Source organism: Streptomyces sp. NPDC051064, assembly GCF_044455985.1.
Taxonomy (GTDB): domain Bacteria; phylum Actinomycetota; class Actinomycetes; order Streptomycetales; family Streptomycetaceae; genus Streptomyces.
The window spans coordinates 1-110327 of sequence record NZ_JBITFK010000010.1 but is presented as its reverse complement, the minus strand read 5'-3'; the positions used below and the strand labels follow the sequence as shown (position 1 = coordinate 110327).

At 70.2% G+C, this 110327-nt stretch carries 107 protein-coding genes, 1 tRNA gene and 7 pseudogenes (1 of these 115 running past the window's edge); 52 read left to right on the top strand and 63 right to left on the bottom strand.

The genetic code is table 11. The annotated features are described in order from the left end of the window. Both arsB and ACIBCU_RS31235 read left to right on the top strand, forming a co-directional pair. Positions 1-773, top strand: partial view of an ACR3 family arsenite efflux transporter gene (arsB, locus tag ACIBCU_RS31240; protein WP_399235543.1) — the 3' portion only. The gene continues 358 nt to the left of window position 1, outside the view; only the last 773 of its 1131 coding nucleotides appear in the window; the start codon falls outside the window, past its left edge; it ends in the stop codon at positions 771-773. After that, entirely contained in the window at positions 773-1111 is a 339-nt protein-coding gene (locus tag ACIBCU_RS31235; protein WP_399235541.1) for a DUF2180 family protein, read from the top strand. The genes arsB and ACIBCU_RS31235 overlap by 1 nt, the downstream gene beginning before the upstream one ends. Here ACIBCU_RS31235 and ACIBCU_RS31230 read toward each other — a convergent pair. Both ACIBCU_RS31230 and ACIBCU_RS31225 read right to left on the bottom strand, forming a co-directional pair. Next, positions 1086-1349: pseudogene (locus tag ACIBCU_RS31230) on the bottom strand (sodium-independent anion transporter); the annotation flags it as partial. The gene ACIBCU_RS31235 and the pseudogene ACIBCU_RS31230 overlap by 26 nt on opposite strands. A 394-nt stretch (positions 1350-1743) precedes the next feature. Next, positions 1744-2109 (bottom strand): metalloregulator ArsR/SmtB family transcription factor, encoded by a 366-nt coding sequence (locus tag ACIBCU_RS31225; RefSeq protein WP_362927919.1) that lies wholly within the window; start codon positions 2107-2109, stop codon positions 1744-1746. A 104-nt stretch (positions 2110-2213) separates the two neighbouring features. Here ACIBCU_RS31225 and ACIBCU_RS31220 point away from each other — a divergent pair, with 104 nt between their 5' ends. Together ACIBCU_RS31220 and ACIBCU_RS31215 are read left to right on the top strand one after the other, a co-directional pair. After that, a complete protein-coding gene (locus tag ACIBCU_RS31220) occupies positions 2214-3608 on the top strand; it encodes an NAD(P)-binding domain-containing protein (protein ID WP_399235539.1) in 1395 nt (464 codons plus the stop codon). A 59-nt stretch (positions 3609-3667) separates the two neighbouring features. Next, positions 3668-4123, top strand: a complete 456-nt coding sequence (locus tag ACIBCU_RS31215) for an ArsI/CadI family heavy metal resistance metalloenzyme (RefSeq protein WP_399235537.1) — start codon at positions 3668-3670, stop codon at positions 4121-4123. Positions 4124-4188: 65 nt separating this feature from the next. Here the strand turns inward: ACIBCU_RS31215 and ACIBCU_RS31210 are convergent, their stop codons facing one another. Further along, positions 4189-5076, bottom strand: a complete 888-nt coding sequence (locus tag ACIBCU_RS31210) for an aminoglycoside phosphotransferase family protein (RefSeq protein WP_399235535.1) — start codon at positions 5074-5076, stop codon at positions 4189-4191. A gap of 84 nt (positions 5077-5160) precedes the next feature. On the opposite strand from ACIBCU_RS31210, the gene ACIBCU_RS31205 reads away from it, so the two are divergent. Continuing rightward, positions 5161-5910 (top strand): ATP-grasp domain-containing protein, encoded by a 750-nt coding sequence (locus ACIBCU_RS31205; protein WP_362927925.1) that lies wholly within the window; start codon positions 5161-5163, stop codon positions 5908-5910. A gap of 6 nt (positions 5911-5916) precedes the next feature. On the opposite strand, the gene ACIBCU_RS31200 is transcribed toward ACIBCU_RS31205, so the two are convergent. The 3 genes from ACIBCU_RS31200 to ACIBCU_RS31190 all read right to left on the bottom strand — a co-directional run bounded on the left by ACIBCU_RS31200 (position 5917) and on the right by ACIBCU_RS31190 (position 11525). Next, positions 5917-6744, bottom strand: a complete 828-nt coding sequence (locus ACIBCU_RS31200; protein WP_362928018.1) for an adhesin — start codon at positions 6742-6744, stop codon at positions 5917-5919. A gap of 97 nt (positions 6745-6841) precedes the next feature. Next, positions 6842-8671 carry an MFS transporter gene (locus tag ACIBCU_RS31195; protein ID WP_362927926.1) on the bottom strand — a complete coding sequence of 610 codons (1830 nt, stop codon included), beginning with the start codon at positions 8669-8671 and terminating at the stop codon, positions 6842-6844. Between the two features lie 190 nt (positions 8672-8861). Next, the gene (locus ACIBCU_RS31190; protein ID WP_399235532.1) at positions 8862-11525 is read right to left on the bottom strand and encodes a serine hydrolase; all 2664 of its coding nucleotides are present in this window, start codon (positions 11523-11525) and stop codon (positions 8862-8864) included. Positions 11526-11689: 164 nt separating this feature from the next. Here ACIBCU_RS31190 and ACIBCU_RS31185 point away from each other — a divergent pair, with 164 nt between their 5' ends. The 4 genes from ACIBCU_RS31185 (at position 11690) to ACIBCU_RS31170 (ending at position 16089) form a co-directional block, all read left to right on the top strand. Continuing rightward, positions 11690-12409, top strand: a complete 720-nt coding sequence (locus tag ACIBCU_RS31185) for a GPP34 family phosphoprotein (protein ID WP_356709848.1) — start codon at positions 11690-11692, stop codon at positions 12407-12409. 240 nt (positions 12410-12649) lie between these two features. Beyond that, the gene (locus tag ACIBCU_RS31180) at positions 12650-13507 is read left to right on the top strand and encodes a helix-turn-helix transcriptional regulator (protein WP_362927928.1); all 858 of its coding nucleotides are present in this window, start codon (positions 12650-12652) and stop codon (positions 13505-13507) included. 246 nt (positions 13508-13753) lie between these two features. Further along, complete coding sequence (locus ACIBCU_RS31175) at positions 13754-13960, top strand: DUF397 domain-containing protein (RefSeq protein WP_362927929.1); 207 nt, start codon at positions 13754-13756, stop codon at positions 13958-13960. Positions 13961-14505: 545 nt separating this feature from the next. Then, entirely contained in the window at positions 14506-16089 is a 1584-nt protein-coding gene (locus ACIBCU_RS31170; protein WP_362927930.1) for a sodium:solute symporter family protein, read from the top strand. 88 nt (positions 16090-16177) lie between these two features. On the opposite strand, the gene ACIBCU_RS31165 is transcribed toward ACIBCU_RS31170, so the two are convergent. The 3 genes from ACIBCU_RS31165 to ACIBCU_RS31155 form a co-directional block, all read right to left on the bottom strand. Continuing rightward, positions 16178-17293, bottom strand: a complete 1116-nt coding sequence (locus ACIBCU_RS31165) for an ADP-ribosylglycohydrolase family protein (protein ID WP_362927931.1) — start codon at positions 17291-17293, stop codon at positions 16178-16180. A gap of 186 nt (positions 17294-17479) precedes the next feature. Next, complete coding sequence (locus ACIBCU_RS31160) at positions 17480-17953, bottom strand: carboxymuconolactone decarboxylase family protein (RefSeq protein WP_399235528.1); 474 nt, start codon at positions 17951-17953, stop codon at positions 17480-17482. A 99-nt stretch (positions 17954-18052) separates the two neighbouring features. Further along, the gene (locus tag ACIBCU_RS31155; RefSeq protein WP_399235526.1) at positions 18053-18328 is read right to left on the bottom strand and encodes a hypothetical protein; all 276 of its coding nucleotides are present in this window, start codon (positions 18326-18328) and stop codon (positions 18053-18055) included. 130 nt (positions 18329-18458) lie between these two features. On the opposite strand from ACIBCU_RS31155, the gene ACIBCU_RS31150 reads away from it, so the two are divergent. Then, positions 18459-19286, top strand: a complete 828-nt coding sequence (locus ACIBCU_RS31150) for a helix-turn-helix domain-containing protein (RefSeq protein ID WP_399235524.1) — start codon at positions 18459-18461, stop codon at positions 19284-19286. Continuing rightward, positions 19283-19501 carry a DUF397 domain-containing protein gene (locus tag ACIBCU_RS31145; protein ID WP_399235522.1) on the top strand — a complete coding sequence of 73 codons (219 nt, stop codon included), beginning with the start codon at positions 19283-19285 and terminating at the stop codon, positions 19499-19501. Before ACIBCU_RS31150 ends, ACIBCU_RS31145 begins: the two co-directional genes overlap by 4 nt. Here ACIBCU_RS31145 and ACIBCU_RS31140 read toward each other — a convergent pair. Further along, complete coding sequence (locus ACIBCU_RS31140) at positions 19474-20580, bottom strand: alkene reductase (protein WP_399235519.1); 1107 nt, start codon at positions 20578-20580, stop codon at positions 19474-19476. The two genes, ACIBCU_RS31145 and ACIBCU_RS31140, sit on opposite strands and share 28 nt — an antisense overlap. Positions 20581-20638: 58 nt before the next feature. Here ACIBCU_RS31140 and ACIBCU_RS31135 point away from each other — a divergent pair, with 58 nt between their 5' ends. From ACIBCU_RS31135 to ACIBCU_RS31125, 3 genes and pseudogenes are all read left to right on the top strand, one after another. Continuing rightward, entirely contained in the window at positions 20639-21013 is a 375-nt protein-coding gene (locus tag ACIBCU_RS31135; protein ID WP_399235772.1) for a MerR family transcriptional regulator, read from the top strand. Between the two features lie 44 nt (positions 21014-21057). Then, positions 21058-21318, top strand: a pseudogene (locus ACIBCU_RS31130) (MFS transporter); the annotation flags it as partial. Positions 21319-21453: 135 nt separating this feature from the next. Continuing rightward, entirely contained in the window at positions 21454-22380 is a 927-nt protein-coding gene (locus ACIBCU_RS31125; RefSeq protein ID WP_362927938.1) for an SDR family oxidoreductase, read from the top strand. A gap of 279 nt (positions 22381-22659) precedes the next feature. Here the strand turns inward: ACIBCU_RS31125 and ACIBCU_RS31120 are convergent, their stop codons facing one another. Next, positions 22660-25236, bottom strand: coding sequence for a bifunctional FO biosynthesis protein CofGH (locus ACIBCU_RS31120; RefSeq protein WP_362927940.1), 2577 nt, complete (start codon positions 25234-25236; stop codon positions 22660-22662). A 120-nt stretch (positions 25237-25356) separates the two neighbouring features. On the opposite strand from ACIBCU_RS31120, the gene ACIBCU_RS31115 reads away from it, so the two are divergent. Then, the gene (locus ACIBCU_RS31115) at positions 25357-26079 is read left to right on the top strand and encodes an HAD family hydrolase (RefSeq protein WP_399235770.1); all 723 of its coding nucleotides are present in this window, start codon (positions 25357-25359) and stop codon (positions 26077-26079) included. Next, positions 26080-26301: pseudogene (locus ACIBCU_RS31110) on the top strand (type II toxin-antitoxin system prevent-host-death family antitoxin); the annotation flags it as partial. It abuts the gene before it with no gap. Positions 26302-26481: 180 nt separating this feature from the next. Here the strand turns inward: ACIBCU_RS31110 and ACIBCU_RS31105 are convergent. From ACIBCU_RS31105 to ACIBCU_RS31080, 6 genes and pseudogenes are all read right to left on the bottom strand, one after another. After that, positions 26482-27966 carry a peptidoglycan D,D-transpeptidase FtsI family protein gene (locus ACIBCU_RS31105; RefSeq protein ID WP_399235517.1) on the bottom strand — a complete coding sequence of 495 codons (1485 nt, stop codon included), beginning with the start codon at positions 27964-27966 and terminating at the stop codon, positions 26482-26484. A gap of 136 nt (positions 27967-28102) precedes the next feature. Next, the gene (locus ACIBCU_RS31100) at positions 28103-28948 is read right to left on the bottom strand and encodes an LLM class F420-dependent oxidoreductase (RefSeq protein WP_362927942.1); all 846 of its coding nucleotides are present in this window, start codon (positions 28946-28948) and stop codon (positions 28103-28105) included. 77 nt (positions 28949-29025) lie between these two features. Then, complete coding sequence (locus ACIBCU_RS31095) at positions 29026-30594, bottom strand: APC family permease (protein WP_399235515.1); 1569 nt, start codon at positions 30592-30594, stop codon at positions 29026-29028. 229 nt (positions 30595-30823) lie between these two features. Then, positions 30824-30928: pseudogene (locus ACIBCU_RS31090) on the bottom strand (SDR family oxidoreductase); the annotation flags it as partial. A 61-nt stretch (positions 30929-30989) separates the two neighbouring features. Further along, positions 30990-32912 (bottom strand): AMP-dependent synthetase/ligase, encoded by a 1923-nt coding sequence (locus ACIBCU_RS31085; RefSeq protein WP_399235512.1) that lies wholly within the window; start codon positions 32910-32912, stop codon positions 30990-30992. A gap of 120 nt (positions 32913-33032) precedes the next feature. After that, positions 33033-34310, bottom strand: a complete 1278-nt coding sequence (locus ACIBCU_RS31080; RefSeq protein ID WP_399235768.1) for an acetyl-CoA C-acetyltransferase — start codon at positions 34308-34310, stop codon at positions 33033-33035. A 74-nt stretch (positions 34311-34384) separates the two neighbouring features. On the opposite strand from ACIBCU_RS31080, the gene ACIBCU_RS31075 reads away from it, so the two are divergent. Together ACIBCU_RS31075 and ACIBCU_RS31070 are read left to right on the top strand one after the other, a co-directional pair. After that, positions 34385-35707, top strand: a complete 1323-nt coding sequence (locus tag ACIBCU_RS31075) for a 3-oxoacyl-ACP reductase (RefSeq protein ID WP_399235510.1) — start codon at positions 34385-34387, stop codon at positions 35705-35707. A 3-nt stretch (positions 35708-35710) separates the two neighbouring features. After that, positions 35711-36541, top strand: coding sequence for a MaoC family dehydratase (locus ACIBCU_RS31070; protein ID WP_399235508.1), 831 nt, complete (start codon positions 35711-35713; stop codon positions 36539-36541). 11 nt (positions 36542-36552) lie between these two features. Here ACIBCU_RS31070 and ACIBCU_RS31065 read toward each other — a convergent pair whose 3' ends face one another. Then, positions 36553-37173, bottom strand: a complete 621-nt coding sequence (locus tag ACIBCU_RS31065; RefSeq protein ID WP_362928021.1) for a TetR/AcrR family transcriptional regulator — start codon at positions 37171-37173, stop codon at positions 36553-36555. A gap of 236 nt (positions 37174-37409) precedes the next feature. On the opposite strand from ACIBCU_RS31065, the gene ACIBCU_RS31060 reads away from it, so the two are divergent. Further along, complete coding sequence (locus ACIBCU_RS31060; RefSeq protein WP_399235506.1) at positions 37410-38615, top strand: alpha/beta hydrolase family protein; 1206 nt, start codon at positions 37410-37412, stop codon at positions 38613-38615. A gap of 65 nt (positions 38616-38680) precedes the next feature. Here the strand turns inward: ACIBCU_RS31060 and ACIBCU_RS31055 are convergent, their stop codons facing one another. From ACIBCU_RS31055 to ACIBCU_RS31035, 5 genes are all read right to left on the bottom strand, one after another. Next, a complete protein-coding gene (locus ACIBCU_RS31055; protein WP_399235504.1) occupies positions 38681-40036 on the bottom strand; it encodes a dicarboxylate/amino acid:cation symporter in 1356 nt (451 codons plus the stop codon). A gap of 394 nt (positions 40037-40430) precedes the next feature. Continuing rightward, positions 40431-40727 carry a DUF4229 domain-containing protein gene (locus ACIBCU_RS31050; RefSeq protein WP_362927949.1) on the bottom strand — a complete coding sequence of 99 codons (297 nt, stop codon included), beginning with the start codon at positions 40725-40727 and terminating at the stop codon, positions 40431-40433. A 136-nt stretch (positions 40728-40863) separates the two neighbouring features. Continuing rightward, the gene (locus ACIBCU_RS31045; protein ID WP_362927950.1) at positions 40864-41391 is read right to left on the bottom strand and encodes a GNAT family N-acetyltransferase; all 528 of its coding nucleotides are present in this window, start codon (positions 41389-41391) and stop codon (positions 40864-40866) included. Positions 41392-41554: 163 nt separating this feature from the next. Beyond that, the gene (gene mqnE, locus ACIBCU_RS31040) at positions 41555-42718 is read right to left on the bottom strand and encodes an aminofutalosine synthase MqnE (RefSeq protein ID WP_104786756.1); all 1164 of its coding nucleotides are present in this window, start codon (positions 42716-42718) and stop codon (positions 41555-41557) included. Positions 42719-42811: 93 nt separating this feature from the next. Then, on the bottom strand, positions 42812-43267 hold the full coding sequence (locus tag ACIBCU_RS31035) for an Lrp/AsnC family transcriptional regulator (protein ID WP_104786757.1): 456 nt from the start codon (positions 43265-43267) through the stop codon (positions 42812-42814). 121 nt (positions 43268-43388) lie between these two features. Between ACIBCU_RS31035 and ACIBCU_RS31030 the strand changes: the two genes are divergently transcribed. Further along, positions 43389-43538: a hypothetical protein gene (locus ACIBCU_RS31030; protein ID WP_362928025.1), complete on the top strand. Its 150-nt coding sequence runs from the start codon at positions 43389-43391 to the stop codon at positions 43536-43538. Between the two features lie 10 nt (positions 43539-43548). Here ACIBCU_RS31030 and ACIBCU_RS31025 read toward each other — a convergent pair whose 3' ends face one another. Further along, positions 43549-44214, bottom strand: a complete 666-nt coding sequence (locus tag ACIBCU_RS31025) for a UbiX family flavin prenyltransferase (RefSeq protein ID WP_362928022.1) — start codon at positions 44212-44214, stop codon at positions 43549-43551. A gap of 113 nt (positions 44215-44327) precedes the next feature. Here ACIBCU_RS31025 and ACIBCU_RS31020 point away from each other — a divergent pair, with 113 nt between their 5' ends. Next, positions 44328-44933 (top strand): rhomboid family intramembrane serine protease, encoded by a 606-nt coding sequence (locus tag ACIBCU_RS31020; RefSeq protein ID WP_362927951.1) that lies wholly within the window; start codon positions 44328-44330, stop codon positions 44931-44933. Positions 44934-44936: 3 nt separating this feature from the next. Here the strand turns inward: ACIBCU_RS31020 and mqnP are convergent, their stop codons facing one another. Together mqnP and ACIBCU_RS31010 are read right to left on the bottom strand one after the other, a co-directional pair. After that, positions 44937-45860 carry a menaquinone biosynthesis prenyltransferase MqnP gene (gene mqnP / locus ACIBCU_RS31015; RefSeq protein ID WP_362927952.1) on the bottom strand — a complete coding sequence of 308 codons (924 nt, stop codon included), beginning with the start codon at positions 45858-45860 and terminating at the stop codon, positions 44937-44939. Then, on the bottom strand, positions 45839-47296 hold the full coding sequence (locus ACIBCU_RS31010) for a menaquinone biosynthesis decarboxylase (protein ID WP_399235500.1): 1458 nt from the start codon (positions 47294-47296) through the stop codon (positions 45839-45841). Before ACIBCU_RS31010 ends, mqnP begins: the two co-directional genes overlap by 22 nt. An 89-nt stretch (positions 47297-47385) precedes the next feature. Between ACIBCU_RS31010 and ACIBCU_RS31005 the strand changes: the two genes are divergently transcribed. Then, complete coding sequence (locus ACIBCU_RS31005) at positions 47386-47829, top strand: PLD nuclease N-terminal domain-containing protein (protein ID WP_399235498.1); 444 nt, start codon at positions 47386-47388, stop codon at positions 47827-47829. Positions 47830-47854: 25 nt separating this feature from the next. Here the strand turns inward: ACIBCU_RS31005 and ACIBCU_RS31000 are convergent, their stop codons facing one another. Continuing rightward, positions 47855-48295 (bottom strand): MarR family winged helix-turn-helix transcriptional regulator, encoded by a 441-nt coding sequence (locus tag ACIBCU_RS31000; RefSeq protein ID WP_033301617.1) that lies wholly within the window; start codon positions 48293-48295, stop codon positions 47855-47857. A gap of 167 nt (positions 48296-48462) precedes the next feature. Between ACIBCU_RS31000 and ACIBCU_RS30995 the strand changes: the two genes are divergently transcribed. After that, on the top strand, positions 48463-49158 hold the full coding sequence (locus ACIBCU_RS30995) for a type 1 glutamine amidotransferase domain-containing protein (RefSeq protein WP_399235496.1): 696 nt from the start codon (positions 48463-48465) through the stop codon (positions 49156-49158). Further along, on the top strand, positions 49155-50480 hold the full coding sequence (locus ACIBCU_RS30990) for an aldehyde dehydrogenase family protein (RefSeq protein WP_362927956.1): 1326 nt from the start codon (positions 49155-49157) through the stop codon (positions 50478-50480). The genes ACIBCU_RS30995 and ACIBCU_RS30990 overlap by 4 nt, the downstream gene beginning before the upstream one ends. A 63-nt stretch (positions 50481-50543) precedes the next feature. Here ACIBCU_RS30990 and ccsB read toward each other — a convergent pair whose 3' ends face one another. From ccsB to hemL, 7 genes are all read right to left on the bottom strand, one after another. Then, positions 50544-51626 (bottom strand): c-type cytochrome biogenesis protein CcsB, encoded by a 1083-nt coding sequence (gene ccsB, locus ACIBCU_RS30985; protein ID WP_362927957.1) that lies wholly within the window; start codon positions 51624-51626, stop codon positions 50544-50546. Next, positions 51623-53317 (bottom strand): cytochrome c biogenesis protein ResB, encoded by a 1695-nt coding sequence (locus tag ACIBCU_RS30980; RefSeq protein WP_399235492.1) that lies wholly within the window; start codon positions 53315-53317, stop codon positions 51623-51625. The genes ccsB and ACIBCU_RS30980 overlap by 4 nt, the downstream gene beginning before the upstream one ends. Before the next feature lie 4 nt (positions 53318-53321). Further along, positions 53322-54086, bottom strand: coding sequence for a cytochrome c biogenesis CcdA family protein (locus tag ACIBCU_RS30975; protein WP_399235765.1), 765 nt, complete (start codon positions 54084-54086; stop codon positions 53322-53324). Between the two features lie 5 nt (positions 54087-54091). Next, positions 54092-54697 carry a TlpA disulfide reductase family protein gene (locus ACIBCU_RS30970; protein WP_362927960.1) on the bottom strand — a complete coding sequence of 202 codons (606 nt, stop codon included), beginning with the start codon at positions 54695-54697 and terminating at the stop codon, positions 54092-54094. A 67-nt stretch (positions 54698-54764) separates the two neighbouring features. Next, entirely contained in the window at positions 54765-56018 is a 1254-nt protein-coding gene (locus ACIBCU_RS30965; protein WP_362927961.1) for a hypothetical protein, read from the bottom strand. Between the two features lie 178 nt (positions 56019-56196). Then, on the bottom strand, positions 56197-56886 hold the full coding sequence (locus tag ACIBCU_RS30960) for a histidine phosphatase family protein (protein ID WP_399235490.1): 690 nt from the start codon (positions 56884-56886) through the stop codon (positions 56197-56199). Further along, a complete protein-coding gene (gene hemL, locus ACIBCU_RS30955; protein WP_399235488.1) occupies positions 56883-58190 on the bottom strand; it encodes a glutamate-1-semialdehyde 2,1-aminomutase in 1308 nt (435 codons plus the stop codon). The genes ACIBCU_RS30960 and hemL overlap by 4 nt, the downstream gene beginning before the upstream one ends. A gap of 292 nt (positions 58191-58482) precedes the next feature. On the opposite strand from hemL, the gene ACIBCU_RS30950 reads away from it, so the two are divergent. Then, entirely contained in the window at positions 58483-59079 is a 597-nt protein-coding gene (locus tag ACIBCU_RS30950; protein WP_362927964.1) for a hypothetical protein, read from the top strand. A gap of 644 nt (positions 59080-59723) precedes the next feature. Then, positions 59724-60035 (top strand): hypothetical protein, encoded by a 312-nt coding sequence (locus ACIBCU_RS30945; protein WP_362927965.1) that lies wholly within the window; start codon positions 59724-59726, stop codon positions 60033-60035. Here the strand turns inward: ACIBCU_RS30945 and ACIBCU_RS30940 are convergent. Then, on the bottom strand, positions 59968-60540 hold the full coding sequence (locus ACIBCU_RS30940; protein ID WP_362927966.1) for a TIGR03086 family metal-binding protein: 573 nt from the start codon (positions 60538-60540) through the stop codon (positions 59968-59970). The two genes, ACIBCU_RS30945 and ACIBCU_RS30940, sit on opposite strands and share 68 nt — an antisense overlap. Before the next feature lie 73 nt (positions 60541-60613). Here ACIBCU_RS30940 and ACIBCU_RS30935 point away from each other — a divergent pair, with 73 nt between their 5' ends. The 3 genes and pseudogenes from ACIBCU_RS30935 to ACIBCU_RS30925 all read left to right on the top strand — a co-directional run bounded on the left by ACIBCU_RS30935 (position 60614) and on the right by ACIBCU_RS30925 (position 62725). Then, a complete protein-coding gene (locus ACIBCU_RS30935; RefSeq protein WP_399235484.1) occupies positions 60614-61450 on the top strand; it encodes a DUF6597 domain-containing transcriptional factor in 837 nt (278 codons plus the stop codon). A gap of 26 nt (positions 61451-61476) precedes the next feature. Then, a pseudogene (locus tag ACIBCU_RS30930) lies at positions 61477-61920 on the top strand (GNAT family N-acetyltransferase); the annotation flags it as partial. Positions 61921-61975: 55 nt separating this feature from the next. Then, the gene (locus tag ACIBCU_RS30925) at positions 61976-62725 is read left to right on the top strand and encodes a Mut7-C RNAse domain-containing protein (RefSeq protein ID WP_362927968.1); all 750 of its coding nucleotides are present in this window, start codon (positions 61976-61978) and stop codon (positions 62723-62725) included. 18 nt (positions 62726-62743) lie between these two features. Here the strand turns inward: ACIBCU_RS30925 and ACIBCU_RS30920 are convergent. Both ACIBCU_RS30920 and ACIBCU_RS30915 read right to left on the bottom strand, forming a co-directional pair. Further along, a pseudogene (locus tag ACIBCU_RS30920) lies at positions 62744-62896 on the bottom strand (TetR/AcrR family transcriptional regulator); the annotation flags it as partial. Between the two features lie 61 nt (positions 62897-62957). Next, positions 62958-63458 carry a hypothetical protein gene (locus tag ACIBCU_RS30915; protein WP_362927969.1) on the bottom strand — a complete coding sequence of 167 codons (501 nt, stop codon included), beginning with the start codon at positions 63456-63458 and terminating at the stop codon, positions 62958-62960. A 173-nt stretch (positions 63459-63631) separates the two neighbouring features. Here ACIBCU_RS30915 and ACIBCU_RS30910 point away from each other — a divergent pair, with 173 nt between their 5' ends. Both ACIBCU_RS30910 and ACIBCU_RS30905 read left to right on the top strand, forming a co-directional pair. Continuing rightward, positions 63632-63967, top strand: coding sequence for a YnfA family protein (locus ACIBCU_RS30910; RefSeq protein ID WP_099177679.1), 336 nt, complete (start codon positions 63632-63634; stop codon positions 63965-63967). Between the two features lie 78 nt (positions 63968-64045). After that, positions 64046-64804: an SDR family NAD(P)-dependent oxidoreductase gene (locus tag ACIBCU_RS30905; RefSeq protein ID WP_362927970.1), complete on the top strand. Its 759-nt coding sequence runs from the start codon at positions 64046-64048 to the stop codon at positions 64802-64804. Positions 64805-64852: 48 nt separating this feature from the next. Here ACIBCU_RS30905 and ACIBCU_RS30900 read toward each other — a convergent pair whose 3' ends face one another. After that, entirely contained in the window at positions 64853-66046 is a 1194-nt protein-coding gene (locus ACIBCU_RS30900; protein ID WP_399235481.1) for an RtcB family protein, read from the bottom strand. A 172-nt stretch (positions 66047-66218) separates the two neighbouring features. Here ACIBCU_RS30900 and ACIBCU_RS30895 point away from each other — a divergent pair, with 172 nt between their 5' ends. The 3 genes from ACIBCU_RS30895 (at position 66219) to ACIBCU_RS30885 (ending at position 69660) form a co-directional block, all read left to right on the top strand. Further along, complete coding sequence (locus ACIBCU_RS30895; RefSeq protein WP_399235478.1) at positions 66219-67040, top strand: DUF3558 domain-containing protein; 822 nt, start codon at positions 66219-66221, stop codon at positions 67038-67040. Between the two features lie 220 nt (positions 67041-67260). Further along, positions 67261-68076 carry a DUF3558 domain-containing protein gene (locus tag ACIBCU_RS30890; RefSeq protein ID WP_362927973.1) on the top strand — a complete coding sequence of 272 codons (816 nt, stop codon included), beginning with the start codon at positions 67261-67263 and terminating at the stop codon, positions 68074-68076. Positions 68077-68259: 183 nt separating this feature from the next. Then, positions 68260-69660, top strand: coding sequence for a DUF2637 domain-containing protein (locus ACIBCU_RS30885; RefSeq protein ID WP_399235475.1), 1401 nt, complete (start codon positions 68260-68262; stop codon positions 69658-69660). 101 nt (positions 69661-69761) lie between these two features. Here the strand turns inward: ACIBCU_RS30885 and lysS are convergent, their stop codons facing one another. Further along, positions 69762-71522, bottom strand: coding sequence for a lysine--tRNA ligase (lysS, locus tag ACIBCU_RS30880; protein WP_399235473.1), 1761 nt, complete (start codon positions 71520-71522; stop codon positions 69762-69764). Positions 71523-71669: 147 nt separating this feature from the next. On the opposite strand from lysS, the gene argS reads away from it, so the two are divergent. After that, complete coding sequence (argS, locus tag ACIBCU_RS30875) at positions 71670-73439, top strand: arginine--tRNA ligase (RefSeq protein ID WP_399235471.1); 1770 nt, start codon at positions 71670-71672, stop codon at positions 73437-73439. Positions 73440-73509: 70 nt separating this feature from the next. On the opposite strand, the gene ACIBCU_RS30870 is transcribed toward argS, so the two are convergent. Further along, positions 73510-73995, bottom strand: a complete 486-nt coding sequence (locus ACIBCU_RS30870) for a carboxymuconolactone decarboxylase family protein (protein WP_399235469.1) — start codon at positions 73993-73995, stop codon at positions 73510-73512. A gap of 172 nt (positions 73996-74167) precedes the next feature. On the opposite strand from ACIBCU_RS30870, the gene ACIBCU_RS30865 reads away from it, so the two are divergent. Further along, positions 74168-75112, top strand: a complete 945-nt coding sequence (locus ACIBCU_RS30865) for an RNA polymerase sigma-70 factor (protein WP_399235467.1) — start codon at positions 74168-74170, stop codon at positions 75110-75112. 16 nt (positions 75113-75128) lie between these two features. Here ACIBCU_RS30865 and ACIBCU_RS30860 read toward each other — a convergent pair whose 3' ends face one another. Beyond that, positions 75129-76553 carry a helix-turn-helix domain-containing protein gene (locus ACIBCU_RS30860; RefSeq protein WP_399235465.1) on the bottom strand — a complete coding sequence of 475 codons (1425 nt, stop codon included), beginning with the start codon at positions 76551-76553 and terminating at the stop codon, positions 75129-75131. A gap of 393 nt (positions 76554-76946) precedes the next feature. Here ACIBCU_RS30860 and ACIBCU_RS30855 point away from each other — a divergent pair, with 393 nt between their 5' ends. Next, on the top strand, positions 76947-77657 hold the full coding sequence (locus ACIBCU_RS30855) for a DUF4232 domain-containing protein (protein ID WP_399235463.1): 711 nt from the start codon (positions 76947-76949) through the stop codon (positions 77655-77657). 108 nt (positions 77658-77765) lie between these two features. Then, positions 77766-78422 carry a Type 1 glutamine amidotransferase-like domain-containing protein gene (locus ACIBCU_RS30850; protein ID WP_399235461.1) on the top strand — a complete coding sequence of 219 codons (657 nt, stop codon included), beginning with the start codon at positions 77766-77768 and terminating at the stop codon, positions 78420-78422. Here ACIBCU_RS30850 and ACIBCU_RS30845 read toward each other — a convergent pair. Continuing rightward, positions 78416-79141 (bottom strand): helix-turn-helix domain-containing protein, encoded by a 726-nt coding sequence (locus tag ACIBCU_RS30845; protein WP_362927982.1) that lies wholly within the window; start codon positions 79139-79141, stop codon positions 78416-78418. The two genes, ACIBCU_RS30850 and ACIBCU_RS30845, sit on opposite strands and share 7 nt — an antisense overlap. A gap of 224 nt (positions 79142-79365) precedes the next feature. Between ACIBCU_RS30845 and ACIBCU_RS30840 the strand changes: the two genes are divergently transcribed. The 3 genes from ACIBCU_RS30840 to ACIBCU_RS30830 are packed head-to-tail and all read left to right on the top strand — an operon-like array spanning position 79366 to position 81792. Further along, the gene (locus ACIBCU_RS30840) at positions 79366-80037 is read left to right on the top strand and encodes a DUF4097 family beta strand repeat-containing protein (RefSeq protein ID WP_362927983.1); all 672 of its coding nucleotides are present in this window, start codon (positions 79366-79368) and stop codon (positions 80035-80037) included. Between the two features lie 10 nt (positions 80038-80047). After that, a complete protein-coding gene (locus tag ACIBCU_RS30835; RefSeq protein WP_399235458.1) occupies positions 80048-81010 on the top strand; it encodes an ATP-binding cassette domain-containing protein in 963 nt (320 codons plus the stop codon). Further along, positions 81007-81792: an ABC transporter permease gene (locus ACIBCU_RS30830; protein WP_362927985.1), complete on the top strand. Its 786-nt coding sequence runs from the start codon at positions 81007-81009 to the stop codon at positions 81790-81792. The genes ACIBCU_RS30835 and ACIBCU_RS30830 overlap by 4 nt, the downstream gene beginning before the upstream one ends. A 92-nt stretch (positions 81793-81884) precedes the next feature. On the opposite strand, the gene ACIBCU_RS30825 is transcribed toward ACIBCU_RS30830, so the two are convergent. Both ACIBCU_RS30825 and ACIBCU_RS30820 read right to left on the bottom strand, forming a co-directional pair. Continuing rightward, on the bottom strand, positions 81885-82325 hold the full coding sequence (locus ACIBCU_RS30825; RefSeq protein WP_362927986.1) for a glutaredoxin domain-containing protein: 441 nt from the start codon (positions 82323-82325) through the stop codon (positions 81885-81887). Between the two features lie 74 nt (positions 82326-82399). Further along, positions 82400-82597 carry a hypothetical protein gene (locus ACIBCU_RS30820; protein ID WP_399235455.1) on the bottom strand — a complete coding sequence of 66 codons (198 nt, stop codon included), beginning with the start codon at positions 82595-82597 and terminating at the stop codon, positions 82400-82402. A gap of 213 nt (positions 82598-82810) precedes the next feature. Between ACIBCU_RS30820 and ACIBCU_RS30815 the strand changes: the two genes are divergently transcribed. Continuing rightward, on the top strand, positions 82811-83218 hold the full coding sequence (locus tag ACIBCU_RS30815) for an SRPBCC family protein (RefSeq protein WP_399235453.1): 408 nt from the start codon (positions 82811-82813) through the stop codon (positions 83216-83218). A gap of 119 nt (positions 83219-83337) precedes the next feature. Here the strand turns inward: ACIBCU_RS30815 and ACIBCU_RS30810 are convergent, their stop codons facing one another. Then, the gene (locus ACIBCU_RS30810; protein ID WP_399235451.1) at positions 83338-84654 is read right to left on the bottom strand and encodes a hypothetical protein; all 1317 of its coding nucleotides are present in this window, start codon (positions 84652-84654) and stop codon (positions 83338-83340) included. Positions 84655-84832: 178 nt separating this feature from the next. Between ACIBCU_RS30810 and ACIBCU_RS30805 the strand changes: the two genes are divergently transcribed. Genes ACIBCU_RS30805 through ACIBCU_RS30795 form a run of 3 tightly spaced genes read left to right on the top strand, consistent with a single transcriptional unit; the run spans position 84833 to position 87476 of the window. Further along, a complete protein-coding gene (locus tag ACIBCU_RS30805) occupies positions 84833-85669 on the top strand; it encodes a lysostaphin resistance A-like protein (protein WP_399235449.1) in 837 nt (278 codons plus the stop codon). After that, a complete protein-coding gene (locus ACIBCU_RS30800) occupies positions 85666-86820 on the top strand; it encodes a sensor histidine kinase (RefSeq protein ID WP_399235447.1) in 1155 nt (384 codons plus the stop codon). The genes ACIBCU_RS30805 and ACIBCU_RS30800 overlap by 4 nt, the downstream gene beginning before the upstream one ends. After that, the gene (locus ACIBCU_RS30795) at positions 86817-87476 is read left to right on the top strand and encodes a response regulator (protein WP_399235446.1); all 660 of its coding nucleotides are present in this window, start codon (positions 86817-86819) and stop codon (positions 87474-87476) included. The genes ACIBCU_RS30800 and ACIBCU_RS30795 overlap by 4 nt, the downstream gene beginning before the upstream one ends. Positions 87477-87480: 4 nt before the next feature. Here ACIBCU_RS30795 and ACIBCU_RS30790 read toward each other — a convergent pair whose 3' ends face one another. Then, positions 87481-87900: an ATP-binding protein gene (locus ACIBCU_RS30790; RefSeq protein WP_399235444.1), complete on the bottom strand. Its 420-nt coding sequence runs from the start codon at positions 87898-87900 to the stop codon at positions 87481-87483. A gap of 152 nt (positions 87901-88052) precedes the next feature. On the opposite strand from ACIBCU_RS30790, the gene ACIBCU_RS30785 reads away from it, so the two are divergent. Both ACIBCU_RS30785 and ACIBCU_RS30780 read left to right on the top strand, forming a co-directional pair. After that, complete coding sequence (locus ACIBCU_RS30785) at positions 88053-88835, top strand: helix-turn-helix transcriptional regulator (protein ID WP_362928023.1); 783 nt, start codon at positions 88053-88055, stop codon at positions 88833-88835. Next, the gene (locus ACIBCU_RS30780; RefSeq protein ID WP_362927993.1) at positions 88835-89077 is read left to right on the top strand and encodes a DUF397 domain-containing protein; all 243 of its coding nucleotides are present in this window, start codon (positions 88835-88837) and stop codon (positions 89075-89077) included. The genes ACIBCU_RS30785 and ACIBCU_RS30780 overlap by 1 nt, the downstream gene beginning before the upstream one ends. Before the next feature lie 19 nt (positions 89078-89096). Here the strand turns inward: ACIBCU_RS30780 and ACIBCU_RS30775 are convergent, their stop codons facing one another. After that, the gene (locus ACIBCU_RS30775) at positions 89097-90053 is read right to left on the bottom strand and encodes a MarR family transcriptional regulator (protein WP_362927994.1); all 957 of its coding nucleotides are present in this window, start codon (positions 90051-90053) and stop codon (positions 89097-89099) included. 473 nt (positions 90054-90526) lie between these two features. On the opposite strand from ACIBCU_RS30775, the gene ACIBCU_RS30770 reads away from it, so the two are divergent. Both ACIBCU_RS30770 and ACIBCU_RS30765 read left to right on the top strand, forming a co-directional pair. Next, positions 90527-90865, top strand: coding sequence for an inner-membrane translocator (locus ACIBCU_RS30770; RefSeq protein ID WP_362927995.1), 339 nt, complete (start codon positions 90527-90529; stop codon positions 90863-90865). Positions 90866-90870: 5 nt separating this feature from the next. Beyond that, positions 90871-91056, top strand: a pseudogene (locus ACIBCU_RS30765) (DUF397 domain-containing protein); the annotation flags it as partial. A 42-nt stretch (positions 91057-91098) separates the two neighbouring features. Here ACIBCU_RS30765 and ACIBCU_RS30760 read toward each other — a convergent pair. The 8 genes from ACIBCU_RS30760 to ACIBCU_RS30725 form a co-directional block, all read right to left on the bottom strand. Further along, positions 91099-92019 carry a DUF1963 domain-containing protein gene (locus tag ACIBCU_RS30760; protein ID WP_362927996.1) on the bottom strand — a complete coding sequence of 307 codons (921 nt, stop codon included), beginning with the start codon at positions 92017-92019 and terminating at the stop codon, positions 91099-91101. Positions 92020-92848: 829 nt separating this feature from the next. Continuing rightward, positions 92849-93844 (bottom strand): porphobilinogen synthase, encoded by a 996-nt coding sequence (hemB, locus tag ACIBCU_RS30755; RefSeq protein WP_399235441.1) that lies wholly within the window; start codon positions 93842-93844, stop codon positions 92849-92851. Between the two features lie 78 nt (positions 93845-93922). Further along, a tRNA-Ala gene (locus ACIBCU_RS30750) sits at positions 93923-93996 on the bottom strand. Positions 93997-94102: 106 nt separating this feature from the next. After that, positions 94103-95770 carry a bifunctional uroporphyrinogen-III C-methyltransferase/uroporphyrinogen-III synthase gene (locus ACIBCU_RS30745; RefSeq protein ID WP_362927998.1) on the bottom strand — a complete coding sequence of 556 codons (1668 nt, stop codon included), beginning with the start codon at positions 95768-95770 and terminating at the stop codon, positions 94103-94105. Next, on the bottom strand, positions 95767-96753 hold the full coding sequence (gene hemC / locus ACIBCU_RS30740; RefSeq protein ID WP_362927999.1) for a hydroxymethylbilane synthase: 987 nt from the start codon (positions 96751-96753) through the stop codon (positions 95767-95769). The genes ACIBCU_RS30745 and hemC overlap by 4 nt, the downstream gene beginning before the upstream one ends. Beyond that, positions 96750-98240 (bottom strand): glutamyl-tRNA reductase, encoded by a 1491-nt coding sequence (locus tag ACIBCU_RS30735; protein WP_362928000.1) that lies wholly within the window; start codon positions 98238-98240, stop codon positions 96750-96752. Before ACIBCU_RS30735 ends, hemC begins: the two co-directional genes overlap by 4 nt. Continuing rightward, positions 98237-99019 (bottom strand): redox-sensing transcriptional repressor Rex, encoded by a 783-nt coding sequence (locus tag ACIBCU_RS30730; RefSeq protein ID WP_104786856.1) that lies wholly within the window; start codon positions 99017-99019, stop codon positions 98237-98239. Before ACIBCU_RS30730 ends, ACIBCU_RS30735 begins: the two co-directional genes overlap by 4 nt. Positions 99020-99304: 285 nt before the next feature. Then, on the bottom strand, positions 99305-99580 hold the full coding sequence (locus tag ACIBCU_RS30725) for a glutaredoxin family protein (protein ID WP_104786857.1): 276 nt from the start codon (positions 99578-99580) through the stop codon (positions 99305-99307). A gap of 144 nt (positions 99581-99724) precedes the next feature. Between ACIBCU_RS30725 and ACIBCU_RS30720 the strand changes: the two genes are divergently transcribed. From ACIBCU_RS30720 to ACIBCU_RS30710, 3 genes are all read left to right on the top strand, one after another. Beyond that, on the top strand, positions 99725-100666 hold the full coding sequence (locus tag ACIBCU_RS30720; protein WP_362928002.1) for an HAD-IB family hydrolase: 942 nt from the start codon (positions 99725-99727) through the stop codon (positions 100664-100666). 397 nt (positions 100667-101063) lie between these two features. After that, the gene (locus ACIBCU_RS30715; RefSeq protein ID WP_362928003.1) at positions 101064-101849 is read left to right on the top strand and encodes an ECF subfamily RNA polymerase sigma factor, BldN family; all 786 of its coding nucleotides are present in this window, start codon (positions 101064-101066) and stop codon (positions 101847-101849) included. 209 nt (positions 101850-102058) lie between these two features. Then, positions 102059-103255: a DUF5667 domain-containing protein gene (locus ACIBCU_RS30710; protein ID WP_362928004.1), complete on the top strand. Its 1197-nt coding sequence runs from the start codon at positions 102059-102061 to the stop codon at positions 103253-103255. Positions 103256-103348: 93 nt separating this feature from the next. On the opposite strand, the gene ACIBCU_RS30705 is transcribed toward ACIBCU_RS30710, so the two are convergent. The 8 genes from ACIBCU_RS30705 to ACIBCU_RS30670 all read right to left on the bottom strand — a co-directional run bounded on the left by ACIBCU_RS30705 (position 103349) and on the right by ACIBCU_RS30670 (position 110212). Next, positions 103349-104398, bottom strand: a complete 1050-nt coding sequence (locus tag ACIBCU_RS30705) for a lysophospholipid acyltransferase family protein (RefSeq protein WP_362928005.1) — start codon at positions 104396-104398, stop codon at positions 103349-103351. 16 nt (positions 104399-104414) lie between these two features. Further along, the gene (locus tag ACIBCU_RS30700; protein WP_399235763.1) at positions 104415-105485 is read right to left on the bottom strand and encodes an NAD-dependent epimerase/dehydratase family protein; all 1071 of its coding nucleotides are present in this window, start codon (positions 105483-105485) and stop codon (positions 104415-104417) included. Between the two features lie 228 nt (positions 105486-105713). Then, complete coding sequence (locus ACIBCU_RS30695) at positions 105714-105812, bottom strand: 30S ribosomal protein bS22 (RefSeq protein ID WP_003948845.1); 99 nt, start codon at positions 105810-105812, stop codon at positions 105714-105716. 110 nt (positions 105813-105922) lie between these two features. Next, positions 105923-106135: a helix-turn-helix domain-containing protein gene (locus ACIBCU_RS30690; RefSeq protein WP_014046653.1), complete on the bottom strand. Its 213-nt coding sequence runs from the start codon at positions 106133-106135 to the stop codon at positions 105923-105925. 128 nt (positions 106136-106263) lie between these two features. Next, on the bottom strand, positions 106264-107079 hold the full coding sequence (locus tag ACIBCU_RS30685; RefSeq protein ID WP_362928006.1) for a phosphatase: 816 nt from the start codon (positions 107077-107079) through the stop codon (positions 106264-106266). Positions 107080-107178: 99 nt separating this feature from the next. Next, complete coding sequence (locus ACIBCU_RS30680) at positions 107179-108351, bottom strand: acetoin utilization protein AcuC (RefSeq protein ID WP_362928007.1); 1173 nt, start codon at positions 108349-108351, stop codon at positions 107179-107181. Then, on the bottom strand, positions 108320-109522 hold the full coding sequence (locus ACIBCU_RS30675; protein ID WP_362928008.1) for an MFS transporter: 1203 nt from the start codon (positions 109520-109522) through the stop codon (positions 108320-108322). Before ACIBCU_RS30675 ends, ACIBCU_RS30680 begins: the two co-directional genes overlap by 32 nt. A gap of 42 nt (positions 109523-109564) precedes the next feature. Then, positions 109565-110212 carry an HAD family hydrolase gene (locus tag ACIBCU_RS30670; protein WP_399235435.1) on the bottom strand — a complete coding sequence of 216 codons (648 nt, stop codon included), beginning with the start codon at positions 110210-110212 and terminating at the stop codon, positions 109565-109567. Positions 110213-110327 lie beyond the last annotated feature (115 nt).

Here is a 110327-nt window from a genome sequence, read left to right as displayed (position 1 = left end):
CGTGGATCTTCCTGCCCGACCTGCCCGAGTACCGCACGGGACTGATCATCGTCGGTCTCGCCCGCTGCATCGCGATGGTCATCATCTGGAACGACCTCGCCTGCGGCGACCGCGAAGCTGCTGCCGTCCTCGTCGCATTGAACTCCGTGTTCCAGGTCATCATGTTCGGTGTGCTGGGCTGGTTCTACCTGGACCTGCTGCCGCAGTGGCTGGGCCTGGGCAACGGACAGGGCCTCGAGGTCCCCGTGTGGCACATCGCGCTGAACGTCATCGTCTTCCTCGGCATCCCGCTCCTGGCCGGCTTCCTCACCCGCCGCATCGGCGAGAAGAAGATGGGCCGCGAGTCCTACGAGACGAAGTTCCTGCCGAAGATCGGTCCCTGGGCGCTGTACGGGCTGCTGTTCACGATCGTCATCCTGTTCGCGCTCCAGGGAAAGACGATCACCTCGCAGCCCCTGGACGTCGTACGCATCGCCCTCCCCCTGCTGGTGTACTTCGCGGTCATGTTCTTCGGCTCCTTCCTCCTCGGTAAGGGCCTGGGCCTCGCCTACGACCGTACGAGCACCCTCGCGTTCACCGCGGCGGGTAACAACTTCGAGCTGGCCATCGCCGTTGCCATCGCCACCTTCGGCGTCACCTCCGGGCAGGCGCTGTCCGGCGTGGTCGGTCCGCTGATCGAGGTGCCCGTCCTGATCGGGCTCGTGTACGTGGCGCTGGCCTGGCGCAAGAAGTTCACCCCTGCAGCCCTCACCACATCAGGGGAAGAATCCTGATGCACTGCCTCGACTGCCGCACCGCAGGGACGAACAGTCCCACCATCGGCGTCTGCCAGGAATGCGGAGCCGGGGTCTGCGCGCTACACGCCCGCATCGCACCCCGGAGTGTGCGGCTCGGCAGCCCGCTGGGAGCTCCAGGTGAAATCGGAGCTGCATCTGTCTGCCTGGTCACGGTGTCAGGACCGCCGCGCCCGGCGCCTCGGCTGCGGCACGCACCGGGCACAGCACACCCGGCGAGGGGGCCCATGGGAAGGCGGAGGACCCCGGAAGTGGGGCCTGGGTCCTCCGCTGCGATTTCGCCCTGTGGGTTCAGTGGCTGGTCAGTTCGCCTGTGAGTCTGCCGTGGAGGTCGGCACTGGAGTCGTTCAAGCCGATGATCTCCACCGTCTTACCGCGCTGGGCGTACTTGGTCTCGATGGCGTCCAGGGCGGCGGACAGGTCGATGACGATCTTGTCGGGGTCGCCGGCGTAGTTGAACTGGCCGACGAGGTCGTTGGAGGAAGGCAAGAACAACTCGCCTGTCACGGCGTATACCGCGCTGGTGCCGTCGGGGCCGGTGACGGCCGTGACGCGGGAAACACCCTCGGTCTCGCGGCGCGGCTCGGTCTCGACATGCCGGTCCTGGAGACCGCAGACTTCCTCATCCACCGCGTATCGGCCCGCGACCGCCCAGGCTGTGGCCGACCTCGTCCGCGCCACCCTCGGCCCGCTCCTCAGAGAGCAGCATCTCGGCACGCCGGTTGACGAGGTGGCGAAAGTCGCCCGCCGCTGCGGGCACCGGGGTGCCGACGGCAGGAAGCTGTGACAGAGAGTGGCGTTGAGACGCCCCCGGTGGACCCGGCGACGGCCGACTTCCTCAAGGCCCTGGCCGGCGAAACCCGCCAGAAAATGATGCAGCAGCCAGGCGTACCTGGCGCGCTGCCGCCCGCCCGAATGCACCGACTGACCTACAGCCGCGGACCGGAGGTCAGCTGCGCAGGTCGAGCATGGCGGACATGGCCGCCACGACGGACGGGGCGACCTGGTAGTAAACCCAGGTACCACGCCGTTCCGAGGTCAGCAGCCCGGCCTCACGCAGCTTCTTCAGATGGTGGGACACGGTCGGCTGGGAGACGCCGACGTCCTGGATGTCGCACACGCACGCCTCGCCACTGGGATGTGAGGCGACCCTGGAGAACAGCCGAAGCCGCACCGGGTCGGACAGCGCCTTGAACATCACGGCCATTTTCTCCGCGTCGCCCTGTGACAGCTCTCCGGCAGTGATCGGGGGGCAGCACGGCACCACAGCATCAGCGTCCAGGACCGGCAGCTCCACAACCTCTGAATTCGACATGCGTCTATATTGACACTCATCGATGCGAGTGGCAAGGTGCAGATATAGACAGCAATCGATACAGCGACCCGGCATGGTCGCCCACTCCGGAGGACATCACCGCCATGACCACCACTGCAGACCTGCCGGTTGTCGTCATCGGCGCCGGCCCCGCCGGACTGGCGGCCGCCGCGCACCTCGTCGAGCGGGGCATCGAACCGCTGGTCCTGGAAGCCGGACCCACCGCCGCCACCGCGGTACGCGGCTGGTCGCACGTGAGGCTGTTCTCCACCTGGAGCGAACTGACCGACCCGGCCGCTGAAAAGCTCCTGGCACCGACCGGCTGGGCCAAGCCCGATGCGGACGCCTGCCCCACGGGCGCCGACTGGACCGCGCAGTACCTCCAGCCACTCGCTGATGCCCTCGGGGACAAGGTCCGTTACGGCGCGAGCGTCACCGGCGTCTCCCTCCTCGGCCGCGACCGGATCGTCGACGCGGACCGCGAGCAGCAGCCCTTCACCATCCGCGTCAAGCTCGCCGACGGCGCCGAGGAGCGGATCCTGGGCCGTGCCGTGATCGACGCGTCCGGCACCTGGTCCACCCCCAGCCCTGTCGGCGCCGACGGCCTCCCCGCTCTGGGCGAACAAGCCGCCTCCGCCCGCATCTCCTACCGCATCCCCGACCTCAAGGACCCCGCAGTCCGGGCCCGGTACGCGGGAAAGCGCACCGCCGTCATCGGCTCCGGTGCCTCCGCGTTCACCGCCCTGGCCGCCCTCGCCGACGTGGCGAAGGATGAACCCGGGACGCGCTCGGTGTGGATCCTGCGCCGCGGCATCAGCGGCTCCACCTTCGGCGGCGGCAGTGCCGACCAGCTCCCCGCTCGCGGCGCCCTGGGCCTGGCCGCCAAGGCCGCCGTCGACCACGGGTACGCCGACGCCGTCACCGGCTTCCGCACCGAAGTCATCGAGCCCACCGGCGACGACCGACTGGTCCTGGCCGGTGAGGACGGCCGACGCCTCGACCCCGTGGACGAGATCATCGTCCTGACGGGGCTGCGCCCCGACCTGTCGTTCCTGTCGGAGCTCCGCCTGGCCCTTGACGAGCGCCTTCAGGCACCGGTGGAACTCGCACCGCTCATCGACCCGAACCAGCACTCCTGCGGCACCGTCCACCCCCACGGCCACCGGGAGCTGTCCCACCCCGAACAGGGCGTCTACCTCGTCGGCATGAAGTCCTACGGCCGCGCCCCGACCTTCCTCGCCATGACCGGCTACGAACAGGCCCGCTCCGTCACCGCCGCCATCGCCGGCGACACGGAGTCCGCCGACCGCGTCGAACTCACCCTCCCGGAGACCGGAGTGTGCGGCGGCGCCGGGCTCTTCGACGACCCGGCCGCCGGTCAAGCCGACGAAGGTGGCTGCTGCGCTCCGGCCCCCGCTCTCGTGCAGCTCGGCGTCGGCGCCGCCCTGCCGGCCCCAACCGCAGAGGGCCCGGCCTCCGGCGGCTGCTGCGGGTCCTGAACCCCGTGTCCCGGCCGGTGCCGGCCGGGGTACGTCCACCCCCTGTCAGGAGGATCGTCATGTCACGAGTACAACTCGCCCTGCGCGTCCCCGACCTCCCCGCTTCGATCGCCTTCTACAGCAAGCTCTTCGCGACCGAGCCGGCCAAACTGCGCGACGGATACGCCAACTTCGCCATCGCCGATCCGCCGCTCAAGCTCGTCCTCGTCCAGGGCGCGCCGGACATGGACACACGCATGGACCGCCTCGGCGTCGAAGTCGACACCACCGAGGCAGTCCGGGCCGCCACCGCCCGCCTCACGGACGAAGGGCTGACGACCGACGTCGAGAACGACACCACCTGCTGCTACGCCCTCCAGGACAAGGTCTGGGTCCACGGCCCCGGCCAGGAACCGTGGGAGGTCTACGTCGTCAAGGCAGACGCCGGTCCCATGGCCGAGCGGACGAACAGCACGGGCCCGGCCGCCACCGAGGCAGGCCCGCCCGGACCGGCCGAGGCCGGCTGCTGCCCCTGACCGCCACGGACGCCGCAGGCCGTGACCGGAACAGGAGGCCGGTCACGGCCGCGCGCCGTACCGAGTCACCCTGCGATGCCGCCCCGCCCCGCGTCCCCCAGAACCTCGCCGATCACCCGCCGGGCCGTCTCCGCCATCACCGGGTTCGACGTCCGGTAGTACGAGAGCTCCATGAGCGCGATCGACAGCGCCCAGCCCCGCCCCCGCGCCCACGTCGCCGCGTCCGCCCCCATCCGCGTACGGAAGACCCGCCTCGCCCCGGCCCGCAGCAGGTACCAGCCGGGGATCAGGTCGACCGCGGGGTCGGCCAGGCCCATGCAGCCGAAGTCGATGACCGCGCTCAGCCGGCCGCCCGAGACCAGGACGTTGCCCGGCTGGAGGTCCCCGTGGACCCATACGGCCGGCCCCTGCGGTGCGGGGGCCCGCAGGGCGTCCGTCCACGCGGTGGCCGCTGCTCCCGTGTCGATGACGCCGTGCAGCGCGTCCAGAGCGCCCCGGGTGGCCGTGTCCCGCGAGGCCAGCGTTTCGCTGCGGTAGGCCGGAGGGGCGTCGGCGGTGTCCACACGACGCAGCGCGAGGACGAACTCCGCCATGTCGGCGGCGAATTCGGCACTGCCCGCACCGGGGGCCGGATTGGTGCCGTCGAGCCAGCGGCAGACCGACCAGGACCAGGGGTAGCCCTCGGCCGGCACCCCCTCGGCCAGGGGTGTGGGGACGGCGAAGGGGAGGTGCGGGGCGAGGCGGGGCAGCCAGCGGCTCTCCGTCGCCACGTCCTTCGAACCGCCCTCGATACGGGGCAGCCGTACGGCCAGGTCCCTGCCCAGCCGGTAGATGGCGTTGACCGTCCCGTGGGAGCCGACCGGGTCGACGGGAAGATCCGCCCACGCGGGGAACTGCGCGGCGAGCAGGCGCCGTACGAGCGCTGCGTCGGTCCTGGTCTCATCGGCGTGCATCCGCCCATGCAAGCCGAACCGGGCGGGGGCTGTCGAACGAAATCCGGTGGGCCGCTCCCCCTCGCTGCGGCAGGATCCCTGCCCATGACCCTCGTACTCCCGCCCCGTCTCACCGCGTCCGCCCGGACCCTCCGCGACAGCGCCCGGCGGCGGGGGCTGCGCACCGTGCGGCTGCCGGACCACGAGGTCCCCGAGGGCCTGCGCGGCGGGAGCGCGTATCTGCACGCCGGTCCTTCCTTCGCCGACGCCGTGGCCTCCGCGCTGGGTGTCGCACCGCTCGAGGCTCCCGCCGACTGGCTGGCCCGGCTGCCCGCCGCGTTCGTCCGGCGCGAGATCCGGGCCGTGCCCATCCGTGAGACATACGGGCTGCGCCGCCCGGTCTTCGTCAAGTCGCCGAACGACAAGGGCATCCCGGCGCTGGTATACGCGGACGGCTCCCGGCTGCCGGGGCCGGACGCGGTCGATCCGGAGACGGTGGTGCTGGTGAGCGATGTCGTCGCGTTCGACGCGGAGTACCGGCTGTATCTGCTCGACGGGCAGGTTCACACCGGCAGCCGCTACGCCGTCTCGGGGCGGCTGCACCTGGCGCCGCTGTCCGCCGCCGCCCTCGCGTTCGGCGCCGAACTGCTCGCCGCGGCGGGGCACACCCTGCCGTCCGCGATCGTCGTCGACGTGGGAGTCACCGATGGTGGCCACTGGGCGGTCGTCGAGGCCAACGCCGCCTGGGCCAGCGGCTGTTACGCCTCCGACCCGGACCGCGCACTGGAAGTGGTGCTCAGGGCCGCCGGTCCTGCCGCACACCTGGCGGAACGGGACGCCCCGTTCGTCCGGTGAACCGCGTCAGCGGCAGGAGGCCTTCAGCTGGGCCGCCGCGTGGTGCGCGCCCACCAGCTCCGCGTCACCCCAGTCCCGGCCCCGGTCGACCATCTGCACCGCGAAGGTGTCCCCCTTGACCGGGTAGCTCCGTACGTCGACGGCGGTGCCCCGGTGCTCCGGCTGGTGCACGGCGAAGCCCGTATAGGCCGAGTCCGTGTTGTGCGGGTCGGACAGGACCCTGTAGACGGTCGGATCGCCCGCCACGTCCCGGTCACGGACGCTGCTCGGCACGAAGACCGTCAGGGCGCACTCACGGAAGCCGTCACCGAGGTGCCAGGACCAGACGGCGCTGCTCCCCCGGTCCTGGCCCGGGCTCCCCGACATCGGGACGGCGCTGAACCGGCCGTCGCACGGGCCGCCCGCGAAGCCTCCCGACTCGACGGTGTACCAGCCCGCGTCGCCGTTCTCGAAGCGCCCGCGCTCCGCGTAGTCGCCCGTGGTGCAGCCGGGCCCGGCCCACTCCGTGTAGCGGTAGCGGCCCGTATCGGCAGAGGGCTCCGGTATGCCGTCCCCGGGCCCGCCCGGCCCGATCCGGGTCGGAGCCCCGCCGCCGATCGGTGCCGGTACGGCGCCGGCCCGGCCGGCCGTCTCCGGGCGCGCGCCTCCGGCACCCGTGGCGATCAGCGACACAGCGGTCGCCAGACTGCCCGCGGCCACCACGACTCCCGCCACGAGCAGCGCCTTCCGCCGCCGGGGCAGCGTGGAGAACCGGCCCGTCAGCGTCTCCTGGGCGATCCAGGAACCGCTGCCGCGAGGCGAGCGCTCCACGGAACCGCACCGGGGGCAGACCATGCCCGGCAGCGGACCGATGTGTTCGCCGCCGCGATGTTGGCACCTCATGGCAGCACACCATGCCAGTGCGGCACGCCCGGAGGGAGAGTTCCCGCACTTATTGGCGCAGTTCCTCGGGGCAGGGCGTGCCCGGCTGGAACTGGTACGGCCCCGCCAGGCGGTAGACCCCCGGGCGCGGTGCGAGCAGCTCGGTCCACTCGTCGCCGTCCGCGTCCTCCTCCACCTTGATCAGGCAGCCGTGATCGTTGGTGAACTCCTTCGGAGCGTTCCCGTCCTCCTCCGAACGCTTCTTGGACGCCTCCGTCTCCTGCGGCCGCTCCACTCCCTTGCCCTCCTCGTCGACGACGGCCAGCCACCGGGAGTACGGGATCCGGATCAGGACCCGGCCCGCCGACTGCACACGGATCGTCAGCCTGTCGTCGCCGGCCCGCTCCACCGTCGCGGGCGGATCGGCGAGCGGCACCGGGTCCAGGACCCGGAACACCTTCCAGTTGGCGTCGCTCCAGACCGCCTCCAGATACGGCAGTCCCTTCTCGACGAGCGCGGTCTCCTGCTCGGCCCCCGAGTCCGGCTTCCCGGTGGGCAGCACCACGTAGTGCACGGCCCAGCGGTCCAGCCACTCGCGGTAGTTCACGGCGTTCAGGGTGTCGTCGTAGAAGAGCGGATTGCGCTTCATGTCGGCCTGCCGGTTCCAGCCGCGCGCCAGATTCACGTACGGCACGAGTGCCGAGGCCTCACGGTGGCTGCTGGGGGGTACGACCTCGACCCTGCCCCGCTCCGCCCCCACCCTCTGGAGCTGGTTGACCAGCGGGGCCAGTGAACGGTTCCAGGACGCGTCGGGGGCGGTGCGCACGATGTCGTCGACGCCCTTGAAACCGATCCAGAAGTTCAGCCCCGCGAAGACGACAAGCAGCGCGTACCAGCGCCGGGTGCGCGGAGCCGTGTACGGGAGCGCGGCCAGCAGGACGACACCGGCGAACAGCATCGCCATGCGCGAGACGTTCGAGCCGATCTGCGAGTCGACCACATAGGTCAGCAGCGTCCCGGCGCCGTAGACCGCGGCGGCCGTCCGTACGGTGCGCCAGTCCCGGGGCACCAGGAAGAAGACGAAGACCGAGTAGAGGAACGGCAGTGACAGGGTGCCCAGGGCCATCGGCTGAGTGCCCGAGAACGGGAACAGCCACGAGGACAGGACCACCACCGCGACGGGGGCCAGACCCAGCGCGTACGCCCCGGGGCGCCGTTTGTTCAGGAAGAGCGCCGCGGCGACCACCCCGAGGAAGAGCCCGGCGACCGGGCTGCCCGCCGTGGCGAGCCCGGCCAGCGGCGCGGCGATTCCGGCCTTCGCCCACCGCTTGTAGCGCCAGCGGTGGGGCCAGCAGAAGACGGCGGCGACGGCACCGAGCGCGAACATCATGCCGAGCCCGAACGTCACCCGGCCGGACAGGGCGTTGCACAGGTACGCGAAGACCCCGGCGAGCGCGCACGCGACGGGGTTACGGACCGCGGGCACCCGCACCAGGATCAGGGCGGTGAGCGCCGAGGACACCGTGCCGGCGACCATCATCGTCGACCGGACGCCGAGCACCGACATCAGGTAGGGCGACACCACGCTGTACGAGACCGGGTGCATGCCCCCGTACCAGGCGAGGTTGTACGCCGTCCCGGGGTGGCGGCCGACGAACTCGGACCAGGCGTCCTGGGCGGCGATGTCACCGCCGCTGTTCGCGAAGAAGAAGAACCAGAGGAGGTGCACGGCCGCGGCGACCGCGGTGGTCAGCAGGACGGGGTGGCGCAGGAGACGGCTCCGTATCGAGCTGTCGGCACCGTCGCCGCCACCGGTGGCCTGGGCCGGGATCCGGACCGGGACCGGGCTGCTCTCGGCGGGCGGGCCGGCGTCGGCCCGTGTCGGCTCAGCGGTGGTCACTGCGACTCTCCCCGTCCTCGCCCGGGCCTGCCGAACCGTCCATGTACTGCACGGCCTCATCCGTACTCGGAAGGTCGCGTCCCGGCGCCCGACCGTTGCCTTTGGGACGCTAGCACGCGGCATTTTCGCCGCGCTGCCCTATTGGGGACACGCCCCTGTCCCCGCGAGGGCGAGGACAGGGGGGCGGCCGTCAGGTGATGCGGGTGAGCTTGTCGCCGAAGCCCGGTTCCGTCATCTCGCTCTGCAGGGCGACCGGGGCGGAGACCTCGCCCGTCCCGGTGCCGACCGTCACCTCGCCGACGACGGTGCCCGCCTTCGCCGTGTGGGCGGGTACCTTGCCGCCGTCGGTCAGCTTGAGATCCACCTCGAGCCCGCCCCAGCCGACGGCCTTGAGGTCCTTGGTCGCGACCACGGGCGTCTGCCCGCCGAAGCCGTTGTCGACGTAGCCGACGACCTGACCCTTCTTGACGACGGTGGCGGAGTCGACGCCCTCCTGGGCGGTCTGGATCAGCGCCAGACTGCTCTGCAGGGCACGCTGCAGCTTGGCGTCCAGGGTCCCGTCGACATCGGCACCCATCACCGCGCCGATGATCCGCCGGGTCTTGCCGTCGATGACCGTGTCGGCCGTCCAGATGAGGTTGCCGCCGGCGGGGGTCGACGAACCGGTCTTGATGCCGCTGACGCCGGGCTCCAGCAGGATGTTGTTGTTGTTGTAGATCATCTTGCCGATGCCCGGGATCTCGGCCTGCGGCATGTTCACGATCTCGCGGAAGACGTCGTTCTGCATGACCGCCTTGGCCAGCTTGAGCTGGTCCGCGGGCGTGGACCGGGTGGTGGCCTCGAGACCGCTGGGGTCCGTGTACACCGAGTTCGTCATCCCGAGGTCCTCGGCCGCCGCGTTCATCTTCTCGACGAACGCCTTCTCGGTGTCGGCGTCCCAGCGGGCCAGGAGCCGCGCCACGTTGTTGCCGGACGGGATCATCAGGAGCTGGAGCATCTGACGCTCCGTGTACTTCTGGCCCTCCTTGATGGGCGCCGTCGACTCGTCCGGCCGGTTCGCCTCCTCACCGGCCTTCGCGTCGACCACGATCTGGTCGCCCGCCTGCTTGCCGGTGATCGGGTGGCCCTGGAGGATCACGTACGCCGTCATGATCTTCGCGACGCTCGCGATCGGCGCGGACTTCTCCTTGCCGTACGTGCCGATGGTGCCGACGCCCTCGACCTCGACGGCACCCTGTCCGTCCTCCGGCCACGGCATGTCCAGCTTCTCGCTGCCGAAGGTGTACGTGGGCGAGGCGGAGAGGGTCAGCGTGGGGTCGGGCAGCGGACGCATCGCCTGCGCGATCGCAAAGATGACCAGGACGAGCAGGAGGAGCGGCGTCCAGATCTTCACCCGCCGGACCGCGGTGCGGACCGGGGTCTCCGGGGGCGGCGGGGTGTTCGTCAGCTCGGCGAGCAGGTCGAGCGGCGGCCTGGGCGGCATGGGCTGCTGCCTGGTCCGCTCGGCCTCGGCGAAACCCGCCCCGGGGCTCGCGGGGGTGCCGGGCCCGGCCGCGACGTCCGGGGTGACCGTGGGACCGACCACGGGCGCTCGGCGTACGTCGTCCGAGCGCAGCGGCACGAACTTGCTGGTCCGCTCGGCGGGAGCCTCGGGAACCTCGGAGGCTCCGGAGGCCTTGGCGGCCCAGGAGGCGGGCTTCCGCGCGGCCGTCCTCTCCTTCGGCGGGAGTTTCAGCGCGGTCGTCGGGTGGTCGATCTGCTCGGCCCGCGGCGCCTTGAAGACGGCCGTCGGATGATCAATTCCTCGCCCGTCGGGCGCGTGCTCCGCGGGGGAGGCCTCCTCGCGGGTCTTCGGGACCCGGGGGGCGTCGCCGGAGGCGCGGGTGGCCGGTGCGTCGTCCTCGGCTTCCGCCTCGGGGTCCGCGGACTCGGCGGTGCCGTCGGATGCCTCGGCCTGTGCGGACTCCCCGGCGTCGTCGGACTCCTCGGCGTCGCTGCCGGCCGGGGCCTTGGCGCCGCCGCCGACCGGGGCTTCGGCGTCTTCGCCGGCCCGGGCCCCGGCGGTCGGGGTCACGTCGGCGTCCGCCGGCGTCTCGTCGTCGGCGCTCTCCGCCTTCTCCTCGGTGACGGCCGGAGCCTCGCCGCTGCTCGCGGACACCTTGTCGTTGTCCTCGGACTGCTTGCCCGCACCCTCGGCCGCACTGCTGCGACCTGCGGCTTCCTCGTCGGGCCCGGTCGCCACCCATGCCGCGACAGCGGCACGCAGCCGGGCGTCGGTGGGCGTCGATCCGGCCTCGGACCCGCCATCCGAATCTGCGCCGTCGGCACCGTCGGCGTCGGTGCCCGGTGCCGCGTCCGGTGCGGACGGGGCCTCCGAAGCGGGCCCGGGGGCCTCCTCGCGCTCGGAGCCGGAGTCCGCCTCGGCGTCGGAACGGCCGGAACCGGACTCGACCTCGGCTTCGGCCTCGGTGCCGGAGTCCGGCCGCGCCTCCTCCGAGGAAATCGACGCGGGGGCATCAGGCGCCGCCGTGGCCTCCCCGGCCGCGCCCTCCGCCTTCTCGGCCTCCCCTGCCGCCTTACGGGGCGTAGAGGCCCTCTCAGGGCCCTCTGTGCCCTCCGAGGCGCCGGAGGCGCCGGCCTCCGCGGAGTGCGGCAGGCGGAAGACAGCCGTCTCGCTGTCCTTCCCGGTGCCTGTCGCCCCGTCCGCCGTGCTCCCGTCCGCCACAGTGTCCGGTTCACGGAACACGGCGAGACGCGGATCGCGTTCCTCAGCCGTCCCCGACGACTTCCGCTGCTCCGACTTGTCGGGGGACTCGCCCGCCACCGATACCTCCTTGATGAGCCGCGGGGACATGCCCGCACTGTCCGAACCATCTACCAGTGTCCTGTGTGAACCCTTGACCGAGCCGCTAGACGAGAACGACATACCTAACGGTTCCCTCACAAAGCACCCAGGCACCCTCGACAGACCAATGTGAGAGGGGTCACCCTGTCAGACATCCACGCGGGGAGGCATGGATGGGCAGGAGCCGCAGAACAATTCCGGAGGAGCTTCTGCTGCTCGCTCTGGACCCGACCACGGGTACCACAGCGCAGCCGCAGTCGCTCGACCTCGGCCTGGCCGGGGCACAGCTAGTGGAGCTGGCTCTGGCAGGACGGATAGCCCCTGACGGGGATCGTATCGCCGTGGTGATGCCACGGCCGACAGGAGATCCGACTCTGGACTCCGCACTGGAACTGCTGCGCCGTCGTGGCAGTCCGGTTCGGGCGGTCCACTGGATCGGCGGACCCCGGCTGGGACTTCGCCAGATCTACCTCGCTCATCTGGAGCGGTGCGGCATGGTTCATGCCGTGGCGGGCCAGATGTGCGGAGTGCTGCCGACGACTCGCTACCAGGCGACGGACACGGCAATCAGCCGGGACATCAGAGCCCGGCTGGACAACGCGATCCGCACCGGCGTACCGCCGGACCCGCGGACCGCGGCGCTCGCCGCACTGGCCCACGCGGTCGGACTCGGCAAGCATCTGTACCCCGGGAACGAGGGGCGCTCATCGCGCTCCCGGCTCCGGGACCTGATCAGACACGACCCGATGGGCGGTCTCGTGGCGCATGCCGTGATGGACGTCCAGAACGGCGTGGCCGTCCAGCCACGCCGTAATCAGCAGACGGCGGGCGTGCCGTTGCAGCCGCAAGCACAAGCGCGTCGCGGCAGCATGGCTCACACCTCCGTCCACTGACAGCACGACCGCGCGGACACGTGGCGCGGAGTACCGAATACCGCCGCACCGACGTCCCCATGACCCGGTTCGGGAGCCGCACCAGGCGCGGGGCAGCCGGATCCACCGGCTGCCCCGCGCTTTTGCGTGCGCTGACCGCGTGTGGCCGTTTCCCAGCGCGGCCGGGGCCCCGGGTGGCAATCTGCTGAGCAAGCAGATACGCACAGCTACAACAGCTGCATAGCCGGAGGTGCCGTTCCCGTGCCGACCAACGTCAATCCCACTGTCAGGCGACGCCGGCTCGGCCAGGAACTGCGCCGCCTCCGCGAGATCAAGGGCATGACTGCCGAGGAGGTGGCGGAGCGGCTGCTGGTCTCGCAGTCGAAGATCAGCCGGCTGGAGAACGGCCGCCGCTCGATCAGCCAGCGCGACGTACGCGATCTCTGCGGGGTCTACGAGGTCGAGGACCACCGCGTCGTCGACTCGCTGATGCAGATGGCCAAGGACTCCCGCCAGCAGGGCTGGTGGCACGCCTTCGGCGACATCCCGTACAGCGTGTACATCGGGCTGGAGACCGACGCCGAGTCCCTCCGGGTGTACGAACCCCAGGTGGTCCCCGGACTGTTGCAGACCAGGGGTTACGCGGAGGCTCTGATCAACGGCGCCCTGCCCGAGACACCGCCGTCCGACATCGAGAAGCGCGTGAACGTCCGGGCGCGCCGCCAGGACCGCGTCAACGCCCCAGAGCACCCCTTGCGCCTGTGGGCCGTCATCGACGAGTCCGCCCTGCGCCGACTCGTCGGCGGCAAGCAGGTCATGATCCAGCAGCTGGAGCACCTCATCGAGCAGTCCCAGCTGCCCCATGTGACCGTGCAGGTGCTGCCCTTCGACATGGGGGCACACCCCGGCATCAACGGGCAGTACGCCATCCTGGAATTCCCCGACGCCGCGGACTCCAGCGTCGTGTACATCGAGGGGGTCACCAGCGACCTCTACCTGGAGAAGGCGAACGACGTACAGCGCTACAGCGTCATGTACGAGCACCTGAGGGCGCAGGCGCTGAACGTGGACCAGACCCGCCAGTTCATCGGCGACATCGCCAAGAGCTACACCCGCTGAGAGTCTCCGGGACCCGCCGGAACAGGCCTGCCCGACAAGACCCTTTGTGCGGGAAATGCTGTGATGTAAGCGAGGTGGGGGCGGGACGATACACCGCCACCACCTCGCAGCGGAAGACCCCCATGGAATATGCCATCCGGTCGAGTGAACGGCCCCACCACCACGCGATGTTGGCGAGTAGCGTCGATCACGCCAACAGGAACGAAGTTGGTGCCACTCACATCAACTCTCTGAACCGGAGTGAACATGGCCATTCTTCAGGGTGCTACGGATAACTGGACGAAGTCCTCGTACTCCGGCGGCAACGGCGCGTGCGTCGAAGTGAAGTCACCCATCACGCAGGCCATCGCCGTGCGCGACTCGAAGGCCCCCGAAGGCCCCTCGCTCTCCTTCGTGTCCGGAGCGTGGAACACCTTCGTGCGCGACGTCGCGTCGGGTTCGATCAACGCCTGACCGGTACGCCGGTCCTCACGCGCCCCACCATGGCCGGTCACCGAACACGACCGCCAGGAGCCCTCTCGACTGGCCCGCCGTCCTGGCCGAGGGGGCTCGACCCGCCATCGGAGCCGGCGCCACCGATGGACGTACCGCACACATCACCACGTCAGCATTCGGAACCGACAGCACGCTCCGTGCCATCGGTGCGCAAGCGTCACGTACAGCTTTCCCCCTTCTCCGGCCGCACGGGACCCGCATCCCGTGCGGTCGTTCTGCGTTCTCGGGCGTTCCTGCCTTGCGTCGGTCTCTGCACAGCCTGACGAAGTGCCCGCTCATCGTGTGGCCGCACTCACGTTCACGACAACGCTCCGATAGGCCAAGAACGAGTAAAATCGTTCGACTTACTGATCCGCGTTCACATCCCTGATCGAGAAAACCTTGACCGAGGACCCGGACAGGCGGTTCAATCCCCGAAGTCCCCGTTCCCGCACGGGGCCCGCTGAACGGCCGTACTGACGAAGTGCGTTCCCGTTCACAAGGCGGACCCCTGGAGGGGGCACATGAACAGTCTCGACTGGGCCGTGCTCATCGGCTACTTCGGTGTGATGGTCGCGATCGGACTCTGGTCGCACAAGCGCGTGGACAATGTCAGCGACTTCTTCACAGCCGGCGGCAAGATGCCGTGGTGGCTGTCGGGCATCTCGCACCACATGTCCGGTTACAGCGCGGTGATGTTCACCGGTTACGCGGGTATCGCGTACCAGTACGGCGTCACGTCCTTCGTGACCTGGTCACTGCCGATCGCGATCGGCATCGGCATCGGTGCCAAGCTCTTCGCGCCCCGGCTCAACAGGCTGCGTTCGCGGCTGCACGTGGCCTCGCCGCTCGAATACCTCAAGAACCGCTACAACATCCAGACCCAGCAGGCCCTCGCCTGGTCCGGTCTGCTGCTGAAGATCGTGGACGTCGGTGCCAAGTGGGCGGCCATCGCCACGCTGCTCTCCGTCTTCACGGGCATCACCCTGACCCAGGGCATCTTCATCACGGGCGCCATCACCGCCGTGTACTGCACGGTCGGCGGGCTGTGGGCCGACGCGCTCACGGAGCTCGGGCAGTTCATCATCCAGCTCTTCGCCGGTCTGGCCATGCTGTTCATCGCGATGAGCAAGCTGGGCGGCTTCAGCTCGCTGTGGACGGTCTGGGACAAGCTGCCCGAGGGCCACACGAGCCCGACGGCCGGCCCGTACACGGTGACGTTCCTGCTCGCGTACCTCTTCATCAAGACCTTCGAGTACAACGGCGGCATGTGGAACCAGGCCCAGCGCTACATGGCCACGGACTCCGCACGGTCCGCTACCCGTTCGGCCCGCCTCTCCGCGATCCTGTGGCTGGTCTGGCCGACCGTACTCTTCTTCCCGATGTGGGTCGCTCCCCTGCTCGTCGAGGCCAAGAAGCCTGACGCGTCGGACAGTTACGCCCTGATGACCGAGCAGCTGCTGCCGCACGGTCTGCTCGGCCTGGTCGTCGTCGGCTTCTTCTCGCACACGATGGCCATGTGCTCCTCCGACGCCAACGCCATCTCGGCGGTCTTCACCCGGGACATCGCACCGGTCTTCTCCAAGGCGGCCCGGACGTGGAGCAACCGCAGCGGCCTGCTGGCCGCACGGCTGTCCACGCTCGCCTTCCTCGGACTGTCGATGGCGCTGGCGACCCAGATCAACTCGCCGACGTTCAAGGACATCATCTCGGTCGTCATCAAGTGGGTGGCCGGCCTGATGGGCCCGATCGCGATCCCGTTCATGCTGGGCCTGCTGCGCAGGTTCCGCCGGTCCGGCCCGACGGCGGCCCTCACGAGCTGGGCGGCGGGGCTGCTCGCGTTCTACTTGACCAACTACAACTTCGACGGTTCCGTGAAGACGGATGTCGCCCTGCAGTACCAGGTGGCGCTGCCGCTCGCGATCTCACTGGTGCTCTACATCGTCATCGGGTTCATCAAGCCCGAGGACACTCCGGAGCGCGACGCGATCATCGAAATGATCAACGCGGACGACGGCGGCTCCGCCGGCGGTGCCGCCGCGGCGGCTGTCCCCCTGCAGAAGCCCGGCCCGGAGAGCACGGGAGTTCCGGAGGGCGTGAAGGACTGACCGCCCCTCACGCGGGGGCACCTGAACGGTGGGCGGGCGCGGCGGCGCCCGCCCACTTCTGTCTTCCCGGCCCTCCAGGGGCCTTCGCTCAGTCCCGCGGGTAGCGGGCCAGCCAGCCCGGGGCGACCGCGGTCGGGCTGTGCAGGGCGGGCCCCTGGGTCATCTCCATCGCGAAGTCGTCGGAGAGTTCGAGAAGCGTCGAGCGCCCCTCCAGCTCCGCCAGCCAGGCAGGCGGCAGCGCCGTCTCCCCGTGCAACGCCCCGAGAAGGGCCCCGCAGACGGCCCCGGTGGCAGCGGACGGCCCGGAGTGGTTCACGGCGAGTCGCAAGCCATGACGTACGTCCTCGCCCACCAGCGCGCAGTACAGCCCCACGGCGAGGACCTCCTCCGCGGAGTCGGTGTCGCCCAGCGCCTCGATGAGGGCCGGCCCGGGTATCCCCTGGCGTACGGAGCCGAGGGCCTGCCGGAGCGCCTCGGTGACCTGCTCGTTGCCCGGACGCTCGGCGAGCAGGGCGAGCGCGTGCTGGACCGAGCCGTCCAGGGTCTCGCCGCGGGCCAGCCCGTGCACCATGACGGCGAGGGCTCCGGCGGCGAGCTGAGCGGTGGCGTGGCCGTGGGTGTGGGCGGCGCACTCGACGGCCAGCTGGAGGACGAGCTGGGGCTCCCAGCCGACGAGCAGCCCGAAGGGCGCGGAGCGGGTGAGCGCGGCCGAGTCCCGCGCCGCGGGGTTCTTGGGCACGGCGAGGGTGCCCATCGTGGCGTCACCGAAGCCGACGAGGCACTCCCGGGTCGGGGCGCGGCGGGTGTACAGCCACTCCTCCCTGGCCAGCCAGCCGTTGTCCTTGCGGCGTTCGTCGGGCCCCCAGGCGCTCTGGGTGGCCGCCCAGCGCAGATGGGCGCGGTGCACGTCGGTCGGCGGATGCCAGGCCCCGGTGTCCCGGCGGACCTGGGCCCGGATGAGCCCGTCGACGGTGAAGAGGGTGAGCTGGGTGACGGCGGTGACGGCGCCGCGTCTGCCGTGCGCGGGGACGAAGTCGGCCACCCCGTCCACCCCGTGGGCGGCGCGTATCGCCTCCAGGGTGAGCCCCGAAACACCCGCCCCGAGCGCGTCCCCGATGGCCCCGCCGAGCAGGGATCCCCGTACCCGGCCGCGGAAGTCCTGCTGCTGGGCACGGCCCCAGACAGCTGTGGTCCCTGTGCTCACCGTGCCCCTTCCGTCCGGCCCGCCGCTGCGACTGCGCAAGCACTGTAATCGAACGGGAAGGAGCGGTTCAGGGGCGGAACGGAATGTACGGACTGGTACGCGAGAGCACTTCCGCGCGGCATTCCTCATGGTTTCTGGCCCGTACCCCCGCGGCCGGGAGAGCGCTCCCGGCCGCGGGGGGCGAGGTCAGCCGAACATGCCGGGCCGGTAGTCGCCCGCAGGCTGCTGGACGATGACGTTCAACCGGTTGTACGCGTTGATCACGGCGATCAGGGCCACCAGGGCGATGAGTTGGTCCTCGTCGAAGTGCTTGGCGGCGTTCGCCCACACGTCGTCCGGCACGCCGCCGGCCGCGTCGGCGATGCGGGTCCCCTGCTCCGCCAGCTCCAGGGCGGCGCGCTCGGCCTCGGTGAAGACGGTGGCCTCGCGCCACACCGCGATCAGGTTGAGCCGGAGCGCCGTCTCACCCGCCTCCGTGGCCTCCTTGGTGTGCATGTCGGTGCAGAATCCGCACCCGTTGATCTGGCTGGCGCGGATCTTGACCAGCTCCTGGGTCGCGGCGGGCAGCCCCGAGTCGGTGACCACCTTCCCGGCCGAGTTGATGTGCTTCAGGAAGGTGGCGGCGGCCTTGTTGCCGAAGAGGTCGAGACGAGCGTTCATGATCAGCTCCTGAGCTGTTGCCATCGCTTACACCCCCTCGACGGATCGGCCCCGGCGGAATGTGACATGGCCCCATGTGACCTGGATCTCACGCGGGTCTCACCCCTGGCGTTCCCTGCACTCCGCGACCCGCAGCACGTCCCGCAGCGACTCCGTCGTCCGTACGAGCGCGAACCGCACGGCCCGCTCCCCCGCGGCCTGGTCGGCGAGCACGGACTCGGCCCCGCCGAGCACCTCCTCGCCGCAGGCGATCAGCTCGGCCTCCACCTCGTCGGCCAGGCGCGACAGCCTGCTGCCGGGATCGTCCGTACTCAGGTAACAGGGCCTCCCCTCGGGGGAGTTCCAGGGCAGCAGGCGACGTGGGGATTCGGCCATGGGGGCGCCTCGCAGTGTGGGTGTCTTCCATCGGGTGATGCTCACCGTTCGTACTCCGATGATCACCGTCCGCCCGTAGCCTCGGAAGAGGTGCCTGATTGCCGGCGCACAGGACAACGGGAGGGCCACGATGACCGAACCACCGGCCGACGTGGACGAGGAATCGGGGCGCGCCGCGCTCGGGCGGGCCCTGCGGTATCTCCGGGAGCGCTCGGGGAAGTCGCTGAGCGAGCTCGCCGGGGAGACGCGGTACGACAAGAGCTACCTGTACCGGCTGGAAGTCGGCCAGCGCCTCTCCAAACTGGCGGTGATGGAGGACCTTGACCGGCACTACGAATCGGGCGGCCTGCTGGTGCAGCTGTGGAAGGTGGCCCGCCGGGAGGTCTTCAAGGACCGGTACAAGGAGTTCATGCGGCTGGAGAACCAGGCCCGCATCATGTGGATGTACCAGCTCGCCGTGCCGGGCTTGCTGCAGACCGAGGAGTACGCCCGTGAGGTGTTGTCTGCGGCGCAGACCACCGAAGCGAACGGCGACCTGGTCGAGGAGCAGGTCGCAGCACGCATGAGTCGACAGGAAATCCTCCACCGCAACCCGGCACCGCAGATCCGGGTCATCCTCGATGAGGTCGCGCTCCGCAGACAGACAGCCGATCCGAAAGCCTGGACCGACCAGTTGACCCATCTGCTCGACGTCGCCCGCCTGCCATCCGTGGTCATGCAAGTACTGCCCTTCAGCGCGGGCGTTCACGGGTTGATGGGCAGCCACCTCTGGCTGATGTGGGAGCCGAACGGCAGTCCCGTTGCCTACGTCGAGGGCAACGGATTCGGCGAGTTGATCGACGACGCTGACAAGATCACGGACTACAGGCTGTCCTACGATCGCATTCGAGATCTGGCGCTTTCCCCGTCAGACTCGCTGGCATTCGTCCAGGGCGTCTCGAAGGAGCACCAACCATGATTCCTGCGCTCGACCTCTACGCCGCAACCTGGCGCAAGTCCAGCTACAGCGACGGCGGCGGCACCAACTGCCTCGAAGTCGCCGACGGCTTCCCCGGACTCGTCCCCGTCCGCGACAGCAAGGTCCCTGACGGCCCCACCCTCATCATCACCGCGCCCTCCTGGACCGCCTTCGTCGCCCACGTGGCTCACCCCACGGCGTCCAGCGTCGGGTAGTCCGTGTAGCCCGTCTCCCCGCCCACGTACATCAGGTACGCGTCCCGGACCTGGTTCACCGGGGCGCCCGTACGCATACGGCGGATCAGGTCGGGGTTTGCGAGGAAGGGGCGGCCGAGCGCGATCACGTCCGCTCCGGCGGCCAGCAGCCGCTCGGCGTGGGCGATGCCGCCGTCCTCCGGGATGCGGTCCTTCGGCAGGACGGGGTTGGCGATCAGCGTGCCCTGCCAGTCCTTCCGGATCCGCTGGAAGACCGGGTCCTCAGGATCGGCGTACCCCACGTGCAGATAGGCCAGGCCGGTCCCCGTCAGGGCCGCGAGGAGCGCCGGGTAGATCTCCTCGGTGTCGCCCTCCACCATGCCGTTCACCGTGCTCCACGGCGAGACGCGCAGCCCCACCCGCTCGGGACCGATCTCCGCCGCCACGGCCTCGACCACCTCCACGACGAACCGGATGCGGTGCGCCACGGATCCGCCGTAGGCGTCGGTCCGCCGGTTGGTCCCCTGGCCCAGAAACTGGTGGAGCAGGTGGCCGTTGGCGCTGTGCACCTCGACGCCCTCGAAGCCGGCCTCGATGGCGTTGCGGGCCGCTGAGGCGAAGTCGGCGACGGTGGAGACGATGTCGTCGGTGGTCATCTCGCGGGGTACGACCGAGGGCACGCGCCCGGCCGGGGTGTGGATCGTCTCCGGCAGCGCGATCGGCGAGGGGGCGACGGGGGTCAGTCCACTGGTGTCGGGATGGCCGGCGCGCCCGCCGTGCTGGATCTGGAGGAACATCCGCCCGCCCTCCGCACGGACCGCGTCGGTGACCCCGCGCCATCCCTCGATGTGGGCCGGGCTGTGGATCGCGGTGATGTTCGGGTACGTCTGCCCCACGGCGTTCGGCGTGGACGCCTCCGCGATGATCAGCCCCGCCGAGGCGCGCTGCGCGTAGTACGTGGCCATGAGCGGGATCGGGACACCGTCGGCGGTGGCGCGGTTCCGGGTCAGCGGAGCCATCACGAGGCGGTGGGGAAGGGTGAGGGGGCCGAGTGCGACCGGCTCGAAGAGCTTGGCTGAGGAAGTGGCTGCGTTCGTCATGCCGGAACGGTAAGAATTGACACTGGTGTCAGGTTCAAGTCCCGGAGGCGAGGAAACCATGCGGATCGGCGAGCTGGCCACACGTACGGGCGTGAGCGAGCGCTCCCTGCGCTACTACGAGACCCAGCATCTGCTGGCGGCCGACCGCACCCCCGGAGGCCACCGCGACTACGCCGAGAGCGCGGTCGACCGCGTGATCCGCATCCAGGAGTTCTACGCCGCCGGGCTGTGCAGCTCGAAGATCGCCGAGTTGCTGCCCTGCGTACGGGACGCGGACGGCGGGCCCTCCGAGATCGCCACCCCGCGCCTGGTCAGCGACCTCTCCGTGGAGCGCGACCGCATCGACCGGAAGATCGACGAGCTGCGGCGCTCCCGGGAGGTGCTGGACGACGTGATCGCCACGGCGGCGGGCGAGACCCCGAGCCGACGCTGAACCGTGCGCCAGGCGTTCTGAATCGCCCAGTACAAAGCGGGCCGAGCCTGTTCCTGGCCGGTTTCGCCCTCCTGGCCGACGTCGGAGCCGCCGCCGTGATCCTCATGACGGGCATCGGCCTGGTCGGCGTCACGATGAACCCGGCCATGGCCACCCGGGTCCAGCGGGCCGGCAACGCCGGGCCGCTCGTGAACACAGCGCACTCCTCCTTCATCACCCTCGGCGTCATCATCGGGTCGGGGGGCGGCGCGCTCGTCGGCCACTTCGGCCTGCGCGCGCCCCTGTGGCTCGGCGCCGCCCTCGCCGACGGTCCGGGCCGCGAATTCTGCTGAAAAAGCGGACACATGGTGTCGGGTATTGCGTCGAGCATGGTTTCACCGGTCCTCGGCGATGACATTCATGGACCGGCTCGTACAGCCAGACAGGACTCGAGGAGATTCATGTCCGACACATCGAAACCGGCACTCCACGGAAAGATCGCCCTGGTCGCAGGCGCCACCCGGGGCGCCGGCCGTGGCATCGCGGTGCAGCTCGGTGCGGCGGGGGCGACTGTCTACGTCACCGGCCGCACGACTCGGGACCGGCGCTCGGAGTACGACAGGCCCGAGACGATCGAGGAGACGGCGGAGCTCGTCACCGCCGCGGGCGGTACCGGCATCGCGGTGCCGACCGACCATCTGGTGCCCGAGCAGGTCCGTGCGCTGGCCGAGCGCATCGACGCCGAGCAGGGGCGGCTCGACGTACTCGTCAACGACGTCTGGGGCGGCGAGCGGCTGTTCGCGTTCGACAAACCGGTCTGGGAACACGACCTCGACGACGGGCTGCGGCTGCTCCGGCTGGGCGTGGAGACCCACGCGATCACCAGCCACTTCACGCTTCCCCTGCTGGTGCGGCGGCCGGGCGGGCTCGTGGTCGAGATGACCGACGGGACAGCTGCGTACAACGGGGCGAACTACCGCAACTCCTACTTCTACGACCTGGTCAAGAACAGCGTCCTCCGCATGGCGTTCGTGCTCGCCCACGAGCTGGAACCGCACGGCGGGACGGCGGTGGCGCTCACCCCGGGCTGGATGCGCTCGGAGATGATGCTCGACGCCTTCGGCGTGGCCGAGGAGAACTGGCGCGACGCGCTGACCGACGTGCCGCACTTCTGCATCTCGGAAAGCCCGGCGTACGTGGGCCGCGCGGTCGCCGCTCTGGCCGGGGACCCCGACCTCGCGCGCCGGAACGGCCGGTCGCTGTCCAGCGGGCAGCTCGCCCGGGAGTACGGCTTCACCGACCTCGACGGTTCCCGCCCCGACTGCTGGCGCTACCTGGTCGAGGTCGAGGGCCCGGGCAAGCCGGCCGACGCGACGGGGTACCGCTGACCTTCAGGTCGGGCCGTTCGGGAAGTCGCTTCGGTTGAGGAGCCGCCTACTACTCGGCGATTCTGCGGTCGCACGATCCTGGCAGACGATCAGCAGCAGAGGTGGGAGCGTACAGATAGGACAGGTAATAAGCCCAGCTCGCCGGCTTGTCCGTGTCCTTCTTGCCGGACCCCCTCCGATGGGTCGGACCACCCATGTGAGTGACGTAGCCGGAAAGACGGTTGCGAGCACCCGCTTCCGGAGCCCGATCACGCGGCTCCGGAAGCGGCCGGTGCTCCGCTACTGCGGCAGCACCGGCAGCAGCTCCGGCAGATGCCCGTCCGACGCCGCCGCGGCCGTGACGCGCTCCTCCGGGACCTCGCCGTACAGCGTCGTACGCGGCTTCGCCGGCCGGCCCGCCAGGTCGGCGATGGCGACGAGGTCCTGGATCGAGCGGTACGAGCCGTAACTGGACCCCGCCATACGGGAGATGGTCTCCTCCATCAGCGTCCCGCCGAGGTCGTTCGCGCCCGAGCGCAGCATCTCGGCGGCCCCCTCCGCACCGAGCTTCACCCAGCTGGTCTGGATGTTGGTGATGTGCGGGTGGAGCAGGAGGCGGGCCATCGCGGTGACGGCCCGGTTGTCGCGGTCGGTGGGGCCCGGGCGCGCGATGCCCGCCAGGTAGACCGGGGCGTTGGTGTGGATGAAGGGCAGCGTCACGAATTCCGTGAAGCCGCCGGTCTCCTGCTGGAGGCGGGCCAGCGTCCTGAAGTGGCCGAGCCAGTGCCGGGGCTGGTCGACGTGGCCGTACATCATCGTGGACGAGGAGCGCAGGCCCGTCTCGTGCGCCGTCCTGATGACCTCCAGCCAGTCGGCCGTCGGCAGCTTGCCCTTGGTGAGGATCCAGCGGACCTCGTCGTCGAGGATCTCCGCGGCGGTGCCGGGGATCGAGCCGAGGCCGGCCTCCTTGGCCGCGGTCAGCCAGTCGCGGATGGACATGCCGGTGCGGGTCGCGCCGTTGACGACCTCCATCGGCGAGAACGCGTGGACGTGCATGCCGGGTACGCGTTCCTTCACCGCCCGCGCGATGTCGAAGTACGCGGTGCCGGGCAGGTCCGGGTGGATGCCGCCCTGCATGCAGACCTCGACCGCGCCGACGTCCCAGGCCTGTGCCGCACGGTCGGCGACCTGGTCCAGGGAGAGGGTGTAGGCGTCGGCGTCCGTACGCCGCTGGGCGAAGGCGCAGAAACGGCATCCGGTGTAGCAGACGTTGGTGAAGTTGATGTTCCTGGTGACGATGTAGGTGACGTCGTCACCGACCACGTCACGGCGCAGGGTGTCCGCGATCCGGCACAGCTCGTCCAGCGCCGGCCCGTCCGCGTGGAGCAGGGCGAGGGCCTGGTCGTCGGTGAGCTTCGTGGGATCGTCGGCGGCCTGGCTCAGGGCCTGACGTACGTCCGTGTCGATGCGGGACGGCACCATGCCGGGGGCGGCGGCCTCCCGCAGGGCCTCCCAGTCGCCGTACACCTCGTCGAAGTCGTCGCGCCGGTCGCCGGTGCGGCCCTCGGTGTCGATGGTGCGGTGCAGGTCGGTACGGCCGGACGAGCCGAACTCCTCGTCGGGCTCCTGCCACGCCAGCCCGGCCGGGATGGCGCCCTCCTTCGCCAGGCCCGTCTCCGGGTCGGCGAGCGCGCGTACGTGCGGCAGCAGGCGGGGGTCGAGCCAGGGCTCGCCGCGCTGGATGAACTCCGGGTAGATGGTGAGGCGTTCACGCAGCTGAAAGCCGGACTCGGCGGTGCGGTCCGCGAGTTCGTCGATGTGGGGCCAGGGGCGCTCGGGGTTCACATGGTCCGGGGTGAGGGGCGAGACGCCGCCCCAGTCGTCGATGCCCGCGCCGATCAGCAGGGCGTACTCGGCGTCGACGAGATTCGGCGGGGCCTGGATACGCGCCGAAGGGCCCAGGATGTGGCGGGCGACGGCGATGGCCGCGGCCAGCTCCTCCAGCTCCGCGTCCGGCATCCCGCGCATGGCGGTGTCCGGCTTGGCGCGGAAGTTCTGGACGATGACTTCCTGGATCCCGTGATAGGCACGGGCCGTCTTGCGCAGCTCGAAGAGGGAGTCGGCGCGCTCCTCGTACGACTCGCCGATCCCGATCAGGATGCCCGTGGTGAACGGCACGTTGGACCGGCCGGCGTCCTCCAGCACGCGCAGCCGGACAGCCGGCTCCTTGTCGGGGGAGCCGTAGTGCGGGCCGCCCTTCTCGGACCACAGCCGGGTCGCCGTCGTCTCCAGCATCATGCCCATGGACGGCGCGACGGGCTTAAGCCGCTGCAGGTCCGTCCACGTCATCACACCGGGGTTCAGGTGCGGCAGCAGCCCCGTCTCCTCCAGCACCCGCACCGCCATGGCCCGCACATACGCCAGGGTGTCGTCGTAACCCTCGGCCTCCAGCCACTCCCGCGCCTCGGGCCATCGGTCCTCGGGCCGGTCACCGAGCGTGAACAGGGCCTCCTTGCAGCCCATTTCGGCGCCCTTCCGGGCGATGTCGAGGATCTCGTCCGGCGACAGGAACATCCCGTGGCCCGCCCGCTTGAGCTTCCCGGGCACGGTGACGAAGGTGCAGTAGTGGCAGGTGTCACGGCAGAGCCGGGTCAGCGGGATGAAGACCTTGCGGGAGTAGGTGATCACTCCCGGCCGGCCCGCGGCTTCGAGACCCGCGTCCCGGACCCGGGCGGCGGACGCGGCGAGATCGGTCAGGTCCTCCCCCCGTGCCTGGAGTAGGACGGCGGCCTCGGCCACGTCGAGGGCGACACCGTCGCGGGCCCGCCGGAGGGCACGCCGCATGGCGTTGGTCGTGGGGCGCTGAGGAACGGTCATGATCCGAGCATACGAGCGCGTCGCTCCTTCCGGACCAGGGACTCTTCCCTGCGTAACCGCCCCCTCGGCACTGGCGCCTTGGCCGTTATGTCCCGCTTGCCCCGTAGGCTCGGAGAGGTGATGGAAACGATCGTCTTCGACATCGGAGAAACCCTCGTCCGCGACGACCGCCACTGGGCCTCGTGGGCCGACTGGCTCGGGGTCCCGCCGCACACCGTCAGCGCCTTGGTCGGCGCCGCCGTCGCACAGGGCCGCGACGGCACCGACGCGTTGCGCATCCTGCGCCCCGGCATGGACGTCGACGAGGCGTACCACGCCCGGGCGGCGGCCGGGCGCGGCGAGCACCTGGACGAGACGGACCTCTACCCCGACGTCCGCCCGGCCCTGGCCGAACTGCGCGCGCTCGGTCTGCGGGTCGTCGTCGCGGGCGACCGGACGGCCAGGGCGGGAGAACTGCTGCGGGCCATGGACCTGCCGGCCGACCTGGTCGTCACCTCGGAGGAGTGGGGTGTCACCAAACCGGACCGGGAGTTCTTCGCCCGCGTGCTGGAGGTGTCGGGCGCCTCACCGGAGGCCACCCTGTACGTGGGGGACCACCCCGCCGACGACCTCTTCCCGGCGAAGTCGTCCGGACTGCGGGCGGCCCACATCCGCCGTGGCCCGTACGGACATTGGTGGGCGGACCACCCGGACGTGCTGGAGACGGCGGACTGGCACATCAGCGCCCTGACCGAACTGCCGGGGCTGCTGGGCGGAACCGCGCGGCGCAGGACAGCCCCGGGCCGGCGCGAGGAGCCCGTCCGCCCCGAGGATTCCACTCCGTCGGAGCAGGTAATGGCCTGAGCCCGCTTCGGTTCCCTCGTCCGGAGAGCCTCGAACACACGCGAGCGCATCACCATCACCGACCACGGCCAGCCCGCAGCCATCCTCATCAGCGCCCAGGAGCTGGCCGAAATCGAGGATGCCCTCGCCCTCGCGCAGTACCGGGCCCGCCAGGCCTCGGGCACCCTCGCGACCGTTCCGCATGACGAGGTACGCGCACGACTCGGCCTGCAGCAGCGGTGACGCACCTGATCACCTGGGACGAGCACGCGATCGATCAGGCCGCCCGTTTCCTCAAGGACACGATCCGGACGGGTCGTCGTGATCCACCTGGGCCACGTCGGCTGACCCGGCCCGCCGTATGACCGTGGCCCCCGTCCGGCTCGTCGCCGGGCGGGGGCCACGGTGTGCCGGAGGCCCGGCCTACTTGCCGAGCACCGCCTTCATCACTTCCCTGGCGATCGGGCCGCCCAGGCCGCCGCCGGAGATGTCCGAGCGGGAGATGTCCATCGCCGTCGGGTCGATGAACACCGCGACCGCGACGGACCGGCCGTCGGAGTTCTTGCCGTACGAGACGAACCAGCCGTACGGGACTTCCTTGCTGACGTCGTTGCCGCGCTGGGCCGTACCCGTCTTGCCGCCCACCGTCACACCGTCGATCAGGGCGCGCTTCGCGCTGCCCTCCCTGGCGGTGAACTCCATCATCTCCTGGACCTTCTTCGCCGTCTCCTCGGAGACCGCCTCGCTCTTGAGCTGCGGCTCGTGCTCCTCCAGCGTGGAGAGGTCCGGGCCGTCCAGCTTCTCCACGATGTACGGCTGCATCAGCTTGCCGTCGTTGGCGAGGGCCGCCGTGACCATGGCCATCTGCATCGGGGTGCTCGTGAGGCTGCCCTGGCCCATGCCCGTGAGGGCGGTACCGGGCTTGTCGAGCTTCTCGGGGTAGAGGCTCTTGGTGGCGAGCATGTCGCCGAAGGCGTCGGAGTAGACGTCCGCGTTGAAGCCGAACTTCTCGGCCGTCTCGCGCATCCCCTGGTCGCCCACCTTGAGGGCGGCGTCCAGGAAGACGTTGTTGCAGGAGTGCTGCATGGCCGTCTTCATCGACGCCTTGTTGCAGACCGCGTCGCCGGCCTCACTGCTGATCTTGCTCGACGAGAGCGGCAGCGGGTACGGGGAGACCGCGCCGGTAGGGGCGTCGACGTCCGTGACGACGCCGTGTTCCAGAGCCGCGGCGGCCGTGAGGATCTTGAAGGTGGAGCCGGGCGGGAAGGTCTCACGCAGCGGCCGGTTGGCCAGCGGCTTGCTCTTCTCGTCGACCAGCGCCTGGAACTTGTCGCCCTCCTTGAAGGAGTTGCCGGCGAAGACCGAGGGGTCGTAGGAGGGTGTCGAGACCAGGGCGAGGACCTTGCCGGTCGACGGTTCGAGGGCGACGACCGCACCCCGGGCGTCGAGGTCGGTCAGGCCCTTGTAGCCCGCCTCCTGCGCCTTCGGGTCGATGGTGGTGACCACGTTGCCGCCACGCCGCTCCTCACCGGTGAGGATGTCCTTGGCCTGCTGGAAGGCGAAGCGCTCGTCCTGGCCGCTGAGGATGCTGTCGTACGTCTTCTCCAGGAGGGACATGCCCTGAGCCTGGGAGGCGTAGCCGGTGACGGGGGCGTACATCGGACCCTGCTTGAACGTCCGCTGGTACTTGAAGTCGGTCCCCTCGACCTCCTTCGACCCCGTGATCGCCTTGCCGCCCACGATGATGTCCCCACGCGGAGTGGCGAACTGGGTGATCTTGACCCGCCGGTTGTGCTCGTGGGTGGCCAGCTCCTCGCTCTGCGCGTACTGGAGCCAGTTGGTCCGTATCAGCAGAGCAAGCATCAGCAGCCCGCAGAAGATGGCTATGTGCCGCAACGGCCTGTTCATCGTGCTCCCGCTCCCAGGCAGCCGAGCACACACGCACACGGGCCGCACCATCGATGTCCGGAGGTGATAGATGCGATTTTAGCGTCGATGGTTGCATGGGAAGGCCACGGCCGATGGCTACCGGGCCACAGTTCCCTCACAAATGGGCGGCGTACGCGTCCAGAGCACGCAGCACCTCCGCCTCCCCGGCCGGGGGCAGTTGGAGGACGACCTCGTCGACACCGAGATCCGCGTAGTACGCCAGCTTTCCCGGGGAGGGCCGGACGGCGTAGGGCACCACCTGGAGCTGCTCCGGGTCGCGGCCGGCCTCCTCCCAGGCGGCGCGCAGCTTCGGCACGGACTCCGACAGGCCGCGCCCGCCGATCGGCAGCCAGCCGTCCGCGTCCTGGGCGATCTGCGCGAACAGCTTCGGTCCCGCCGCCCCGCCGATGAGGGTGCGCGGGCCGTTCACCCGGCCGCGCGGCGCCCGCACCGGCTTCGGGTAGGCGTGACTCGCCCGGACGGAGCCGAACTCACCCGCGTACGCCGTCGGTTCCTCCGCCCAGAGTGCACGCATCAGGGCCAGCCGGTCGCTGCCGAGGGCGCGCCGGGTCGACCACTCCACGCCGTGGTCGGCGGCCTCCTCCACATTCCAGCCGAAGCCGATGCCGAGTGTGAACCGGCCGCCGGAGAGGTGGTCGAGCGTGGCGGCCTGCTTCGCCAGGTCGATGGGGTCGTGCTGGGCGATCAGCGTGATGCCGGTGCCGAGGGCCAGCCGCTCCGTGACGGCGGCGGCCTGTCCCAGGGCGACGAAGGGGTCGAGCGTGCGGCCGTATTCGGGCGGCAGTTCGCCGCCTGCCGGATACGGGGTCTCCCGGCTGACGGGGATGTGGGTGTGCTCGGGCAGATACAGCCCGGCGAACCCCCGCTGTTCCAACTCGCGAGCGAGCCGGACCGGCGTGATCGTCTCGTCGGTGAGGAAGATCGTTGTGGCGATCCGCATGCGAGCACCTCCGTCGTCGTCCGTGACGGTCCCAACGTATGCCGTGCGGCGGGTGAATCGGAGCCTCGCCAGGTGATTCAGTCCTGCACGACAAGCGCCTGGGTCTCCTTCGTCAGCACCTCACCCCGGAAGAAGGCCGGGCCTCGGCGCCGCATGGCCTCCATCAGCACCACACCGAGCAGCAGCAGCCCGACACCGATGACGAAGACGGAGCCGATGCCGAACACGGAGGAACCGGAGCCGTACGCCGGGTCCCACATGTCGTACAGGGTCTTGCCGAAGACCGCCGTGAGCAGGATGCCGCCGACGACCGGGAACAGGCCCTTGAAGAGGAGGTCGCGGGTGGACCGGGTGAGGTCGGCGCGGAAGTACCAGGCGCAGGCGAAGGCCGTGAGCGCGTAGTAGAAGCAGATCATCAGGCCGAGCGCGTAGATCGTGTCGACCAGGACGTGCTCGCTGACCAGGGTCATCACCGTGTAGAACACCCCGGTCGCGACACCCGCGACGACCGTGGCCCTGCCGGGCGTACGGAAGCGGGGGTGGACCTTGGCGTACGAGGCGGGCAGGGCCTCGTACGCCGCCATCGCCAGGACCGTGCGCGCCACCGGGATGAAGGTGGTCTGCAGGCTCGCGGCGGCCGAGGCCAGCACCGCGACGAAGAGCAGGATGCCGAGGCCGGGGCCCATGACCGGGCCGGCCAGGGCGGCGAAGACGTTGTCGGACGTGTCCGGGTTCGCGAGGCCCAGCCCCGAGCCGCCGGTGCCGACGGCCATCTGGGCGGCGATGCCGGTGGCGAGGTAGGAGCCGACCAGGACGACCATCGCGATGAGTGCGGCGCGGCCGGGGGTCTTCTCAGCTCCGGTGGTCTCCTCGTTGGCGGTGAGACAGGTGTCCCAGCCCCAGAACATGAAGATGGAGAGGGACAGCCCCGCAGTGAAGGCGCCGAAGGACTGGACGGCGAACGGGTTCAGCCAGGACCAGGAGAAGTCCGTCGAGGTCGTGGCGAAGTCGCCGTCGGCCGCCTTCCGCACGGCCATCGCGACGAACATCGCGAGGACCACGAGCTGGAGGGCCACGAGGGTGTACTGGAGGCCCTTGGTGGCCGTCATCCCCCGGTAGCTGATCGCCGTCGCCACGGCGATCAGGAGGAGGCACGTGAGGATGTGGACCGGCTTGCTGTCGTCCAGGGCGGCCACCGAGTCGCTTCCGGTGATCTCGCCGGCCAGTAGCCAGAAGTAGGAGGTGGCGACGCCCGCGAGGTTCGACAGGACGATGACCGTGGCGATCACCAGGCCCCAGCCGCACATCCAGCCCAGGCGCGGCCCGAAGGCCTTCACCGTCCAGGTGAACGAGGTGCCGCAGTCCGGCACGGCCTTGTTGAGCTCCCGGTACGCGAAGGCGACCAGCAGCATCGGGAGGAACCCGGCCAGGAACACGGCGGGCATCTGCACGCCGACCTCACCGGCGGTGGAGCCGAGGGTGGAGGTCAGGCAGTACACCGGGGCGACGGTGGAGATACCGAGCACGGCGCTGCCCATCAGGCCGACGGAGTTCCCGCCGAGCCCCTTCTCGCGTACGCCGCCGTCGGCCGGGGCGCTTCCCCGTACCGTGTCTCCGGCCTGTGGCCGCGCATCCAGCTCAGTCATGGAGAGGACGCTATGCGCTGCGATTTCCACATCCGGAGGATGAGACTCCGACGTCTCATCCTTGATTAGCCAAGCGTGAACGGGACTTGAACACACACATCGAAAGCTTCAGGCGAACATGACCTTGCATTCACCTGCCCGGAAGAGGACGAGCGGGCGTACGGGAATCGCACCCCTGTCCTTTTTGTGGTGATTCAAAATTTGTCCGTCGTCTGCCCGGGCCCTGGAGGACGCCCCCGTCGGCGCGGATGTTCTGGCCGGTGACCCGGCGTCCGTCCGGGCCGGCGAGGACGGCGATGACGTCCGCCACGTCCTCCGGCTGCCCCAGGCGCAGCTCCTCGACGGCACCGGGCGCGGCGAGGTCCAGCCGGAGAGCGGTGGCGGCGCCTTCCTCGCTACTGCTTGCGGTACAGCTCCTCGATCTCCGCGTCGAAGTCCCGGATGATCGCGTCGCGCTTCAGCTTCAGCGACGGCGTGAGGTGACCGCTCTCCTCGGTGAAGTCCTTGGGCAGGACCGTGAACTTACGGATGGACTCCGCGCGCGAGACCAGCCGGTTGGCCTCGTCCACCGCACGCTGCAGCGCCGCGCGCAGCTCCTCGTCCTCGACGAGCTCGCGCAGGGGGACGCCCTCCTTCTTCCGCATCCGGCACCAGTGCGCGAGGCCGTCCGGCTCCAGGGTGATCAGGGCGCTGATGAACGACCGGTTGTCCCCCACGACCATGCACTGGCTGACCAGCGGGTGGGCGCGCAGCCAGTCCTCCAGCGGGGCGGGGATGACGTTCTTGCCGCCGGACGTGATGATGATGTCCTTCTTGCGGCCGGTGATCGTGAGGTAGCCGTCCTCGTCCAGAGCCCCCAGGTCGCCCGTCGCGAACCAGCCGTCCTCCAGATGCGGCACGGCCTCGCCGCGCTCGGTGTCCCAGTAGCCCCGGAAGACCTGGCCCCCGCTGAGCAGCACCTCCCCGTCGTCCGCGATGCGCACGGCGGTGCCCGGCAGCGGCCATCCCACCGTGCCCAGGCGGGGCTTGAGCGGCGGGGTGACCGTGGCGGCCGCGGTGGTCTCGGTCAGGCCGTAGCCCTCGAAGATCTGCATGCCGGCCCCCGCGTAGAACGCGGCGAGACTGCGTCCCAGCGGGGAGCCGCCGCAGATCGCGTACCGGACGTGACCGCCCAGCGCGGCCCGGATGCGCCGGTAGACCAGCGGGTCGTAGAGGGCGCGGGCGGCGCGGAGCCCCAGGCCGGGGCCGGGGCCCGTGCCGTGTTCGGCGGCCTCGACCGCCTCGCCGTAACGCCGCGCGATCCGGGCCGCACGGTCGAAGGACGAGGCGCGGCCCATCTTCTCGGCGGTGGCCCGGCCGGTGTTGAAGACCTTCTCCAGGACGTAGGGGATGGCCAGCAGGAACGACGGCTTGAAGCCGGCCAGGTCCGCGAGCAGGTCGTCGGTCCGGATGGACGGCGCGTGCCCGAGCCGTACGCGTGCGCGCATGCAGCCGATCGCGACCATCCGGCCGAAGACATGCGAGAGGGGAAGGAACAGGAGGGTGGACGCGGGGTACTTGGAGACCGACTTGAAGACCGGGTGGAGCAGCTCGATGGCGTTGTCGACCTCGGCGAAGAAGTTCCCGTGGGTCAGGACGCAGCCCTTGGGCCGGCCCGTGGTCCCGGAGGTGTAGATGAGGGTGGCGGGGCTGTCCGGTTCCAGGGCGCTCCGCCGGGCGGTGACGGCCGCGTCGGGTATGTCCTTGCCGAGCGTCTTCAGCCGGCCGATCGCACCCGTGTCGAACTGCCACAGATGGGCGAGGTCCCCGAGCTGCTGCCGCTCCTGGCTGACCAGCCGTCCCTGCTCCTTCGTCTCCACGGCGCAGGCGACGGCGCCGGAGTCCTGGAGGATCCAGCGCGTCTGGAAGGCCGACGAGGTGGGGTAGATGGGCACGGTGACCAGCCCGGCCGCCCAGGACGCGAAGTCGAGCAGCGTCCACTCGTAGGTCGTACGGGCCATGATCGCGACCCGGTCACCGCTCTGCAGGCCCTCCGCCACCAGGCCCTTGGCGACGGCCAGGACCTCGGCGGCGAACTCGGCGGCGGTCACGTCCTGCCAGCTGTCGTCGGCCTGCTTGCGGCTGAGGACCGCCTCGGACGGAGCCTCCTGGGCGTTGTCGAAGGGGATCTCGGCGAGCGAGCCACGTCGCACGGCCGGCGCGAGCGGCGGCACCGAGACTTCCCGTACGGAGCCGTCGGCCGCCCTGACCTTGGTCGGCTCGACCAGGGCCGGAACGGTGGGCGCGGCGGGTACGGCGGCGGGGGCGGGCGGGGTCACGAGCGGCTCCTCGACGTGGGGGCCGGCGCCGGGCCCCGTCCTGGGGTCCGGCGCCGAGGCGGCTGCTGGGTGCGTGGGGTCGTTCATTACGGATGGCGGCTGCGGGGGCCGCGGTTGCGGTCAGGGGCGTTCCAGGACGGCGGTGACCCCCTGGCCGCCCGCCGCGCAGATCGAGATCAGGCCCCGGCCGGGCGCCTCCCGCTCCGCGAGGAGCTTGGCCAGGGTCGCCACGATCCGGGCGCCGGTCGCGGCGAAGGGGTGGCCGGTGGCGAGGGACGATCCGACCACATTCAGCTTGTCCCTGTCGACGGGCGCGAGCCCCTGCTTCTCCCAGGACGCCAGGGTGGCGAGCACCTGGGAGGCGAAGGCCTCGTGGATCTCGAAGAGGTCGAAGTCCTCCATCGTGAGCCCGGCGCGCTCCAGCATGCGCGGCACGGCGTACGCGGGCGCCATCAGCAGCCCGTCCTCGCCGTTCACGTAGTCCACGGCGGCCGTCTCGTACAGCGACAGATACGCCAGCGGTTCCAGGCCGTGCGCCTCGGCCCACTCCTCGCTCGCCAGCAGGACGGTGGCCGCGCCGTCGGTGAGCGGGGTCGAATTGCCCGCGGTCATCGTCGCGTCGGGGTGATCTGCGCCGAACACCGGCTTCAGCGTGGCGAGTTTCTCCACCGTGGAGCCGGGGCGCAGGTTCTGGTCGCGGTCCAGGCCGAGATACGGGACGACGAGGTCGTCCAGGAAGCCGCGTTCGTAGGCCGCGGCGAGCCGCTGGTGGCTGGTGGCGGCCAGCAGGTCCTGGTCCTGGCGGGCCACCCCCCACTTCCGGGCGGTGACAGCCGCGTGCTCACCCATCGAAAGGCCGGTGCGGGGCTCGGCGTTGCGCGGGATGTCCGGGACGAGGTGCCCGGGACGGACGGCGGCGAGCGCCTTGATCCTGGCCCCCGTCGACCTGGCGCGGCGCGCCTCCAGCAGGATCCTGCGCAGCCGGTCGTTGACCCCGAGGGGCGCGTCGCTGGTGGTGTCCGCGCCGCCCGCGATCGCCGAGTCGACCGCACCGAGCGCGATCTTGTTGGCCGCGGCGACGACGGCCTGCAGACCGGTGCCGCACGCCTGCTGGATGTCGTACGCGGGCGTGCGCGGGTCCAGTACGGAACCCAGGACGGTCTCGCGGGCCAGGTTGAAGTCCCGGCTGTGCTTGAGGACCGCGCCGGCGACGAACTCGCCGACCTGCTGTCCTCGCAGGCCGAAGCGCTCGACCAGTCCGTCCAGCGCGGCGGTCAGCATGTCCTGGTTCGACGCCTGCGCGTACGGGCCGTCGGAGCGTGCGAACGGGATACGACTGCCACCGATGACCGCGACCCGGCGCGGCTGCGGAAGTGCGAGGGGAATCAACTCGACCAGCTCATCTCGACAACTCCTGACCCTTGAGTAACCTTACTCTGGAGTAAATCTACGACCGAGCAGGAGTCCAGACAATGGCCGACCGCTATCTGCACTTCACCGGCACGGCACCCGGCCGCTTCCTGACCCGCAGGCTCGGCCTGCCACAGCCCGCCCCGCTGCGCCGCTGGACACTGGAAACCCCGTCCCTCGACGGGCCGTTGCTCCACCTCACCGCAGGTAGCTCCGCCCACTCCGGCACGCTCGGTCCGGTACTCGCCGCGACCGGCCTGGAGGTCACCGGCCGGGCCGAACGCCCGGCCGCCGTCGTCCTGGACGCCACCGGCGTCACCACGGCCGCGGGACTCGCCGACGTACACGCCGCTCTCCACCCCGTCGTCCGGTCGCTGGCCGGCGGTGGCCGCGTCGTCGTCCTCGGGACCACGCCGTCCCCCGACGACCACCACCAGGCGGCGGCGCAGCAGGCCCTCGAAGGGTTCGTACGCTCGCTCGGCAAGGAGATCGGCCGGGGCGCCACGGCGCAGCTGCTGCGGCTCGCGCCCGGGGCGGACGCCGCCTCCGCCGAGTCCACCCTCCGCTTCCTGCTCTCCCCCCGCTCCGCGTACGTCAGCGGCCAGGTCGTCGAACTCACCGCCGACACACCCGGCGAGGTCGCCGACTGGGCGGCACCGCTGTCCGGGCGCACCGCCCTGGTCACCGGCTCGGCGCGCGGCATCGGCGCGTCCGTCGCCTCCGTCCTCGCCCGGGACGGCGCCCAGGTGATCTGCCTGGACGTCCCGCAGGCCCAGGAGGAGCTCGTCCGCACCGCGGACCGCCTCGGCGCCACCGCCCTGCCGCTGGACATCACCGCACCGGATGCCGCCGAACTGATCGCCGCCGCCGTCCCCGACGGCCTCGACATCCTCGTCCACAACGCGGGCATCACCCGGGACCGCAGGCTCGCCAACATGCCGGCCGACCGCTGGGCCTCGGTCATCGATGTCAACCTCGACAGCGTCCTGCGCACCACGGACGCCCTCATCGGGTCGGGCACCCTGCGCCGCGGCGGCCGGATCGTCGCCACCGCGTCCATCGCCGGGATCGCGGGCAACGACGGCCAGACCAACTACGCGGCCAGCAAGGCCGGAATCATCGGCCTGGTCCGCTCCCTTGCCCCGCGCGCCGCCGCCGAGCACGGCATCACCGTCAACGCCGTCGCGCCGGGCTTCATCGAGACGAAGATGACGGCCGCCGTGCCCCTCTTCATCCGGGAGGCCGGGCGCCGAATGAACTCCCTGTCCCAGGGCGGCCTTCCGGTCGATGTCGCGGAGACCACCGCCTGGTTCGCCCAGCCCGCGTCCGGAGCGGTCAACGGCCAGGTCGTACGGGTCTGCGGCCAGAGCCTGCTGGGGGCGTGACCCATGACCGGCCTGAGCCTCTCGCTCGTCCGCGGAGCACTCACCTCACCCTTCAAGCGGGCCGGGCGCCCCGGCGCCACCCTGCCCCCCGCCCGTGAGGTGATCCCGCCCGGACGCATCGCCCCAGGACCCCTCGCCGCGTACAGCAGGATCTGCGGCTTCGCCGAATCGGGCCCGCTGCCGCTCACCTACCCGCATGTCCTGGGCTTCCCCCTGGCCATGCGGCTGATGACGGGCCGCGGCTTCCCCCTGCCGGTGCTCGGACTGGTCCACACCTGGATCGAGATCACCGCACACCGGGCGCTGCAGCCGACGGACGCGCTCGAACTCACCGTGTACGCCGACGGACTCACGCCGCACCAGCGCGGCACGGAGGTCACGATGGTCACCGAGGCGCGGCTCGCCGGCGCGCTCGTCTGGGAGTCACGCAGCGGCTACCTGTCCCGGCACGCGACCGGAGCGGAGGCAGCCCCGCCCCCTTCCCATGCCTCGTCCCCGGAGCTGCCCGCCGTGGCCGAATGGCGGCTGCCCGCCGACCTCGGGCGGCGGTACGGGGCCGCTTCGGGCGACCGGAACCCCATCCATCTCCACCCTGTGACAGCACGGCTCTTCGGCTTCCCCCGGCACATCGCGCACGGCATGTGGACCGTCGCCCGCTGCCTGACGGAGGCCGAGGGCGGGAGCGGCACGGGCCGGATCCGGTCCGTGCGGGCGGACTTCAAGGCGCCCGTCCTGCTGCCCTCCACCGTCACGTACGCCGCCGACGGCACCGCCTTCCAGGTGCGCGGCGGCAGCCGCGTCCACCTCGCCGGCAGTGTGGTCCGGGAGGGCTGAGAAACCTCCGCTCAGTCCCCCCGGGCCTGCCAGCCGCGCCCGTGCATGAGGTTCTCCAGGCCCGCCCACGAGAAGTTCATCAGAGTGGAGGCGGCCTCCTTGGCCGAGACGCCGGGAGTGGCGTTCGCCCACCCGGCGAGCGCCTCCGCCGCCCCCACAAGCGCCTGCGCGAGCCCCGCCACATCCCGGTCGGGGAGCGCGGGATCGCTGTGCGCCTCACGTGCCGCCGCGCCGATCAGACCCGTCACGAACGCAACGATCTCCTCACGCATCGCCCCCACCTCGCTGACGAACGGCTCCCCGTGCGAGCTCGCCTGCTGGTGGAGCACCGCCCATCCGTCCGGGTTCTCCGCGGTGTGCGTGAAGAACCCCCGCAGCCCCGACCACAGTTGCCGGTCAGCCGGAATCCCCGGCTCCACCGCGGCCTGCACGGCTTCCACCAGCGCTTTCGACTCGCGGCGGATGCACGCGGTGAAGAGCTCCTCCTTGGAATTCAGGTACAGATAGACCAAGGGCTTGGACACACCGGCCAGTTCCGCGATCTCGTCCATCGAGGCGGCCCGGTACCCGCGCTGCGCGAAGGTCCGCACGGCCGCGTCCATCATCTGCTGCTCACGCACCGCGCGCGGCATCCGTTTGCTCTTCACAGCACTCACGTCAGACATCCCTCCCGCCCCCACTGTGCTACTCCTCGGTAAGACTACGGCGCGGCCCAGCCCGCCGTCGTACGGACGGAGCACGGCCCGGCCACGATGGCCGGTAGTCGTCCACCACCTCCGGCGTAGCACCGCGTACATCTCTGGTACCCCCCGAGGATCACCCCGCGGTCCGATGCTTCCGCCCGGGTCCGCCGCCTAGCGTTCCCGGCATGACGATGAGACTCCGCAGACGGACGGCCGTCGCCGCCCTCGCAGCCACGCTCCTGCTGGCCACGCCCGTCGCCACCGCCCAGGCCTTATCCGGTCCGGCGCCCGCACAAGGCGCGTCCGCCGCCACCACGGTCGACGAGCTGCCCCGCCCGACCGGCCCGTACGCCGTCGGCACCGATGTCCTGCACCTCACCGACCACGACCGCACCGACCCATGGGTACCCGAGGCAGGGGACCGCGAGCTGATGGTGTCCCTGTACTACCCCGCCCGCCTCGGTCGGCCGGGCGCCACCGCTCCGTACATGAGCACGAGGGAAGCCGAGGCCGTGCTCGCGGGCCGCGGGCTGGAGGACGACGCCCCTGCCAAGGTCAGCTCACTCGCCACCCACGCCCGCACCGGCGCCCGGACAGCCCACGGGCGCTTCCCCCTGGTGCTGCTCTCCCCCGGATTCGGCAACCCCCGGGCGACGATGACCTCGCTCGCGGAGGACCTGGCGAGCCGCGGCTATGTCGTGGCGAGCGTCGACCACGCCTACGAGTCCCTCGGGACCGAAATGCCCGATGGGCGGCTCCTCACCTGCGTGGCCTGCGACAAGATGAAGGCCGCGCCTTCCGAGGAAGCCCAGGCGGAGCTGGGCAGGCTCCTCTCCACCGGACGGGCATCGGACCTCTCCTTCGTGCTGGACCGGCTGACCGGCCACCGCCCCGCCTGGAAGAACTCCCGCGTGATCGACCCGGGCCGGGTCGCCGTGGCCGGCCACTCCATCGGGGGCAGCGCCGCCGCCTCCGCGATGCTCACCGACCCGCGCTTCGACGCGGGGATCAACATGGACGGCACGTTCCAGGAGCGCGTTCCCGCGTCCGGCCTCGACGCGCGCCCCTTCATGATGCTGGGCACCGCGTCCTTCCATTTCCCCGGCGGCGAGGACAAGTCCTGGGACGAGGGCTATCAGCGACTGGACGGCTGGAAGCGCTGGCTCGGCGTCGAGGGCTCCGGCCACTCCAGCTTCACGGACGTACCCGTCCTGGAGGACCGGATGGGTGTGACGCTGGACCCCTCGGTCACGCTCTCCACCGACCGGCAGGTCCGTATCACCCGCGACTACGTCGGCGCCTTCCTCGACCAGCACCTGCGCGGACGGCCCCAGCGACTGCTGGACGGCCCGACACCCGGCAACCCGGAGGTCGTCTTCCAGCGCCCCTGACGCGGCCCGGGCACACAGGAGCGCCCCCGGAAACAGAGGTCCGGGGGCGCTCGTGCGTGTGCGGGTCACGCCGTGACGGGGACGCCCTTCGTCTCCACCTCGTGCACCTCGGGCTCCTCGACCGGGGAGGCCGACGCCGAGTTGTACGCGTCGTGGTCGAGGATCTTCTCGCGGGCCGCGACGATCACCGGGATCAGAGCCTGTCCCGCCACGTTCGTGGCGGTGCGCATCATGTCCAGGATCGGGTCGATGGCGAGGAGCAGGCCCACGCCCTCCAGCGGGAGGCCCAGCGTCGACAGGGTGAGGGTCAGCATGACCGTGGCGCCGGTGAGGCCGGCGGTGGCCGCCGAGCCGATGACCGAGACGAACGCGATCAGGATGTAGTCACCGATGCCCAGCTGGACGTCGAAGATCTGCGCGATGAAGATCGCCGCCAGCGCCGGGTAGATCGCGGCGCAGCCGTCCATCTTGGTCGTGGCACCGAACGGCACGGCGAAGGAGGCGTACTCCTTCGGGACGCCGAGGCGCTCCGTGACCTGCTGGGTGACCGGCATGGTGCCGACCGAGGAGCGGGAGACGAAGGCCAGCTGGATCGCGGGCCAGGCGCCCTTGAAGAACTGCAGCGGGCTGACCTTGGCGACCGTGGCGAGCAGCAGCGGGTAGACGCCGAACATCACCAGGGCGCAGCCGATGTAGACGTCCGCGGTGAAGGTGGCGTACTTGCCGATCAGGTCCCAGCCGTAGTCGGCGATGGCGTAGCCGATGAGGCCGACGGTGCCGATCGGGGCGAGGCGGATGACCCACCACAGGGCCTTCTGGAGGAGCTCGAGGATCGACTCGCTGAGGGAGAGGATCGGCTTGGCCTTCTCGCCGAGCTGGAGCGCGGCGATACCGGCGACGGCGGCCATGAAGACGATCTGGAGGACGTTCAGCTCGGTGAACGGCGTGATGACGTCCGTCGGGATGATGCCGGTGAGGAAGTCCAGCCAGGAGCCCGCGCTCTCGGGCTTGGCGCCGTCCTTCGGGGTGAGGCCGGTACCGGAGCCCGGGTTGGTGATCAGACCGATCGCGAGGCCGATGGCGACCGCGATCAGCGACGTGATCATGAACCAGAGCAGAGTGCGGGTGGCCAGCCTGGCGGCGTTGTTGACCTTGCGCAGGTTGGTGATCGACACCAGGATCGCGAAGAAGACGAGGGGCGCGACGGCCAGCTTCAGCAGCTGGACGAAGATGTGGCCGACCTGGTCGAGCGTGGTGTAGAGCCAGCCGATCTCGTAGCTGCGGGTGATCCAGCCGAGCAGGACACCGAGGACGAGACCGGCGACTATCTGTATCCAGAACGGGATTCTGGGCAGGCGGAAGCCGGAACCGGACGGCTTGCCGGCTTCGGTCTCGGCGGTGGGCGCGGGATTCGCGGACACGGACACACTCCAGATGTGACGCATCGGGACGTACGAGGGACAGACGTACGGTCGTGCGGTCGAACAGGGGGACGGGGGTGCGGCGCCCGCGTCAGGGGCGGCGCCGCTGCATGATGCCGGTTCAGACGTTGCGGCAACAGACCGCGGACATACAGCGGCAGAGATCGACATGCAGGCGCGCCACGAGCGGGACGCTCAGAGCGTGATGGGTGCGCACTGCGGCAATCATGTCGAATACGTTAACACTGCAACTTTGAGAACCTCAAAGATACGCTTCTTGATCATCTCGGGAGGGAGCTCGCCCGTGCACGCGAAAGCCCCGGTACGGGAGCGGCTGCTCCGGTCCGGGGCTTCGTCTGTACGTGCGTGCGGTGTGAGGAACCTTACGCGGCGCCTACTGGGTGACGCTGTCCTCGCGGGTGCGGTTCGCCTCGAGCCTGGCCTTGGTCCGGTCGACCGTCGAGATGAGCTGCTCGGACATCTCGTCCCGCTGCTTGCGCAGCAGGATGAAGCTCAGGGGGGCTGAGAGCAGCAGGCCGAGGAGGATGACCCAGACGACGTTGGAGCCGCCGACACCGGAGGGGAGCACACCGAAGTGGACCGCGACACCGGCGACGAAGAAGCAGCCGACGAAAATCAGCAGGCGCATGGCGGTGTACCGGATCGTTGCGCTCGGCTTGGCAGCGGACACGGCTGGCCTTCTCTCTACGTCCGACGTTCCTGCGGTCGTGCAGTCTGAGGTCGTGCCCGACCAGTGAAGCATGCCCCGAATTCGATCAGTTCGCAGGGTTGCCCCGGCGCGGCCGCGATGCAGTGCCCGGCAGTCCTCAGCGGAAGAGCGGGAGCAGCATGATGACGTCGTCGCGGTAGTCGTCCTCGGCGACCCGGATGGCGTTCGGGACCCGGCCCACCTCCTTGTATCCGCAGGAGGCGTAGAAGCGGTCGGCTCCGGTCCCGCCCCGGCAGGTGAGGCGGATGGCGTCGATGCCCTCGAGTTCCAGGGCGGCGTCGGCCGTGGCCGCCATCAGCGCGCGCCCGAAGCCCTTGCCCTGGTGGCGCGGGTGGACCATCACCGTGTACGCGCCGATCCAGTGCCGCATGAGCCGGTGGGTATTGTGGGTGAGGAAGGCGGTGGCGGCCACCGTGCCGTCCTCGTCGCGCCCGACGACCAGGTGGGTACGGCCCTCAGCCATCCCGGCGAGGTGCTTGACCAGCTCCGGCCGGACCTCCTCGTCGGTGACGGGGGGCACGAAGCCGACGGCTCCGCCGGCGTTGCTGACGTCGGCCCAGAGCGCGGCGATGCCGTCCCGCAGGGCCCGGTCGAATGCGGGATCCACTTCAAATGTAAGCGCCATTTAAGCAGATTAGCTATTACCAGGAGTCTCCTTCAACCCGCGTCCACCACGCGAGAAAGCCCCGGCCGGACGCGAGAAAGCCCCGGCCGGGGGACGGCAGGCCGGGGCTTTCGTACAGCGGGACACCCGCAACGGGCGCGGGTCGTCGGGCGGGCGTGAGGCCTCAGACGCGCATCGGCTGCGGCGTCTCGCGCCGGCCCGCCTCCGGGCCCGGGTACTCGCGCAGGATCTCGTACCGCGTGTTGCGCTCCACGGGCCGGAAGCCCGCGTCCCGGATGAGGTCCAGCAGGTCCTCGCGGCCGAGCTTGTTCGGCGTGCCGTAGTCGTCCGCGTCGTGCGTGATCTTGTACTCGACGACCGAGCCGTCCATGTCGTCCGCACCGTGCTGGAGCGCGAGCTGCGCGGTCTGCACGCCGTGCATGACCCAGAAGACCTTGACGTGCGGGACGTTGTCGAAGAGCAGCCGCGAGACCGCGAAGGTCTTGAGCGCCTCCGCGCCGGTCGCCATCGACGTCCGCGCCTGGAGGGTGTTGCGGACCTTGCCGTCCTTCATGTCCACGAAGTCGTGCTGGTAGCGCAGCGGGATGAAGACCTGGAAGCCGCCGGTCTCGTCCTGCATCTCCCGCAGCCGCAGCACGTGGTCGACGCGGTGACGGGGCTCCTCGATGTGCCCGTACAGCATCGTCGCCGGGGTCTTGAGACCCTTCTCGTGCGCGAGGCGGTGGATGCGCGACCAGTCCTCCCAGTGGGTGTTGTGGTCGACGATGTGCTGGCGGACCTCCCAGTCGAAGATCTCCGCGCCACCGCCGGTCAGCGACTCCAGACCTGCCTCGATCAGCTCGTCGAGGATCTCGGAGGCCGAGAGCCCCGAGATCGTCTCGAAGTGGTGGATCTCCGTCGCCGTGAACGCCTTGAGCGCCACCTCCGGCAGGGCTTCCTTGAGCGCGCTGAGCGAGCGCGGGTAGTAGCGCCACGGCAGGGTGGGGTGCAGCCCGTTGACGATGTGCAGCTCGGTGAGGTTCTCGCCCTGCATCGCCTTGGCGAGGCGGACGGCCTCCTCGATGCGCATCGTGTACGCGTCCTTCTCGCCCGGCTTGCGCTGGAACGAGCAGTACGCGCAGGACGCGGTGCACACGTTGGTCATGTTGAGGTGACGGTTGACGTTGAAGTGGACGACGTCGCCGTTCTTCCTCGTACGCACCTCGTGGGCCAGCCCGCCGAGCCATGCCAGGTCGTCGGACTCGTAGAGCGCGATCCCGTCCTCGCGGGTCAGCCGCTCGCCGGCCCGGACCTTCTCCTCCAGCTCGCGCTTGAGTCCCGCGTCCACTAGGGCGCCTCCATGTCTCTCTGTAGCCGTTCCGGCAGCCCACGGTACTCCCCCGCCCTCCGGGCGCAGGCACCCCCGTCACCGCTCTCGGCGTCACTCCTCCTCGGGGAGCTCCCCGACCCGGTTCTCCCACTTGGTGGAGAGCACGACCGTCGTACGGGTCCGGGAGACCCCCCTGGTGCCGCTGAGCCGCCGGATGGTCTTCTCCAGGCCGTCCACGTCGCCGACCCGCACCTTGAGCATGAACGAGTCGTCGCCCGCGATGAACCAGCAGTCCTCGATCTCGGCGAGGTCCTTCAGCCGGTGCGCGACGTCCTCATGGTCGGCGGCGTCGGAGAGGGAGATCCCGATCAGTGCGGTGACGCCGAGCCCGAGCGACGCGGCGTCGACGGTCGCGCGGTATCCGGTGATGACACCGGCGGTTTCCAGCCGGTTGATGCGGTCGGTGACGCTGGGCCCGGAGAGCCCGACGAGCCGTCCCAGCTCGGCATACGAGGCCCTGCCGTTCTCTCTGAGGGCCTGGATGAGCTGCCTGTCCACCGCGTCCATGTGACTGAAACCTTCCATTGTTCAGCAGTACCGCGAGTTTACGTGTAGAATCTAAGGCGCAACAGGGTCAGGCCCTGTAAATCTTTCCCAGTATTCAAGAAATGCTTTCGAATCTTCAGGAGTGAACGTCACCGTGTACTCGATCGAGATGGCCTACGCCCGGATGCGCGAGCTGCAGGACCTGGCCAACCGCTCGCGTGCCCACCAGCCCGCCGCCGCCCACCGCGTCGACCGCGCCCGCGCCCCGCGCATGAGCAGGAAGAAGCGCTGACCCCACCGGTTCAGCTCCGGGAGGCGCCACCGAGCTCCCCCTCCCACCGGCGGTACAGCTGATGCGGCACTCCCGCCGCGTCCAGCACCCGCCCGGCGACGAAGTCCACCAGGTCCTGGATGTGCGTCGCCCCCGCGTAGAACGCCGGGGAGGCGGGCAGCACCACGGCGCCCGCCTCGTCGAGCGCGACCATCTGCTTGAGCGTCTGGCCGCTGAGCGGCGTCTCGCGCACCGCCACGACCAGCTTCCGCCGCTCCTTGAGCGTCACGCTCGCGGCCCGCTGGAGCAGATCCTTCGAGAGCCCGAGCGCCACCCCGGCCACACACGCCGTCGACGCCGGGACGATCAGCATCCCCTTCGCCGGATACGACCCCGAGGACGGCCCTGCCGCCAGATCGCCGGCCGCCCAGTGGCGTACGCCGTCAAGGTCGGGCCGGAAGGTGTCCGGCTTCCCGTCCGCGCCACGCGCCAGCCAGCTCCGCAGGTCCTCCTGCCAGTGGGCGTCACGGAAGGCGATCCCCGTCTCGTCCAGGAGCGTCAGCCGCGAGGCACGGCTGACCACCAGATCGACGCTCTCCCCGGCCGCCAGCAGTCCGCGCAGCACCGAGGCCGCGAACGGCGTGCCCGATGCGCCCGATACCCCGACGATCCAAGGCCTGCGCTCCTGCTGACTCATCGAAGTCCCGGCTCTCACACCGTCGAGCCTATCCGGCACCCCGTCCCAGGAACTGAGCCAGGGGCTCCGGACGTTGCAACGGATGAGGGAACAGCCATGGACAGGGGGTGACCATGACGGGAACACGCACCACCGCCACCGCACGGGCCGTCACGGCCGGCGCGGTCATGCTCGCCTGGGTCGCGCTGCTGTGGCTGCTGGAAGGCATCGACATGGCGACGGGCAATTCCCTCGACAGCCACGGCGTCAGCCCGCGCGAACCCGCCGAGCTGGCCGACGTCGTCCCGTCCGCGTTTCTGCACAGCGGCTGGGAGCACGTGGCGTCCAACAGCGTCCCGCTGCTGGTCCTCGGCTTCATCGCAGCGCTCGGCGGGATACGCAGGTTCGCCGCCGTGGTGCTCGTCGTGATCGTGACGGCCGGCGTCGGCGTCTGGCTCACCGCGCCGCCGAACACGGTGACGCTCGGCGCGTCCGGCGTGGTCTTCGGCCTCTTCGGCTATCTGCTGGTCCGCGGCTTCGTGGACCGGCGCCCGCTGGACATCGTCGTCGGCGTGATCATCGCCGCGGTCTACGGCTCCCTGCTCTGGGGCGTGCTGCCGACGGACTCCGGCATCAGCTGGCAGGGCCACCTCTTCGGCCTCATAGGCGGGGTGGCGTCGGCGTTCTTCTTCCGCCGCCCCCGCCGCCCGCAGGAGCCCAAGGGCTACATCACAGTATGAGGGTCAGGGCGTGAGACCCCGCACCAGCAGATCGAGCAGCGCACACGCGAAGAGAGCTATCCCGATGAAGCCGTTGACCGAGAAGAAGGCCCGGTTCAGCCGTGACAGGTCGTGCGGCCGCACGACCCGGTGCTCGTACACGAAGGCCACGGCGACGACGACCATGCCGATCCAGTAGAAGATCTCCGCGTCCGTCGCCAGTCCGAACCACACCAGCAGCCCGGTCGTCGCCACATGGCAGACCCGTGCGCCCCAGAGGGCGGCCGGGATCCCGAAGCGTGCGGGGAAGGAGAGCACTCCGTGGGCCCGGTCCGCCTGCACGTCCTGGCAGGCGAAGATCAGGTCGAAGCCGCCGATCCAGATGCCGACGGCAAGCCCCAGGATCACCGCGTCCCACGACCAGCTCCCGGTCACCGCCAGCCAGGCGCCGATCGGCCCCATGGCCTGGGCGATCCCCAGGATCGCGTGCGGGAAGTTCGTGAACCGCTTGCCGTACGGATAGACGACCATCGGCACGACGGCGACTGGAGCCAGCGCCAGACAGAGGGGGTTCAGCAGGGCCGCGGCGCCCAGGAAGACGACGACGGCCACGATCGCGCCGGTCCACGCGGACCTCACCGTGACGGCACCGGTCACCAGCTCCCGGCCCTCCGTGCGCGGATTACGGGCGTCGATCTCCCGGTCGATGATCCGGTTGGCGGCCATCGCGAACGTACGCAGCCCGACCATCGCGACGGTCACGAGCAGCAGCGTGCCCCAGTGGAACGTGCCGTCCAGCTGGAACATCGCGGTCAGCGCGGCGATGTAGGCGAAGGGCAACGCGAAGACCGAGTGCTCGATCATCACCAGCCGCAGGAACGCGCGGGGCTTGCTGCGGGGCTGCGGCACCGCAGCGGCTGAGGCGCTCACAGTCCGTACTCCTTCCATCGGCGGTCGACCTTCGCCGCCGTATCCGGGTCGGACTCGACCATGGCCGGCCAGCCGCCGTCCCGGGTGTAGCCCTCCTCGGGCCATTTCCTCGTCGCGTCGATCCCGGCCTTGCCGCCCCAGAACTGCTGGTAGGAGGCGTGGTCGAGATGGTCGACCGGGCCCTCGACGACGGTGAGGTCGCGGGCGTAGTCCGTGTTGCCCAGCGCCCGCCAGGAGACCTCGTGCAGGTCGTGGACGTCGCAGTCGGAGTCCACGACCACGATCAGCTTGGTCAGCGACATCATGTGGGCACCCCAGACGGCGCTCATCACCTTCTGGGCGTGCTTCGGGTACTTCTTGTCGATCGAGACGATCGCGCAGTTGTGGAAGCCGCCCGACTCCGGCAGGTGGTAGTCCACGATGTCCGGGACGATGATCTTGAGCAGGGGCAGGAAGAACCGCTCGGTGGCCCGGGCCAGCGGACCGTCCTCGGTGGGCGGCCGGCCCACGACGATCGACTGCAGCAGCGGGCGCTTCCGCATCGTCACGCAGTCGATCTTCAGCGCGGGGAAGGGCTCCTGGGGGGTGTAGAAGCCCGTGTGGTCGCCGAACGGCCCCTCGGGGAGCATCTCGCCCGGCTCCAGCCACCCCTCGATGACGACCTCGGCCTGCGCCGGGACCTGGAGCGGGACGGTCTTGCAGTCGACCATCTCGATCCGCTTGCCCTGGACGAAGCCGGCGAAGAGGTACTCGTCGATGTCGCCGGGCAGCGGTGCCGTGGAGGCGTACGTGACCGCGGGCGGCGCACCGAACGCGATGGCGACGGGCAGCTTCTCACCACGCCTGGCGGCGACCTGGTAGTGGTTGCGGCTGTCCTTGTGGATCTGCCAGTGCATCCCGATGGTGCGCTTGTCGTGGCGCTGCAGCCGGTAGAGCCCGAGGTTGCGGATCCCCGTCTCGGGGTCCTTGGTGTGGGTGAGGCCCAGGTTGAAGAAGGAGCCGCCGTCCTCGGGCCAGGTGAAGAGCGCGGGCAGCTGGTCCAGGTCCACGTCGTCGCCGGTGAGGACGACCTCCTGGACGGGGGCGCTGTCGGACTTCACCTTCTTCGGCGGCAGGTGGGTCACCGCGCCGAGCTTCCCGAAGGCCTCGCGGATCCCGACGAAGCCCTGCGGCAGCTCCGGTTTGAGGAGTCCGCCGATCTTGTCGCCGATCTCGGCGTAGGACTTCAGCCCGAGCGCCTTGAGCAGCCGCCGGTCGGTCCCGAAGACGTTCATGGCCAGGGGCATGGACGCCCCCTTGACGTTCTCGAACAGCAGCGCGGGCCCGCCCGCCTTGTTCACCCGGTCGACGATCTCGCCGACCTCCAGATACGGGTCGACCTCGGCCTTGATGCGCTTGAGATCGCCCTCGCGCTCCAGAGCCCGGAGCAGGGAGCGAAGATCGTCGTAAGCCATGAGGCCAAGTATCGGACACCCGCTACCCTGGGCCCGTCACCGGGGGCGGTCCGTGCGCCTCCCCACCTCACCTCGGGGGACCTTCCACCATGCTCAGGGCCTTGATCTATCTCCTGCCGCTGGCACTGACGATCTACGCGTTCATCGACTGCCTGAACACCCCGGAGGACGAGGCGAAGCACCTGCCGAAGATCGCCTGGGTCTTCATCATCCTGCTGTTCTGGATCGTCGGGCCGATCGTCTGGCTGGCCGCGGGCAAACCGCGCCACGCGCCCGCCGGGGGCCGTACGTCTTCCGAATGGCGCAGGGGCCGCCGCACGACGTGGGTGGCGCCCGACGACAACCCGGACTTCCTCAAGTCGCTGAAGGACGAGAAGTCGCTGAAGGACGAGAAGTCGCCGAGGGACGGGGCCAGGAGCGACGAGGCGCGCCTCGACGAGCGGGAGGCCGACCTGCGCCGCCGCGAGGAGGACCTGAAGCGCCGTGAGGGCGGCGCCGGCCCCGACGACTCGGCTCCGCCCGCCACTTCATGAGCCCTGTCCTCGCGGGTTCATGAGTTCATGAGGACAGGAGCCGCCCCAGCCGGTCGAGCAGGGGCAGCAGCGCCGTGCGCTCCTCGGGGGTGAGTGCCTCCAGCGCGCCGTGCACCACACGCATCTCGGCGCGGATGCGATGGGCCAGCTCGGTGCCCTCCGCTGTGCGGGAGGCCACCTTGGAGCGGCGGTCACCCGGCGCCGGGGTGCGCGTCACCAGGCCGCGGGCCTCCATACGGCCGATGAGACCGGTCGCGTTGGACGCGTCGCACACCAGATGACTGGCCAGCGCGCTCATGGGCATGGGTTCGTTGAGGGCGATCAGCGCCCGCGCCTGCGAGGTGCTGAGACCGTGGCGGCCGGCGACGGCGGTGAGGTCGTCGTGGTGGCCACGGACGACGACTGCGAGGGGTTCGAGCAGTTCGTCCGGAGTAGGGACGGCGCGGGGTGCCGGTTCCGTCGTCATGGTCGGTCATCCTTCGATCGGTGCGCGTGGTCCGGTGGCCCGGACGCTGTCCGCCACGCACCCGCATTCATTTGACATGCTCAACTTTGACCCGTTACATGAAGGGTATTGCTTGAGCATATCAAGCTTCATGTTTCACGCGTCTCGCGTCTCGTAGGGAGCACCCCATGTCCTCCGTACTCTTCGTCCTCACCGGTGCCGACCACTGGACACTCAACGACGGCACCGCCCACCCCACCGGCTTCTGGGCGGAGGAACTCGCCGCCCCCCACCGCGTCTTCTCCCAGGCCTGCTTCGACATCACCATCGCCACCCCCGGCGGGGTCGCCCCCACCGTGGACAGCGTCAGCCTCACCGCCGAGTACAACGGCGGCCAGGACCAGGCCGACGCCGTGGCCTCGTACCTCGCCGCCATCGACGAGACGCTCCGCATCCCCGCCAGGCTCGAGGACGTCGTCCCCACGTCGTACGACGTCGTCTTCTACCCCGGTGGCCACGGCCCGATGGAGGACCTGGCCGTCGACGAGACGTCCGGCCGGCTGCTCACCTCGGCCCTCGACTCCGGCACCCAGGTCGCCGTCCTGTGCCACGCCCCCGCGGCCCTGCTGCCCGCGCGCCGCGAGGACGGCAGCTGGCCGTTCGCCGGCTACCGCATGACCGGCTTCAGCAACGCCGAGGAGACACAGGCCGGCCTGGCCGACAAGGCGCCCTGGCTGCTGGAGGACCGCCTCGTCGAGCTCGGCGCCGACTACACCGCCGCCGACGCGTGGTCGGTGCACACCGTGCACGACCGCAACCTGCACACCGGCCAGAACCCGGCCTCCTCCGAGCAGCTGGCCCGCGAGATCCTGGCCGCCCTGTGAGCGCCGCCGAGACCGCGCGAGAGGCCCCGGCCGATGTCGTGGCCCGGCTCCGTGGAGCCTTCCGTACCGGCCGCACCAGGGACCTCGCCTGGCGCACGGACCGGCTGACGCGGCTGCGCGCCCTGCTCACCGAGCGCGGTGACGAACTGGCCGAGGCGCTCCGGGCCGACCTCGGCAAGAGCCGCAAGGAGGCCTACCGGACCGAGATCGACTTCACGGTCCGCGAGATCGACCACACCCTGGAGCGCCTGGCCGGCTGGCTGGAGCCCGAGCCCGCTCCCGTACCGGCCGTCCTCGCCGGGGCCACCGCCCACACCGTGCAGGACCCGCTCGGCGTCGTCCTCGTCATCGCGCCCTGGAACTACCCGGTGCAGCTGCTGCTCGCACCGGTCGCCGGCGCGCTGGCCGCGGGCAACACCGTCGTGGCGAAGCCCAGCGAGCTGGCGCCCGCCACCTCCGCCGCCCTGGCCCGGCTGCTGCCGGAGTATCTGGACGCCGACACGCTGGCCGTGGTGGAGGGCGGGGTCCCGGAGACCACCGCGCTGCTCACCGAGCGCTTCGACCACATCTTCTACACGGGCAACGGCACGGTCGGCCGCATCGTGATGGCCGCGGCGGCGAAGCACCTCACGCCGGTGACGCTCGAACTGGGCGGCAAGTCGCCCGCGTTCGTGGACCGCGGCACCGACCTGAAGACCGTGGCCTCCCGGCTGGTCTCCGGGAAGTTCCTCAACACCGGCCAGACGTGCGTCGCCCCCGACTACGTCCTCACCGACCCGGAGACCGCCCCGGCCCTGGCGGACGCGCTCGCCGCGGCGGTCGAGGGGCGCTTCGGGCAGGACCCGTCCACCAGCCCGGAGTACGGCAGGATCGTCAACGAGCGCCACTTCGACCGGCTGGTGGGCCTCCTGGACTCCGGCCGTACGGTGACGGGCGGCGCCCACGACCGGGACACGAAGTACATCGCCCCGACCGTGCTGGCCGATGTCGCCCCGGACTCCCCCGTGATGCGGGAGGAGATCTTCGGCCCGGTCCTGCCGGTCCTCACCGTGGACGGCCTCGACGAGGCCATCGATTTCATCAACGACCGGGACAAGCCCCTGGCGCTGTACGCGTTCACGGAGTCCCCCGCCGTACGGGAGCGGCTGCTGGCCGAGACGTCCTCGGGCGGGGTCGGCATCGGTCTGCCGCTGGCCCATCTGACCGTGTCGGACCTGCCGTTCGGCGGGGTCGGCGAGAGCGGCATGGGCAACTACCACGGCCGGTACTCCCTGGAGACCTTCAGCCACCGCAAGGCGGTCCTGGACACCCCGCTCGGCTGATGCCCGTACATGCCGCGAGGGCGCGACCGCACCGAAGCGGTCGCGCCCTCGCGGCTGTGCCGGTCAGACTCCGGCGTAGGAGTGCTTGCCGGTGACGAAGATGTTCACGCCGTAGTAGTTGAAGAGCCAGCAGCCGAAGGCGACGAGCGCCAGGTAGGCGGCCTTGCGGCCCTTCCAGCCGGCCGTCGCGCGGGCGTGCAGGTAGGCGGCGTACGCGACCCAGGTGATGAAGGACCAGACCTCCTTGGGGTCCCAGCCCCAGTAGCGGCCCCAGGCGTCGCCCGCCCAGATCGCGCCCGCGATGATCGTGAACGTCCACAGCGGGAAGACGGCCGCGTTGATGCGGTACGAGAAGGTGTCCAGGGTCTTCGCGGCGGGGAGCCGTTCCAGGACGGAGGACGCGAACTTCCCGGGCGTGCCGCCGTTGGCGATCTTGTTCTCGTAGCTGTCGCGGAACAGGTAGAGCAGCGTGCCGACGGCGCCCAGGTAGAAGACGGCACCGCAGATGATGGCGGTGGAGACGTGGATCCACAGCCAGTAGGAGTGCAGCGCGGGGACCAGCTGGTCGCTGTCGGTGTACAGCGTGGTGGTCGCGATGCCGAGGTCCAGCAGGACCGTGGTGACCAGCAGCAGGCCGATCCAGCGGACGTTCTTCCTCAGTGCGAGCAGGATCAGGTACGCGCCGACCGCCACGGTGGAGAAGGTGATCGAGAACTCGTACATGTTGCCCCAGGGGGCCCGCTGCACCGACAGGGCGCGTGCGACGACTCCGCCCGCCTGGACGGCGAAGGCGACCACGGTCAGGGAGACCGCGATCCGCCCCCACAGATCGCCCTTGAAGGTGCCGCCCGCGGCGCCAGGGCCGTCCGGGACGTCACGGGTGCCCGCGGCGGAACGCGTGACGACCTTGGGGCGCTCCAGCACGGCGGTGCCGCCCTGCTGCGCGACCTGCACCTTCACCGTGGAACCGCCGGTGGCCGAGTCCTTCTTCAGCGCGGCGGCCGTACGGCCCACCTTGCTGCGGCTGCCGAACACCCACTCCGCGATGTGCGCGAAGAACGCCAGGGTGTAGACGGCCATCGAGGAGTAGATCAGCGTGTTGCTGATGTTCGCCAGATTCTCGTTGGTTGCGGCGGCGAGATTCACTTCTCAGCCCCTTCGGCAGGTTCTTCGGAGAGTTGTTCGGTCTCGGGTTCGAGATCGGGCGCGGTGGGCGCCACGGTGTTGAGCGCGAGCGCGAGGTCGGCCAGCTCCTCGGGCAGCTTCGCGGACTCGCTGCGGCCCAGGCCCGCCATCTCGACGACGGTGACCCCGTCCGGCCCCTTCACGGCCCGCACCCACACACGGCGGCGCTGGATGAAGAGCGAACCGGCGAGCCCGATGATGGCGGCGACGGCGCCGGTGAGCGCCCAGCCGCTGGCGGGCTGGCGCGAGATCTGGAAGCTGGCCCACTCCTCGACGCTCTCGAAGGTGACCGAGCCCGCGCCGTCGGGGAGCTTCATGGTCTCGCCGGGACGCAGTCGCTTCTTGAGCTTGTCGCCGTTGCTGTCCTTGAATTCCTTCATCTTGGACGTGTCGAGCTGGTAGACGTTCTGCGGCAGTCCGGAGTCGACGCCGAGGCTGCCGTAGTAGCCGTTGAGCGCGAGGACCGGGTAGTCGAGCCCGGGGTACTGGGAGAACATCGTGCCCTGGCCGTCGCCCGCGAACGTCGGTACGAAGAAGGCCTGGAAGCCCAGCTGGGTCTTCTTGCCGTCGGTCCCCTTGTACCCGTCCATCACCTTGACCGCGCCGGTCGAGGTGACGTTGTTGTCGATGGGCAGCAGGGGCACGGCGGACCGGTAGACCTCCTTGCCCTTGCCGTCCTTGACGGAGATGACGGGGGCGTAGCCGTGGGCGTTCAGGTAGACCTTCGTGCCGTCGACGACGAGCGGCTTGTTGACCTCGATGACCTTCTTCTTCGGCTCACCGTCGGCGCCCTCGGCGTACGTCACGCGGGCCTCGTAGGTCCTGGGCGTGCCGCGCTGCGGGCCGCTCCGCTCGTACGTGCCGACGAAGTCCTCCAGGTCGAAGCTGAAGGGGGTGAGGTCGTCGGTGTCGAAGAGCGAGCCGGACTTGAAGTCGTCGTACTGCGTGATCGTGTTGGCGAAGCCGTCGCCCTCCACGATCAGCTTGCCGCCCTCGGACTTGAAGAGCTGCCCGCCGGCGAACGCGACGAGCATGACGATCAGCGCGATGTGGAAGAGCAGGTTCCCGGTCTCGCGGAGATAGCCCTTCTCCGCGGCCACCGCGTCGCCCGCCGTGTGCGAGCGGAAGCGCCGCTTGCGCAGGATGGAGAGGGCGGCCTCGCGGACCTGCTCGGGTTCGGCGTCGGTGCGCCAGGTGGTGTACGCGGGCAGCCGGGTCAGCTTCTTCGGGGCGCCCGGCGGACGGCCGCGCAGCTGGCCGACGAACTGGCCGGTGCGCGGGACGATGCAGCCGATGAGGGAGACGAACAGCAGGATGTAGATCGCGGAGAACCACACGGAGCTGTAGACGTCGAAGAACTGGAGCTTCTCGTAGATCGGCGTGACGGTGGTGTGGGCTTCCTTGAAGGTCTGCACCTTCAGTTCGTCCACGCTGTTCTGCGGGATCAGTGAGCCGGGGATCGCGCCCAGCGACAGCAGGAAGAGCAGGATCAGCGCGACCCGCATCGAGGTGAGCTGGCGCCAGAACCATCGGGCCCAGCCGATGACGCCCATGGCCGGTACGGAGGAGGCGGACTCTTCGCGCGGGGCGGTGGAGAGCTGTTCCCCGGCCTTGCCGAGGTCGCGCTCGTCCGTGGTGTTCGTGTTGCTCATGGACTCAGATCCCCACAGTGAAGCCGTTGGACCAGACCTGCATCTCCTGGATGAGCACGTCCCACGCGCCCGTCAGCAGGAGCACTCCGGTCACGATCATCATGCCGCCGCCGATCCGCATGACCCACGCGTAGTGGCGCTTGACCCAGCCGAACGCGCCGAGTGCCCGGCGGAAGGCGACCGCGGCCAGGACGAAGGGGACACCGAGTCCGAGACAGTACGCCACGGACAGCACCGCCCCCCGTCCGGCCGTCGCCTGCTCGAACGCGAGCGCGTTGACGGAGGCGAGCGTCGGGCCGAGGCACGGCGTCCAGCCGATCCCGAAGAGGGCGCCGAGCAGCGGCGCTCCCACCAGGCCGGTCACCGGTCGCTTGTGGATGCGGAACTCGCGCTGCGTCATCCAGGGCATCAGGCCCATGAAGAAGATCCCCATGAGGATCATCAGTACGCCGAGGACCTTGGAGAGCGTCCCGCTGTACTCCTGGAGCGTCTGGCCGAAGAAGCCGAAGAGCGCGCCGCCGGACACGAACACGACGGTGAAGCCGAGCACGAAGAGCGAGGCCCCGGCGACGGTCCTGCCGCGCCGCCGCTCGGCCAGGTCTGCGCCGCTGACCCCGGTGACGTAGCTGAGGTAGCCGGGCACCAGCGGCAGGACGCACGGCGAGAAGAAGGAGACGAGACCGCCGAGCAGGGCGATGGGCAGCGCCACTATGAGGGCCCCGCTCAGGACCGTCTCGTTTCCGCCGGTGACCGCGGCCAGTTCGAGCACCGGAGTCACTTCTCCGCGACCAGCGGGTCGATCATCTCGCGCAGTTTCGTGGCGTCGAGCGCGGCGAGCGAGCGGGCGGCGAGCTTCCCGTCCCGGTCGATGACCACGGTCGAGGGGATGGCCTGCGGGTTCAGCGTGCCCTTCGGGAAGCGCAGGAGCAGCTTCCCGGTCGGGTCGTAGATGCTCGGGTAGGTGACCCCGAAGTCCTGCTCGAAGCTGACCGCGAGGGACTTCTGCGGGTCCCTGGTGTTGATGCCGACGAACTGGACGCCCTGGTCCTCGGTCGCCTTCGCCACCTTCTCGAAGTGCTTGGCCTCGGCGCGGCAGGGGCCGCACCAGGATCCCCAGAAGTTCAGGACGACGATCTTGCCCTTGTAGTCGGCGACGGCGAGGTCCTTGCCGTCCAGGGTCGTGCCGTCCAGCTTCGGCGCGTCGGTGCGTTCGCCCTTGGCGACGGTGGAGATCCCTCCACTGCCGGTGACGAAGTTCGTGTTGCCGCCGCCGCCCGCCTTGGCGCCGTCACCACTGCATGCGGACAGGGTCAGGGCGCCGGCCACCGCGGTTGCGGCGAGCAGGGTGAAGCGGCGTCGGGGTACGCGGCCAGAGCTCATGTGAAAAGTTTCGCATGGCAGTTCCGGGGATCTTGGGCACCCCCCTCGGTGACCGTAAAGCCCCTTGTCAAGCCTGTTTAAAGAAGGCGTTCCAGCCGCCTTCGGGGGCCTGTCCCACCTGGAGCGTACGGAGCTTCGCGAGCACCGCCGGGTCCTGTGCGTCGAGCCAGTCGACGTACTGCCGGAAGGAGACGAGGCGCACATCCGGCTTGCCCGCGATGTGTTTGAGCGCCGCCTCCACGGCGTCCATGTAGATGCCGCCGTTCCACTCCTCGAAGTGGTTTCCGATGTAGAAGGGCGCACGGTTCGTCTCGTAGGCGCGGTCGAATCCGGCGATATACGCGTCGGTGGCCTGGGTGCGCCATCCCGGATAGCGGGAGGGCATGCCATTGGTCGAATTCTTCGACTGGTTGGCGAGGATGTTGTAGTCCATGGAGAGGACTTCGAAGGTGTGGCCGGGGAAGGGAATGCCCTGAAGCGGGAGGTCCCAGACGCCCTGGCGCTTCTCGGGCCACATCTGGCTGCCGCCCGGCGAACTCGCGTCGTACCGCCAGCCGAGCTGCTTCGCGGTGGGGAGGAGATTGTCCTGGCCGAGCAGACAGGGCGTGCGGCCCCCGACCAGTTCCTTCCGGTAGTCGAACGGCAGCGGTTCGACATCCTCCCACCCGGTGTTGGTCCGCCATTCGGTGACGAACGACACCGCCTGATCGATCTCGCTCTGCCATTGTGCGGGCGTCCAGTTGCCCACCGATCCGGAACCGCCGCAGAAATGCCCGTTGAAATGGGTGCCGATCTCGTGCCCGTCGAGCCAGGCCTGGCGGACGTACTTCAGGGTCTGCTTGACGTGGTCATCGGTGAGATAGCCGATGTCGGAGGCGCCCCGGGGGTTGTTGGGCGGGCGGTAGAGCGACTTCTTCGACTCGGGCAGCACATAGAGCCCGGAGAGGAAGAAGGTCATCGCCGCGTCGTGTTCCTTGGCGAGTTCGAGAAAGCGCGGGAAGAGTCCGTTGCCGACCTCGCCCGCTCCGTCCCAGGAGAAGATCACGAACTGCGGCGGCTTCTGGCCCGGTTCGAGCGGGACGGGGGCGACGGGCTGATTCGGTTGCTTTCCGGTGTCCGCAGTGGAGCCGTCACCGATCAGTCTCACCTGTTTTCCGGGGGCGCCTCCACCATTCCCGGGCGTCCCTTTGCCGACGTCGGAACTCTTCTCCGGATCCGCCCGGCTGCCCGACGACCCGGAGGAGCCGCAGCCGGCCATCGACAGTGCGGCTGCGGCTCCGAGCCCTGCCCCGAGCAGGCCCCTTCGGTTGATTTCACGCATAGCGTCCCCATCTGCGGTCGTATTACCTCAAGGCCATACAAACTGGCGATGGCTTAGATGAGGAAACCAACACGACGGTTCCACCGATAATCACAAAAGTTGTTACGTGAACAGACCCTTACAGGTGCTGCACACGGCATACGGAACGGCGGGAAACGCGAGCTACGCATACGGGCGGCTACGCCCCGAACGCCTTGGACTTCCCCTTGACCGGTTTCGCACCCGCGAGGAGATGCGCCGGCACCAGGTCCCGTGCGGGCTCGGTGTATCCGACCGACACGATCTCGTCGCCCTGGTACGTGAAGGTCGTCAGCGAGGCCAGGGTGCACTGCCGCTTGCGCGGGTCGTGCCACAGCCGGCGCCGCTCCACGAAGCTCCGCACGATCCAGATCGGCAGCTGGTGGCTGACGCAGACCGCCTCGTGCCCCCGGGCGGCGTCACGCGCCGCGTCCAGGGCGCCCATCATCCGTACGACCTGCTCGATGTACGGCTCACCCCAGGACGGCTTGAAGGGGTTGGTGAGGTGCTTCCAGTTCTCGGGCTTGCGCAGCGCGCCGTCGCCGACGCCGAAGGTCTTGCCCTCGAAGACGTTGGCGGCCTCGATGAGACGCCGGTCGGTCGCCAGGTCCACGCCCTGCGACTTGGCGATCGGCGTGGCCGTCTCCTGGGCGCGCTCCAGCGGGGAGGCCACGACATAGGTGATGTCGCGCTTCTCCAGGTGCTCGGCGACCCGGTCGGCCATCTTGCGGCCGAGCTCGGACAGGCTGTAGCCGGCGCGGCGCCCGTAGAGCACGCCGTCCGGGTTGTGCACCTCACCGTGGCGCATCAGGTGGACGACGGTGATGTCCTTCGCGCTGTACTCGCTCATGCGGTGGCCTCCGATGCGGCACGGGCGGCGGCGGGCAGCGCCGCGGCGATCCGCTCGAGCGCCCGCGCGTCGTGGGCGGTGGAGACGAACCAGGACTCGAAGGCGGACGGCGGCAGATAGACGCCCTGCTCCAGCATCGAGTGGAAGAACGCGGTGAAGCGGAAGGCTTCCTGCTTCTTCGCGTCCTCGTAGTCGCGGACCGGCTCGTCGGTGAAGAAGACGGAGAACATGTTGCTCGCCGCCGACACCGTGTGCGCGACGCCCTCCTTGGTGAACGCCTCGCCGACCAGGGAGCGCAGCTCCGCGGAGACCGCGTCGACCTTCGCGTACGCCACGTCGTCCAGCAGCCGCAGCTGGGCGAGGCCGGCGGCGGTGGCGACCGGGTTCCCGGAGAGGGTGCCCGCCTGGTAGACGGGGCCCGCGGGCGCCAGATGCGCCATCACGTCGGCACGGCCGCCGAAGGCCGCGGCGGGGAAGCCGCCGCCCATGACCTTGCCGAAGGTCATCAGGTCGGGCCGCACACCGTCGATGCCGTACCAGCCGGCCTTGGACGTACGGAATCCGGTCATCACCTCGTCGGAGATGTACAGCGCGCCGTCGGCCGCGCAGATCTCCTTCAGCCCGGCGTTGAAGCCGTCCATGGGCGGCACGACGCCCATGTTGCCCGGCGACGCCTCGGTGATCACACAGGCGATCTCACCCGGCTGCGCGGCGAACGCGGCGCGCACGGCCTCCAGGTCGTTGTACGGCAGCACGATCGTGTCGCCCGCCTGGGCGCCGGTCACGCCGGGCGTGTCGGGAAGGCCGAAGGTGGCGACCCCGGAGCCGGCCGAGGCCAGCAGCGCGTCGACGTGCCCGTGGTAGCACCCGGCGAACTTCACGACCTTGGCGCGCCCGGTGAATCCGCGGGCGAGCCGGATCGCGGACATGGTCGCCTCGGTGCCGGACGACACCAGCCGCACCTGCTCCACGGGCTCGATCCGGGCCACGATCTCCTCGGCGAGCGCGACCTCGCCCTCCCCCGGCGTACCGAAGGAGGTGCCCCGGGCCACCGCGTCCTGGACGGCCGCGATGACTTCCGGGTGCGCGTGGCCGAGGATCATCGGCCCCCACGAACACACGAGGTCGACATACTCACGGCCGTCGGCGTCGGTGAGGTACGGACCCGTACCGGACACCATGAACCGGGGCGTACCGCCCACGGCCCGGAAGGCACGCACGGGAGAGTTCACGCCGCCGGGCGTCACGAGGGACGCACGGTCGAAAAGCGTCTGCGAAACTGGGGCTTCGTATGAATACGCCACTTTGGTCCTGATCTGCGATTCGGGTTTCAGGGGGCCTGGCCGGAATTCCCGGCCGCCGGTGAGCAGGGAGCGCGCTCTCCCCGTACGAGGCTCGTACAACGAAAGGGCGTCAGTCTCCTCGCGTCTGCGAAACTGGGGCGTCATAGGGAAAGCTCACACATGCCATGGTGTCAGAGGCGTCGACGGTCTTGCGGACAGGTGTTTCACCGCACGCCCGTGGGGGAGGTCACTGACGATGATCGGGTTGCGCGGCGGGGCTGTGTCTCCTAAGAAGTAGTCGGGTGGATGAGATATGCATCGCGGTGGCGGAGTGGGCGAAGGGACCGACGACCTGGGGCCCGAGCCTGCCCGGCGAGGGCGGCACCGGCGTAAGGCCGAGCGCGAGGCCGAGCGCGTACGGGACGTCCAGGCGGGCGGCGTCGACGGTTCGGGGAGCAGGAGCAGTGGACGGGTGGGGGTGACCTACAAGTACTTCGGTGCCCCTGACGGGGCCACCGCCGCACGTGTGCCCATCTCCATGCGTCCCGAGGAGCTGGGCGGCGACGAGCTGGGCATGGGCGGCATGTTCAGCAAGATCAAGCCCGAGACGGTGGCGGCCATGGTCCTCACCGGCATACAGGGCATACCCCTGAACAAGGTGCCCCCGCTGGAGCTGGTCGTGCTCCATCCCGACTACGCCGTGGTCAAGCTGCCGATGACGGTGGTCGACCCGCTGCGGGACGTCGGTGAGGAATCGGTCGGCGCGGCGGCCTTCATCTGGTCCACGGTCCCGGACCGCGGCGGCCCGCGCGACGCGTTCAACGTCTACCAGCTGCTCCATGAGTGGCAGGACTTCTCCTACCGGCTGCACGACGCGGGCCACCAGGCGTACTGCCTGGTGTGGCCCTGACGCGGCAGCCGGTTTCTCCGGTTTCTCCGGTGCAGGAATATGCGACCCGTGACCGCGGATGAACTGCGCGTGGTCGTGGAACCACGGACGGTGTCGTCCTGATCCGTGTCCTGGGAAACCCGGACGGGGTGGTGGGGGCTCTTCCGGACTGGAGTGCGCGGACCCGGCGGCCCTGAACGCCTTGCTCGACGCACAGCACCGCCACGCCGCGGCTGGGGTGCCGCTGGTCCTGGCCGGGCCGCTCGGGACGGGCGTACGCAGGCTCTCGAGGTCTCGGGCACCGGCGGAGTCCTCACGTTCGCCGACACGGTGGACGCGGCGCCGACATGCTGAGCGCCTGCGGGAGGCGCCGTCCATCGGCCGGTCCCCCGGCCGGGAGTGTGGCCGGAGGCCGTTCGGGCAGGCGCAGAGAGTAATGGACGGGGAACGAGAAGTGCTGGGGGACGGCAGGCGTCGGGCCGAAGGGCCGGATGAGGCCGTCGGACGCGTGACCCCTGGGGCCCCTTCCGGCCTGGAGGTGCTGCCGGGTTGTCGTCCTCGGGGCCGCAGAGATCATTCTTCGGCCATTCATTGGCCGAAGAATGGTCTCCAGCCGCACCGCAGGGTCTGCCGATGCAAGGAGCACACCCCCGAGGAGGCCCTGCATGGACGACCTGCTGCTGACCCTGGCCGTCCCGGCGGTGGTCGTCGCCAGCGGGGTGTACGCCGTCTGCGACTGCCGGCGGCAGCGCCGGAAGCCCTCGCCGCCGTACACACGCCGGGCGGCCCGTCTCGCGGCACGCGACGTGCTGGTCCGGGCCGAGGCCGTCGTCTGCAGCGCGTACGCCGGCCTCGGCAGGCTCTACGCCGACCCGGCCGGCCCCCATCCGGCCGGGAGTGCCCCGGCCGTCAGTGGCCGGCCGGACGCCAGCCGGGATCGCGGCCCGTCACGGCCAGCACCTGCTCGAAAGCGGTAGCTCCGGGTGCCACGGGGAACGGCTCACCGAACACCTTCATCTCCCGCGCCTGCGGGGCCATAGCCGCCAGTCCCGGCTGCAGTTCCGTCACCACGGCCGGGTCCGGCACGAAGTCCTGGCCCGTGGCCCGGGCCAGGTCCCAGGCGTGCACGGTCAGGTCCCCCAGCACCATGAGCCCCACCGTTCTGGCCGGCATCGCCATGCCTCCGGCCTCTCCTTCCTCCGCACCCGGCTCGGCCCATGCCTTCACCAGCTGCGCCGTCTCGTCGTCGAACCGGCCGCGCCAGTCCCCCGTGACGACGTCATCGGTGCCGCTGAAGTCGGGAGTTCCCTTGGCCGCCAGGATCCGGAAGTTGTCGATCACGAGGAAGAGATGGTTCAGCAGGGCCCGGACGTCGTACTCACTGCACGGCGTGCCGTCAGCCATCCGGCCGTCGTCGATTCCCCGCACGACGGGGACCGCCTGCGCGGCTGCCCTCGCGAGGAGTTCACTGATCGTCTTCATGTCTCCGACGATGCACCCGGCGGGCCACGGCGTCTTGAAGAAACACGACAGTGACACCCCATAGGATCCGGCCATGGCCGGACCCGGACGTGAGACGCGGGGCATCGTAGACGCCCCTGACCTGTTCACCCGCGTGCGTTTCCGCCTCCGCGACCCCGCACCCGCGCTGCGTCCTCATCTGGAGCACTACTGGCTGATCGACTGGGACCTCCCGGAGCCGTACACCTCGCACGTGGTGCCGCACCCGAGCGTCCACCTGGTCTTCCAGCGGACGGAGTCGGGCGGCGAGGCGGAGCAGGAGGACTCGGCCGAGGTCTACGGCATCGCGCAGGGCCTGTTCAGCCGGCGGCTGGAGGGCAGGGGACGGGTGTGCGGCGTGAAGTTCCGGCCGGGAGCCTTCCGGCCGTTCGCCCCGCAGCGGCCCGTGTCGGAGTGGACCGGACGCCGGGTCCCCGCCGACGAGGTGCTGACCGTCCCGGAACACGGGCAGCCCGCCTCCGCGACGGCCCGGACGGTACTCGACCCGGCCGACGAGGACGCCCGGGTCGCGGCTCTGGACACGTACGCCCTGTCGCTCCTCCCCGCGCCGGACCCCCAGGCGGAACTCGCCACGGAGCTCGCCGAGCTCGTACGCACGGACCGCTCGCTGCTGCGGGTCGACGCCCTCGCCCGCGCGGGGGGCCTGTCCGTCCGCTCGCTGCAGCGGCTGTTCTCCGCCTATGTGGGGGTCGGGCCCAAGTGGGTCATCCTCCGCCACCGCATCCACGAGGCGCTGCAGCGCGCCGGGACGGACCCGGAGCCCGACTGGGCGGAACTCGCCGCCGATCTCGGCTACAGCGACCAGGCCCACCTGGTCAGGGACTTCACGGCCACCGTCGGCGTCCCCCCGACGGCCTTCGCCCAGCGCTGACAGCCGCCCGTTGTCGGTGCGGCGTCCTCCTGGTCCGCCACGGCCGGTATGTCGCGCTGAGCGCGGACCGGACGGGCCGGGGCAGGATGTTCCGGATCGCCCTGACCGCGACCGGGGAGCCGGTGGGCACGATCGGCTTCTGGGAGCAGACGCGGCAGGGCGACGAGGTGTACGAGACGGGGTGGGCGGTACTCGCCGGTTTCCAGGGCCTCGGCATCGCGTCGGCCGCCACCGCGGCCGTCGCCGCACGAGCCCGGGAGGCGGGCAGACACCGCTATCTGCACGCCTACCCGTCCGTGGAGAACGGCGCGTCGAACGCGGTGTGCCGCAAGGGCGGCTTCGTCCTGCTCTGCACCCGCGAGGTCGAATACCCGCCCGGCCACCCGATGTCGGCGAACGACTGGCGGCTGGACCTGACGGTGCTCCAGCCAGGGCCGGCGGACGGCCCGCCGCCCGTGGACCCGCTCTGACGCGGCGACCGGAAAGCTCTCGCCGCCGCGCCTCGCGCAGTGGCATCCTGACCAGGTGAACGGACCTGAGATCACCCTCGAAGTAGCCCCGGAACTGCGGCTCTTCGTCGCCCACGACCGCCGACGCGGACGCACGGCCGTCACCACGGACGGCTCGTCGACCCTCGGGCATGTCGTGGAGTCCCTCGGCGTCCCGCTCACCGAGGCCGGGCAGCTCCTCGTCGACGGCCGCCCCGTGCCCGTGTCCCACATCCCCGGAGCCGGCGAACTGGTCGAGGTGCGGGCGGTGCGACGCCCCCAGCAGGTCCCGGGCGCACCGCTGCGCTTCCTGCTCGACGTCCATCTCGGCACGCTCGCCCGGCGGTTGCGGCTCCTGGGCGTGGACGCCGCGTACGAGAGCGAGGACATCGGCGACCCGGCGCTCGCCGCCCTCTCGGCGGAGCAGCGACGTGTCATGCTCTCGCGCGACCGCGGGCTGCTCCGGCGCAGGGAGATCTGGGCGGGGGCTTACGTCTACAGCGACCGGCCGGAGGAGCAGCTCCGCGACGTCCTGGGCCGCTTCGCCCCCGTACTGGCGCCGTGGACCCGCTGCACCGCCTGCAACGGGCAGCTCACTGCAGCCGACAAGGACTCCGTGAGCTCCAGGCTGGAGAAGGGCACGCAGGCGGGTTACGACGTGTTCGCGGAGTGCACCGCCTGCGGCCGGGTGTACTGGCGGGGCGCCCACCACGCCCGCCTGGAAGCCATCGTGACGGAATCCGTGCGCGAATTCGGCGGGGCGGGGAGCCAGGCGCCGACGTCCTGAGGGGCCCGGGCGCCGCCCTCAGGGCTGCGGGGCCGTCAGGTAGCGCCGGACCGTGGGCGCGAGCCAGGAGACGACCTCCTCCCGCGACGTCGCGACGGCGGGCTCGAACCGCAGGACGTACCGGGCGAGCGCCATGCCCAGGACCTGCGAGGCCACGAGCGCCGCGCGCCGACCCCCTGCGACGGGCCCTGGGCCGATGACCGGCCCCGGGCGGTCCGGCCCCGCCCCCGCCTCAGAAGGCGTACACGTCACCTGTGGAAAGGGCCAGCACCTCATGCGTATCGTTCCGCCGGTTCCGGTCGCTGGCGCCGCCGTTCCACAGGGTGTCCACCCGCACCACGACCTCGGCCGGCCTGCTCGCGAGGCGCAGGCCGAGGGCGGTGCGCCTCGCATCCGCGGCCACACGCAGCGGACCGGTCCCGCACAGCACCGTCCGGCTGTCACTGCGCAGACAGCCTTGGGGCAGCCTCTGCCAGGGCGCGAGCGGCACGGAGAAGCGCAGCCGCACGGTCGCGTCGTCGAGTGGCGACGGCCCCCGGTTCCCGGTCCGCAGCTGGACCCCGATGCGCTCCTCCTGGAGAGAGACCCGTCCGTGGTGGGACACGTCCGCCTCCGGCGCGATCCCTCGCGGCGCCGGCTCGGCCACGGCGGAGAGCCCCGGCCCCAGCACCACAGCCGCCACCATCGCCGTCACGGCGGGCACGTTCAGCACCGCTCTACGCGTCACTCGCATCCGCCGAACATACCGACAGGCCGCTCATCACCCCTGTCCACCGACCCGTTCGCCGCGCCCGCCCCACTCGCACGGCCCACCCTCACGGCCCGCTCACCGCCGCCCTCACGCGCCGACACCGCCGGCCGGGCCTCCACGCACACGGCCTCGTCCTCGCATGACACGCTGACCCCATGCTCGTCGCCCGTTCCGTCGCCCTCTTCGTCGTAGCCGCGCTCTTCGAGATCGGGGGCGCCTGGCTCGTCTGGCAGGGCGTGCGTGAGCACCGCGGCTGGATCTGGATCGGCGCGGGTGTCATCGCCCTCGGCGCCTACGGTTTCGTGGCCACGCTCCAGCCGGACGGGGACTTCGGCCGGATCCTCGCGGCGTACGGCGGAGTGTTCGTCGCCGGTTCGATCGCCTGGGGCATGGTCGCCGACGGCTACCGCCCGGACCGCTGGGACGTGACCGGCGCACTGATCTGCCTGGCCGGCATGGCATTGATCATGTACGCCCCCCGCAACCACTGAACCCGCAAACCGCTGAGCCCCGGCCGGACGCCCACGCCTATCCTGGCCCCGTATCGATCAGCTGCCCGAGGAGTTCCCATGGCCGCCACCCCCATTGCCGTCATCACCGGCGCGAGCAGCGGCATCGGCGCCGCGACCGCCAGGCAGCTGGCCGCGGCCGGATACCGTGTGGTGCTCACCGCCCGCCGCAAGGACCGCATAGAGGCGCTGGCCGCCGAGCTCACCGAAGCGGGCCACCAGGCGACGGCCTACGCCCTGGACGTCACCGACCGCGCGGCGGTCGACGAGTTCGCCACCGCGTTCCGGTCCCTGGCCGTCCTGGTCAACAACGCCGGCGGAGCACTGGGGGCCGACCCCGTCGCCACGGGTGACCCCGCCGACTGGCGCCAGATGTACGAGACCAATGTCATCGGCACGCTCAACGTCACCCAGGCCCTGCTCCCCGCCCTCACCGCGAGCGGCGACGGCACCGTCGTGATCCTCTCGTCGACGGCCGGTCTCTCCACGTACGAGGGCGGTGGCGGTTACGTCGCGGCCAAGCACGGGGAGCACGTGCTGGCGGAGACCCTCCGGCTGGAGATCGTCGGCACCCCGGTCCGGGTGATCGAGGTCGCTCCCGGCATGGTCAAGACCGAGGAGTTCGCCACCACCCGCTTCCGCGGCGACACCGAGAAGGCCGCCAAGGTCTACGCGGGCGTCGACGCCCCGCTCTCCGCCGACGACGTGGCCGACACGATCACCTGGGCCGTCACCCGGCCCAGCCACGTCAACATCGACCTCTTGGTGGTCCGCCCCCGGGCCCAGGCCTCCAACTCCAAGGTCCACCGGACCCCGTGAACGCCTCTCGGCCCGGCGGTACGGGGCCGGCGCACGACCGGCCCCGTCTCAGCCCTTCACACACACGATCTGCTTGATCTTCGCGACGACCTCGACCAGATCCCGCTGCTGTTCCATGACCTGCTCGATCGGCTTGTATGCGGCCGGGATCTCGTCCAAGACACCGGAGTCCTTGCGGCACTCCACGCCCCGCGTCTGCTCCTCCAGGTCGCGCGTCGTGAAACGGCGCTTGGCGGCGTTCCGGCTCATCCTCCGGCCGGCGCCGTGGGAGGCCGAGTTGAACGCCTTCTCGTTGCCCAAGCCCTTCACGATGTAGGAACTCGTCCCCATGGAGCCGGGGATGATCCCGTACTCGCCGGTGCCCGCTCGAATCGCGCCCTTACGCGTGACAAGCAGATCCATCCCTTCGTACCGCTCCTCCGCCACGTAATTGTGGTGGCAGGAGATCTCGCGCTCGAAGACCGGCTTCGCCTTCTTGAACTCCTTGCGGACCACGTCCTTGAAGAGCGCCATCATGATCGCGCGGTTGTACTTGGCGTATTCCTGGGCCCAGTACAAGTCGTTCCGGTACTCGGCCATCTGCGGGGTGTCCGAGATGAAGACTGCGAGATCCCGGTCCACCAGGCCCTGGTTGTGCGTCAGCCTCTGGGCAATCCCGATGTGATGCTCGGCCAGCTCCTTGCCGATGTTCCGGGAGCCGGAGTGCAGCATCAGCCAGACCACGCCTGCCTCATCGAGGCAGAATTCGATCATGTGGTTGCCTGAGCCGAGCGTTCCCATCTGCTTCGTGGCGCGCTCGTGACGGAATTTGACCGCCTCGGCGATCCCGTCGAACCGCGACCAGAAGTCGTCCCAGCCGCTCGTCGCGAAGCCGTGGAGCTTGCCCGGGTCGACCGTGTCGTCGTGCATCCCACGGCCGACCGGGATCGCCTGCTCGATCTTCGACCGCAGTCGCGAGAGGTCTCCCGGCAGGTCGTTGGCGGTGAGCGACGTCTTCACCGCCGACATCCCGCAGCCGATGTCCACGCCCACCGCGGCGGGGCAGACCGCGCCCTGCATCGCGATCACCGAGCCGACGGTCGCGCCCTTGCCGAAGTGGACGTCCGGCATGACCGCGAGGCCCTTGATCCAGGGCAGCGTGGACACGTTCCGCAGCTGCTGCATCGCGACCTCCTCCACCGACGCCGGATCCGCCCACATGCGGATGGGAACCTGCGCACCCGGTACCTCTACATACGACATAACTCCTCGATTCCCCCGAAAAAGACTGAAAACGCAAAACCGGTGCCTAGGTCGGCATACAGGTCGGCCGACCGGCATTCACAGCGGCGCGTGCGATACACATTGTGTCCATCGGCCGCTATCGAGCGGCAACCCGTTTTCGTACCGAAGGGAGCCTGGGACCGTGCGACACATGGCGTACGTACCCGGCGTCGCGCTTCTCGTGGCGCTCGTCGCCGGCTGCAGCGCCGGCTCCGACGCCGACGACCCCGCCGCCGACAGCAAGCCCGGCAGCCCGACGGTCACGGCCGCGCCTCCCGGGAAGTACCGGACGCTGCCCGAATCCTGCCGTGCCGTACCGCTCTCCACGCTCAAGGACCTGCTGCCCGGCGCCGCCGGACTGCCCGAGGACCAGCAGGAGAAGGTGTACGAGGGCACGGCCGCCGTCACCTACGACACCGACCGCAAGGTCGGCTGCCGCTGGAAGTCGGACGCCCCGGACGCCTCCCGGAATCTGTCCATCGACTTCGAGCGCGTCGTGTCGTACGACCCCGCGGTGAGCGACGACGACCGCGCCCGGGACGTGTACGCGAAGAAGCAGGACGCCGCCGCTCTCCCCACCACCTCGGCAGGTGCCACCCCCAGCGAGACGACCGGCGGATCGGCCTCCGCGTCGGCCGGCAGCACACCGTCCGGCTCCCCGGGCGGCTCGTCGTCCGCCTCGCCCTCCGCCGACCCGTCGGGCAACACCACCGACGCCGACCCCGACGAGGACCTCCGGCCGCGGCTGCTCGACGAGCTCGGGGACGCCGCGTTCCTGGACGACACTCTCACCCGGGCCGGTTCCACCGCGCAGCACCGCACCGTGAGCGTGGTATTCCGCACATCGAACGTCATCGTGACCGTCCACTACATGGAGCAGCCGGCCCGCGTCACCGAGGTTCCCGACAGCAGGGAACTGCAGGAGAAGGCCCAGGCCCTGGCGCGGAATCTGGACGAGGCCCTCAGCGACTGACCGGGCCCCGACGGCCTCCGGCCGGGGCTCGGGGCGCACCCCCGGGCCTCCGGCCGAAGGCGGCATCCGGTCGCCGTCCGTCGTACCGTGGCCCCCGACCGACGCACCGACCGACATACCGCGCGACACACCGCCCGACGTAGCGAACCGACGCAGCGACCGGCGTACCGCCCGACCACCCGCACGACCGAGACCGCCGTGCCGTCCGAGTGAAGGAACCATGCACCGATCAGCCCCGCGACTGTCCCGCATACTCGCCTGCGCCGCCGTTCCGGTGATGCTCGTCGTCGCCGGCTGCTCGTCGGACTCCGACGACGCGAAGGGCTCCGCCTCCTCGGCCTCTCCGAGCGCGAAGAAGTCCGAGCCCACCGTCGAGCCCGCGAAGTTCAGCACGCTGCCCGACGCCTGCACCTCGATCGGTAAGAAGACGATCGAGGACCTGGTTCCGAAGGCCAAGACCAAGGGCGGCACCCCGGGCAGGTCCAGCGACACCGCGAGCCGTGGCGGCTGCTCCTGGAACGGCCTGGACGACAACGGCGTCAAGGGCTCGCAGTACCGCTGGCTCGACGTCGGTTTCACCCGCTTCGACTCGGACCAGTCCCTGGGCAGCGGCGCCAAGCGCGCGACGGACGAGTACACGAAGCAGGTCTCCAAGGCGCAGGCGACCGAGGGCGCCAAGAAGGCCTCGGCCAAGCCCGCCACCGGCCTCGGTGAGCAGGCCACCTCCGTCACGTACGGGCTGAGCAAGTCGAGCGAGGACTTCGAGTACGCGACGATCGTGGCCCGCACGGGGAACGTCGTCGTGAGCGTCACCTACAACGGGGCCGGGTTCGCCGGCGCCAAGTCGCCCTCCGCGGCCGACATCCTCAAGGACGCCCAGAAGGCCGCCAAGGAGGCCGTCGCCGCGGTCGGCGACGACGCCGGAGCGGGGAAGTCCTCCGCCTCCCCCTCCGCCAAGGCATCGTCCTCCCCGTCGTCCAAGTCGTCGGCGAAGTCGTCCGCGAAGTCGTCCTCCAAGGCCGTCGACAAGTCGTGACCTGAGCCCGGCAGGAGCGCCGACTCCCCTGCCCAGAGGCACGTTGACGTAGCCCGGTACTCCCGCGAGTACCGGGCTTCGGCCCCTCCCCACGCAACACGCCCGGCCGGCATGTGCCAGGCTGTGCGCGCGCCGGGGTGCCGAAGTGGAACCGGTTCATCGAAGTCGGGAGGGGATTCGCGGGTGGCCGCCATGCAGCTGACACGCACACACCGCGTGCTCATCGGGGTCGTCGTCGCCGGGGCCGTGCTCATCGCCGCGATCGGTTTCGCGGGCTCGTACGCCGCCGTGCGCGAACTCGCGGAGGAGAAGGGCTTCGGCGACTTCTCGGTCGTCTTCCCGATCGGCATAGACGCGGGCATCTGCGTCCTGCTCGCGCTGGACCTGCTGCTGACGTGGATGCGCATCCCCTTCCCGCTGCTGCGTCAGACCGCCTGGCTGCTGACCGCGGCGACGATCGCCTTCAACGGCGCCGCGGCCTGGCCCGACCCGCTGGGCACCGGCATGCACGCGGTGATTCCCATCCTGTTCGTCGTCGCCGTCGAGGCCGCACGGCACGCGGTCGGCCGGATCGCGGACATCACGGCCGACAAGCACATGGAGGGCGTCCGCCTCACCCGCTGGCTGCTCTCCCCCGTCCCCACCTTCAAGCTGTGGCGCCGGATGAAGCTGTGGGAACTGCGCAGTTACGAGCAGGTCATCAAGCTCGAACAGGACCGGCTGATCTACCAGGCCCGCCTCCAGGCCCGCTTCGGCCGCAACTGGCGGCGCAAGGCACCCGTCGAGTCGATGATGCCGCTGCGCCTGGCGAAGTACGGCGTCCCGCTCGCCGAGACCGCCCCGGCCGGCCTCGCCGCCGCGGGCATCGAACCGGCCCTGCTGCCGCCCGCCCCGGCAGCCGTGGAGACCGAGCAGCAGCACCCCCAACTCCCGTACGCCCCGCAGGCACGTGGGGAACAGCAGCACGGCCCCCGGCAGGACCAGCACAGCCGGCCGGACGAGTACGACCGGTACGACGAGCAGGAACGCTTCGTCCAGCAGGACGAGTTCGACCAGCAGCAGTACCTCCAGGAGGGCCCCGGCTCGCACGACAGCCCGTGGTTCGCGGCCCCCAAGGTGCCGGACGAGGCGTACGAGGGTGCGTACGACCCCGCGTACGAAGACGGCACGGAGTCCAGCCCGGTGATGATTCCCTCGGGCCCCGGCCGCACCCGCCCGCTCGGCAACGTGGGCACCATCGGCGCCGTGCCGCACCCGCGCCGCGAGGAAGCCCCCGAGGGCCGGCCTCAGGCGGCCCCGCAGACCCAGGCCGTCGATGCGGCCGAGGTTCTCGACCCCGAGGACGCTCCGCAGCTGGAGGAGTGGTCCCAGGAAGACGCCGAGTTCGCCGACCTGGCCTTCGAGGTGTACAGCGCGTACACGGACCAGGAGGGCCAGTTCCCGACCGCGGAGATCCTGGACATACACCTCTCCGACACGCGCAACGTCCGCCACCCCCGCTCGCGGGAGCTGCTCCTGCGCCTGATGCCGGACTTCAAGCAGGCGTACGTCCCGGCGCAGTCGACGGCCGACCAGAGCGCCTGAGAGCCTGCCGTCCCGGCCCACTGCTGCCGGCGCCGAGACCCTGCGGAAAAGGGCCGCCACCCGGGATGTCCGGGCGGCGGCCCTTTTTCTTACCTACGGCGTCACGCGCCGAGCAGCGTCCGCACCCGGTCCGCTCCCACCGCCAGGAGGAGCGTGGGCAGGCGAGGCCCGGTGTCCCGGCCGACGAGCAGCCGGTACAGCAGCGCGAAGAAGGAGCGCTGGGCGACCTTCAGTTCGGGCGTCGGCTTGGCGTCCGGCGCCAGACCCTCCAGCACCTTCGGCACCCCGTAGACGAGGGTGGTCAGGCCGTCCAGCGACCAGTGCGAGTCGAGCCCTTCCAGCAGCAGCCGCAGCGACTCGCGGCCCTGCTCGTCGAGGGAGCCCAGCAGCTCCTTGTCCGGCTCGTCACGCACGATGGTGCGGGCCTCGGCCGGCACCTGGGTCGTGATCCAGTTCTCGGCGCGGTCGAGCCGGGGCCGTGCCTCGTCGAGCGAGGTCAGCGGGTTCTCCGGGTCGAGTTCGCTGAGGATGCGCAGCGTCTGGTCCTCCGCGCCGGCGGTGATGTCCGCGACCGAGGCGAGCGTGCGGTACGGCAGCGGGCGGGGGGTGCTGGGCAGCTCCCCGGCGGCCGTGCCGATGGCCCGGGCGTAGGCGGCGGCGTCGGCGGGCAGCACCGTGCCGTCGGCCACCTTGCGGGCCAGCGAGTCCCACTCGTCGTACAGACGCTGGATCTCCTGGTCGAAGGCGATCTTGAAGGACTGGTTCGGCCGGCGGCGCGCGTACAGCCAGCGCAGCAGCGGCGCCTCCATGATCTTCAGCGCGTCGGCCGGGGTCGGCACGCCGCCCTTGCTGGAGGACATCTTCGCCATGCCGGAGATCCCGACGAACGCGTACATCGGCCCGATCGGCTGGACGCCGTCGAAGACCTCACGCACGATCTGGCCGCCCACGACGAAGGAGGAGCCCGGCGAGGAGTGGTCCACACCGCTGGGCTCGAAGATCACGCCCTCGTAGGCCCAGCGCATCGGCCAGTCGACCTTCCAGACCAGCTTGCCGCGGTTGAACTCGTTGAGCCGGACCGTCTCGGCGAAGCCACAGTCCGAGCAGGTGTAGTTCAGCTCGGTCGTGTCGTCGTCGTAGGACGTGACGACGGTGAGGTCCTTCTCGCAGTTGCCGCAGTAGGGCTTGTACGGGAAGTAGCCGGCGGCGTTCGAGCTGCCGTCGTCCTCGTCCGCCGCGCCGGAGCCCTCGGCGGCCTCCAGCTCGGCCTCGTCGACCTTCTTCTGCTGCGGCTTCTTGCCGCCCTTGGCGCCCGCCGCGCCGTCCTTCTTGGTGCGGTAGCGGTCCAGGACGGCGTCGATGTCGGCCCGGTGCTTCATCGCGTGCAGGACCTGCTCGCGATAGGTGCCCGCCAGATACTGCTCGGTCTGGCTGATCCCGTCGTACTCGACGCCCAGCTCGTCGAGTGCCTGGGTCATCGCGGCCTTGAAGTGCTCGGCCCAGTTCGGGTACGCGGACCCGGCCGGGGCGGGCACCGAGGTCAGCGGCTTGCCGATGTGTGCCTGCCAGGAGTCGTCGACCCCCTCGACACCGTTCGGCACCTTGCGGTAGCGGTCGTAGTCGTCCCACGAGATCAGGTGGCGCACGGTGTGACCGCGGCGGCGGATCTCGTCGGCGACCAGGTGCGGGGTCATGACCTCGCGGAGGTTGCCCAGGTGGATCGGGCCCGACGGGGAGAGCCCGGAAGCGACGACGACCGGTTTGCCAGGCGCACGTCGCTCCGATTCGGCGATGACATCGTCCGCGAAGCGGGAGACCCAGTCGGTCTCTGTGCTGCTCTGACTCGAAGCCACGGTCGGCACGTCCTTCTCTCGTGTAGGACTCGTAGGGGCGACCCCCAGCAGGGGCACACCCATTCTCCCAGGTACCACCCGCAGCGCGAAAACGGCTTTACACCCCGTGGGATACTGGGGTGATCCTTTGTCTCCTACGGAAACGGCAGCCGGCTCATGGCTTCGGTCCCTTCCCTCGCTTCCACGCTCCAGCAGCAGCTGGCGGACGCCCTGACGGCAGCGCTGCCGGATGCCGGCACCGCGGACCCGCTGCTGCGCCGAAGCGACCGGGCCGACTTCCAGGCCAACGGGATCCTCGCGCTCGCCAAGAAGCTCAAGGGCAACCCGCGTGAGCTGGCCTCCAAGGTCACCGCGGCCCTCCCGGCGGGTGAGCTGATCAAGGACATCGAGGTGTCCGGCCCCGGCTTCCTCAACGTCACGCTCACCGACCGGGCGATCATCAGCACGCTCGCCGCGCGGGCCGCGGACGGCGACCGGCTCGGCGTCCCGCCGAAGGCCGACGCTGGCACGACCGTGATCGACTACGCCCAGCCGAACGTGGCGAAGGAGATGCACGTCGGCCACCTGCGGTCGGCGGTCATCGGTGACGCGATGGTCCAGATCCTCGAGTTCACCGGCGAGAACGTCGTCCGGCGCCACCACATCGGCGACTGGGGCACCCAGTTCGGCATGCTCATCCAGTACCTCTTCGAGCACCCGGACGAGCTGCAGCACGAGGGTGACAAGGCGGAGGGCGAGGCGGCGATGTCGTCGCTGAACCGCGTCTACAAGGCGTCTCGGGTCCTGTTCGACTCCGACGAGGAGTTCAAGGCGCGCTCACGCGACCGGGTGGTGGCCCTCCAGGCAGGTGACCCGGAGACGCTGGCGCACTGGCAGCGCTTCGTCGACGAGTCGAAGATCTACTTCTACTCCGTCTTCGACAAGCTCGACATGGAGATCGACGACCCCGACATCGTCGGCGAGTCCGGTTACAACGACATGCTCGAGGAGACCTGCCGGATCCTGGAGGAGACGGGCGTCGCCGTCCGCTCCGAGGGCGCGCTGTGCGTGTTCTTCGACGACGTGAAGGGTCCGGACGGCAACCCGGTCCCGCTGATCGTCAAGAAGACCAACGGCGGCTACGGCTACGCGGCCACCGACCTCTCCGCGATCCGCAACCGGGTGCAGGACCTCAAGGCCGACACCCTGCTCTACGTCGTGGACGCCCGGCAGTCCCTGCACTTCAAGATGGTCTTCGAGACGGCCCGCCGCGCCGGCTGGCTGAACGAGGACGTCAAGGCCCACCAGCTCGCCTTCGGCACGGTCCTCGGCAAGGACGGCAAGCCGTTCAAGACCCGTGAGGGCACCACCGTCCGGCTGGAGGACCTCCTCGACGAGGCCGTCGAGCGGGCCACCGCGGTGGTCCGGGAGAAGGCCGAGAAGGTCGGCCTGTCCGAGGAGGAGATCGTCGAGAACGGCCGGTACGTCGGCGTCGGCGCCGTGAAGTACGCGGACCTGTCGACCTCCGCCGTGCGGGACTACAAGTTCGACCTGGACCAGATGGTGTCGCTCAACGGCGACACCTCGGTGTACCTCCAGTACGCCTACGCCCGGATCCGCTCCATCCTGCGCAAGGCGGGCGACGCCAAGCCCGCCGCGCACCCGGAGCTGGACCTGGCGCCTGCCGAGCGCGCGCTGGGCCTGCACCTGGATCAGTTCGGCGCGGTCCTGGACGAGGTGGCCGAAGGGTACGAGCCGCACAAGCTGGCCGCGTACCTCTACCAGCTGGCCTCGCACCTCACCACCTTCTACGACCAGTGCCAGGTCCTCAGCGACGAGAACGCCCCGGAGGTCGTCGAGAACCGGCTGTTCCTCGTGGAGCTCACCGCCCGCACCCTGCACCAGGGCATGAAGCTGCTCGGCATCAGGACGCCCGAGCGCCTCTGACCCTTCCGGCTGCCGCACGGGCCCGGCGGGATCACTCGATCCCGGCCGGGCCCGTGCGCGTTCCCGCCGGTCAGCCGAACGCGGCGGCGAAGGCGCCGGGCTCGTAGGAGCCTCCCTTCTGGTGCGTGATCACGGCGAGCCGGTTGGCCGCGTTCATCAGGGCGACGAGGGAGATCAGCCCGGCGACCTGGTCGTCGTCGTAGTGCTTGCGCACCTGGGCCCAGGTCTCGTCGGACACACCCGGCTGCGCGTCGGCGAGCCGCGTGCCCTCCTCGGCGAGCGCCAGCGCCGCCTGCTCGGCCTCGGTGAACACGGTGGACTCGCGCCAGGCGGCGACCAGATGGAGCCGGATCGCGGTCTCCCCGGCGGCCGCCGCCTCCTTGACGTGCATGTCGATGCAGTGCCCGCAGCCGTTGATCTGGCTGACACGCAGCGACACCAGCTCCTGCGTGGCCTTCGACAGCGTGGACTGCTGGACCACCAGGCCCGTGCCGGCGAACCGCTTGGCGAACTTCATACCGATCTCGTTCTCGAACAGGTTGAACCGTGCGTCCATGATCTGGTCCTCACTCGTGGTGTTGCGGTGGACGGACACAAGACGCCGGCCGGCGGCACCGTGTGACAGGACGGCATGTGACCTGCGCCACTCCTTCCAGGTGTCACAGATCAGCGGTGGCCGGCGTCTCGTGTGCGTGACACCGTCGAGGGTTAACAGGCAGGAGCAGCCGGTGGACAGCGACCGCAGTGAGCGCACGCACACCCAGGACACGGCCGGGCAGCGCACCGACGGGGGACGCGCCGACCCCGCCACCGAGGCGTTCGTCGCCCACCGCAACCTGCTGTTCACCGTCGCGTACGAGATGCTCGGCTCGGCCGCCGACGCGGAGGACGTCCTGCAGGAGACCTGGCTGCGGTGGGCGGACGTCGACCTCGGCACGGTGCGGGACCCGCGTGCGTACCTGGTCCGCATCACCACTCGGCAGACGCTGACCCGGTTGCGTACGCTCGGCCGCCGCAAGGAGTCGTACGTCGGCACCTGGCTCCCCGAGCCGCTGTTGACCGCGCCCGACGTGGCCGAGGACGTCGAACTGGCCGACAGCGTCTCGATGGCGATGCTGATGGTGATGGAGACACTCACGCCGAGCGAGCGGGCGGTGTTCGTGCTGCGCGACGTGTTCGCCTTCGACTACGACGAGATCGCCGACGCCGTCGGCAAGAGCCCCGCCGCGGTCCGCCAGATCGCCCACCGGGCACGGTCCCACGTCGCCGCACGCCGACCGCGCGGGGCGGTGTCCGCGACCGAGACCCGGGAAGCGCTCGACGCCTTCCGAAGGGCGGTCGCGACAGGTGACGTGCAGGGCCTGCTCGACATCCTCGCCCCGGACGCCGTCCTCCTGGGCGACGGCGGCGGAGTCAAGCAGGCGATCCTCAGGCCGGTCGTGGGCGCGGGCAAGGTGGCCCGGCTGCTGATCGGCGGCCTGAGCAGGGTCACCGGTCTGTCGCTGCGGACGGCACAGGTCAATGCCCGCCCGGCGCTCGTCATCAGGGTCGACGACGAGATCGAGACCGTCATGGCGGTACGCATCGACGACGGGCTCATCACCGGGCTCTATGCCGTGCGCAACCCCGAGAAGCTGTCGCACATGCAGCAGGAGACCACCCTGCGCCGCTGAACCCGGGCCCCGGCCGTCACTGCTCCTCCGGCACCCACTGCGCCGTGTCCGAGCGGTAGTAGTACGACGGCCGGGCCGTGAGGCTGCTCGTACGGAAGGGCTTGCCCCCGTCGTCGATGCGCAGCATCCCGCTCCTGCCGCCGCTGGTCCACTCCAGCTCCAGGTACCAGGTCACGTCGTGCCCCTCCACATGCGCATCGACGTGGAAGACCTCGACGTCGGTGGAGCTCACCCGGTACGGGAAGTCCTTCGCGGGGACGACCACGCCGGCGTCCTCGCCCGCGACGGGCTTCGTACGCGGCCGGCTGTCGTCCAGGTCGATGTCGAAGGTCTGCGGCGTGATGCCTCCTCCACAGCCGTTGCCCATCGAGTACGCGCCCCAGGCGAGCGGCGCGTTGCGCCCCAGCACCCGTACGTGCAGCCCGTTCAGCACGACCGCCTCGCCGGACGTTCCCTGGAGGGTGAGTTCGAGCTTCATGTCACCCCCGTCCACACCGTCGAGGACCCGCGCCCAGCTACGGGTGTCCTGAGGCGGAGGCGCCGGCGGCAGGTCGTCGGGCGCCTGGTCGAACAAGTAGTACTGCCCGCAGGGCGATTCCCAGTTGTACGAACTGATGGTCGCGTGCACGGGTACGCCACCGCCGTTCTCCGGCCGGCGCGAGGACGGCGAAGGCGTGGCGCTCTTTTCGCCCGCCGGAGAGGAAGCGCTTCGGCGGGGCTCGGCGGACGGGCTGGCGCTCTTGCTGGGCTTCACGCTCCCGCTCGCCCTGCCGGTGGGCACGACCGGCGAGAGGCTGAGCCCCACGTCCGCCCGTCCGTCGTCCGAGGGCTCGTCGCTCCCGAGGCCGCGGACGGCGAAGGCGGCGGAAACGGTGAGGGCGACGACCGCCACCGCGGTGAACAGGACGCGCAGCTTCCTGCTGGTGCGGCGACGCGGAGCGGGTACGCCGCCGGGGCCGGGCCCCTGGGGCGTCACGTCCTCCGATACGGATTCCGGTTCGGGCCGCGACGGCGGTTCCGCTTCTGTCTGGGGAGCGGTGCCGTCGGCACGTGCGGGTCCGGGGGCCGCCGGCTCGGACGCGGCGGGCTCGGAGTCCGCGATCGCGGGAGCGGACGCGTCGGGCAGGTCGGCCACGTCGGGCTCGTCAGGGGACCCGTCGGCGGTCCCGGCCGCTTGCGGCTTCCGAGGCACCCGCCGCTTCGCCTCGTCGGCCAGGATCCATTTCCGGTGAAGGGCCATCAACTCGTCGGAGGACGCCCGGCACACCCGCGCGAAGCGCTCGACGGGCGCGTAGTCATGGGGAACGGCGTCACCGTTGCAGTACCGGTGCACGGTCGAGGTGCTCATGTGCAGCTTCTGGGCGAGCGCCCCGTAGCTGAGCCCGGACCTCTCCTTCAGCTCCCTGAGCAGCACCGCGAAGTCCTGGATCTCTGTGCCCACCTCGGCCGTTCCCCTTCCATGCGTTCCCGGAGCGCGTTCCAGGGACGTGGTGTCCGCGCAGGTCAGAGTACGTGCGAACGTTCCAGCGTCCCGCATGCCCCGCCAGCCGTTGCCGAGGGAATCCGGGCCTGGACAAGATGTGGACACACCGCGGCGTTCCCCTCGACCCGTACATCCCACCTACGTCCGTCCCGGGAGCCGCCATGCGTACTCGACCTGCACTCAGCCTGACCGACGCAGTCGCCGCAGCAGTGCTGATCGTCTGCATCGCAGTCGTCATCGCACTCCTGCAGAACCTCTGATCACGCGTCACCGACCAGTAGACCCGCCCGCACATCAGGGCGCCAAACGGCGCCCCGGGCACATGCCACCTTCGAACGGGGAGAACCACTCATGCGTAACCTTCACTTCCGCCGTGCCGCCCGCGCCTCCGTCCTGGGCACCGCGGCGCTGATCGCCGCCCTGTCCCTGACGGCCTGCCAGAGCGACAGCCCGGCCCCGGCGGCGTACGACGCCGAGGCCCCGGCGCCCCAGAAGCCGGCCGACGGCGCTTCGGCGGCCCCGGCCTCGGACACGGGCAACGGCAAGGAGACGGCCGGAGACACCGGCACCTCCGGTTCCGGTTCCGAGAGTGCCAAGGGTTCCGGTTCCGAGAGTGCGAAGCAGCAGCGCAGCAGCGCGACCCTGCCCACCTGCACCGGCGAGAACACCAAGCTGACGATCACCGGCGTCCAGCGCCCCGTCAACCACATGCTGCTCACCGTGACCAACACCGGCTCGAAGGCGTGCAACGCCTTCTACCACCCGGTCCTGCGCTTCGGTGAGGCGCAGTCCGTCCCCCCGGTCGTCGAGGACAGCAAGCCGCAGGCCGTCGTCACCGTCGCGCCCGGCCAGTCCGCCTACGCCGGAGTCATGACCTCGTCCGCCGACGGCAGCGGCACGGGCGGCTACTCCACCCAGGATCTGACCGTTGGCTTCCTGGACGCGGAATCGAAGTCCGCGGGCGACATGGTGAACGTCCCGCTGTCCAAGGACGTGTACGTCGACAGCACGCTGACCGTCACCTACTGGCAGACCGAGATGGACGACGCCCTCATGTACTGACCGTTCATGCACTGACAGTCCGCGGCCTCCGCGACGGGCGTGACACCGAAGGATCGGTGTCACGCCCGTTCGGGCGTGTCAGGCCTCTCGGGCCGCTACGGTCCACGGATGCGTATGTATCTTTCGTCCTTCCGAACAGGGGACCACCCGGAGCGGATGCTGGCCCTGCTGCACCGGCCGCCCGCCTCCGACGTCACAGTCGCGGTCATAGCCAACGCGGTCGACGCCCTGCCGGACAGCGAGCGCGAAGCGGCGGTGGAGCGGGAGCTCGCAGCGCTTTCCGGGCTCGGGCTGCGGCCGGTCGAGCTCGACCTGCGTACGTTCTTCGAGCGCCCCGGGGCGCAGGTCGCGGCCGCTCTCGCCCGGTTCCCCCTGGTCTGGGTCCGTGGCGGCAATGTGTTCGTCCTGCGCCAGGCCATGGCCCGCAGCGGGGCCGACCGGGCCCTGGTGGACCTGCTGCGGCAGGACGCCTTCGTCTACGCGGGCTACAGCGCCGGCGTCTGCGTCCTGGCACCCGATCTGCGGGGCCTGGAGGAGTGCGACGCCCCGGAGGCGGTGGGCACCGCGTACGGCGACGAGGCCCGCTGGGACGGGCTGGCCCTTCTCGACCACGTCGTGGTGCCCCACATCGACTCGCCCGGGCACCCCGAGACGGAGATCCTCGGCACCGTGGCCGACCGGTACCGCGCCGAAGGCGTCCCCTGCCGGACCCTCCGCGACGGTCAGGCCCTCGTGATCGACGGCCCCACCACCCGCGTCTACTGACCGGACGTGTCCGGTCCGGTGTGCAGGACGTCGCGGGCCTGGTCCGCGGCACGTGTGATGCTCTCGGTGACGAACTCCATGAAGCGGGCGATGTTCTGGAGGCGGACGGCGGCCGGGGTCCCGGCGCCGAGGACCCCGACGCCCTGCTGCGCGGTCTCCACTATCTGGGTGCTCGACCGGGCGCTGGCGACCATCGACTGGTACCAGACGTCGTTGTCGACGATGTAGCGGTCGCGGCGGCGTTCGTCCCGCTCCCGCCGGATGAAGACCTGCTCCTCCAGGTACGCGACCGCCTTGGAGACGGAGGCCGGGCTGACCTGGAGGTGCCGGGCGAGCTCGGACGCGGTGAGACTGCCCGAGTCGGTGACGATGAGACAGGCCAGCACCCTGGACATCATCTTGGGCATGCCCGATTGCACGAGGGCGGTGGTGAGCACCTCCTCGAACGCGCGCACCGCCTCGGCGTCGCGCCCATCGGCCTGCCGGGGTGCCGCCGGCCCCCGGGGAGCGGCTTGAACGTTCCGGGCGGCGCGGTGGCCGGTGGCCCGCTGGGCGAGATCGGCACGGTAGGCGGTGGGCCCGCCGTTACGCATCACCTCGCGCGTGATCGTCGAGGTCGGCCGGTCGAGGCCTCTGGCGATCTCCGCGTAGGCGAGGCCGTCGGCCAGTCCCAGCGCGATCTGCTGGCGTTCCTGCTGGGTGAGTCTGCCCCCGGGCATCCGATCTCCCTCCCATGGTCGTCCGTGAGAGCCCCAGCATAGCGTTCACCCTCACCTCATTGCAACGGATCGCGGCCAGCCCGTTGCATTACCCTTAAGCCCATTGCAATGAAATCTCTCATCTACCTGCAACAATAAGGGTTGTTCACCACTACGCGATTGCCGAAGTAGTGAATGCAACGTAGCGTTTCTCTCATCGGAAACACGAACCGAAGGAGAGCACGATGCAGACGTTCACCACCCCCGCCCCGGTCGCGGTCATCCTCGACATCCCTGCGGGACGCATCCAGTTCATCGCCGCGGACCGGGTGGACACCACGGTCGAGATCCTGCCCGCGAACGCCTCGAAGAGCCGGGACGTGAAGGCCGCCGAGCAGACCGAAGTCGCCTGGAGCGATGGAGTTCTGCGCATCGAGGCCCCGGAGGCGTCGAACCGGATTCTCGGCAGCTCCGGGTTCGTCGAGGTCACCGTCCAGCTTCCCGCCGGCTCCCGCGTCGAGGCGAAGGCGGCCAGCGCCGATCTCCGGGGCGTCGGACGCCTCGGCGACGTCACCTTCGAGAGCGCGCAGGGCTCGGTCAAGCTCGACGAGACCGATGTCGCCCATCTCGCCCTCCAGGCCGGCGACATCACCGTCGGACGCCTGGGCGGTCCCGCACGGATCAGCACCCTGAAGGGCGACCTCCGCATCACCGAGGCCGTACGCGGCACGGTCACGCTGCGCACGGAGGCCGGCGAGATCTCGATCGGCGCCGCCCGCGGGGTCTCCGCCTCCCTCGACGCCGGCAGCGGCTACGGCCGGATCCACAACACGCTCAAGAACGCGGACGGCGCCGACGCCGCCCTCACCATCCACGCGACCACCGCCCACGGCGACATCACCGCCCGCAGCCTCTGAGGAGTTCCCCATGACCGACCTGGCCATCGCAGCGAACGGGCTGCGTAAGTCCTACGGCGACAAGACCGTCCTCGACGGCATCGACCTGGCCGTCCCCGCAGGGTCCGTGTTCGCACTGCTCGGCCCGAACGGCGCCGGCAAGACCACCGCCGTGAAGATCCTCTCCACCCTGATCGGCGCCGGCCCGGGCACCGGCGACATCCACATCGGCGGCCACGACCTGGCGACGGACCCTCAGGCGGTGCGGGCCGCGATCGGTGTCACCGGGCAGTTCTCGGCGGTCGACGGTCTGATCACCGGCGAGGAGAACATGCTCCTCATGGCCGACCTGCACCACCTCTCCCGCAGCGAGGCCCGGCGCACCACCGCCGAACTGCTGGAGCGCTTCGACCTGGTCGAGGCCGCGAAGAAGCCCGCCTCCACCTACTCCGGCGGCATGAAGCGCCGCCTGGACATCGCCATGACCCTGGTCGGCGGCCCGAGGATCATCTTCCTCGACGAGCCGACCACCGGCCTCGACCCCCGCAGCCGCCACACCATGTGGGGCATCATCCGCGAACTCGTCGCCGACGGCGTCACCGTCTTCCTCACCACCCAGTACCTGGAGGAGGCGGACGAACTCGCCGACCGCATCGCCGTACTCCACGACGGCAAACTCGCCGCCGAGGGCACCGCCGACGAACTCAAGCGGATGATCCCCGGCGGACACATCCGGCTCCGCTTCACCGACCCGGCCGCATACCGGTCCGCCGCCTCCGGCCTGGGTGAGGTCAGCCAGGACGACGAGGCGCTGTCCCTGCAGATCCCGAGTGACGGCAGCCAGCGCGAGCTGCGCTCCATCCTCGACCGGCTCGACGCGGCCGGCATCGAGGCGGACGAACTGACCGTGCACACCCCCGACCTCGACGACGTCTTCTTCGCCCTGACCAGTAGCACCAGCGTCCCCAACCAGCCCAAGGAGACTGTCCGATGAGCTCCCTCTCCCTCGCCGTACGCGACTCGTCCACCATGCTGCGCCGCAACCTGCTGCACGCCCGGCGCTACCCGTCGCTCACCCTGAACCTGCTGCTCACCCCGGTCATGCTGCTCCTGCTCTTCGTGTACATCTTCGGCGACACGATGAGCGCGGGCATCGGCGGCGGAGACCGCTCCGACTACATCGCCTACATCGTCCCCGGCATCCTGCTGATGACCATCGGCTCCACCGTCGTCGGCACCGCGGTATCCGTGTCCACCGACATGAACGAGGGCATCATCGCCCGCTTCCGCACCATGGCCATCCACCGCGGCTCCGTGCTCTTCGGGCACGTCGCCGGGAGCGTCCTGCAAGCGGTCACCAGTGTCGTGCTCGTCGGTGCCGTCGGCGTCGCCATGGGCTTCCGGTCCACGGACGCCACCGTCCTGGAATGGCTGGCGGCGTTCGGGCTGCTGGCGCTGGTCTCCCTGGCCTTCACCTGGATCGCGGTCGGGATGGGCATGGGCAGCCCCAACGCCGAGGCGGCCAGCAACAACGCCATGCCGCTGATCCTCCTGCCGCTCATCTCGAGCGCCTTCACCCCGGTCGAGTCGATGCCCGGCTGGTTCCAGCCGATCGCCGAGTACCAGCCCTTCACCCCGGCCATCGAGACCCTGCGAGGACTCCTCCTCGGCACCGAGATCGGCAACAGCGGGTGGATCACCATCGCCTGGTGCCTGGGCCTCACCGTCCTCGGCTACCGCTGGTCGAAGGCTCAGTTCGACCGCGACCCGAAGTAACCGCATGACAGCGCGGGCCCCTTCCCGCACAGCGTCCCGCCCAAGGCGGCGTACACCGGCACCGCGCCGGAGTACGCCGCCTGTTCGTCTGTTCAGCTCCCGGAGGAGGAGAGCTGTTCGCGGAGCCACGCATGGTCAGGGTTGACGTGCGCCCGGCCCGCCACGAAGACGGTCGGCACGGTCTCGTTGCCGTGGTTGACCTCTCGCACCGCCGCCGCTCCGGCCGGGTCCCGCCAGATATCGACCCAGTAAAACCGGTCGGCCTCACGCCCCAACCGGATGCGCAGCCGCATGCAGTACGTGCATCCCGACCGCCAGAAGATCACCGGCCTGCCGTCGACCGCGCTGCGGCGTTGCGCCTCCAGCGCCCCGATGGACCTGGGGAAGATCAGAGGCGAGTTCACGCCTGCGAGAAGTACGAAGCCCAGCAGGTATGCCGTGGCTTCGCCCGGGCTCCCCTGAAAGATCGAGGCAGTCGCAACGACCGAGCCGCAGAGCACCAGCAGTATCGGCAATATCCACGCGCGCATCATGAAGACGCAGGCTATCCGTGCTCAGGGGCCCGCGTGGCCGCTGTGGCGTGCGTACGCATCCATCGGCCGGGCCGTCAGCCCTTGACGATCACGCTCTCCGTACCCGGTACCCCCTTGTCCCACCAGTGCCCGTAACGCCCGTAGACCGCCGGATCACGGCCGGCGAGCAGCGCGGACAGCTTCTCCGCCTCCTCGGTCAGGCCCTGCCACTCCGCCCTGTCGAGCGCGCGGAAGGCGGTCAGCTCGAGGCCGCCGCCCCGGCAGCGCGCCACACACCGGCGACCTGACCGTCGTGGCGAGCTGGTGCCTGCCCTGGCGTCAACGACAGGCCGGTGCTCCTCTCCATGGCCGCACCCGTCGTCGTCCTCACCGCACTACGTCGCGTTCATGGCTCTGATCGACCGCCCCCGACCAGGGCGGCCGGACGGCCCCGGTGTCCGATCCGTTCAAGACGACGGCGTCCGCGCCTGGGTAGCGTCGCTGCCATGAGCACTTCGGACACCGAAACCCGTCACCTCAGCATCCGCATCGACCGCCCCGCCGACGAGGTCTACGACTACGCCTCGAACCCGGCCCACCTGCCCGAGTGGGCGGCGGGCCTGGGCAGGTCGATCGAGAGGACCGACGGCGGCTGGATCGCCGACTCGCCCATGGGGCGGGTCGTGGTCGACTTCGCGCCCAGGAACGACTACGGCGTACTCGACCACCACGTCACCCTGCCGTCGGGCGAAACCGTCCACAACCCGGTGCGGGTGATCGCCGACGGCGCCGGGTGCGAGGTCGTGTTCACCCTGCGCCGCCGGCCGGGCATGAGCGCCGACGAATTCCGGCGCGACGAGGCCGCGGTGACAGCCGACCTCACGACACTCAAACGCCTCACGGAAGCACGCTGACGCCGCAGGCTCGCGCCCGCGCGCCTCGTCGACGGGAGATCACGGACAGGAGTCGGCCCTGTGGAGGGTGCTGGACTGTCCGCCGTCTCCCCATGACACCGCGTGGGGCACCGGCCGGGTCAGAGGAAGCGGGAGCTGGTCACCGGGCCCGGTGACCTGAGTCCTGCCCGGTCTCCCCGGAGCCACGTGCCGCGCACGGCCGAGACGAAGTCCGTCAGCTTCTCGACGGGGTCGGCAGGCGTCTCCCCGTCCCCGCCGTCCGGCGTCCGATCGGCGCCCACGATGTCGGCGGCGATCTCCGCCTCCGGCCTCCCGTCGGCCTCGCTGCGCTCCGCCTCGCCGTCGTCGCCCATCCGAAGGGTCTCCCCCCACGGGGGCACGACCGACTGATGGAGCAGCGTGACACTGTCGGCGGCGACGCCGGGCGGGTCGGTCCAGCAACTCGCGTGCTCGTGCAGCACCTGGCCCGGCACCCGGTGGAGGAGCTGCCGGATCACATCGGGGCCCTGGGCGGCGCGCGCGGCGCCGTCGAGGTCGTAGGCGATGACGACGGTGTCCTCCCGTCCGGCCACGAAGGGCTCCGCCGGCAGGCCCAGCACCTCTGCCGCCGCCAGGCCCAGGATCCTGCTCCCCCGGTCCGGCAGCAGGGACACCGAGGCCGGCCGCGCCCCGGCGGCCTCAAGCACGGCCTTGAGCCGCAACAGGCCCTGAAGGCACTGGTCGTGGGAGTCCTGGAACCAGGCGTACCGGCCGGTCATCCCGGCGTCGTATCCGTGCGGGGACAGCGTGCCCAGCACGGTGCCGCCCATGACGTACTGCCAGCCGCGGAGGTCCGAGTGGTCCAGCGGGCTCACCGGCCCCGCGGTCGCGGCACGCTCCATCACACGGTTCTGCCGGTCCCGCGCGCCGAGCCAGACGTCCTCGGCCGGGCCGGGCAGACGGGCGTGCTGACGGCGGGCCAGCTCCAGGTCTCCGGCCAGGACGGCGTTGAAGACCAGGAGGTAGCGATCGGGCCAGTCGGCGAGGCCGTCCTCGTGTGCGAGCAGTGCGTCGGCCGCCTCACGGTGCCGGCCCTCGTCCTCGTACGCCGAGACCAGTTCCCGCAGCGTGCCGGAGGAACCCGGCGCCCGGCGCAGCGCCTCCCGCAGCGCGGGTATCGCCAGGTAGGGCACGCCGCGTTCCACGCACGCGTACCCGTAGTCGTGGAGGGGCCGCACCCGGTCGGGGTGCGCGGCCAGCGCGGCGGCAGCCTGCCGGAGGTCGTCGAACCCGGCCGCCCCGGCGGCCCGGCCGACCACGGTGGCGACCTCCCCCAGCGGCGCCGACGGTGCCTGCCGCAGTCGGCGCAGCGCGCCCGGTACGTCACCTTCGTCGAGGCACTCCCAGGCCGCGGCGAGTTCGGGCGATGTGGGGCGGCGATTCCTGCGCGAGAACATGCGGGCGATCCTCCCCGTAGCCGGGAACGCCCTCAACCGAATTGATCGCCCCGTGGCGCCTGTCCCCCGTGCGAGCTACGCGCAGGTGTCCACCGTGAGGTGACGATCGCGGACCGCCGGATCCGTAGCGTTCGAGGCGCCGCGGCACCCAGGCCGCGGATCCGTCGAAGGAGCGTTCATGAGATTCGTCTGGCAACTGCTGGCTGTCGTGCTGGTCGCCATGATCGGCGGTCAGGCCGTCGGCGCTGTCGAGGAAAGTCCGTGGCTCCAGCTCGTCCTGGGGCTCCTGACCGCCGTGGCCGCCGTACTCGTCTACGGATGGGTGGTGCGGAGGACGGAGCACCGCCCGTCCACCGAGGTGGCCCGCGAGGGTGCCGGGTCCGCGTTCGGCCGGGGGCTGCTGATCGGCGTCGCGATGTTCGGCGCCGTCATCACGAACATCTACTTCAACGCGCACTACGAGATCAACGGCCTGGGCTCCCCCACCGGCGCCGTCGGACTGGTCGGCTTCATGGCGGCCGCGGCCGTGACCGAGGAAGTGATGTTCCGCGGCGTCCTGTTCCGGATCATCGAGGAGCGCACCGGCACCTGGATCGCGCTGACCCTGACCGGAGTGCTGTTCGGCGCCTCGCACCTGCTGAACCCGAACGCCGACCTGTGGGGCGCCGTCGCCATCGCGATCGAGGCCGGCGGGATGCTCGCCGCCGCCTACGCCGCGACCCGCAACCTGTGGGTGCCGATCGGCCTGCACTTCGGCTGGAACTTCGCGGCGGCCGGCATCTTCAGCACCGAGGTCTCCGGCAACAACACCCCGCAGGGACTGCTGGACACCGTCACGTCGGGCCCGGCATGGGTCACCGGCGGCGACTTCGGCCCGGAAGGAAGCGTGTACTCGGTGGTGTTCGGAGCCCTGATCACCTCGGCGTTCCTGTGGCTGGCCCACCGGCGCGGCAATCTGGTGCCCCGCCGCCGCGGCACCGACAAGGCCGCCGCCGCCACTACACTCCCCCGATGACCGGACTTCCGCGGATCCCGGAACGGTGGCGCCGGCCGGACGCCGCGCTCTGGTACGGCCCGCTGGCACTGCTGCTCCTCGCCGCGTCGTTCCTGCCGGGGTTCCGCAACAACGGTACGGAGCTCGGCGGCCTGCCGAACCGCCCCTTCGACGCCCTGGCCGTCGTGGCGATCGCCCTCCAGTGCCTCCCGCTCGCCGGACGCCGGCGGTGGCCGGTCATCTGCTTCACCGCGGTCTCGCTCGGCTTCGCCCTCGACCAGCTCCGCGGGTACCACACGCTCGCGGGCACCGCGCTGCCCATCGCGCTGATCAGCGTGGCGTCCCTCGTGGAACACCACCGACGAACCACCGCGATCGCCTTCTCCGCCGCGTACGTCCCGCTCGCGGTCGCGCTCCACCGGATCGGCCCGGGCGACCCGCCGAGCGAGTTCGTGACGTTCTACCTGGCCGTGGCACTCTCCTGGGGCATCGGGGTATGGCTGCGCAGCACCCGGGCCATGGAGGCCGAGCGCCGCCGCCGCGTCGCCGAGGACAGCCGCACCGCCGAACGGGCGCGCATCGCCCGCGAACTCCACGACGTCGTGACCCACCACGTGACGGCGATGGTCGTACAGGCCGAGGCGGCACGCTATCTGACCGCCGCACCTGACCGGCTCGACCAGAGCCTGACGGCCGTCACGGACACCGGCCGACGGGCCATCACGGACCTGCGGCACCTGCTCGACCTGCTCAACCCCGACCACGGCGCCCAGGCCACACCGCCGCCCGTCGGGGGGCTCCTCACACTCGTCGAACAGACACGGCGGGCGGGGCAGCCGGTGGAGTTCACGGAGGAGGGCGCACCCGCCGAGTCGACCGGCAGCGCCGACCTCGTCGCCTACCGGGTGGTGCAGGAGTCCCTGACGAACGCCCTCAAGTACGCTCATGGCAGCGCCACTTCGGTCCGGGTGCGCCACTGCGAAAAGGAGATCTCCGTGGAGGTCAGCACGGACGGCTCCAGTTCGAAGGCCGCGCCCACCGGCGGAAGCGGGCGGGGCCTGGCCGGTCTCCGCGAGCGCGTCGACGTGCTGGGCGGCGACTTCAGCGCGGGCCGGCAGCCGGACGGCGGCTTCGTCGTCCGGGTCCGCATACCCGCCGGGAGCCCCTCGTGACCGAGCCGATCCGTGTCCTGATCTGCGACGACCAGGTACTGATCCGCACCGGGCTGGCGACGATCATCGACGCGCAGCCCGACCTCGAGGTCGCCGGCGAGTGCGGGGACGGGCGGACCGCGGTCACCCTCGCCGGGAGACTGCGCCCGGACGTCGTGGTCATGGACATCCGCATGCCGGTGCTCGACGGCATCGCGGCCACCCGCCTGCTGGCCGGCGCGGGAGTGCCCCACCCCGTCAAGGTGCTCGTGGTGACGACGTTCAACCTGGACGAGTACGTCTACGAGGCGCTGCGCGCCGGCGCGAGCGGATTCCTCCTCAAGGACGCCCCGCCGGACCGGCTGCTCCACGGCATCCGGACCGTGGCCGCCGGCGCGGCACTCCTGGACCCGGACGTCACCCGCCAGCTCGTCGGCCGGTACGCCGCCCGGATCCGCCCCACGGACGGCAAAGGGCCCGACATCCCCCTGACGCCGCGGGAACTGGAGGTCCTGCGCCTCATCGCGGACGGCCTCTCCAACAACGAGATCGCCGCGTCCCTCGTGATCAGCCGGGAGACGGTCAAGACCTTCGTCTCCCGTATCCTCACCAAGCTCGGACTGCGCGACCGCGTCCAGGCCGTCGTCTACGCCTACCGCCAGGGCCTGGTGTCCTGAACCATCAGGACACGCTCGGCCGACGAGGCCGCGTGAACGCGCACCACACGACCTTGCCGGGATCCCGTTCCCCCACGCCCCACCGATCGGCGAGCGCGTCGACGAGCAGCAGCCCACGCCCCGACTCACCGTCGGGCCGCCGCACCGCAGGCACCCCGCCCTCGCTGTCGTGCACCTCCACGGACAGCGCGCATTCCTCCGCCTCCAGTCGCAGCCGGACCAGATACCCACGCCCCGGCGGCACGCCGTGCAGCAGCGCGTTGGTGGCCAGCTCACTCACGCACACCAGCACGTCGTCGAGCCGCGCCCCGAACCCCCAGTCGGTCACGGCCTCGCGTGTGAACTCCCGTACCGCGGCGACCGATCGGCGTTCCCGCCGGCAGAAGCGCTCACGGAGCAGCGAGAGTTGCATCGTCTCGTTCATGAGACGAGTGTCACTCTGTGTGCCTATCGTTCAGCAGTAGGTGAGCACGTACAGATCTCTTGTACGGGTCGCCGACGTGTGAAGTACGCACCAGGGCGGGGAGGCCGAACCGTATGCACCCCAGGAAGCGGCAGCGCAGGAACGCGTCCGCCATGAAGCTCGTCGGCAAGCTGGTCGGCCTGTTCCGCGTCGCGGCGGACCTGACCCAGGCCCAGCTCGCGGACCGGGCAGCCGTACAGCTGGAGACGATCGCCTCCATCGAACAGGGCCGCCGCGCGCTGCTCCCCGACCTGGCCCGGCGCCTGGACACCCTGCTGGACACGAAGGGTGCGCTGGAGACGGCGGTGGACAACATGCCGGAGGTGGACCTGATCCCGGCGTGGGCGGAGCAGTACATGGACCTGGAGCGGGAGGCTCTGGCGCTGTCCTGGTACGACAGCCAGGTCATCCCGGGCCTGCTCCAGACGGAGGCGTACGCGAAGGCCGTCTTCCGTAACCGGGTTCCCGCGTTCAGCCAGGACGAGATCGAAGCGCAAGTCGCCGCCCGTCTCGATCGGCAGGCAATTCTGCGACGGGAGACTCCTCCGACGATCAGCATGGTGGTCTGGGAAGCGGCACTCCTGCTGCGCCTCCTCCCGGAACAGGACCACACCGACCAACTCCGGCACCTGCGCCGCTGCGCTGACCTTCCAGGCGTCTGCCTCCAGATCCTGCCCCTCAACAGCAGGAGCCACGCGGGCCTCGATGGCCCGTTCACCCTGCTGGAGACCCCCGACCACCAGTACGTCGCATACTCCGAAACCCAGCGGGGGAGCCAGCTCGTTTCCGACCCTAATGAGGTCAGCATCCTGTCGCAGAAATATGCGATGCTGCGAGCTCAGGCACACAGCCCCGAAGGCACCCTGGGCATGCTGGACCGTCTGCTGGGAGAATGATGAGCACCACATTGCACTGGTTCAAGTCGAGCTACAGCGGCAGCGAAGGCGGCCAGTGCCTCGAAGTCGCCTACGAATGGCGCAAGTCCAGCTACAGCGGCAGCGACGGCGGCGAGTGCCTAGAAGTCGCCGCGCACCCCACCGCCATCCACGTCCGCGACTCCAAGAACCCCGAAGGCCCCACCTTTACCGTCGCTCCCACCGCGTGGTGGGCGTTCGCCGCGTTCGTGGCCCGGAGCTGACCGGACGAGCAGCAGGCGGTCAGGGCGCTTTGAGCAGATCGCGAAGCTCGGCGACGTAGACACGCACGTCCCGTTCGGCGGGCAGTTCAGCTGTGCCCTCCGGCGCACCCTGACCGGGCTCCCGACAGGCACGGCAGAGGCCATCAGGAAGGGCCTCCGCGCGGCCGGGCACACCGCACTTGGTGCACTCCATCATCGCCCGCCGGACCGGCGTACCGGGCGCGGGCGGCACCGGCGCGGCGGGCACCTGGGGTGGGATCTTGTCCGTGAGGCGGCGGCGGACGAGGCCGACCGGTGAGCCGACCCCGGAGGGAAGCCCGGCAACCAGAGCCTGCACGAGGTAGTCGGCGCCCACTCCACGCGTGAACCACTCGGCGGCCAACGGCTCCAGGACCGCACAGTCGGCGGCGGAGAGCGCCAGCCGGGCATCAACGCGGCCGAGCTGCGCCAGGGCCGCGTACGCGGGCGAGGGCCCTTCTGCCACCGGCTCCGCTTCCCGCGTCCTCTGCTCCGGCACCACGGGGGCCGTATGAGCGACGGTCACCACAGGCTCGGGCACGGTTGCCCGCCGAACCTCGGTAGCCATCAGCGCACCCCACCACTCGTTGTCGCGCGCGGTGCGGGACCAGAACGTGCGGAAGACCCAGCGCACTTGGCCGCCCTCGCCGGTCACCAGACAGCGCACACGGCGCAGGTACCCGGCGACGGACAGGGCTTTGAGGGCCGAACCGACCGCCTGCTGACCGTAGAGCGGCAACTGCTTCGCCAGCCCCTTGACGTCCATCGCCGCGCCCTCGGGAAGCTGGTCGATGAACCCGGCGATGTTCCGCTCCCGCAGCGGCAGCAGCATGAAGTCTTCGGCGCAGCGCGTCTGTTGGTCCGGCGCGGATCGCTTGCCGTAGCCGGGATTGGCCATCGGATACGGGCGCGAGGAGGCGGGGGCGCTCGGGGCGGAGCTAAGGTGCTGGATAGCCACGGGATCGGTGCTTTCGATCTTGGGGTGAGACCCCGGCCTGGTGTTGCTAGCACCGCGTCGGGGTCGTTCTGGTTTCCGCACCGTAAGCAGTCGCCACACTCCGCTGCAAGTCGGTCACGATTAGTCATACTTGCTGATCGTGACGGGTCAGGGAGGTCGGGGAGGTTTACCCAAACCCTCTTCTACCTACCGGGTAAAGAAGGCGCTCGAATCCCGAAGTCCGCATCCCGGCCCCCGAATCCCGACGCTCAAGCATCGGACCCGCGCTCCGCAGACGTCCCCCGGAAGAGTGATCGCACCCTTCCCGAAGCTCGTCCCTCGAACCCCGGTGCTCGAAGCCCGAGCTTCGAGCACCGGTTCAGGCCATGGCCTCCGCCAGGTCTTCCGCCTGCTTCAGCACCCGCTCGATCGCTGCCGGCTGCGAGTCGGCGACGGACCGTTCGGAAGGATGAATTCCGGGCGATCGTTAAGCCATGCCCGAACTTGCCGACAAGCAGCCCTCCGGCAGAGAGGGTGCCCTCACCGCAGGTTGTCTCCTGCTTCTCGTACTGGTGGCGGACGTGGCGGCCGCACTGTTGGTCGTCATCGTGCTCGCCGTCCGGGGGCTGGGCCGGATGGACGCCAGCTCCGGACAGACAGCGACCGGCGTACCGCCCCTGGACTGGGCGCCAGTACTGGGCTTCGGCGCTCTGGGCCTGGCGGTCGGCGTAACGGCCCTCGTGCTGCTGCGGATCGGGCACCGAGTTATCGGGGCGGTACAGCTGACGCTCTGCGTCTTCCTGGCACTCCACACGCTGCGGTCCTGGCTCTGACCCAGATGTATTCACAGCCATCGGAGGAGCCCTGGGACAGAGGCACAGGCACTGAGGTTGGAAAACGCTCAATGGCTCAGTGTGTCGAGGTAGCCCAGAGAGACGCCTGCCCCACCGTTCCCGTCCGCGACAGCAAGAACCCTACCGGCCCGGTCGTGACCATTGGCGCGGACGCCTGGACAGCCTTTGTGAACAGCCTTCGCTCCCCCGGGGTAGAGGTGCGTCGAACCTGGTCACGTGTCGAACCTGGTCACGGTAATTGCCTTGTCCCACCGAGCGGCGGCCAGGTCGTCGTGGCGGATCATGAATTTCGTGTAGTACTCCTCGTAGGCCCGTCCTTCATTGGCGAGCGGTATCCATTCGCTCGCTAGCCGGAGCGCGTCCTCTTCCAGAAGATAGGCAAACTGTTCTCCCTTCGCGAGGGTCTTCGCCGTGATGCCGCCGACCGTCCCCTCGTCATCGGCGTATCCGCCGATGACGAGGTAGGCGCCGGACGACCAGAGGCCGTAGGCCAGAGACCGAAGTTCGTCCAGGTGCGGCAGTTCACGCTCCATGTACCGGGCCAACTGCTGCTGGAAGGATGACATGTCGTCCCACTCGAGATCCTCCCAGAACTCGTGCCAGTCCTCGTCGCCCTCCTCGAGCCAAAGGGGTAGACCGGCTCTGAGCTCGGCGCAGACGTCGATACGCTCGCCGACACACGCGGAGTCGGGGGGGTCCGCGACCGCGGTTTCGGTGCCGTCCGGTACATACACGACTCGCGCGTACTGCCCCGGATCGGCCCGCAATTCGCCGAAGTCCATCTCTTGGTGAACGAAGAAGAGCAGCGTCCCGTCCGCCGGCAGGTCGAAGCCGTCGACCCTCGGCAGCGCCCCACAATCGACGGAAAGGAGCAACGGCAACGGGATGTCCCCGGCGGACGGCCACTTCATGCCCACCGGCAGCCGGGGCAACCCGCCGAAGTGCCCGACCGGAGAACCATCGCCACCCCCGAACAATCCGATCGCCAAACGAAGATGCTGGCTGAACCTGCTGATCTCGTCGTCCGGGATGCCCAACTCAAGCGCTGCCCGACGAAACTCTCCCTGATGATCCATGCCCGCGACAATAACCACTTTCCAACTCTGCTGTGCCATCGGTGTGTTGGTGGGCATGGGTTAAGCCGCGCAGCTCCAAGGCGAGGTCGCATGTCCTCTCCGGGAGCGTGATCAGTCCTGCCTTCGAAGTGCCACCCGTCGCCGGGGGATGGATGGTGCAGCCCCATGTCCGTTGGACATGGGATCCCACACGCTTGGCTGAGACCGTCAGATCTCGTTCCAAGGAACACCAGGTTCGGGCACCGTTCACCCACGAAAATCTTCCGCCAGCTCTGCCAAAAACACATCGAGTCCATCACCGCCCCACATCGTCACCGGGAGTGAGGTTGAAAAGGCTCAGTGTCGGGAGGGGAACATCTTGGATCTCGGCAAAAGCGCGTGTATTGAAAGCGAGCAACACCGGTGTGTTGTACCTGGTGATTCCACATAGCACCCGACAGATGAAGCTGCTGAAGAACCAGTAGACGAAACTGGAGTCGGCAATCGCAGGGTCCACCCTCAGGAATCGCGCAAAGCTCGCGCACGTCACCGGACCTGGGAAAAGGTCCATGATGCGACCGTTCACCGTGTTACGGTTCCCGAGTATGCCTTGGAGTCCTGTCACCGCTTGCTTCGCCGCATAGCACACAGCCCAGGGCAGAGCCTGGTGATACGCCCTGTACTGCCCACCGCAATTAGGCAGTGCAGGGCGTCACTGTTCCTGCCGTGAGAGTCGAGCTGACGCCCCCTCACCGCGATGAGTCAAACCTAGCGCCTCTCCGATGGGAGCCTCGACAGCACGCCACTTGTGAGAAGCGGGGTTCTCACTAACCGTGGCAGAGTTTTCAATGTCATGAAAAGCGGGCCACGACCTGTCGTGACCCGCTCCAGGACCCTCCGCGAGGCGTCAGCGGCCCAGCCGCTGCGCGACCTCCGTCGCCCAGTACGTCAGGATCATCCGCGCACCCGCGCGACGGATGCCCGTCAGGCTCTCCAGGATCGCCGCGTCCCGGTCGATCCAGCCCTTCTCCGCGGCGGCCTCGATCATCGCGTACTCGCCGCTGATCTGGTACGCCGCGACCGGCACGTCCACCGCGTCGGCGACCTTGGCGAGGATGTCGAGGTACGGGCCGGCCGGCTTGACCATGACCATGTCGGCGCCCTCCTGCAGGTCGAGCGCCAGCTCCCGCAGCGACTCCCGGATGTTCGCCGGGTCCTGCTGGTACGTCTTGCGGTCGCCCCTGAGCGAGGAGCCCACGGCCTCACGGAACGGGCCGTAGAAGGCCGAGGAGTACTTCGCGGTGTAGGCGAGGATCGACACGTCCTCGTGGCCCGTCTGGTCCAGCGCGTCACGGATCACGCCGACCTGACCGTCCATCATGCCGCTCGGGCCGACCACATGCGCGCCCGCGTCCGCCTGGACCTGGGCCATCTCGGCGTACCGCTCCAGCGTGGCGTCGTTGTCGACACGGCCGTCGCCGGTCAGCACCCCGCAGTGGCCGTGGTCGGTGTACTCGTCCAGACAGAGGTCCGACATGATCACCAGGTCGTCCCCGACCTCTTCCCGCACCGCCCGCAGGCCGACCTGGAGAATGCCCTCCGGGTCCGTCCCCGCCGTGCCCCGCGCGTCCTTCTTCTCGTCCAGCGGGACACCGAAGAGCATGATCCCCGAGACACCGGCCGCCACCGCGTCGACAGCGGCCTTCCGCAGCGTGTCCAGGGTGTGCTGCTGCACGCCGGGCATGGCCGAGATGGCGACCGGGGCGTCGATGCCCTCGCGTACGAACGCGGGCAGGATCAGATTCGCCGGGTCGAGCCGGGTCTCGGCGACCATGCGCCGCATGACAGGGGTCGTCCGCAGCCGGCGGGGCCGCGAGCCGGGGAAGTTTCCGTAATCGGTCATCCTTCGAGACTAGACCCGCACAGATCACCGATTTACCGACACCCGAGCCGGAAAAAAGCGTGCCCTCGGGAGGTGGAACAGGGCCGGCCGGATTCGGACCGGCGTCCTCCCACATGCGGTGAAGGCGCGACGACCACTGCGCTACGAGCCCCGTCCCGCCCGGGATCGTACGCGACGCGCAGACCCGCGGACCGGAAACAGGACGGGCCCGGCCGCTCCGCGAGGAAGCAGCCGGGCCCGTACATCCGTTCCGACCTCTCAGGTCGTCGACCTGCGACGGCGCGCACCCGGGCGCCGCTCACTCGGCCGGGTCACCGGGTCACCGGCCTCCTTGGCCGCGTCCCGGCGCTGCGCGCCGAAGTCCGCCAGCGCCTGGGCCAGCTTGTGGACCGACGGCTCCGGGGACAGCACGTCAACCCGCAGGCCGTGCTCCTCGGCGGTCTTCGCCGTGGCGGGACCGATGCACGCGATCACCGTGACGTTGTGCGGCTTGCCCGCGATACCGACCAGGTTGCGGACGGTCGAGGACGAGGTGAAGAGCACCGCGTCGAAACCGCCGCCCTTGATCGCCTCACGGGTGTCGGCCGGCGGCGGCGAGGCGCGGACCGTGCGGTACGCGGTGACGTCGTCGACCTCCCAGCCCAGCTCGATGAGCCCGGCCACCAGCGTCTCCGTGGCGATGTCGGCACGCGGCAGGAACACCCGGTCGATCGGGTCGAAGACCGGGTCGTACGGAGGCCAGTCCTCCAGCAGACCCGCCGCCGACTGCTCGCCGGACGGCATCAGGTCCGGCTTCACACCGAAGTCGACCAGCGCGGCGCCGGTCTGCTCACCGACGGCCGCGACCTTGATCCCGGCGAAGGCACGGGCGTCGAGCCCGTACTCCTCGAACTTCTCCCGCACCGCCTTCACCGCGTTGACCGAGGTGAAGGCGATCCACTCGTAGCGGCCCGTGACCAGGCCCTTGACCGCGCGCTCCATCTGCTGGGGCGTACGCGGCGGCTCGACGGCGATCGTCGGGACCTCGTGCGGCACGGCACCGTACGAACGCAGCTGGTCGGAGAGCGACGCCGCCTGCTCCTTCGTACGCGGCACGAGCACCTTCCAGCCGAACAGCGGCTTGGACTCGAACCACGCGAGCTGGTCGCGCTGGGCGGCGGAGCTGCGCTCCCCGACCACGGCTATGACGGGCAGGTGTCCGTCCGGCGACGGGAGCACCTTGGCCTGCTTCAGGACCTGGGCGATCGTCCCGAGGGTCGCCGTCCAGGTCCGCTGGCGCGTCGTCGTCCCGGCGATCGTGACCGTGAGCGGGGTGTCGGGCTTGCGGCCCGCCGAGACCAGCTCACCGGCGGCCGCGGCCACTGAGTCGAGCGACGCGGACACGACGGCCGTCGCGTCGCTCGCACCGACCTCGGACCAGCAGCGGTCCGACGCGGTACGGGCGTCGACGAAGCGGACATCGGCGCCCTGCGCGTCACGCAGCGGAACACCGGCGTACGCGGGCACACCGACCGCGTTCGCGATGCCGGGCACGACCTCGAAAGGCACGCCCGCGGCAGCGCAGGCGAGCATCTCGGCACCCGTGTTGCCGTCCAGGCCGGGGTCGCCCGTGACGGCGCGCACCACCCGCCTGCCGCCCTTCGCTGCCTCCATGACAAGATTGGCGGCATCCCTGAGGACGGGCACTCCAGCGGGTGTTGACGCCACGTCAACAACCGTCATCTCAGGCGTGCTTACCCCTGCCCGCGCGTGGCAGCGAACGACGTCGAGGACGTCCGGTTCGGCTACAAGGACGTCCGCGCTCGCGAGCGCCTCGACAGCGCGCAGAGTCAGCAGTCCCGGGTCGCCGGGACCGGCGCCGAGGAAGGTGACATGCCCTGAGGACAGGACAGGGAAGTCGGATACGACAGGGCCGGTGGGGCTCAAAGTGCTCGCTCCCCCATAAGACCGGCCGCACCCTTGGCAAGCATCTCGGCCGCGAGCTCGCGACCGAGGGCCGCCGCGTCGTCGTGCGACGTGGGGACGGGACCGGTGATGGACAGCTGCACCAGGGAAGTACCGTCGGTTGAACCGACGACACCGCGCAGGCGCAGTTCGTTGACAACCTGCCCGTCGGCCAGGAGGTCGGCAAGCGCACCCACAGGTGCGGAACAGCCGGCCTCCAGGGCGTTGAGCAGGGCGCGCTCGGCGGTCACGGCGACCCGGGTGTACGGGTCGTCGAGCTCGGCGAGGGCTGCGGCGAGGTCCGCGCTGCTTTCAGCGCATTCGATCGCCAGTGCTCCCTGGCCGGGAGCGGGCAGGACGGTGTCGACCGGCAGGAAGCCGGTGACCTCGTCCGTGCGTCCGAGGCGGCTGAGCCCGGCGGCGGCGAGTACCACCGCGTCCAGCTCCCCGCTTCGTACAAAACCGATGCGCGTATCGACGTTGCCGCGGATCGCGACGGTCTCTATCTCGAGGCCGTGCGAGCGGGCGTACGCGTTGAGCTGCGCCATGCGGCGCGGCGAACCGGTGCCGATGCGGGCGCCGGCCGGCAGCTGCTCGAAGGTCAGCCCGTCCCGCGCCACCAGCGCGTCGCGCGGGTCCTCGCGCACCGGCACGGCGGCCAGCACGAGGCCCTCGGGCTGCGTGGTCGGCAGGTCCTTGAGCGAGTGGACGGCGAAGTCCACCTCGCCGCTCAGCACCGCTTCGCGCAGAGCCGCGACGAACACACCCGTCCCGCCGATCTGCGCCAGGTGCTCCCGGGAGACATCCCCGTACGTGGTGATCTCGACGAGCTCGACGGCACGCCCGGTCACCTCGCGGACCGCATCAGCGACCATGCCGGACTGCGCCATGGCGAGCTTGCTGCGCCGGGTGCCTAGCCGGAGCGGTGTTGTGGTCTCCCCGCCCAGGGGTGAGTTGTCGGTCATGACCGCCCTCTATTCGGGTCGTTCAGGTCTGCCCGTGAGACGGCGGCCACCGTCTGCGGGTCGAGGTCGAAGAGTTCCCGCAGCGCATCGGCGTACCCGGCACCGCCGGGCTCGCTGGCGAGCTGCTTGACCCGCACGGTGGGCGCGTGCAGGAGCTTGTCGACGACGCGGCGCACGGTCTGCGTGATCTCGGCGCGCTGCTTCTCGTCCAGGTCGGGGAGGCGTCCGTCGAGCCGCGCGATCTCGCCGGCCACCACATCGGCGGCCATGGTGCGCAGGGCGACGACGGTCGGGGTGATGTGCGCGGCGCGCTGGGCGGCTCCGAAGGCGGCGACCTCGTCGGCGACGATGGTGCGCACCTGGTCCACATCGGCGGCCATCGGGGCGTCCGCGGACGCCTCGGCGAGCGACTCGATGTCGACGAGGCGCACACCGGCGACGCGGTGCGCCGCTCCGTCGATGTCACGCGGCATCGCGAGGTCGAGCAGGTGGAGCCGGGCGGGGCCGGTGAAGGCCGGACGTACGGGCACCCGGCGCACGGCCCGGTCCTGAGCGGCAGCGGTGGCGGAACCGTTCTCCACCCACGCGGCGTGCTGGTCCAGCGCGTCGGCCACGGCGGCGGGGGCCTCGGCCGCCCGCTCCGCGGTGTCGAACTCGACGCCGAGCGCACCGGCGACGGCCTCCGCGGTCAGCACGAGACCGGTCGCGCCCGTACAGGACACCACGACATCGGCACGTGTCAGTTCACCCGCGACGCCGTCCATCTCCACGGCGCGCGCCGTCGGGACACCGGCCTGGCCGAGGATCTCGACGAGCCGGTCGGCACGCGCCCGGGTCCGGTTGGCGACGACGATCTCGTCGACGCCCGCACGGGCCAGGGTCGCGGCGGCGAGGGAGGACATCGAGCCCGCGCCTATCACCAGGGCGCGCTTGCCGGCCGCCCACTCGGTGACCTCGGCGCCGTCGGCCAGCTGCTCGAGACCGAAGGTGACGAGCGACTGCCCGGCACGGTCGATCCCCGTCTCGCTGTGGGCGCGCTTGCCGACCCGCAGAGCCTGCTGGAAGAGGTCGTTCAGCAGACGGCCGGCGGTGTGGAGCTCCTGCCCCAGCGCGAGCGCGTCCTTGATCTGGCCGAGGATCTGGCCCTCACCGACGACCATCGAGTCAAGCCCGCACGCCACCGAGAAGAGGTGGTGGACGGCTCGGTCCTCGTAGTGCACATAAAGATAGGGAGTGAGCTCGTCCAGCCCGACCCCGCTGTGCTGCGCGAGGAGGGTGGACAGCTCGGCGACACCCGCGTGGAACTTGTCCACGTCCGCGTACAGCTCGATGCGGTTGCAGGTGGCCAGGACCGCGGCCTCGGTCGCGGGCTCCGCGGCGAGGGTGTCCTGAAGCAGCTTCGTCTGGGCCTCGGCCGCCAGGGACGCCCGCTCCAGCACGGAGACGGGGGCGCTGCGGTGACTCAGCCCTACGACCAGAAGACTCATGCCGGCATCACGGCGGGCATGTCCCCGTCAGGTCCCTTCCGGCCGGAGGGCGTGGCACGCATCGGCGGCGCCTCGTCGGCGTCCTCGTCGCCCGCCCTGCCGTCGGCAGCGGCCTCCTCGCCGGCCTTGCGCTGCTCGTGGAAGGCGAGGATCTGCAGCTCGATCGAGAGATCGACCTTGCGCACGTCGACGCCGTCGGGCACGGAGAGCACCGTCGGCGCGAAGTTCAGGATGGAGGTCACACCCGCGGCGACGAGCCGGTCGCAGACCTGCTGGGCCGCGCCGGGCGGAGTGGTGATGACGCCGATGGACACACCGTTGTCGCTGATGATCCGGTCCAGGTCATCGGTGTGCTGGACGGCGATCCCGGCCACGGGTGTACCCGCCATGGCGGGGTCGGCGTCGATCAGCGCGGCGACCCGGAACCCGCGGGAGGCGAAACCGCCGTAGTTGGCGAGCGCGGCGCCGAGGTTACCGATGCCGACGATCGCGACCGGCCAGTCCTGGGTGAGCCCCAGTTCGCGCGAGATCTGGTAGACGAGATACTCGACGTCGTACCCGACACCACGCGTGCCGTAGGAGCCCAGGTAGCTGAAGTCCTTACGCAGCTTGGCGGAATTGACCCCCGCCGCAGCGGCGAGTTCCTCGGACGAAACCGTGGGAACCGAGCGCTCGGAGAGCGCTGTCAGTGCGCGGAGATACAGCGGAAGCCGGGCGACGGTGGCCTCGGGAATTCCTCGGCTACGGGTCGCCGGTCGGTGAGTTCGGCCAGTTGCCACGGTGCTCCTGCGGGATGAGCGGGGCTGCAGGCGGTCGTATGTCCTATGACCGCCCCGTCGACAGCAGGCTATGTCTTTGTGAACGCGTGCACAAAGATAGTGTCCGTTTTGTCTGGTCAAAGTGACCGGGGTCACGCATATTCCCTGCGCGGTCCCGGAACCCGGGACGGCATCAGCCCGTTGCAGGCCCGAAGGGGGCAAGGCGGTACACACTCCTCATGTCCACGCCCCCGAGACCACTCAAAACGCCCATGATGTTAACCAGGTTTCGCCCAGGAAGCCCCCTCACGTACGCAGTGCGGTGCGCAGCCGCGCCGGATCCACCCGCCAGAAGGTGTGCTGCTCGTCATCGATCAGGACCACCGGGATCTGCTCCCAGTACTCCTTGTACAGCGCCTCGTCCCGCGTGATGTCCTTCTCCACCCAGGACGCGCCGGTCTCCTCGCAGACCTCACTCACCACCAGCCGCGCATCGTCACAGAGATGACAGCCGGGCTTCCCCACCAGGGTCACCACCCGGTCCGCGGGGTTCTTCCTCGTACGACGCAGCAGAGCACTCATACCTTCATTCTGCTCCCCCCGGCGGGCCCTTCCGGGCCTCCCGGGGACGCGGAATCACCCGTTTAACGCCCCGGCCCCGGAGAGTTCACGCCGCCGCATCCCGCCAGGCCGGGAAGAGCCGAACAGAATGGCTATGCTCACGACATGGCCGCTCTTGGATGGCTCACCCCCCGTAGGCGCCCCGCCACGGCACGCAGCGTGCTCGCAGGCGAGGCCGCGGCCGAGGCCGCGCAGAAGTCGGCACTGCCGTCCGGCTCCGAAGAGTTGCTCACCACCCCCGAAGAGGCCCGGGAGCCCGTCTTCCCGGTGGCCGGGGACACCCGCGCCGCAGCCTTCTTCGACCTGGACAACACCGTCATGCAGGGCGCCGCGATCTTCCACTTCGGCCGCGGCCTGTACAAGCGGAAGTTCTTCCAGCGGCGTGAACTCACCAGGTTCGCCTGGCAGCAGGCCTGGTTCAGGCTGGCCGGCGTCGAGGACCCGGAGCACATGCAGGACGCCCGCGACAGCGCCCTGTCCATCGTCAAGGGCCACCGCGTCTCCGAGCTGATGTCCATCGGCGAGGAGATCTACGACGAGTACATGGCCGACCGCATCTGGCCCGGCACCCGCGCCCTGGCCCAGGCCCACCTCGACGCGGGCCAGAAGGTCTGGCTGGTCACCGCCGCGCCGGTGGAGACCGCCACGATCATCGCCCGCCGCCTCGGACTCACCGGCGCCCTGGGCACGGTCGCCGAGTCGGTCGACGGCGTCTACACCGGCCGGCTGGTCGGCGAGCCCCTGCACGGCCCGGCGAAGGCCGAAGCGGTACGCGCGCTGGCGGCCGCCGAGGGCCTGGACCTGGAGCGCTGCGCCGCTTACAGCGACTCGCACAACGACATCCCCATGCTGTCCCTGGTCGGCCACCCGTACGCGATCAACCCGGACTCCAAGCTGCGCAAGCACGCCCGCTCCCTGGACTGGCGGCTCCGCGACTACCGCACCGGCCGCAAGGCGGCCAAGGTCGGCATCCCCGCCGCGGCGGGCGTCGGCGCGCTGGCCGGCGGCACGGCCGCCGCCGTGGCGATCCACCGCCGCCGCCGCTGACCCCTTCTTCACGACGGCCTCCTCCACGGAGGCCGCTTCCCTGCGGCGCCCTTCACGGCCCGGCAGCGGCACGCCCGGGTGCGTACGCCCAATCGGGAGCGGAACAACGGCGCGGACACCCATCGCTCCGGCCAGTCGCGTTACGTACGGGCGACCACAACCCGTCGCCGCCGTAGGCAGATCCCGAAGCTATTCGATCAATAACCGGTCACGATGTGCCCCTCGAACCGTCACTTAGAGGTTACGGAAGCGACCTAATCGGTGATTTGAGCAACTGGGTGTAGCACGGCCTGTACGAAGCGTTATTCTCCTCAGACGCACAAGGAACCCGTCATCCGCTACCACGAGTGATGGTTCTCCAACTGCACGTGATGGAAGCTCTGCCTCTGGGAGTCCCGTGTACCCACACGTCGGGGTTGACACCTCGGGCCTGGCTACGCTGCGCGCAACGGTCCTCGACCGCTTGCGCGGCTTCGTCCCCACCGCGTACGCCGTCCCCCAATTTGCCACCCCTGTACCTGCCGGCCCTTGCTATGCGCTGGCCGAACGCAGCGCGGCCGTCGGAAGACGCAGTAACCGCGGCGCTGCGGCTACTGCGTCGTCGGCTCCCGTCCGACGGCCGACAGCCGACAGCGACAGCGCGCGCATGATGGATCTCGTCGAGCGCGCGCAGGCCGGCGAGGCCGAGGCCTTCGGCCGCCTGTACGACCAGTACAGCGACACCGTGTACCGGTACATCTACTACCGCGTGGGAGGCAAGGCGACAGCGGAGGACCTCACCAGCGAGACGTTCCTGCGCGCACTTCGCCGCATCTCCACCTTCACCTGGCAGGGCCGCGATTTCGGCGCCTGGCTGGTCACGATCGCTCGGAACCTGGTCGCCGACCACTTCAAATCCAGTCGTTTCCGGCTGGAAGTGACCACCGGCGAAATGCTCGACGCCAACGAGGTCGCACGGAGCCCGGAGGACTCCGTCCTGGAGTCCCTCTCCAACGCCGCACTACTGCAAGCCGTACGCCGGCTCAACCCGCAGCAGCAGGAGTGCGTGACCCTGAGATTCCTGCAGGGTCTCTCGGTCGCCGAGACCGCCCGGGTCATGGGAAAGAACGAGGGCGCGATCAAAACCTTGCAGTACCGAGCCGTGCGAACGCTCGCACGACTTCTGCCGGACGACGCCCGCTGACGTCACCATCCGTGACGTGTCCGTGACACACCGATCGGATCATCCGCCGTCCGTAACCCAACTGCCGCGCCACTCGTTGTGCCGGATGCAGGCCCCCTGTCGCCACACCTGACCGTTTCCACTCGCTCGTTCGTGTGGAAACGTCTCCGGTGGGCAACCTTCCGGACCATCAGGGGAGTCGACCGTCATGACGAGAGGAGGTGCCGCCAGTGATCGCAAACGTTCCGGCACACCGGCGGGCGAACGCCTTCGCCCAGGCCCTGGAGGAGCAGTCCCCCCAGGGTGCGGCGGCCGTACAGCCCGAGGACCCGGCCCAACCGGCCGACCACGGAACGCTGTTGGCCCTGGCGAACGGCCTCGGTGAGCTACCGGCGCCGGAATTCGATCCCGAAGTCAAAGTGGTGCAGCGAGCCCAGCTCCTCGCGGCCATGGAGACCATGTTCGCCGAAGGCGGTGCGTCCACGGGCCCTACAGTGCCCGAACAACGGAGCAAGGGAGCCCACCGGGCCTCCCCTATCCGGAAGCTGCGTCCCCGCTCCCGCTGGGCGAAGGGCCTCACCGCCGGCGGACTCACCGTCGGTGTGGCCGCGGGAGCCTTCGGCGGAGTGGCCGCTGCCAGTTCCGACGCCCTTCCGGGTGACTCCCTCTATCCGCTCAAGCGCGGCATGGAGGACATCAGTCTCGGCATGGCCAACGGCGACGCCGACCGTGGTGAGGCCTACCTCGACCAGGCGTCGACCCGCCTCGGCGAAGCCCGCCGGCTGATGGAGCGGGCCCGCTCCGGCGAGCTGGACCACGAGTCGATCGGAGAGGTCAGGCGCGCGCTCGACGGCATGACGCACGACGCCACCGAGGGCCACCGCCTGCTCCACACCGCCTACGAGCGCGACGGCGCCATCGGGCCCATCCAGACGCTGGACACCTTCTCCCGCTCGCACCGCGCGAGCTGGAGCAGCCTCCGCGACCGGCTGCCCGTCCAGCTGACCGACATCCGCGACAAGGTCAGCTCCGTCTTCGAGGCCATGGACCAGGAAGTCGCACCGCTGAAGTCCCTGCTGCCCCGAACACCGGGCACCGAAGAGGAGACGCCGCCCGCCGGTACCACGCAGGAGGGCCGGGACTCCAGGGCTCCGGAGAAGGCTCCTTCCTCCTCCGCGGCCCCGGACGGCAGTGCGTCCACCAGCAGCACCGAGCCGAAGCCCTCGGGCTCCGGCTCCACTCCCGCCGACGGCCTGCTCGGCGGCGGCTCCGACGGCCTGCTGGACGACCTCCCGACGGACGGCACCACCCCGTCGTCCCCGGGCGGCGCACCCGGCGCGTCCCCCGCGCCCGACGTCACCCTGCCGCCGCTGCTCCCGGGCCTGCTGCCCGGCCTGGGCATCGACAGCGAGGACGTCGAGCCGTAGGGACCACCGCACGTGAGGAGGGCGCCGTCCGGTCCGGACGGCGCCCTCCTCACGTCGACCCTGCGGCCCTGCGGCCATGCGGTCGGCGTGCGGTCAGAAGAAGACCGACCGGCGCTGCACCAGCAGCTTGTAGAGCGTGTGCTGGATCTGCTCCCGCACCTGGTCCGTCAGGTTGAACATCAACATCGGGTCCTCCGCGGCCTCCGGCGGATACCCGTCCGTGGGGATCGGCTCCCCGAACTGGATCGTCCACTTCGTCGGCAACGGCACCGCACCGAGCGGTCCCAGCCACGGAAACGTCGGCGTGATCGGGAAGTACGGGACCCCCAGGACCCGTGCCAGCGTCTTCGAGTTGCCGATCATCGGGTAGATCTCCTCGGCGCCCACGATCGAGCACGGCACGATCGGAACCCCGGCCCGCAGCGCCGTCGACACGAAGCCGCCCCGCCCGAAGCGCTGCAGCTTGTACCGCTCGCCGAACGGCTTCCCGATGCCCTTGAAGCCCTCCGGCATCACCCCGACGACCTCACCGCCCTGCAGCAGCCGCTCCGCGTCCTCCGCGCACGCGAGGGTGTGCCCTGCCTTCCTCGCCAGCTCGTTGACCACCGGGAGCATGAAGACGAGATCGGCCGCGAGCAGCCGCAGATGCCGCTCGGCCGGGTGGTTGTCGTGGACCGCGACCTGGAGCATCAGCCCGTCCAGCGGCAGCGTCCCGGAGTGGTTGGCCACGATGAGCGCCCCGCCGTCGGACGGGATGTTCTCGATGCCCTTCACCTCGACCCGGAAGTACTTGTCCGCGAGGGGCCGCAGCATCGACATGAGGACCTGGTCGGTCAGCTCCTTGTCGTAGCCGAACTCGTCGACCTCGTAATCCCCCGTGAGCCGGCGCCGCAGAAAGGCGAGCCCGCCCGCGATCCGCCGGTCCCAGCCGCTCCCGGGGCCCTCCCCGCCGTCCTGGGAGGCAGCACCCGTGGCCTCAGCGGCCCCTTCAGGCACCTGGCCGCCCGGCAGGGCGCTCACGGGCGCGGGACCGGCCGACGCGGGCTGCTGGGCCCTTCCGGCCCCCGGCAGCGCTCCTCTGCGCCGCCCCGCGCCGGAGCGCGAACGGTCGTCGTCGAAGGGAATGACCTTGGCGTCCGCCATCGTCGGTCGCGCTCCTCTACCTGGCGCCGTGAGTCGAATGTGTCCTGCCTGCCGGCCCCCCGCCGAGCGGCAGCTCGGCGAGCCTCCCGACCGCCCTGCCCACCCGCTCGGGAGGCAGCAGCCCCGGCCCCCGGCTCCGGGCGAACTCCGCGAACGTCTCGGCCGTGGTGAACCTCGGCCGGAAACCCAGCGTCTCGCGCATCTGGACGGTCGAGACCACCCGGCCGTGCGTGAGCAGCCGGATCTGCTCCGGCGAGAAGTCCGTCATGCCGATCGCACGGAGCGCCGACCCCACCCAGGTGACGGCCGGCAGCAGCACCGGCACGGTCGGCCGCCCCAGCCTGCGCGAGCACTGCGAGAGCAGCAGCACCCCGGCGCCCGCGATGTTGAACGTGCCGCTGTTCAGCGTGCCGCGCCGGGGTTCGCGGGCCGCGATCTCCAGTACGTCGACGACGTCGTCCTCATGCACGAACTGCAGCCGGGGGTCGTACCCGAGGACCGTCGGCAGGACCGGCAGCGCCAGGTAGTCGGCGAGCGGCGAATCCGGCTCGGGGCCCAGGATGTTCGCGAACCTCAGCACGCACACGGCCACGTCCGGCCTGCGGCGCGCGAAGCCGCGGACATAGCCCTCGACCTCAACGGCGTCCTTGGCGAAGCCGCCGCTGGGCAGGGACTTGGGGGGCGTCGTCTCGGTGAAGACCGCGGGGTCGCGCGGGGCGGAGCCGTACACGTTGGTGCTGGACTTGACCACGAGCCGCTGGACGGTCGGAGACTTCTGGCAGGCACCCAGCAGCTGCATCGTGCCGATGACGTTGGTCTCCTTGACCGTCGTCCGGCCGCCCGCGCCGAGCGCCTTCGCGGACACGTCCAGATGGACGACCGTGTCGACGGAATGCTCCGCGAGGACCCTGGCGATCGCCGACTGCCGGATGTCCGCCCGGACGAATTCGGCGTCGCCCAGCTCATGCCCCGGCGCGACCGCGTCCACGGCGATCACCCGGTCCACACCGGGATCCCGCTGGATGCGCCGCACGAAACGGCCCCCCAGCTGCCGGGCCGCGCCTGTGACGAGCACGATCTTCCCCAAGATCAGCGCCTTCCGTCGATCGTTCACCGAGCGGGGTCTTCCCCTGGCCGTCACCGTAGTCGGTGGATGTTGCCCTGTGATGACCCCGGGCGGGCTTTACCGAAGCTGTGGCGGGAATACCACCGGATCCGCCGCACACCACCGGGGCCCGGAACACCCGCCCGGAAACGCGCCGAGGCCCTCCCGCCAGGACGGCGGGAGGGCCTCGAACTCACGAACTGCGTTCGCTTACTTCTTGTTGCGACGCTGAACGCGCGTGCGCTTGAGCAGCTTGCGGTGCTTCTTCTTGGCCATCCGCTTGCGCCGCTTCTTGATAACAGAGCCCACGACTACCCTCGCTCACTTCTTCTTCACTGGTGCGGGGCGTCTGGGCCCACACGACCTACGTCGGCCTAGCCTACCCGCCACCGGGTGAGGGGCGTAATCCGAGGGCGACGTCAGGCCGACTCCACCCCCACGAAGGACTCTCGGAGATACTCGTGAACCGCTTGCTCCGGGACCCGGAAGGACCTTCCCACCCTGATCGCCGGCAGATGACCACTGTGCACCAAGCGGTACACGGTCATCTTCGACACCCTCATGACCGAGGCGACTTCCGCCACAGTCAGAAACTTGACCTCGTTGAGAGGCCTCTCGCTGCCAGCAGCCATGACCCACCTGTACCTTCCGCACGAGACGCGCACCGGCTTCCCCTCCGGTGACTCTTCGTCGTTGTGCGCTCACTCCCCAGATTAGGGGCGGGTGATGCGAGTGGGGAAGAGGTGAGACGATCGGCCGCCTACTGTGACAGACACGCCCGATTGAGTACATACCGAGTAAGAGGCCGGTAGTAGTCCGACCGCACGCCGTCATCAACCGGAACGGCGACGGACACCCGCCCCTCCGCCTCACCCACGAACAGCGCGGGGTCGTCCGTATCCGCCAGCCCGATGGCCTCGATGCCCAGCTGACCTGCCCCGCAGACCCATCCGTGGTCCCCCACCACCAGCTCGGGCAGCGCTCCCCGGGCGTTCACGGCCTCCTCCAGCACGGCCCGGACCGGGAGCGGCGAGTGGGTGTGTGCGCCGGTGGCACTCCCGGGAGCCCGCACGCCCGGTTCGCGCACCAGCGCGACGCCTCGTACGTAGTCGAGGTTGTACGTGCGTACGCCGAATCGGGTCGTTATGTCGACACATCGCCCCTGCGCGGGAGTGAGCACCGCGCACCCCGCCGCCGACAAAGCGTCTGCCAGCCCGGCGTAGAACCCGAGCAGCCGGTGTGGATGCCCGGTGCCGAACAGCACCGGAGCCCCTCTCCCCGCAGCCCCGGCGAGCCGTTCCGCGAACGCGTCCAGCGCGGCCAGGGTCCGCTCCGGGTCGATGACGTCCGGACCTGACACATGATCAGGATCGTCCGAGACCCCGCACTTGTCGGCCATCAGCCGAAGCAGGTCACGCTCACCCCACGCCCGGTCCGGATCGAGCCCGAGCAGCACACGAGGGTCTCTCGCCGCGAAGAGCCGATAGCTCCGCAGACTCGTCTCCCGCGGCGTGGCCACGGGCCCGGCGAGCCGGGCCGCCAGCAGATGAGCGCGCAGCGCTCCGGTGCTCAACACCCTCCTGATGCTCCCGCACCGCGAGCACCCCCGGGCCGGAACCCGGATACCGCACCACCGTTGGCGTAACGACCTCGCGGGCGGGGCCGTGACCCTCCCTCAGGCCAGCAGTCCCCGCAGCGGGAACGCCGACCGCCTCGTCGCCAGCACCGCCTGGTCCAGCCGGTCCGCCGGGTCGTACCCGTCCTCCCAGGACTTCCACGACGGCGTACGGCCGTCCGTCATCCGGGCCGGGCCCAACTGCCGCGTACGGGCGTAGACCTCGTCCCGCCACGACGACGGGATGACCGACTCCGGGGCCACCGGCGCGTGAGCGGCGATCCCCACGAGATGGGTCCAGGAGCGCGGCACCACATCCACCACCGCGTAACCTCCCCCGCCCAGCGCCACCCAGCGCCCGTCCTCCGCGTAGGTGTGGGCGAGATCGTGACAGGCCTCCATGACGGCCCGCTGGGCGTCCAGCGACACCGCGAGGTGGGCCAGCGGGTCCTCGAAGTGCGTGTCCGCCCCGTGCTGGGTCACCAGCACCTGGGGCCGGAAGTCCTCCAGCAGCTCGGGCACCACCGCGTGGAACGCGCGCAGCCACCCCGCGTCACCCGTACCCGCCGGCAGCGCCACATTCACCGCACCGCCCTCACCCGCCCCGGAACCGGTCTCCTCCGGCCAGCCGGTCTGCGGGAACAGTGTGCGCGGATGCTCGTGGAGCGACACGGTCAGCACCCTGGGGTCCTCCCAGAACGCCGCCTGCACCCCGTCCCCGTGGTGGACGTCCACATCGACGTACGCCACCCGCTCCGCGCCCAGCTCCAGCAGCCGGGCGATGGCGAGCGCCGGGTCGTTGTACACGCAGAAGCCCGAAGCCGCCCCGGGCATCGCGTGGTGCAGCCCGCCGGTGAAGTTCACGGCGTGCGCGGTCTCCCCGCGCCAGACGGCCTCCGCGGCTCCCACCGAGAGCCCGGCGATCAGCGCGGACGCCTCGTGCATCCCCTCGAAGGCGGGATCGTCGACCGTCCCGAGCCCGTACGCCTGATCGGCGGCCCTCGGATCCGCGGACGCCGCCCGGACTGCCGCCACGTAGTCCTCACGGTGCACGAGCCGCAACGTGGAGTCCCCGGCCGACTTGGCCGCCCTGACATCCACCGACCCGTCCAGCCCGAACGCCCTCACCAGTCCCATCGTCAGGGCGAGTCTGACCGGATCCATGGGGTGACTGGACCCGAAGTCGTATCCCGTTACTGCCTCATCCCACATCAGCCGCGCGCGCCCGCTCATGCCCGCCACCGTATCGGGCGGGCTCCGCGCCGAACGACCGGGCGTACACGAGCGTCGCGAGGACCAGGACCATGGGCACGAGCATCGCGCCGCGGTAGCTCCACGCGTCGCCGAGCGCCCCCACGAGAGGCGAGCCGACGAGGAAGCCCACGTAGTTGAAGACGTTCAGCCGGGCGACGGCCACATCACTCGCCCCGGGGAACATCCTCCCCGCCGCCGCGAAGGTCTGCGGCACGATCACACAGAGCCCCAGCCCCAGCAGCGTGAAGCCGAGCATCCCCCACCAGGCACCGGGCGCCACCGCCACCACCGCGAAGCCGGCGGCGGCCAGCACACTGCCGCCCCGCACCACGGACACCGCCCCGAACCGCCGCACCCCGAGGTCCCCCACGGCCCGCCCCAGCAGCGTCGTCACCATGTAGACGTTGTAGGGAACCGTCGCCAGCTGCTCCGAGCTGCCCAGCACGTCCTGCAGATACTTCGCGCTCCAGTTGGAGACCGTCGAGTCCCCGATGTACGCGAACGCCATCACCAGGCAGAGCGGCAGCAGCAGCCTGAACGGCACGGATCCACCCTGCCCGGGCTTCGCCTCCCCCGGATCCCCGCCGGTCCCGCCCTCCGCGTACCACCTGCTGCCGATCAGAGCCACGGGCAGCAGGACGACCACCACGGGCAGATAGGACACGAGCAGCGACAGGTCCCAGTGCGCACCCGCCCAGGCCATCGACGCCCCGGCGATGCCGCCCAGGCTGTACGCGGCGTGGAAGCCCAGCATGATGCTGCGCCCGTAGGCCCGTTGAAGACTGACACCCATCATGTTCATCGAGGCGTCCAGCGCCCCGACCGCCAGCCCGAAGACTCCGAGCGCGACGACCGCCTGCCAGACCTCGCGGCCGGCACCCACGCCGAGCAGGGCGAGCAGCACGACGGGCTGCGCCCACCTGAGCACGACCCCGGGCCGCACCCGCGCGACCACCTTCTCCGTGGCCACGCTGGCGACCCCCGCCAGGACAGGGACCGCGGCCAGGAAGGCGGGCAGCAGCCCGTCGGATATCCCGTACCGGTCCTGGATGGCGGGGATGCGCGTCACGAGCAGGGCGAAGGCCACCCCCTGCACCAGGAAGCTGAGCGCCAGGGAGGCTCTGCCGTACCGCAACCGCGCATCCGTCATGGCCGCGAGCGTAGAGCCCCGGTCTACCGCTGGGTAGATCGGTCAGGCGAGCAGTTTCGGGAGCTGCGACATGTCGGAGAAGTGCCCGGTGACCCCGACGAGCCGGTCGGCCGGCATCATCGAGGTGAACCCGTACACCTCCATCCCGGCCGCACGGGCCGCCTCGACGCCGAGCGGGCTGTCCTCGATCACGACACACCGCTCGGGGGCGACGCCCATCCGTTCGGCGGCGTGGAGGAACAGGTCCGGGGCCGGCTTCCCCCGCCCCACGTCCTCGGAGCTGAAGATCCACTCCTCCTCGAACCACTGGTCGAGCCCGGTCTTACGGTGCCCGGCCGCGATCTTCTGGTGGCTTCCGGACGAGGCGACGCAGTACGCCACCCCGTCGGCGACGAGCTCGCCGAGCAGCTCCGGGACCCCGTCCACCGCTGTCAGCTGCTCCGCCTCGAACGCCGCGAGGGTGCGGCGGTGCAGCTCCTCGTCGAAGTCCGCGGGGAGCTTCTGGCTTGTCCGCTCGTCCACCAGGTCGTGCACCCGGTGGATGGCGGCCCCCATGTAGTCGCGGAGGGACTCCTCGTACGAGGTGGGGTGACCGAGCTCCGTGAGGTAGCCGGCCAGGACCGTGTTGGAGATCGGCTCACTGTCGACGAGCACGCCGTCGTTGTCGAAGATGACCAGTTCGTAGCGCATGGTTCGACCCTAGACGCTCAGAACGCAGAAAAGCCCCGTGCCACAAGGGCACGGGGCTTTCCCGGAATAATTGTTCGGCGGCGTCCTACTCTCCCACAGGGTCCCCCCTGCAGTA

Bases quoted from the DNA above. Each gene is read 5' to 3' on its own strand.
- ACIBCU_RS31235 (WP_399235541.1), top strand. From the start codon at position 773: ATGCACTGCCTCGACTGCCGCACCGCAGGGACGAACAGTCCCACCATC.
- ACIBCU_RS31225 (WP_362927919.1), bottom strand. From the start codon at position 2,109: ATGTCGAATTCAGAGGTTGTGGAGCTGCCGGTCCTGGACGCTGATGCT.
- ACIBCU_RS31220 (WP_399235539.1), top strand. From the start codon at position 2,214: ATGACCACCACTGCAGACCTGCCGGTTGTCGTCATCGGCGCCGGCCCC.
- ACIBCU_RS31215 (WP_399235537.1), top strand. From the start codon at position 3,668: ATGTCACGAGTACAACTCGCCCTGCGCGTCCCCGACCTCCCCGCTTCG.
- ACIBCU_RS31210 (WP_399235535.1), bottom strand. From the start codon at position 5,076: ATGCACGCCGATGAGACCAGGACCGACGCAGCGCTCGTACGGCGCCTG.
- ACIBCU_RS31205 (WP_362927925.1), top strand. From the start codon at position 5,161: ATGACCCTCGTACTCCCGCCCCGTCTCACCGCGTCCGCCCGGACCCTC.
- ACIBCU_RS31200 (WP_362928018.1), bottom strand. From the start codon at position 6,744: ATGGTCTGCCCCCGGTGCGGTTCCGTGGAGCGCTCGCCTCGCGGCAGC.
- ACIBCU_RS31190 (WP_399235532.1), bottom strand. From the start codon at position 11,525: ATGTCCCCGCGGCTCATCAAGGAGGTATCGGTGGCGGGCGAGTCCCCC.
- ACIBCU_RS31185 (WP_356709848.1), top strand. From the start codon at position 11,690: ATGGGCAGGAGCCGCAGAACAATTCCGGAGGAGCTTCTGCTGCTCGCT.
- ACIBCU_RS31175 (WP_362927929.1), top strand. From the start codon at position 13,754: ATGGCCATTCTTCAGGGTGCTACGGATAACTGGACGAAGTCCTCGTAC.
- ACIBCU_RS31170 (WP_362927930.1), top strand. From the start codon at position 14,506: ATGAACAGTCTCGACTGGGCCGTGCTCATCGGCTACTTCGGTGTGATG.
- ACIBCU_RS31160 (WP_399235528.1), bottom strand. From the start codon at position 17,953: ATGAACGCTCGTCTCGACCTCTTCGGCAACAAGGCCGCCGCCACCTTC.
- ACIBCU_RS31155 (WP_399235526.1), bottom strand. From the start codon at position 18,328: ATGGCCGAATCCCCACGTCGCCTGCTGCCCTGGAACTCCCCCGAGGGG.
- ACIBCU_RS31150 (WP_399235524.1), top strand. From the start codon at position 18,459: ATGACCGAACCACCGGCCGACGTGGACGAGGAATCGGGGCGCGCCGCG.
- ACIBCU_RS31145 (WP_399235522.1), top strand. From the start codon at position 19,283: ATGATTCCTGCGCTCGACCTCTACGCCGCAACCTGGCGCAAGTCCAGC.
- ACIBCU_RS31140 (WP_399235519.1), bottom strand. From the start codon at position 20,580: ATGACGAACGCAGCCACTTCCTCAGCCAAGCTCTTCGAGCCGGTCGCA.
- ACIBCU_RS31135 (WP_399235772.1), top strand. From the start codon at position 20,639: ATGCGGATCGGCGAGCTGGCCACACGTACGGGCGTGAGCGAGCGCTCC.
- ACIBCU_RS31125 (WP_362927938.1), top strand. From the start codon at position 21,454: ATGTCCGACACATCGAAACCGGCACTCCACGGAAAGATCGCCCTGGTC.
- ACIBCU_RS31120 (WP_362927940.1), bottom strand. From the start codon at position 25,236: ATGACCGTTCCTCAGCGCCCCACGACCAACGCCATGCGGCGTGCCCTC.
- ACIBCU_RS31115 (WP_399235770.1), top strand. From the start codon at position 25,357: ATGGAAACGATCGTCTTCGACATCGGAGAAACCCTCGTCCGCGACGAC.
- ACIBCU_RS31105 (WP_399235517.1), bottom strand. From the start codon at position 27,966: ATGAACAGGCCGTTGCGGCACATAGCCATCTTCTGCGGGCTGCTGATG.
- ACIBCU_RS31100 (WP_362927942.1), bottom strand. From the start codon at position 28,948: ATGCGGATCGCCACAACGATCTTCCTCACCGACGAGACGATCACGCCG.
- ACIBCU_RS31095 (WP_399235515.1), bottom strand. From the start codon at position 30,594: ATGACTGAGCTGGATGCGCGGCCACAGGCCGGAGACACGGTACGGGGA.
- ACIBCU_RS31075 (WP_399235510.1), top strand. From the start codon at position 34,385: ATGGCCGACCGCTATCTGCACTTCACCGGCACGGCACCCGGCCGCTTC.
- ACIBCU_RS31070 (WP_399235508.1), top strand. From the start codon at position 35,711: ATGACCGGCCTGAGCCTCTCGCTCGTCCGCGGAGCACTCACCTCACCC.
- ACIBCU_RS31065 (WP_362928021.1), bottom strand. From the start codon at position 37,173: ATGCCGCGCGCGGTGCGTGAGCAGCAGATGATGGACGCGGCCGTGCGG.
- ACIBCU_RS31060 (WP_399235506.1), top strand. From the start codon at position 37,410: ATGACGATGAGACTCCGCAGACGGACGGCCGTCGCCGCCCTCGCAGCC.
- ACIBCU_RS31045 (WP_362927950.1), bottom strand. From the start codon at position 41,391: ATGGCGCTTACATTTGAAGTGGATCCCGCATTCGACCGGGCCCTGCGG.
- ACIBCU_RS31035 (WP_104786757.1), bottom strand. From the start codon at position 43,267: ATGGACGCGGTGGACAGGCAGCTCATCCAGGCCCTCAGAGAGAACGGC.
- ACIBCU_RS31025 (WP_362928022.1), bottom strand. From the start codon at position 44,214: ATGAGTCAGCAGGAGCGCAGGCCTTGGATCGTCGGGGTATCGGGCGCA.
- ACIBCU_RS31020 (WP_362927951.1), top strand. From the start codon at position 44,328: ATGACGGGAACACGCACCACCGCCACCGCACGGGCCGTCACGGCCGGC.
- mqnP (WP_362927952.1), bottom strand. From the start codon at position 45,860: ATGGAAGGAGTACGGACTGTGAGCGCCTCAGCCGCTGCGGTGCCGCAG.
- ACIBCU_RS31010 (WP_399235500.1), bottom strand. From the start codon at position 47,296: ATGGCTTACGACGATCTTCGCTCCCTGCTCCGGGCTCTGGAGCGCGAG.
- ACIBCU_RS31005 (WP_399235498.1), top strand. From the start codon at position 47,386: ATGCTCAGGGCCTTGATCTATCTCCTGCCGCTGGCACTGACGATCTAC.
- ACIBCU_RS31000 (WP_033301617.1), bottom strand. From the start codon at position 48,295: ATGACGACGGAACCGGCACCCCGCGCCGTCCCTACTCCGGACGAACTG.
- ACIBCU_RS30995 (WP_399235496.1), top strand. From the start codon at position 48,463: ATGTCCTCCGTACTCTTCGTCCTCACCGGTGCCGACCACTGGACACTC.
- ACIBCU_RS30980 (WP_399235492.1), bottom strand. From the start codon at position 53,317: ATGAGCAACACGAACACCACGGACGAGCGCGACCTCGGCAAGGCCGGG.
- ACIBCU_RS30970 (WP_362927960.1), bottom strand. From the start codon at position 54,697: ATGAGCTCTGGCCGCGTACCCCGACGCCGCTTCACCCTGCTCGCCGCA.
- ACIBCU_RS30965 (WP_362927961.1), bottom strand. From the start codon at position 56,018: ATGCGTGAAATCAACCGAAGGGGCCTGCTCGGGGCAGGGCTCGGAGCC.
- ACIBCU_RS30960 (WP_399235490.1), bottom strand. From the start codon at position 56,886: ATGAGCGAGTACAGCGCGAAGGACATCACCGTCGTCCACCTGATGCGC.
- ACIBCU_RS30950 (WP_362927964.1), top strand. From the start codon at position 58,483: ATGCATCGCGGTGGCGGAGTGGGCGAAGGGACCGACGACCTGGGGCCC.
- ACIBCU_RS30945 (WP_362927965.1), top strand. From the start codon at position 59,724: ATGGACGACCTGCTGCTGACCCTGGCCGTCCCGGCGGTGGTCGTCGCC.
- ACIBCU_RS30940 (WP_362927966.1), bottom strand. From the start codon at position 60,540: ATGAAGACGATCAGTGAACTCCTCGCGAGGGCAGCCGCGCAGGCGGTC.
- ACIBCU_RS30935 (WP_399235484.1), top strand. From the start codon at position 60,614: ATGGCCGGACCCGGACGTGAGACGCGGGGCATCGTAGACGCCCCTGAC.
- ACIBCU_RS30915 (WP_362927969.1), bottom strand. From the start codon at position 63,458: ATGCGAGTGACGCGTAGAGCGGTGCTGAACGTGCCCGCCGTGACGGCG.
- ACIBCU_RS30910 (WP_099177679.1), top strand. From the start codon at position 63,632: ATGCTCGTCGCCCGTTCCGTCGCCCTCTTCGTCGTAGCCGCGCTCTTC.
- ACIBCU_RS30905 (WP_362927970.1), top strand. From the start codon at position 64,046: ATGGCCGCCACCCCCATTGCCGTCATCACCGGCGCGAGCAGCGGCATC.
- ACIBCU_RS30900 (WP_399235481.1), bottom strand. From the start codon at position 66,046: ATGTCGTATGTAGAGGTACCGGGTGCGCAGGTTCCCATCCGCATGTGG.
- ACIBCU_RS30895 (WP_399235478.1), top strand. From the start codon at position 66,219: ATGGCGTACGTACCCGGCGTCGCGCTTCTCGTGGCGCTCGTCGCCGGC.
- ACIBCU_RS30890 (WP_362927973.1), top strand. From the start codon at position 67,261: ATGCACCGATCAGCCCCGCGACTGTCCCGCATACTCGCCTGCGCCGCC.
- argS (WP_399235471.1), top strand. From the start codon at position 71,670: ATGGCTTCGGTCCCTTCCCTCGCTTCCACGCTCCAGCAGCAGCTGGCG.
- ACIBCU_RS30870 (WP_399235469.1), bottom strand. From the start codon at position 73,995: ATGGACGCACGGTTCAACCTGTTCGAGAACGAGATCGGTATGAAGTTC.
- ACIBCU_RS30855 (WP_399235463.1), top strand. From the start codon at position 76,947: ATGCGTAACCTTCACTTCCGCCGTGCCGCCCGCGCCTCCGTCCTGGGC.
- ACIBCU_RS30850 (WP_399235461.1), top strand. From the start codon at position 77,766: ATGCGTATGTATCTTTCGTCCTTCCGAACAGGGGACCACCCGGAGCGG.
- ACIBCU_RS30845 (WP_362927982.1), bottom strand. From the start codon at position 79,141: ATGCCCGGGGGCAGACTCACCCAGCAGGAACGCCAGCAGATCGCGCTG.
- ACIBCU_RS30840 (WP_362927983.1), top strand. From the start codon at position 79,366: ATGCAGACGTTCACCACCCCCGCCCCGGTCGCGGTCATCCTCGACATC.
- ACIBCU_RS30835 (WP_399235458.1), top strand. From the start codon at position 80,048: ATGACCGACCTGGCCATCGCAGCGAACGGGCTGCGTAAGTCCTACGGC.
- ACIBCU_RS30830 (WP_362927985.1), top strand. From the start codon at position 81,007: ATGAGCTCCCTCTCCCTCGCCGTACGCGACTCGTCCACCATGCTGCGC.
- ACIBCU_RS30825 (WP_362927986.1), bottom strand. From the start codon at position 82,325: ATGATGCGCGCGTGGATATTGCCGATACTGCTGGTGCTCTGCGGCTCG.
- ACIBCU_RS30815 (WP_399235453.1), top strand. From the start codon at position 82,811: ATGAGCACTTCGGACACCGAAACCCGTCACCTCAGCATCCGCATCGAC.
- ACIBCU_RS30810 (WP_399235451.1), bottom strand. From the start codon at position 84,654: ATGTTCTCGCGCAGGAATCGCCGCCCCACATCGCCCGAACTCGCCGCG.
- ACIBCU_RS30805 (WP_399235449.1), top strand. From the start codon at position 84,833: ATGAGATTCGTCTGGCAACTGCTGGCTGTCGTGCTGGTCGCCATGATC.
- ACIBCU_RS30800 (WP_399235447.1), top strand. From the start codon at position 85,666: ATGACCGGACTTCCGCGGATCCCGGAACGGTGGCGCCGGCCGGACGCC.
- ACIBCU_RS30790 (WP_399235444.1), bottom strand. From the start codon at position 87,900: ATGAACGAGACGATGCAACTCTCGCTGCTCCGTGAGCGCTTCTGCCGG.
- ACIBCU_RS30785 (WP_362928023.1), top strand. From the start codon at position 88,053: ATGAAGCTCGTCGGCAAGCTGGTCGGCCTGTTCCGCGTCGCGGCGGAC.
- ACIBCU_RS30780 (WP_362927993.1), top strand. From the start codon at position 88,835: ATGAGCACCACATTGCACTGGTTCAAGTCGAGCTACAGCGGCAGCGAA.
- ACIBCU_RS30770 (WP_362927995.1), top strand. From the start codon at position 90,527: ATGCCCGAACTTGCCGACAAGCAGCCCTCCGGCAGAGAGGGTGCCCTC.
- ACIBCU_RS30760 (WP_362927996.1), bottom strand. From the start codon at position 92,019: ATGCCCACCAACACACCGATGGCACAGCAGAGTTGGAAAGTGGTTATT.
- hemB (WP_399235441.1), bottom strand. From the start codon at position 93,844: ATGACCGATTACGGAAACTTCCCCGGCTCGCGGCCCCGCCGGCTGCGG.
- hemC (WP_362927999.1), bottom strand. From the start codon at position 96,753: ATGACCGACAACTCACCCCTGGGCGGGGAGACCACAACACCGCTCCGG.
- ACIBCU_RS30735 (WP_362928000.1), bottom strand. From the start codon at position 98,240: ATGAGTCTTCTGGTCGTAGGGCTGAGTCACCGCAGCGCCCCCGTCTCC.
- ACIBCU_RS30725 (WP_104786857.1), bottom strand. From the start codon at position 99,580: ATGAGTGCTCTGCTGCGTCGTACGAGGAAGAACCCCGCGGACCGGGTG.
- ACIBCU_RS30720 (WP_362928002.1), top strand. From the start codon at position 99,725: ATGGCCGCTCTTGGATGGCTCACCCCCCGTAGGCGCCCCGCCACGGCA.
- ACIBCU_RS30705 (WP_362928005.1), bottom strand. From the start codon at position 104,398: ATGGCGGACGCCAAGGTCATTCCCTTCGACGACGACCGTTCGCGCTCC.
- ACIBCU_RS30690 (WP_014046653.1), bottom strand. From the start codon at position 106,135: ATGGCTGCTGGCAGCGAGAGGCCTCTCAACGAGGTCAAGTTTCTGACT.
- ACIBCU_RS30680 (WP_362928007.1), bottom strand. From the start codon at position 108,351: ATGAGCGGGCGCGCGCGGCTGATGTGGGATGAGGCAGTAACGGGATAC.
- ACIBCU_RS30675 (WP_362928008.1), bottom strand. From the start codon at position 109,522: ATGACGGATGCGCGGTTGCGGTACGGCAGAGCCTCCCTGGCGCTCAGC.
- ACIBCU_RS30670 (WP_399235435.1), bottom strand. From the start codon at position 110,212: ATGCGCTACGAACTGGTCATCTTCGACAACGACGGCGTGCTCGTCGAC.